Source organism: Mesorhizobium sp. CA7 (assembly GCF_020165015.1).
In the GTDB taxonomy this organism is placed as follows: domain Bacteria; phylum Pseudomonadota; class Alphaproteobacteria; order Rhizobiales; family Rhizobiaceae; genus Mesorhizobium.
On sequence record NZ_JAIUHH010000012.1, the window covers coordinates 1 to 112692 of the forward strand.

Consider the following 112692-nt stretch of genomic DNA (forward strand, 5'->3'; position numbering starts at 1 on the left):
TTGGCCAGCGCATGGCGCAACAGCCGGTCATGGACCCCTGTCGCCTCCATGACAACGAAGTCGCGGCTGGGATCAAGACCCGCCACATAGGCCGCGATCGTGTCGGCCTGGTTGTCGATGCGCCGAAGGCGGCCGCTTGTCTCATCGAAAAAGTCGAGCCACTGTTTTGAGATGTCGCAGCCGACATAGTTCTGCATTATCATGTCCACGCCTCTTCCTGTGGTGCGGGGTCTGCTTGGAACAGCCCCGTGCAACTGTTCAGGTTGATGGTTCACCGGTGGGAAGGGACCGAGCCATGCCACGGCCTGTCCGAAAGGACGACCAGGATTCATTCGGTCTCCTTCCCACTTCAACCATACACCAGAACCAACACACAGGATTCCAGGGTCTGCGCGCGTCGCTTCGCTCCTTGCTCCGCCCTAGAATGACGACCGTGCTGTCGTGGTGGCCAATCGCGAAGGTCCGGCTCGGCGACTTCGCCGTCCGGAATCGCGTAAAGGGGCTACTTCGCCTTGGCCTTGGCACCACCGCGACCGAACACGGAAGCCGCGAGCCGCGCGGTGGCGACGACCGCTCCTGTGGCGACGCTGGCCACGGTGCGGATCGGCCCCGATTTGCTTGCCGGCGACTTGGCATGTTTCGCGCTCTTGACCGCGACCTTGTGGGCCGCGCCGGGCGTCACTTTCTTCGGCGCTGCCTTACCGAAGGCCGGCTTGGCGTCCTTCGATCGTTCGGCCGCCGCGGCGCCGGCTTGGGCTTGCGTCGTCCTGGATTGGCTGGCCCTGGCCTTTTTGGGCGCGGTTTTTCTGCTGTTCGTTGCCATCTGACGGCTCCTGCATTCTCGGTTCGCAGTTTCGGAGGGAAAGCGTTCGCCCGCCTTCCTGGAATTGCTCCGGCGCCGGACAATTCGGGATAGGGTCATAACGGCCTGAAAACCTTAAAGTTCCCGCCGGAAAATATTGAAAATTGAGCAGGTTAACCAATAACCAAGGAACCAACGACCATGTCGGCCGGCCGGCGCCGCGCCAGCACCCGCTCGATGTTGGGCATGTCGTTGGAGGCGATCCAGGCGCGGGCGTCCTCGTCGGACTTGCCGTGCTCGCGCCAGCGCTCCATCAGGCGGCTTTCGAGCTCGCCCCGCGGCACGTCGACGAAGATGGTGAAATCGAACAAAGGCGCCAGCCGCGACCACGGTTCCTCGTCGAGCAGCAGATAGTTACCCTCGACCAGGATGAACTTGGTGTCGGTGCCGACGATTTCGGCCGCCGCGCGCGACAGTTCCATGCTGCGGTCGAACACGGGAATCGCGATATCGGGCTCGCCGGAGCGGATGCGCTTCAAGAGCGTCTCGAAACCGGCGAAATCGAACGTTTCCGGCGCGCCCTTGCGGGGGCGCAGGCCGCGGCGGTTGAGAATGATGTCGTCATAATGAAAGCCGTCCATCGGTACGACCTCGGATGTGCCTTCCGGCAGCAGCTCATGCAATGCAGCGGACAGCGTCGACTTGCCGGAGCCGGGCGGACCGGCGATGGCGACAACGAAGCGCCTGGCTCCGCCGGCGCGCTTGAAGATGGCGGCTGTGATATGGGCGATCTCGGACATCGGCGGCTTTCCGGCTGCGGTTCAGCCGACATCTTGGCGGGTGTCGGCGGAAAATTCAAACCTCGTTCCGAAGTTAGGCGGCCTGCGCACCTTCGAGGTTAGCCGAGGCGTCCATCCTCGTCCCCTGGAATGACGAACTCTCAGGCGCTGGCCGACGTCTCAATCAGGAACCGAGCGGCCGATGCGCAGGAACCCGCCGTCGAACGGCACCTCCCGCGCTGCCCCGCCGGCAGCAAGGACACGCAGGCGGTCGGGCGCCGATTCCAAACCGCTCGGCGGCTCCACATCCGCGGACGGAACCCCACCGATGACATGGCGAAACGACACCGACCGCCCCTCGGCGAGTGCAAAGACTGTGGCCACGCCTTCATGCTTCAACCAGTTGTCGCCGAGCGAAGCGGCGTGGCCGACGGCCGTGCGGCCGTCCTCGATGCCGAGCACGCCGACGTGACGGCCGCTCCAGGGCGCGTAGTCGCGGCCACCGTTCGAGAACCACAGCATGGTGACCGGCAGCTCGGCCGGGTTCTTCAGCACCAGAACCAGATCCTGCTCGGCGCGGCGGGCAATCGCCGTCCAGCCCGGACCGCCGTGGTCCGCCTCGACCAGGGTGATGAAATCCTCGCGCCTGTCTTCCATGCGGTAGCCGGTGAGGTCGGTTGTGCCGCCGGCGGCGAGCGGGAACTTTGTGAGGTCGGCGGCGCGAGCCGGATAGGCCAGCATGAAGCGGCCGCGGGCCGGATCGGGCTCCGGCGGCATCGGCGGCGTGACGGCCATGCGCTTCGGCGAGAAGGCGAGCCGACCGCCGCCCGTCATCGCCGTCATCGGATGATGGGCGACGGAGATAGCGCCTGAGCCGCCGGAAAAGATGTGCTCCTGGTAGAGGAAGGGGTGGCCGTCGCGCAGCGTGAAAACCTTGTCGACAGTAGCGCCCATGACCTTGCGGCGCAGCCGGAAGACGGCGCGCCAGCCGCCGGGAACCGCGCCGTTGTCGACGATGTCCCACTCGCTGTTGGCCGGCCAGCCATGCAGGGGTGCGGTCTCTACGTCGCTGGTGGAGAAAGGCGCGCAGAGGAAATCGCCTGAGAGCCGCACCGTGCCTTCGGGCAGGGTTTCCGGCAGGCTCTCGCGCGGCGTGCCGACCCAGGGCGCGCGGTGCACGGGCTTCAGGAGGCGGCCTTCGGCCTCGACCTCCATGGCACTGATGTGACCGACGGCAAGATCGAGCGAAACCGAGATGCCCTTTGCGCCGATGGTGAGCGTGTCCATGAATGCTTCCCGAATCTTTTCTCGCGGCAGCAAAGCCTGTCCAGCACCGGATACGCAAGTGTGATGGCTGGCAATTTGCATCAGGCGTTTTCGCCCCCGCCAACCTATCCTTCGTCATTCTAGGGCGGAGCAAGGAGCGAAGCGACGCGCGCAGACCCTAGAATGACGAAGGATAGGTCGCCGCTTCACGCGCGATAAAAAATCGCAAGGAGAGGGGAACAGCGCCACGCTGAAAACGGCCCTACTGCCTTTTATACTCCCTGACCGGCGACTTGGTGCCATCGGTATAGGTCACCTGCACCGCCATCGATTTCACGTCGTCCTTGATCTTGAGGTAGGGCTGGTAGTCGGAAGGAATCGCATAAGGGTCCTTGGCGTCGCAGGGTGGCATCTTGATCTCCTTGTCGAGCGCAGTTCCGTTCAGGCTGTAATGCACTTGCCTGATGGCGCAGCGGAAGGAGAGCATCTGGGTGAAATAGACCAGGCCGCGATTGCCGCCTGCGTCGAAGGCGATCCACGACGTCCAGAACTGGTCAAGGATCTGCTTGTTGCCCTGCTGGAGCGCTGAATCCGGATCGAAGCGGATGTCGAACGGGCCGGTCTCACGACCGCGGATGTCGAGATATTTGATGCCGATATTGGTCGCCGCGGTGCTATCCGGCAATTCGAAGCTCGGATTGGGCATCGGCTTGCCGGTGCGCTGGTCGTTCATCGCCAGCATGCCGGTCTCGGTGAACGGGCCATTGGCGCCGAGCCGCCACGAAATCGCCGTCGCCGGCTCGGGCAGCGAGATCGTCATCGCCCAGCCGGCGTTGGAGCGCGTCGGCGTCAGCGTCGGCACGAAGCGCGACGGGTCGAGCACGTCGCCCAATGCCGTCAGCCGGGCGCGGCTGCGGTCGAGCCAGTCGGCCAGTTGGCTCTGATCGACGAAATATTTGAGCAGGCCGCCGTCTTTTTCGTACGAAACGAATTTGGTCAGCGCGGTCGCCTCGCTGCGCTTGTCGGCCAGCGTCTGGCTGCCCAGGCGGTCTTCCGAAAATTCCTGCGCCAGGAGAAAGTAAGCCGGCGCGTAATCCGGGTTGGCGGCGATGAAGGCGTTGAGCTTGTCGAGCCGCTGGACATCGTCGAACTGCAACAGATGGACGAGCTTAACCGACGGCGCCTTGGCCTTTTCCGCCAGAGAACCCAACACTTCGCGGGCGCCCGCCTTGCCGTCCTGGACCCTGAGCAGCGTGGCAAAGCGCGTATAGGGGTCGATCGCATCGACATCGAAGCCGGCAAAACCAAGATAGGAACGGCGGGCGTTGAGCATGTCGCCGGCCAGCTCATAGACGCGGGCATTATGATAGAATTCGTCCGGGCGCTTGGGATCGGCGATGGCGCCGCCCTGCGCGGAGAGCTGCGCGAAGCCCTTGGCGATGGTGTCGATCGAAGCGGCGATTTGCTCGGTGGTCGCCTGCAGCTTTTCGGCCTGCGCCTGCTGCTGTTCTTGGCCCGCGGCCAAGCTGTCGGTGGTCTGCTTGACCGCCTCCACGGTCTTCTGTGTCTCGGTGCCCTGTTGGGTCTGCTGCTTCTGCGTCAGCGCGATCTCTTCGGTTGTCTTCGCCATCGTGTCGGTGGACTTCTTGACCGCTTCGACGGTCTTCTGCGTCTCTGTGACGGTTTTCTCGATCTTCGCCACTTTCTGCGAGACGATGCCCAGCGACTGCTGCAGCTCGGCCATCGCCGGCATGAGGCTGGCGATCACGCCGTTCTGCGAATTCGTTTGCTGCTGGATGCCGTAGACGCCGCCGGCGATTGCCGCGGCGCTGGTGGCGAAGATCAGCGCCGGCATGGCTTTTGCCGCCAGCACCAGGCGCAGCACCATGGCGATGGCGATGATCAACGCCGCGACGGCGGCGCCGAGCGCGATATAGGCGGCAAAGGGTCCGAGCGGGTTGAGCACGTCGCCAATCGCGCCGCTGACAAAGGCGAAGCTCGCCGCCCATTTGCCGGTGCGGCTAAGCGATGCCCGCAGAAGCGAGGTGGTACCCGTGGCGATTTCCGACATTGCCGATCCCCCCAAAAACCAAGCCGGGCGCATATTAACGGAAAGGAGGGGCGGAAGGCAAAGCGGGGGTGAGCAGGCGGCCGGCGATTGGCGAAGGCCAAGCAGCATCCGATCTCCCCGCAGCGCGCACCCCGAAAACCTGGGCAAATGCCTTATTGCCGCCGTTAACCCATTGGACGCGGCACATGCGGTACGTTAGCTTCGCCGCATCTCAGCAACAGCTTTAGAACCGTCTTGCCCCGTCCCTTCCCTTTCCTTCAGAAACTCATCGCCGCGATGGCCCTGCTGCTGCTCGTCGCCGGCTGCACCACGGCCGCGCCGCCTGAAAGCGTGCTTGCCGTGCCGGCGAAGCCGCAGAAATATGCGGCGATCGTGGTCGATGCCTCGACCGGCAAGACCTTGTTCGAGGTGAACTCGAGGTCGCAGCGCTATCCCGCCTCGCTGACCAAGATGATGACGCTCTACATGCTGTTCGAGGCGCTCGAGTCCGGCCGCGTCACCAAGCAGACGCAGATCCCGGTTTCCGACCACGCCGCCACGCAGCCGCCGACGAAACTGCGCTTCCGGCGCGGCGAGACGATCGACGTCGATTCCGCCATCCGTGCCATGGTGGTGAAGTCGGCAAACGACGTGGCGGTGGCGGTGGGCGAGTATCTGGGCGGCGGCTCGGAGGACCAGTTCGCCGCCATGATGACTGCCAAGGCGCGCCAGCTCGGCATGACCGCCACCAATTTCCGCAACGCCTGCGGCCTGCCCGACGACGGCCAGGTGACCACGGCGCGCGACATGGCGGTGCTGGGCATGGCGCTGGAAAAGCGCTTTCCGCAGCATTTTCACTATTTCTCCGAAAGCGACTTCATGTTCCGCGGCCGGCTGGTGCGCGGCCACAACGACATGCTGGGCCGCGTGCGCGGCGTCGATGGCATCAAGACCGGATACATTCGTGCCTCCGGCTACAACATCGTCACCTCCTACAATGCCGACGGCAGGCATCTGATCGTGGTGGTGATGGGCGCCGACAGCGCGCGCCAGCGCAACAACCATGTCGAGGCGCTGATCCAGCGAAGCCTGGGGCCGACGACAGCCGATGCCGGCCAGCCCAGGCTGATGTATTCCGGGCAGCAGCCGGCTTCGCCCCTGCCCGGCATGGCTTTGCCCGGACTGCCGCCGTCGGATCAGGCATTGCCGGGGTTGCCGCCGCCGGCCGCGCCTGCCTCGCCGCCGCCAGGGCAAGCGGCGTCCGATCTGCCTTCGCCGGATTTGGCTTCGCCCAGTTCGCCGCTGCTGCCGACGCAGTAGAGCGGCGGGGCGGACGAGAAAGTCTGAGACGCCGGCGGGACAGCGCCCCCCCTCTGTCCTGCCGGACATCTCCCCCACTTTGGGGGGAGATCAGCCGGCGCCGCCGGTTTCGCTAATCACCAACGTTGCAGGAGTGGGCCTGCGCCGAAACCGCCAATCTCCCCCCTCGTGGGGAGAGATGTCCGGCAGGACAGAGGGAGGCGCGAAGGATCGCTGCCTATCTCGTTCTCACGCCGCTCCGCAGGGCGGAGCCTACCGGACCACCAGCACCGGGATCTGCGTCAGCGACACCACCTCCGCCGTCTGGCTGCCAAGCACCAGGCGGCCGAGGCCGCGGCGGCCGTGCGAGGCCATGACGATGAGGTCGCTGTCCTCGGCGGTAGCCACCTCGAGGATCGCCTCGGCGGGGGTGCGGTTCTCGATGTGCAGGGTTTTCGAACCGATGCCCTTCGCATCCGCCTCGGCCTTGCATTTGTCGAGCAGCTCGCGGGCAAATTTGCGCGCGCTTTCCTGGTAATTGGTGAGCTCGTCGGCGGCGACATAGCCGGCCATGGCGCCGCCCCAGGCCAGCGTCGGGAACGGCTCGGAGACGGTGACGAAGACGACAGTGGCGCCGAGCCCCTTGGCCAGCTCAAGCCCGTGGGCGACGCCCTTTTGGGCGAGTTCCGAACCGTCGGTGGCAATCAGGATTGTCTTGTACATGGTGGCGATCCCTCATTTGCGGGGCGCTGCGCGCGGCCCAGGTTGGCGGGAGCCTGAACGGTCAGGCCTGATGTCGATATAGTCAGCCTATCAGGCCCGCCACAGGGGCCAGGTTGATCCGGATCAAGGCCAGGGGGCGGAGACGATTGCTCCAGGGTGGTGAGAAATTGCCGACGGCGCTCCCCCTCTCCGTCTCGGCTTCGCCGAGCCACCTCTCCCCCGCCTCCGGCAGGGGCGAGGAACCCAGGATTGCGAACGGCGCGGCAATGGCGATTGGCGTTTCCTCGCCCCCGCAAAGCGGGGGAGAGGTGGATCGGCGCGAAGCGCCGAGACGGAGAGGGGGCTGCGCCGACCTGTGCGATCGCGGCGCGAAGGTCGGCGAAGAACGCACCCTGCCCGCCCATCACAAGAACTTGTTCTGTCACACGAGATTCATACTGACCATGGATATGCCGCGCCGGCTTGGCGTATCGTATCGCAAAGCCTCGAACAGGAGCACCGACCATGGCCAGCGACCCGAAGGCAGCCGCGCAGAAGCAGGCAGACAACGAGAACGACGTCGCCGGCGAATATCTCGAGGCGGAAACCGTGTTGGAGGATGCCCAGCACGGGGCCGACGAGATCCTCGAAGCGCCGGAAGTGCCGGATTCCGAACCGCATGTGCCCGGCCGGATCAAGCCGAAGAAAAAACCCTCGGCGATCAGCGGCCGGAAATTCCGCAAGCGCGACCTGGTGCGCATCGACGATCTCAGGCCCAGCCTTGCCGACCGCATCCGCTCCGACCATCCCGACCTGCCGCGCGGCGCCCGCATCAGCCGCGAGGAGCTCGGCCGCTACCGCATGCGCTACATGGAGGAGTTGCTGCAGCAGGAGCATGGCGAATTCTCCGAGCTCGACCGCCAGGTGGTTGAATCGATCGCGAGACAAGACACGATCTCGGAAAACTCGGAAGAGGAGTTCGAGGAGCACCGCTCGTTCGCCGACCGCGTCTCCGACACGATGGCCGAGTTCGGCGGCAGCTGGTGGTTCCTGATCTCGTTCGGTACCGTGCTTCTGGTCTGGATCGGCGTCAACCTGATCGCCGGCCTGGCGCACGCCTTCGATCCCTACCCGTTCATCCTGCTCAACCTTCTGCTCTCCTGCATCGCCGCCATCCAGGCGCCGGTGATCATGATGAGCCAGAAGCGGCAGGAAGCCAAAGACCGGCTGCGCTCCTTCAACGACTACCGGGTGAACCTGAAAGCCGAGCTCGAAGTACGCCACCTGCACGAAAAGCTCGACTATTTGATCTCGCGCCAATGGCAGCGGCTGGCCGAAATGCAGCAGATGCAGCTCGACGCCATGCACGAACTGGCGGGGGCTAAGAAGCAGAAGCGGGCGACAAGGGCGGTGAGAAGGAGGGTGGCGAAGGTGGAGGCGGAGGGGTGAGACCCAGAAGCTTGGGTCCCTCGACAAAACGGCAGGTCCGAAGGGCGGCGAGACCCGCGGCTTGCTCCGAAACGGTGGGCTCGGCGAAGCCGCGATGTCGAGGGAGCGCCATGTCCGATAGCTATCGGTGAAACAATCAACCCGTCTCAGGCCGCCGCACAATCGCCAATTGGCCGTTGAAGCCACGGCCGGCTTCCGCTATGAAGCCGTGGCTGGCCGGCTCACCGGCCGGTTCGTTTTCCCGGGAAGCACCCGTAGCTCAGCTGGATAGAGCGCTGCCCTCCGAAGGCAGAGGTCGCAGGTTCGAATCCTGCCGGGTGCGCCATTTTTATACTGTCAAAACAGCTGGTTAGCAAGGTATTTTTCCCGCGAGACGAGGTCGGGAAGTGCGTCGCGGAAGCACCACGGAAGCAGTCGGACATGTATTCGGGCTAGGCTTTGACCGATCACTGTGGAGTCAGACGCCCATTCCGCGCCAACTTACCACTGGTCGCGGCCGGGTGCAGCTTGTGGCTCCGGCTAAGGCCCAACTCTACTCATGGGACTGTGGTTTCTTCACGGTCAATATGTCGAATTTCTGCGGGGGCGGCCGGAGACTGTCTAACGGGTGCTGGCTGAGGCATAGATCAGATTGCTATAGCTCACCTTTTTCGATACCATGAGTTATAGAAAGGCGCTCTATAGCTCATGGCATGGAATTGGGAGCAGGCCGACTGGCCGCATTTTACCTACGACAAGATGGCATTGGACCCGCTGGAAAGCGAGTTCCTATTGCGATCGGGCGAGTTCCTGGGCGTGTTTCGCCATGTCGGCCCCGATGACCGCGACCAGATCCGCATCGATCTAATCAGCGAAGAGGCCTTGAAGACATCCGAGATCGAGGGTGAGTATCTCAACCGGGAAAGCCTGCAATCATCCTTGCGGCAGCAGCTTGGGCTCGGAGGCGAGAATAGGCGCATACCGCCCGCCGAGCGGGGCATCGCCGAAATGATGGCCGACGTGTATCTGCATTTTGCCAAGCCGCTCTCGCATCGCACGCTCTATGCCTGGCACAAGATGGTGATGTCCGGAGAGCGACGCATCGAGACGATCGGCAACTATCGCCAGCACGCCGATGCCATGCAGATCGTCTCTAACCGGCTGGACAAACCCAAAGTGCATTTCGAGGCGCCGCCCTCATCGCGCGTGAAAGCCGAGATGGACGCCTTTACCATCTGGTTCAACGATACCGCGCCCAAGGGTAAGACTCCGCTTCCCGCGCTGACGCGCGCCGGTATCGCGCATCTTTATTTCGAGAGCATCCATCCGTTCGAAGACGGCAACGGCCGCATAGGACGCGCGCTTTGCGAAAAGGCGATGGCGCAAAATCTGGGCGAGCCGAGTCTCATCGCGTTGGCCTATACGATCGAACGTCATCGCAAGGCTTATTACGACCGGCTGGAAGCCAGCAACAAAAGCAACGCGATTACCGACTGGCTGCTATATTTCGCCGACACGATCCTCGAAGCGCAGCGCGTAACGCTTGCTCGTGTCGAATTCTCCGTCGCCAAGGCCAAATTCTACGAGCGCCATCGGGATCAGTTCAACGAGCGCCAGGAAAAAGTCATCGCTCGAATGTTCCGCGAAGGTATCGACGGCTTCAAGGGCGGTCTTAGCGCCGAGAATTACATCGCCATCACCCAGGCGTCGCGCGCTACGGCGACGAGGGACCTGCAGGATCTGGTTGCCAAGAGTGCGCTGACAAGAACTGGTGAACTCCGACACACACGTTACACGCTGAATATTTGTGACGATCGTGCGTAAATCCCATCGAAAGAAGAGGCAGGCTGTCAAAGAGCCTGCTTGCCTCAACATCAGTGAATGGCGGGCAGCTACCCGGCAGGAAGTGGTGGAATGGGTTACGCGCGACAGGAAGCCTAAGAAGAAGAAAGGCGGCGCCATTCTCGCGGTCAGGTCACGGCTTAGGCCGGTGGATATCTACTGTTATCTGAAAGCTCGCTTTGGCGAACCGAACGGTTTTCAAAACTTTCTGCGCAAGGATGACAGCGATAACTGGATACACTGGGACTACAGCCTCAAGGCCGGCGAGACCGACGTGTATATCTTGGGCATGTCGCGCGAGATTCATATCATGGTCGGCGAGGCGCTCACGCACCAGCAGTGGCGGGACCTGATTGTCGGTATTAGAACGGACTATGCGAGGATCGGTCCGCAGAAATCTGCCGTACTACAGAGCCTGGAAAAATTCGTCGTCTTTCAGAACAAGTTTGTCAGTATCGCGGGCCTGTGCGCCGACTTGCACGCAGCTATTATCGACGCCCCGGCAAAGACGGCTTTTCCAGAAAGATCGCCAGGTGCCAAATCGCGGCTGAAAACTTTGGAAAAAGCCATGCAAGGAGTATCCACACGTGCGAACGACCTCTTCGGGAACTGTCTAAAGCTTCACCTTCTGATGCCGGTTATGGCCGAGGCCTTCATCAATATGGTGATCCTCATGTTCACCCGCGATGAAATCCGGAATGCCCCTGAAGCCTATCAGGCCTTCATCCGGGCTAAGATTCCCGACCGCCTCGCGCTGCTCAGCCAGCATTGCGATGGCTTTGCACGCGATATCGACAAGAGCACGCATTTCATGCGAGTCATCGATAAGAGAAATTTCGCATTGCACGGTAATGTCGATCCTATCCGCGAGCAGATCGAGGTGGTCTATTTCGACGGCAGACGCCCGCTCTTCAATATGCCAGGAAACCATGTCGAAAGGTTCTTCGAGCATCTCGAAGCGATTGATCGACCCGAAGAGATCGTGTCCGATTACGAAGCCGTCCACGCATTTCTGTGGGAAATTACGGAATGCCTGAAGCCTCGCGCGCAGACGTTCTTCAAGCAAGTCATTGGGGACGCATACCCCGGGTTCGAAGTCCATAAGAAGCGGGCTACTCGCATCCTGCCCGACCATGTGATGATGGGTATGTTGCCAAGTGTGCTCTACGACGACGACCTCGTTGTTAAGTGGTGAGTGAGTCGATTCTTTGGCCCAATAGCTCTAGCCCACATAAGAATTGGCGCGACATGACAAACATGGAATTGGGAAACCCGGGGCGACCAAAGGCGCGTTCTCTCGAAAATATATTCGACGACTTGCGTGTTCTCGCGCAGAGCCCCGGGACATTGCATGATATTTCCGCCATCATGTATCGCGACTGGATCGTTGCTATTGCTTTGCGAGAAGCTAAAGTTGCCGACGATCCAGAAAAGCGCTGGTCTACCACCAAGCTAAACAGCAATGAGTTCATGCTCTTGCTCGGGCTGATGGTTCAGTCCGCGTCGGATTGCACTTACTCCATCGTCAATACTGACATCGATTTTGCAGACAAAGCTGACAGACTTCTCAGGGAATTCCACGACCGGCTCACATTGGATTCGATGCCGGATTTCAGTGATCCTGGAAAGATCGAAAGGGCTCTGGGCGCCGCGGCTCGGGAAGCCATTTATTACGGTGCTGACAGCTTCTTTCTCCATCAGCTAGAGCGTTTTGCCCGAGACCGATATCGCGATGATTTTGAATGGCTGATCCGCAATGCTGGGCTTTCAGCGCGTCCAATGGTCGAAATTGCACGGTTCATCATGGAGCATACATCGCGGCAGATGTCAGCGATCAACGCGAGGAAGGAGGATGGAACGGTTCCGACCAAGGCAGATTTAACGGACAGCCTCTTGATCGCCAAAGCCGAGCTGATCAAGAAATTCGGTGCCAGCAAGGCGAAGGCCTTCATGGCCAAGTTCGCAACCCCTGTCACAAACGCAAATGCCAACTTCACGTCTGCGTTTGTTGTGAATCAAGCCAATCTTGCGCCGCTGATCGATATTGGGGAGCATCTCTATGCACCAAACGCATACAGGCTGGCTGAGAGCGTCTACGAGAGCCCGACCTATTGGATGATAGCCGACAAGACATATGTCGACATAGCAGCCAAGCATCGAGGTGCCTTTCTGGAGAAAGCAGCTGCTGACCTCTTTCGATCGGTATTCGGCGCGGCGAATGTGTATGAGAACGTCACGATCCAGCCAAGCAAAAAGAAGACAGCCGGCGAAGCCGACGCGCTCATAGTTTACGGCGAGTTCGTGATCGTCGTGCAGGCGAAATCCAAGCGTGTGACGTTAACGGCAAGAGCGGGTGATGAAGAGGCATTAAACAAGGATTTCGAAGGCGCCATTCAAGCCCCATACCGCCAAGCCTACGAGTTTGCCGAGCTAGTCCAGGCCGGAGCGGAATGCAAAACGAAAGACGGCAAAGCACTGACGTTCCCACCAACGGTGCGGGTGTTCCCTGCCGTCATATTGAGCGACGCTTTTCCTGCTGCGACGTTTCTCTCAAACATCATGCTGAAGAGAAGCGACAGGATCGCGCCCGTCATTTGGGACCTAGGCGTTCTCGATTGTGTGGCGCGCATGCTGCCAACGCCCATCGAGTTTCTTTACTACCTTAAGTGCCGCTCGGACGTTTTTGATAAGATGCATTCGGATAGTGAATACAATTTTCTCGGCTATCATTTGAAATACAAACTGGCGATGGATCCTGAATATGACTTCATGCATCTTGAGAAGGATTTTGCCGAAATCGTCGAGGATTTTATGATGCCGCGGGACGTCGGGGTGAAGACGGTTCGCCCAGTTAGCATCCTTGAGCGGTTGGACATTCCGGTTATCTCCGAATTGTTCAAGAGCCTGAAGACGGCACCCCCCGAACTGGCATCGGTAGTCATCGACCTCTACGATTTTTCCTATGGCTCGCTGACGGACTTATCTAAAACCGTGCTGGCAATCCGAGAAGAAGTTGCGGCGGGCAAGGAGATGAAATCGTTCTCGATTCTAACAGAAACAGGCGGTCTTACCTACTTGGTTTGCCGGACTCTGAACGACAAAATATGGCTGGCCGCTGAGGCAATCGGCCAAAAACACAAGTACGATTCGAAGCGAGATCGATGGTACGTCATCGTGGACGACATCAGCACATCAGCGCCTGTCGATGCGGCCCTCCCGCTGGTGGAGAAGTGGCATGAGGATGCTGATCTAGCCGAAAACTCCCGCAAGGTAGACGAACTATTCAAGACCAAATGGCAGCCACGTGCCATTCTCCCTAGGCATCAGAAGAATGGGCCGAAGTTGACATGACTTGGCATTCATTTGGGGATTGAATGACGCGGGAGGGGTGCACGGAGAACCCCAATTGAAGGTTGGCGGCCCGGTTTTCCAGACCGACGAGGTTGGCCGCGATCGCTTGATATTGCCTGCAGTCCGCCTGAACGACGGATCGCTCAGGCCGCCCAAGCGGTAGGCTGCCGGCGATTTTCTTCAAGTCGTCGAGGATCGAAGCAATATGCGGCCAGGGAAAGTCTGTTGGATCGTCGATATCGCGATCTGCGCCAGCGATGATTTCGAGCTTGGCGACGATGCCAAGAAGCGACCGCGCCTGTATGTGGGGAAGTTTGTCCTGAAGCTTTAAAACCGCCGTTGTGGCCTCGACCTCCGCTTGGCAAGCGATCGAATAGCCGACTTTCTCATCGATCGCTTTTGGGTCTGCAGCGCCGAGAACGCGCCTCTCTAGGCGCTGTTGAAGTCGGCAAAGGACATGCGAGACATGCTGCGCCCGCGCCCAATCTCGCAGCAGTTGAATTGCAGGGTCTGCATCCGGCAACCGGTCCAACGCGTTGGCAGTCTTGCCATTCGTGACGGGAGGCATAGTCGTGCTATGGTCGGAATCAGCCATGATCCGAGCTCCGCAAAGCCTAGGCGTGGTCAGACCGTTGGAGGCGGACGCACCACTTCCAACTGTCGTTTCCTAAAAAAAGCATATTTGCGCTTTTTGTGCAACAGGGCATTTGAACAATGAAGGTAAGTGCGGCCCAAGTTCGCGCGGCCCGTGGGCTCCTCGACATTTCTCAGCAGGAACTGGCGGATTTATCCAAGGTGAGTTTGAGGACGATCGTGCAATTCGAACGTGGTTCGAAACCCGCATCTGAATCAATCCTCCAAGCGCTGAAGCTGTCACTCGAAGCTGCCGGAATAGAATTCATTCCAGAGAATGGTGGCGGCCCGGGCGTGCGCTTGTCACGCAATCACTGATCTTCTGTTCGCCATGCGACGGGATTTTCGATCCATTGATTTACGTCTGATTCCCGCCAACCCGCACCGTTGACGCTGATCTTGATCTGAGCCGGGAATGTGCCTTCGGCGATTTTGCGGTACATCGTTGAGCGGGACAGGCCGGTCCGCGCCAGGACGGTTCTAAGGCGAATGATACGATCCGGTTCAGGCATGACTGCGTTGCCTTCGCTGAGAGCATTTGGCACCTGTTGGAACCAAACAGGACAACCCAAGGCTCGCAGGCAATCAGATTTGTCATCTGATCGATTTGGGGCGTCGGAACGGCGGCAAATCGGATGTTTAGATTCCTATGCCACGCCCGCTGCCAATGCCGTGGTTGAACGCGAGTTCCACACCCAGACGGCGGCCGGATTCGACTTGGATGCCGAGCACCTTCTTGTGATTGGCGAGTAGCGATTCGAGTTGGGGATCGCGTTCAAGGCCCTTGGCCATATCGGACATGGCCGCACGCGTTGACTTGTAGCCGGACATGTCGCCGGCCTGATATTGCTGCTGTGCCGTCCGATCGAGTCTTTGCCAACGTTCCACGAACAGGTCGGCGCGGCGGCCGGGATCGATGTCCATCCCGGTGCGGATTTCCGTCTCAAGCTGGAGAGCAAGCACGATGCGGTTGACGCGGCCGCCACCCGCCTCGCGGACAAGTTCGGGATTTTTCACATATGCCGCTTCGGCATCGCGCCAACCATGCGGCCGCACCTTCTCGAAAGCGCTACGCGCATCTCTCAATTCGCGCATCTGCTCGGGACTGCCCTGCCCGTCTGCATTTCCGGTACTGAGGATCGCGTCGAGCGCACGCGCGTGCCGAACAAGCGCCTTCGTGCGAGCGCTGCGCAATGCCGCTTCCGCGTCCACCGGCACATTCACGTCGGGCGGCACGCCTGTGGCGAGATTTCCTCCGCCGGGCGTCCGGCCTGCATCTCCGATCCGCGCCCCAACACTTTCCCTCGCCGGCCCAGGTCCACGTTCCTGCATCGGCTCGCCGTCTTCGGGAGAGCGCAACCCGTCCAGCAGCCCACCAATCCTGTCACGCAGCTTCTCCGGAACGATCCGGCGCACGATTTCGACCACACGCTGTCGAAAGGTGATCCCGCGTCGCTCGGCATAGGTCTGCGCCGGGTCGACCTGGTCGTAGTCCGACGCCATGTCCTTGGCGCGATCGCGTGAGAGCGTGCGGACGAGCCGGTCTCGTGTCGCGAAGTCGTCGCTGCCGTAGTGCAGTTCCATCCCGTCGCGATGCCGCGACAGGGCAACGTAGCTGCCATGGGCATCCATGCCCGGCGTTGCCAGCACATGGGTCCGGTCGACGGTCATGCCCTGAGCCTTGTGGATGGTCGCGGCATAGCCGTGGTCGATGTGGGCATAGTCTTTCAGGTCGAAGCGCACCGACCTGCCGTCGTCGGTGCGAGCCGTCATGCTCTGCGTGCTGACCTCTCCGATCACACCGAGCGTGCCGTTCTTGACGCCGAGCGACCGCTCGTTCCGCAAGAACATCACCCGGTCGCCACTGGCAAAGTTTCTCGCGCCGCGTTCCACACCCACGTGAACATCGTCGCCGAGATCTCCAGCAACGCGCATGCGCTCGCGCGCTGCCTTGTTGAGCGCGCGCACTTCGTCGTTTGTGTGAGTGAGGATGATGCGGCTTGCCTCTGGGTCTGCCTGCCTGTCGCGATCCCAGCGTTCGACCAGATCACTGCGGGCCTCATCGCGCGAGGCAGCCCGGTGCACCATTCCTCTGTTGTCATAAGCGCCGATCGCAGCGCCGATCCTGCCGGTCGCCAGATCGCGCGTGGCGTCACGCTGCCACTCCTCGCGCTGCCGGCGCACTTGACCGATTTCGACGCCGCCATGGCGCTCATGAATCGAACGGAATGCGGCGCCCGCCTCGATCGCCTGCAACTGCCGCGGATCGCCGACCAGCACGACTTTTGCGCCAACGTCCGAGGCGTGGGAGAGCACGCGCTCCAACTGGCGCGTGCCGACCATGCCGGCTTCGTCAATCACCAGGATATCACGCGCTTTGAGCAGATCGCGGCCCTGTCCCCAGCTGTGTTCCATGCTGGCGATTGTTCTCGACGAGATGCCCGAACCGCTTGTGAGATTCTCGGCCGCAATGCCGGAAAGTGCCGCGCCTCGGACCTCAAAGCCCGCTGCCGCCCATGCCTGGCGCGCAACACCCAGCATCGCGCTCTTGCCCGTTCCGGCAAAACCCACAACGATTCCAAGACCGCGGTCATCTGTGATGTGATCCAGTGCATCGGTCTGCTCGTCAGAGAGAACAAGGCTACGATGCTTGGCATCCGCCAACGCCGTCGCACGATCCCGGTCACTCACAGCATGCTGCCGCTCGCCGGCCATGCGTTCTGCCGCGCGATGCAGGCGCTGTTCCGTTTCGATCATTTGCCGGGTGGTGAAGCGATCGGCACCGCGTCCGTCCTTGCCGAGTTCGACCAGATCGGGTGCGTTGCCGATGGCTGCCGCCACCGTGTTGAACTGCTCCATCCCGTCGCTGTGTCGGTGCGAGAACTTCGCAATGTCTTTTCGGGTGAAGGTCGATTGCTGATGCGTGAGGGCATCCAGCGCCACGGATGGATCGGCAATAATGCGATCGCCATTGTTGCGCGCGATCTGGCGGTGCAGTTCGGCGCGATCCGCTTCAATGCCGGCAGCGTCAAGGCCACCGCCCTCGATGCGTTGCGCCGGTGCACCAATCTGGGTTTGCGGCTCAAGGGCAATGCCCTGGGCTTCCAGACTGCGATGGTCGATGCGGGCGTCTATGTCGAGCTCGGCAAGCCGCTCATTGGCAAGCTCGGCCCATCGCTCGCGCCAGCGCTCGACCAGCTCAGTGCTGTTCCAGTCGCGGACTTTCGGACCAAAGCCGTTCTCGTCCACCGACCGCATGGTCAGCATGACATGAGCATGAGGTTTTGGACTGCCATCCTCTGCCCTGTCCCAATGCACATTGAGATCGGCGACCATGCCCCGGCTGACAAACTCGGCCTGCACGAAGTCGCGCGCCAGTCCGATGCCTTGCGCGTGGCTTAGTTCGCGTGGAAGGGCAAACTCCACCTCGCGGGCAAGCTGCGCATCCTTCCTCACCTCGAAAGCCTCGACGTCGTTCCACAGCCGTTCGCGGTCGCTCCAGGCGCCCAGTGCATTCTCTGGCAAGATCACCTCGGAATGGACGACACCGCGCTTAGCCGAAAAGTCATGGCTGCGTTCGATGCGCTCGTCGCGCAGCCGCGAGGCCGAGCGGTAGGCGGCCGACGCCACGGCACTTGAGCCAGCTTTGCGGCCAATGACCTTGACGTGAAGATGATAGATCGCCATCGCGACCAGATCATTTGCACGGCAAAGCGAACGTCGGCACGACGTATAAGCGCGCCCTCCCTCGAAAAAATCTCGGGAGCGACCAGCCCGTCCCGGGCTGTCTCGGCAACCCTGAAGCCTTCAGGCAAGTGCTCGTCTATCATCGCCGCATTGACGTCAGATGGAGACGGCCATGCGTAAACCACGGGATTTCGACGCGGAACTGAAGGCACTGGAAGAAAAGGCGCGGGAACTCAAAACGCGAAAAGTGCAGCAACTCGGCGAACTGGTCATCTCGACCGGAGCCGATGCGCTCACCGCCGATGAACTGGCGGGCGCATTGGTCGCCATCGCCGAGGCGAAGGATGCCGGAAAAAGGGAGGCATGGGCGAAGCGCGGGGCCGCTTTCTTTCAAGGGCGGGCGCGGCGATCTGGGTCAGCGCTTAACCGCGACAACGGCAGCGCTCAAACGCAACCGGGCGGCGCGCAGTCGCCATCAGGCGACGCGGGCGCGGCATGACATGCGCATATGGCAGGTCGAGCGCCGCAAGCGCATGCGCCATCTGATCGAACTCGGCGGTCTCGTCATCAAGGCCGGGATCGTCGACCTGACCGGCGATGATCGTGCCACCATCTATGGCGCGCTGCTCTGGATGGCCGACAAGCTCAAAAGCGATCAAGGGGCACAGGCGCGGTCGCTCTGGGCAGCAAAGGGAAAGCAGGCGTTCGAGAATGAATGAAGTACATCAGCATCGCCAAATGACAGGGCCCGTTTGGCCGCCATTGAGACAGGCGGGCGCAAGGTCCTCGAACAGACGTGGGGCTCCTTATCGACCATTGAGCGACCCGCAACGGCAGATACCGATGTCTTGGTACTCGTCCACCAATGTCCAACAATAACTCTGGATCAGCGTTTCGCGTTGCGCGTCTGCCTAAAGCTTGCTCAGGCCCTCGCCGTTCAGCTGACGCACAGCTTCCATGACAACCCCGTGAAAGTCGTGCGACTCCCTCGCTGGGCCGGCAAAGCTGGCGCCTACCAGTTGGGCCATCAGTACGCGCAACACGGGACCCGATATCCATGCCGACAAGAATCGATGCTAGTGAAGCGCGCCGGTGGTTTGCCGAAGACCTGCGTGTCTCGTCACCTGTCTTGCACAATCCTGCGGTCATCGAGGCCTTCGCAAAGGTTCCGCGCGAACATTACCTTGGCAACGGGCATGGCGTATCCATTCGCGATTGCAAATCGGAGCGAGCCATACCAGCCCTTCAGCCGCACTTCATGAGATTTACCATGACGTTCTGGTCTCGCTTGACGAAAGACGCGGACTAACAGCGGCTTGCCGTCGCTTTGGGCCTTGGTTTTCGACCATCTGAACACCGCTCCCGGCCAGACCGTGCTTCAGGTGGGCGCCGGTGCCGGCTATTTCACCGCCATCCTCGCTGAGCTGACGGATTCTGGAGGACGCGTGATCGCCTATGAGATCGACGAAGAATTCGCGCGGCGCGCGCAAAGCAATCTTGCTCATTATGCCCAGGTCGAAGTGGTATCCGGTGATGCACCGCAGGCGGTTGATCTGCCGGACCTCGATGTCGTTATCGCCTTTGCCGGAGTAACGCACGTGCCGGAACGGTGACTTTCGAACTTGTCCGACGCTGGCCGGATGGCGCTGCCGTTCACGGGTCAAAACCAAGGAGGTTTCATGATGCTTCTGGAAAGGGCTGGCGATACGTTCCCTGTACGATCACTTGTGCCATGCGGGTTTTACCCCTGCAGCGGAGCCGGGCGCAGTGAGGAAGAAAAGGTCGCGCTCAAGGCTGCGCGAGGCAAGGTCACCCGTCTCGCGTAATATCACCTAGGGCGACCAGCAAATGGCATCGAGAACGCTTGGCTGGTGACCGACATATACTGGTTTCGAAAGCCTAGCGATCGATATCAATCTCGCGTGTCGCCGTTGCAGCGTGCGACACGGCTTTCGACGAGCGATCTATGCCGTCGGGAGCAGTCCGAAGCATCACTATTGCGTCCTGAATTTCCCCGATCCGGGCGTGGGGATTGCGGCCGCGGTCCTGGCCGGCTGCAGCGTAGGCTGCCTCTTGTCCGACGACTGACCAGACCCGTCCCGTACAGCACCATCCGCCGAGACGTCTCCGACCAGCGACGCAAGTTCGGTCTCGTCGAGCGTCTCGGTCTCGAGCAGCCTGCGTGCCGCCCTTTCCAGCACGTCGCGCCGCTCGGTGAGGAGGCCGACGGTTCGTTCGAACGCGGCCGCCACAATGTCGCGTACTTCCGTGTCGATGGCGTCGGCGGCGGCTTCGCCGTAATCGTGCTCGCGCGGTCCGCCGGCGAGCGGGTTAGGGCTCAGGAAGGAGCGCGGGTCCTTTTCCAGCGCCACGTGCCCGAGTTTTGCCGACATGCCGTAACGCGTCACCATGGCGCGCGCTATGTCGGTTACCTTGGCAAGGTCATCGGCGGCTCCGGTGGACAAATGGCCGAATACGATCCATTCGGCCGCCCTGCCGCCGAGCAGCACCGCCATCTTGTTGTCCAGCTCCTCACGCGTCATCAGGAAGCGGTCCTCGGTCGGACGCTGGATAGTGTAGCCGAGCGCGCCGACGCCGCGTGGTATGATCGACACCTTGTGCACCGGGTCGACGCCAGGCAGCGCCATGGCTACCAGCGCATGACCCATTTCATGATAGGCGACGATCTCGCGCTCCTTCGGGTTCAGGAGCCGATTGCGTTTCTCCAGTCCCGCGACGATGCGTTCCACCGCATTGTTGAAATCGTCCATCGTTACCGCATCCGCCTTGCGGCGCGTGGCGAGCAACGTCGCCTCGTTCACAAGATTGGCCAGGTCAGCACCGGTGAACCCGGGCGTCAGCGCCGCCACTTTTTCCCCATCGACATCCCTCGCCAGCTTGGCCTTGCTCATGTGAACCTGCAGGATCTTTATGCGACCCTTCTTGTCGGGCCGGTCGACCAATACCTGGCGGTCGAAACGGCCGGCGCGCAGAAGTGCCGGGTCAAGGATTTCAGGACGGTTCGTCGCGGCCAGCAGCACGACGCCGATCTGCGGATCAAAACCGTCGAGTTCGACCAGAAGCTGGTTGAGCGTCTGCTCCTTTTCGTCGTGGCCGCCGACCGCGGTCCCGCGGGCGCGGCCAAGAGCGTCGAGCTCGTCGATGAATATGATGGCGGGAGCCTTGGATCGCGCCTGTTCGAAAAGATCGCGCACGCGCGCGGCCCCGACCCCTACGAACATCTCGACGAACTCCGAACCGGAGATCGAGAAGAACGGCACCTTGGCCTCGCCCGCGACGGCCTTGGCGAGGAGAGTCTTGCCGGTGCCTGGCGGTCCGACCAGCAGCACGCCTTTGGGCATGCGTCCTCCGAGGCGGCCGTATTCGCCCGGGTTCTTCAGAAAATCCACAATCTCTTGCAACTCGGCCTTGGCCTCGTCGACCCCCGCCACATCGTCGAACGTCACGCCGGTATTGGCTTCGACATAGATTCTGGCCTTGCTCCTGCCAATTTGCATCAAACCGCCGACGCCGCCGTCCATGCGTCTTAGAAGCAGCATCCACAGGCCAAAGAAGACGAGCACCGGCACAACCCAGGAAAGCAGGTCGCTCAGGAAGGTGCTTTCGACCTGGCCAGTCACAGTGACACCGTGTTCCTGCAGGTCACGGGCGAGGTCCGGCTCGACGCGTGTAGTGATAAACAGCGGCCTGCCGTTTTGCGGCTCCTTGAAGCGGCCCTGGATAAAGCGGTCCGAAACCTGCACCTCAGCGATCTTGCCGGCATTCAGAAGGGTCTCGAACTGGCTGTACGGTATCTGGGCGACGTGTTGCGTCGTGGCATAGATGTACTGGACGACCATCACGCCCACGAACGCCGCAATCCAGTACCAGATATTGAACTGCGTCTTTCTGTTGCTCATGTCCATGGCGGCCTCCACAGGGGAACGGATATAGGTCGCCCAGTCCGCGCGGCATCGGTGTAGGCCAGGTCCGGGGCAAAAAAGTGGGAGGCCCCAGACCGGCCGGCGACAATGGGTCTGTCACTGTCCTTTCCTATGCGGCATGCCCAGCGCACCTGTCATGCCGTTTTCCTCCGCCGGATAGACCCCCTTCAAAACGTCGTTGAAATGATGGCTGACGGCCGCATTGCACTCGCAGGCAAGCGAGCGCAGCCCTTCTGGACTGCGTACAGCAAGCCGGGAGCGCCGGGTTTCGATGACGCCGCGCTGCCTCAGGTCTCGAATGACCCGGCTCAGATAGGAGCGGCCGACCCCCAGCATTGTAGCAAGCTGTTCCTGCGTCACCGCAAGGTTTTCGGCTCCCGTCCGTTCTGTCACGGCCAACAGCCATCTTGCCGCGCGCTGTTCGATCGAATGCGCTGCGCTGCAGGCGACGGATTGGAATACCTGCGCCATCAGGCAATCAGCGTAGCGGGCAAACAGGTGACGCAATGTCAAGGAACGCAATTTGGCTTCTTCGAGATGTTGCAGGTCGATCCTGAAGAATGAATCGCCAAGTTGAACTTCGGCCCGCGCATACGCTGGAAGTCTGCCTTGGCTGACGATGCCGCCTACCGCTCCTTCCCGTCCGATGAGCGCAGTCTCGATCGCTCGCCCGTCGCTCAACACGACGCGGTAGGAGACCAGGGCCGATCCGCAAGGGAAATAGGCGTAACGGACTGCATCGCCTGGCTCGTGCAGCAAAGTCCCGGCAGGCGCCGACCATTGTTCGAGCCTCGGTTGCAGGATCTCCCAGTCGTCGGCTCTGAGGGCCCGAAGCAGGTTGTTTCCGATCGGGTCTGATCGCTTTCGAGGGTTCTCCATCGCACTCCTCCGTTTCAAATGGCGGCGTTTACAACGACCGGCGCGAAGAAATGTTCACAAGTGCGCAGACGCGGCGGGCGCGGCTATCTACAAATTGCACGGGGGCGCTGATCCAGGCCTCACCGAGCGCAAGCCGTGGTGCATCGGCTTCCAGGCAGACCGACGGCTGCTGAGGGAAGAACGGCGGCTGGATTCCGCGGCGTGGCGCCTCGTGCACGTCGAAAACTGCAACTCCCTGCGGCAAGGCGTGAACATGAGCGTCAGTCATCGGTCCAATCCAGAGGCCAACGGCCTGCTTCGCCTGTATGTCGCCGGCGATGGGCCGGGCGCCCGTCGGGCGCTGGCAAGCCGTCTGAGGATAGTGGAGGAGTTGGCCGGCGGTATCGAAATCCAGGTCGTCGACGTCGTCGCGGATCCTGACGAGGCGGAAAGGGCCGGCATTCTAGCGACGCCGACGCTCTCGGATGAGTCAACCATCCCTCCACGACGGCTGATTGGCGACATCAGCAACATCGCTCAGGTTCTCGACTATTTCGGTTATCGCAAGAAGGACAGTGGCTATGACCACAGCTGAAGAGATCCTCATCGATCCCGCGCTCGAACGCGTCAGGACCGGTATCGAGGCTTTCGACGATCTTGTGATGGGCGGCCTGCCGCGCGGGCGCACCACCATCGTCGGAGGCACGCCCGGCAGTGGCAAGACTGTATTTGCGACGCAGTTTCTGGCCCACGGCATCACCGTGCTCGACGAGCCCGGCGTCTTCGTCACGTTCGAGGAATCGCCGGTCGAGATCGAGGTCAACATGGCTAGCTTCGGCTGGGACATCCGTCGCTGGCGCGAGATGAACAAGCTGGTCTTCGTCGACGCCAGCCCGCGTGACCACGACCAGATGGTTGTCGGCAATTTCGATCTGTCAGGCTTGCTGACGCGTGTCCTGCACGCTGCGCGAACCCCGCGGCGAAGCGCATCGTGCTGGATTCCGTCACCCAGCTCTTCGACCACTTCGTCGCGGAGCAGACATCGGTCCGTCGGGAACTCCTTCGCATTGCGACAGCGCTAAAGAGGGATGGTTTGACGGTGCTAATGACCGCCGAACGCAACAGCGAGTATGGCGAGATCTCCCGCCACCGGATCGAGGAGTTTGTTGCCGACAACGTCGTAATCCTGCGCAACGCGCTCGACCGCGAGCGACGCAGGCGTACGATCGAAGTTCTCAAGATGCGGGGCAGCCGTCACGTGGAGGGCGAGGTGCCGATCACGCTTGTGGTGAAGCAAGGCATAGTGGCAGTGCCACTGTCTTCACTGCGGCTCGAGCAGCAATCCAGCACCAAGCGGGTGACGAGCGGCAATCCGGAACTCGACAGGATGTGTGGCGGTGGATTTTTCCGCGACAGCATCACCCTCGTCAGCGGTGCGACGGGCACCGGAAAGACCCTGCTGGTGACAAACTTTCTGGCAGGCGGCGCGGCGGCTGGCGAACGTGCCTTGCTGGTCGGCTACGAAGAGAGCCGCGGCCAGATGTTCCGCAATGCGCGCGGCTGGGGCGTCGACTTCGAGGCCATGGAGGCGGATGGCCGACTGAAGGTCGTTTGCATTTACCCGGAAGCGCAGAACTTGCCGGACCACCTGTTGATGATCCGCGAGCTAATTGAAGAGTTCAAGCCTGACCGGATCGCTATCGACAGCCTGTCGGCATTGGAACGGATCGCACCAGAGACCGGTTTCCGGGAATTCCTAATCAGCCTCACTTCCTTCATCAAGAAACACGAGATCGCTGGCCTTTGCACGGCCACCAACAAATCGCTCGTCGGCGGCCAGAGTGCTAGCGAACAGCATATTTCAACCCTCACGGACTCGATCATCTTATTGCGGTACATCCAGGAAGGGGATTTCATGCATCGGGGGATCATGGTGCTGAAAATGCGCGGCAGCGAGCATGACAAGCAGATTCGGCGCTTCACAATCGACGGCACCGGCATGCATCTCGGTCAGCCCTTCGACGGCGCACCCGACGTGTTCGGCGACTCCGCCGCGTCTTGGCGTGAGGAGCGTTGAGATGGCGTGCGGCGCAGCCGAAATCTCCGACCAACACGGCGACGCAAATCTGACGGGCATCAGCCAACTCGACTTTCGACGGCTGATCGAAACCACGGCCGACGGGGTTCTGGTTGTCGATCTGTCGGGAACGGTGCTTTATGCAAATCCGGCGGCCGCCGCGATCTTCGGTTATCCGGCTGCCGATCTCGTCCACATCCCCCTCGGCCGGCCGGTCATATCGGGTGAAACCACGGAAATCACCGTCCACAGACCCAATCGAGCACCAGCCGAAGTGGAAATACGGACGGTTGAACTTAGCTGGGACGGTAGGCCGGCGCTGCTTGCCAGTCTTCGCGACGTCTCCGCGCAACGCGCGCAGCAGGAGCGTCGGCGTCAATCGCAAAAGCTCGAAGCGATCGGCCGGCTCGCTGCCGGCATCGTTCACGACATCAACAATCTGCTCGCGGTGTTCGAATCGGGGCTGCGACTGCTTCAGAAGCAGCTGCGCGAGAATCCTGCGAATCCGAACGCGGCGATGCTGATCGAAGAGTTGCTCAAACGAACGCAAAACGGCAGTGCGCTGACGCAGCAATTGCTCGCGTTCTCTCGCGCACAGTCGCTGTATCCGGAGACAATCGACCTGAATGGACGTATCGAAGCCGTCACGATGCTGCTGGAGCGGACGCTGGGGAACGGGATCAGCATCAGGCTTGAGCTGGATCCGGCACTTGGCCCCGTTGTTGTCGATGCCAATCAGCTAGACGTCGCCATCCTGAACCTGGCTGTGAATGCCAAGGACGCGATGGCCGGCCGGGGCACGCTGGCGATCGAGACCAGCGGTACTCCCGGCAACATCGAAGACGTGCCCGCTCCGGCTGCCTCTTTTGTTCGGGTCACGGTCAGCGATACGGGTTGCGGGATGAGCAAGGAGGTCCTGGCCCACGTGTTTGAGCCGTTCTTTACGACCAAGGCCGATGGCGGGGGAACCGGACTTGGGCTTAGCCAGGTTTACGGCTTCATCAAGCAGTCCGGGGGGCATGTTAGGATCGAGAGTGCGGTCGGCGAGGGAACAAGCGTTCATCTCTTTCTTCCCCGCGCGCCAAGCACAGGAAATGAGGAACTGCAAATGCAGGGCGAGATCAGGCTCAACACACGTCGGTGAAAAAAGCGGCCTGTGTTTCGGCTGCCGATGTACCTGGCCGCAACGCCTACAACGGCAGACCGCACCCGTAGCGGTTGAAAAAAGCGGGCCCGGAGATCCGGGCCCGCCAGAGATGCTGGTCAGGCCGTTGAAAGCGGACGGTCGCCGAAGAACCAGAGGCTTCCGGCAGCCAAGGCCGCTACGATCACTCCCACGACCACATGTACCCACATGGCCGTTGTCAGGGCCGAGAAACCGAGGGCCCAGGGCGAGATCAGCGTCCACAGCCCAACCACCAGGTTTGCCCATTCCTCATAGGCATGGAACGCAACCAGCGCACCCACGGCGATCAGGGCAATCACCGCACCGGCGATCCAGGCGTTCCAGGCCGCATAGGTTTCAGCCGCAAATCCAAAATACCAAGGCGACAGTACCAGCGCTATGCCGGCGATCACATTGACGATATCGATCGCCGGACGACTTTCAGTTTTCAGCCATTTCTCCATTGCTCATCCTCCTTTCCTGACATGGTGAGTGCGCCGCCCTCTGAGCGACGGCGGGTGCGGCAGCCATGGATTGACCTTAGCCACTGCGAAGCTTTCTTCGTCGGCCGGGCCGTACCCAGCCATCGCGCGGAACCGAACCGGCCAGAACAAAGGACTTGATCTCGTCGAGCTGGAAGCGGTTGCCGGCGATCTCGCGCAGGGCGAGTTCGACGGCCGCCGTCGCTTCGTCGGTCAGGCGCTCAGCACCCCGGCTGAGCGCACGAGCGCGCCCCGCCACGGCGACGGCCAGTGCGAAACGGTTCGGCACCGTATTTTCACAATCGAGCACAGTCAGCCGATCCATGACGACCCTCACATTGCCTTCTGCTTCTGTTCAGGAATAGAAACGGCCAGGTTCGCTGCCGTAACTGGCTCCAGCGCGAGCAGGGCCAATTCCACTTCGTCCAGCCGCGTCGGACGCGCGTTTTCCGGCATCCCCTCGGCCGTGGCGAGATCGACCAGATACTCGTTCCACGCCCAGTTTCGCAGGATTGCGCGTTTCTCGTCGGCTGTCAGAAGAGGATCGACGACCACGTCCATCGGCGATGCATAAAGCGCCTCCGGGTCCGTCAGCGCCGGTCCATAATGCGGCGCCTGCGAAACTGCGCCGTGGCTGCTTTGCAGCAAAGCCAACTGGAGGCGGTTCCAGACAACGTCTGCGCCGGCCTGCAGCGGGTTGTCCGTGTCAGACGATTCGACACTGGACTTTTCGGCCGCCGGGCTTCCTTGAACAGCGTAGGCAAGCCCCTGCCGTTCGGCATAGTCGATGGCCGCCTGAGCCGTTGGAAAATCGAGCTCCACCTGGGTCAGCGTGTCACCACTTGCGGTGTAGCCCATCAGCGGTTCAATGACCGGCGCAGTACGCCGCTCGAACAACAGCCGCCACCCTTTCGGCCGCGCACGGCTTGAGGTCATGACTGAGCGGCAAGGCTTGTAGATCCGCGCGACGGCATCACGCGGGAACTCGGATCGCCCGAGCGACGGCGCTCGCCCGCGTTTCTCGTTTGCCGGTCCGAGATTTTCTACGACTGGTGTGACTTTTCTTTCTTGCTTCTGCATCACTCATCCCTCCCATTTTTGGCGAAGGATGCGCCGGAGGCAGCGGGCTGCCGCCTCCGACTTGGTCCATGCGTCAGTGGGTGATCGGGATGCGCTTCACCTTCGACTGCGCGTTCGGGTTCTTCGGCAGCGTCAGGATCAGGACGCCATTGGCAAAGGACGCCTTGACCTTGTCGTCCTCGACCTCATAGCCGAGGGGTATGCGCCGCTCGAAGCGACCGTAGAAGCGCTCGGAGTAATCCTTCTCCTCGGTTTCCGACCGCTTTTCGCCACGCAGGGTCAGCACATCTTCGTCGAGCAGGACTTCGATGTCCTTCTCTTCCATGCCAGGAACCTCGGCGGTGACGCGAAGCTCGTTGTCCGTCTCCGAAATCTCCACCTTCGGCCAGCCCCCATCGAAGGGCGAAAGCTGTCCCACAGCAGGCAAGCGCGTCTCGAAGCTCCTCAACATATCATCAAAGAGCCTGTTTACCTCGCGGTGAAGCGACAGGAACGGGTCGCCACCGCTATAGATGCTAGGGGCCTGGTTGTTGCTGTTGCGGCCCCACGGAATAAGGTCACGCACGTTCATGGTTATTCACCTCCACGTTCAACCGCGCGGCACCGGGCGATTACCGGTGCCTGTCGCTTCTGATTCACTCTGACTTCAGGCAGCGTTCTTTTCGGCGTCGATCTGCCTCGGCGCTGCCTTTGCCGGACTGCCTGCGAAGGCGATCCGGCGCGGTTTCATCTCTTCGGGAAGCTCGCGCTTGAGATCGATGTTCAGCAGCCCATTGTCCAAGCTGGCGCCGACGACTTGCACATGGTCGGCCAGTTCGAACCGACGCTCGAAGGCACGCCCGGCAATGCCGCGATAGAGATACTGGCCGTCATCATCGCTAGATTGCGACCCGCTCACAACCAGCAGGTTAGGTTGATGAGTGATAGTCAGCTGTTCCTGCGAGAAGCCGGCAACCGCCATGGTGATGCGATAGGCGTCCTCACCAGCCTTGGCGATGTCATAGGGCGGCCAATTGTCTATCGCAGTGACACGGCTCGCATTTTCCAGCATGTTCAAAATCCGGTCGAAGCCGATGCTGGACCGGAACAGAGGGGTGAAATCGAGGTTTGTCCTCATAGCCACATCCTCCTTCGAGCAACATGGATACAAGAAGACGCCAAGAGCCTTGGCGCCTCCTGGACTTGTGCCGGCCCCATGTGGCGGCCGGTGATCAACATTTATAACAGTGATTTACACGTTCAAGGGCCCTATAGGAAAATTTTCAGCCAGACGAATGGTCGCTGAGAGAACACGTCTATCCCCGCCAGCGAATCCTCGCCGGCGGGCGGATGCCTCGGATGAAGAGCGTGGCTGCGCTCCACTCAAAGTCGATCGACGGATGCTGCAAGACTGGTGACCGCAATGCTGTCGATCTCACGACCGCGACCGGTGCCGGGAAGCTTCTCCAACTGATCCAATTGGCGCAACGCATCCATGATGGCATCGAAGCTGACCGGTTCGGTTGCTCCCGGCGGCATGTGCAGCGCCGGCACCGATTCCACTGCACATGCATCCGATGCCCATGACGAAAGGATTGCACGCTTCTCCTGGACGTCCAGCGTCACGTCGGTCAGCACGTCCTGGGGTCGCTCGAAATGCCGTGCCGTATGGAGTAACCGGTCAAGAAAAGCATCAGAGTTTGGTGGCTCTCTCGCGATTTCCATCAGCTGAAATTTTGGAGAGTTTCGAGCAAATTTCAATGGCCCCGCAAGGCCACATCCCCGCAGTTCAGCCCACCATAAACATTTTTTCAAACCGGTGAAACAATCGGCGTGAATGTCAGTTCTTGGGTTCGCGCAGCAGCGCCAGGGCGGTCGGGCAGGAGAACCAATCATGTCTTACATTTCCGGGAAGCGACTTTGCATTGGCTTCGTCGCAGGAATTTTGATGCTCACGGCTGCCGGCTTTGCTCCAGTTTCAGCACAGGAAATTCCGAACGACTTCAGCGCAATCGTGCGTCAGAAACTGGCGGCCGTGGTCGCGATCACGACGAGGCAGATCATCCAGGACCAAACGATGCTCGACGACTTTCTCAACCCCTTCGACAGCCGCGGGCCTGCCCAGCCGCAGGTGCGAGAAGCTCTTGGCTCCGGCTTCGTGGTCAGTCCCGAGGGCTACATCGTCACCAACAATCATGTCGTGGCCGACTCCACCGAAATCCACGTCGTATTCTCCGATAGGGAGACTTCGCCCGCGCGACTTGTGGGCCGCGATCCAGCGACCGACATTGCGGTGCTGAAGGTCGATCCACGCCCCAACATGACGGCCACCGCCTGGGGTGACTCTGACGCAATGCAGCCGGGGGCCTGGACGATCGCGATTGGCAGTCCCTTCGGGCTCGGGGGAACCGTTACCGTCGGCGTTCTTTCCGCCCGCTCGCGCGACATCCAAGCTGGCCCTTACGACGATTTCCTTCAGACAGACGCCTCGATTAATAGAGGCAATTCCGGCGGCCCTCTGTTTAACGCGCGCGGCGAAGTGATCGGGGTCAACACGGCCATCGTCTCTCCGTCCGGCGGCAGCATAGGCATCGGGTTCGCCGTGCCCTCCCGAACTGCACGAAGCGTTGCTGATCAGCTGATCCGCACCGGCCGCATCGAGCGCGGGTTCATCGGAGTGCGTCTCCAGGAGGTGACGCCGCCGCTTGCCCAGTCACTTGGCATATCAAGCACCAAGGGAGCGCTGGTCGCCTCGGTCGAGCCCGGCAGTCCGGCGGAGAAGGCCGGCTTGCAATCGGGGGACGTGATCACCCGGTTCAACGGCAAAGATATCCAGGGCGTCCATGACTTGACATTGGCGGCAGCGAACGAAAAGCCAGGGTCGAAAGCGACGTTGACAAGGAACCGCGGCGGCTCCCAGCAGGAGGTGGAGCTCACTGTGGGTCAACGCAAGAACGAGGAGGTGCAGACCGGTGCAGTTCCGAGTCCGGAAGCGGCGGACCAACCGCTCGGATTGTCGCTCAGCCCCATTCCTGACGAAGCGCGTCAACAACTCGGTCTCCAGCCGGGTACGACCGGAGTCTTCATCCAGGAAGTGGCGCCAAATAGCCTCGCTGCGGAGAACGGCCTTCGGCCTGGGGACGTCATCATCTCGGCCAACAACCGCAACGTGACGCAGCCTTCTGACATCCAGCAAGAGTGGACCAAATCCCGCCAGCAGAAAAAGCCCATCTTGTTCCGCATCGAAAGGCAAGGACAATCGCTTTTCGTTGCAGTGGCCGTTTCCTGACGCGGCGCTGCGTCAGGCCAGCCACGGTGACGAAGAAGTGGCCTTGATGGCCGCCCTCACGGCTGCTCAAGGCAAGGTCGCGGTTAGAGGCTGACCAAATTCCGACAATCCCGGCTTAGTGAACGGCGAGAGAGGAGGTGTTCCGCTGCTCCCTTTGAGGTGAAACTGTAGAAGACGTCTTCGACACGTGACCAAGTCCCTACGACCTCGCCGTCCTTGTCAATTACGTCTTCGGGTCGCGGCTCCCCGTGCCCATCCAGCAAGACATTTCAAATGTTGAGGCATCGTCACGGCGTTCTTTCCAACGCTCGAATCGCGACGAGGTCGAATCGAGCAAAGATAATGCCTCGGGAGGCGACCTCTGGGTCCCTGTCACGAAGTGCATGTACGCAAAGCGACCACCAACTCGTAAGATGTTGCGCAATTGCACCGTCACGACATCTTAGTACCGGTGGACCCTACAGCCGTCGTCAAGAACTTCCGCATGGCATCCTTGCGCGCACTGTGATCGAGCGCATAATTTGCGCGCTCGAACTTCGCTCCATCGAGCAAAGCCTGAATGTAGCTAGCGACTGTGTCACCTGCCATTACGAGCGCAATGTCTACCGTGTGGATGTAGCGGCTTGTGATCGTTCCGCGAGAATGTCCCACCAATGCAGCTATGGTCGACTCGGTAAAGCCGAGATCGTTTGCCACGCTCGCGAAGCTGTGACGAAGCACGTGGGGTGTCACGCTTTCAAGCGGCGTGTCTTTGACGAGCTTTTGCCATAGCTTGGGGAAGCCGACCAATGGCTTCCCTTCCTCCGTGCCAGGAAAAACAAAATCAGCCTCATCGCCGGACAATAGTGGCTTGAGCAACTCGACCACAGGCAGGCCGATAGCCCGAGTCGACGCACCTTCCTTGGAGTCCTCAAGCCTGATGCAACTGCGCTGAACATCGATCTCGCCCATTCGAAGATTGATGATCTCGCCTCGTCGACATCCTGTCATAGCGAGGGCTCGAACCATTTTCGTGGCCGTTGAAAACTGCGGGTCGAGAGCGGCGTCCGCGAGAATCTTGCCTAACGCTCTATACTCACGCTCGGTCAGGCGACGGTCACGGACGCGATCTTTTGGCTTACGAAAGCCGTGAACCGGATTCTTTTCGATGATCCCTTCTCTAACTGCATAGGAGAAGATGCTGCCGAGAAGACCGACGCCGCGCGAGCCGGTGCCAATGCCTCCGCGAACGATCGCTCGGCCACGCTTCTTCGTTTTGATGTCGGTTCGGGTCTTGCCGTTGGCAACGTCGCGCAGAAATTTGGCAATGTCTGCCATGGTGATCTCGGTCACTCTCCGGTTCCCGAGGAGCGGAAGGATGTGGCGCTTTATACGGCTACGGTCGATCTCCATAGTCGACGGCTTCTTGGGGCGACCGCCTTTGCCAGGTACAAGTCCGGCTTCACAATCAGCCAAATATCGGGTGCAAAGCTCTCTGACGGTAATCGTTTTGGCGTCGAGAAGTTTCGTTTCCGCAGGATTGTCGCCTTGCGCGATCCGACCGATCAATATGCGGGCCTCCTTTCGGGCCGCATCTGGTGCCCAGACCCCGTGGGGACCGATGGTGAATCGGCGGGTCCGACCTTTAGCTCGATATTGCACGAGGTAGCTGCGCTTACCGGATGAAAACACGCGCAGCCCAAAGCCAGGCAACTCATCATCCCAAAGGAAGTAGTCCGACTTTCCCGGTCCCGCTTGATCCACGGTTCGTTTGTTCAGCTTAGCCATCGCACACCTCAGGGTTCTGTCGAAGTGATCCCGCGGAAGCACCACGGAAGCACCCGGACGGAAACTCCGGCCTGCGGTAGGATACTGGCTTCGGTTTTTGGGTCGACAAAAAGTCAGTCGTCGTAGTAGCTTAGCGAACGATATCGTAGAAACAGAAGCTATTGAAAGACTGGCTAAATCGGCCTCCGAAGGCAGAGGTCACAAGTTCGAATCTTGTCGGGTGCGCCAGTTTCTCATTGTATAACAGGCAGTTAGCACTAGGCTTTGCTTAGCTGAAGTCGTTCGGGTTGAGCGGCGTAAGCGCTGAGAACCGCGCTCGGCTGCGGCCTCGCCAGCCTCAATTCGGATTTGGCGGCGTCGCAACCTTGCCTCCCCGATCGAAACGCCCGAAACGCCTGGCAACCTCGCACATCCCGCTATGAGTGCCTGGACCCGAAACTCGTGATCAGGACGAGGATATCCGGTCGGCGGGCAAAGCGGCCAAGGAACCCGCCGCCGATCAGATCGTTTCGCGATATTGGCCAGATCAACCGGACCGAGGAGAGCTCGAAATTCGGCATGCTCGCAATCGCGCGGCGCCGAATACCGGCCAGTTTCGCCAGCTTTAGGACTTTGGCTCAATGTTGCATGACGTCGACTATGTCCTGCGAAAACTCGATTGGCTGCGCGCCGAAGGCATCTGGCCCAACGGCTTGCGGTATCTTTGGACCGATGCATTCGGCGTCGTGCTCTATGTCTCGCTTTACACAGAAACTGGCGAAGAGCGCTGGTTGGGCGCGGCCGACCGACTGGTGGCCGATGTCGAGCATGTGCTCGGCCGCCGGCGCGGATTGAGGATCGGCGAGGCGGCGGATCGCGATGGCCAGTATTTCCATTATCTGGCGATGTGGCTGTTCGCCTTGGCGCGTCTCGGCGATCTGAAGCCGGAATACCGCAAGCGGGGCATTGCGCTGGCGCGTGACATTCACCCAGCCTTTGTGATCCCCGGCCGCGGCGTGATCTGGAAGATGCAGGAGGATCTGAGCAGCCCATATCCTGGCTACGGTCTCGGCAGCATGGATGCCTATGACGGCTAGGTCTCTTACCGGATGCTCGGTGAGGACGCGCTGGCGGTCGAGATCGCGCAAATGCGCGACCTGATGGAGCGGGATTGGCGCACCCTCGACATCGAGCAGGACCTCGGCCTGGGCATGATGCTGTGGCTCGCCCATTTCTTTCCCGATGAGCCGTGGGCAGAGGCGCAGACGAGGCGTTCGCTGCGAACCCTGGAAACGATGTGGGTCGACCCGCCCGGCTATTTCAGCCGCGCCCCATGGCTGGGCGATACCAAGTTCGCCTTCACCAATTACGGCGTTTCACTCGGCCTGCAGGCCGCCGGTATCTGGCCGGGGCGTATCGACAGGCTGAACGCCTTCTTCGAGGACTGGCGCTCGGGCGACGAATACGACCGCGAGGCGATCACTTGGGTGATGGCCTGCACCTCGCACCTTCCCGGTGCTTTTCTAGCCAGGGGTGGCGAGGGATCGATTGAAAGCGACGAACCCCGGGAACGTTCCTCCGCCGGCCCGGTTGTCGATGGAAGCGCATCGAGACGCGAGGGACGCGGTTGAAATGGCCATTCTCTTAGGACAGCCGGGAAGCTGTTGGGTTGCGGCAGCCACCGCCACCGACTTTCCCCGGCTCGAAGGTTCGCTCCGTGCGGACGCCGTTGTCGTGGGGGCTGGAATTGTCGGCCTGACGACGGCGCTTCGCCTTTGCGAGGCGGGCCGATCGGTGGTCGTCCTCGAAGGCCTGCGGACAGGCGGCCAGGTCACCGGCCGCTCGACGGCCAAGATCACCACGCAGCATGCGCTGATCTATCGTCATCTCATCGACACTGTCGGCCTGGAGTTGGCCCAGGATTACGCCGACGCGAATTCCGCTGGCGCGCAACAAATCCGCGATTGGGTCAACAACCACGCCATCGCCTGCGATCTCGATAGCAAGGACGCCTATACCTACACGTGCAGTGAAAGCCGGCGCGCGGAGGTCGTGGCCGAGGCGGAGGCCGCGCGCCAGGTCGGACTGGAGGCCGATCTCCTCGATCGCGCGCCGGTGCCTTTCGAAACGACCGCAGCATTACGGTTTCCCGACCAGGCGCAGTTCAATCCAACGATGTATCTGATTGGCTTGGCGGCAGCGGTGACAGCCCGTGGTGGTCGTATCTTCGAAAACAGCCGCGCCACCTCGATCGACGAGGCAAGCCGCTGGCGCGTGGTCACCGATGGCGGCGCCGTTGATGCCGGGGACGTCATCGTGGCCACCAACATGACGGTGAAGAGTCCCGTCGGCATGGCGAACCGGACGCAACCGCGCTGCCACACCGCCATGGCCTTTCGGATCGATGATCCCCGCCCTGTCGACGGCATGTTTATCGGCATCGACGATCCGACGCATTCCATCCGCACGGGCCGTGACGCCGAAGGTCCACTGCTGGTGGCGCTCGGCCCCAAATTCAACACCGGCTGGGATGGCGACGTGGCGAGGCGGTTCATCGAACTGGAAAAATGGGCGAGAAAGAACCTTCCCGTCGGTGACGTTGCGTGGCGCTGGTGCAATGAGGACTATGACACGGCCGACAGGATCCCATACGCCGGCGAACCCGATCCCACCAAGGCGGCCGGCTTCCACATTGCCACGGGTTTCAACGCCTGGGGCATCACCAACGGAACGGTCACGGGCACGATGATCGCCGACCTGATCTGCGGCCGCCCAAGCCGATGGCAAAAACTCTACGATCCGGCGCGGCCCTATCCCGAAGACTTCCACAAGAATGGCCGCAGTCAATCGATCGTCTCGAGCACACACGATATAGCGCCCGGCATGGGTGGCGTGATCGTAAGGGGAGACGAAAAGATTGCGGCGTGGAGAGACACCGAAGGAGCACTCCGGGCGGTTTCGGCGACCTGCACCCACAAAGGCTGCACCGTATCCTGGAACAATGCCGACCGCACCTGGGATTGTCCCTGCCACGGCTCGATCTTTGCCGCCGATGGTTCGGTCATCCACGGCCCCGCCCGAAAACCGCTTGCCCAGATTGCATTGTGAAAGCGGCAGCTGTGAAGGCGGCGACCAATGCCGCCGGCCTCATGCTGGCCGTTCGTAGGTTCCGACCAACTCCGTCTCCTGCAATGCGTGTTTCTGGGCTTGCTTCCAGACTTGATGCACGCCCGCCTGTCCCGGTACGCCGAGGCTCGGTACGTCGAGCGCGGCCAGCCGAAAGTGGTAATGGTGGACGCCATGCCCCGCAGGCGGCTGCGGACCATCGTAATTGGCATTGCCGAAATCGTTGGTGCCTTGCCTGAGTGCCGACGGACCGGGCTTGCCATCTTCGGCTTCGGCAAGTCCGCCGGCATCCGGCGGGATATTGAAGACCGCCCAGTGCCCGAACGTCCCGCTTGGCGCATCGGGATCCTGCACGACTAGAACAAGGCTCTTGGTACCGTCAGGAACACCAGACCACTTCAGCGGCGGCGAGACGTTCTGGCCGTCGCGCGCGTACTTTTCGGGAATTTTTCCGCCTGCCGGGAACGCCGGGCTGATAAGGGTGAGTGGCATTGCTATTCCCCAGGAGATTGCGACCGAGAAACCCGCGCCAGCGCCGTTCACGCCGCTTGCTGAGCTTCGGCGACCCGTCTGATCTCTCCTGGCAGGGAGTCCCAGACCTTGTGCATCTGTCCTTCTTCGACATGATGGGCAAGCACCTTGGACACGGCCCTGAATGCATCCTCGGAATCGAGCGGACGGATGAGCTCAAGCTCCGCCTTGATCTTGGCCAGAAACTCGTCGAGCGACCGCACCTTCTCGGGAGCTTTGGAGGGCTGATATCGGTCATAGAAGGCGCCACGAACCAGAATCGGCAATTGCGAGCCGAGGTGGGCTGCAAGATCCGGCTGGATACGGTCGCGCAGGGCGTGCAGCACCGCTCCGAGAACGTGCCAAGCGACCTGCCGATCCGGTCCAATCTCGTCCATGATCTCGTCGAGCCAGATGTTTGTGGTCTGCAGTGTCTTGTCGAATACGTCGAGTCCGGTGGCGTTCATCGAAATCTCCTTCCGTTCAAATCCGACTGGGTGGATTGGCCAAACAGCCGTGCCGGCCCGTTGTTCCGCGCTGGCATGTCCCGATGCGCATTCTTGTCGGCTGTCGAGCTTCCAAAGAACCCCGCTGCAAAGGACAAGACACGCCGCATAAGCGCGATAGTGGCCAAACCGAAGGCTGCCTGAGCAGGGGACGTTCAGCCCCGACGAAGGAGAACGCATGGCCGCATCCGCTCAGGCGAGCGTCTAGAGCGGTTCAGCGGTTTCACGGAATCGCCAAACCGCTCCAAGTTTTGTTTTTAAGCAATTCCGGACGGAAAACCGCTACGCACTTTTCCTGGAATTGCTCTAGCGCCGAGGATCGTCCGTCGCCTCGGAAATGCCTTCGAGGGCGATCTTGGCGGCTTCCTCATCGGTCCGCCCGAGGTCAGCCAGAGCAATGACGCCGACGAGACGCTTGTCGCGGTTGATCACCGGAAGACGACGCACCTGATGCTTGGCCATGATCTTCGCCGCATCGGTGATGTCGGCGTCATCGAAGCACCAATGGACATGCTCTGACATGACCTCGCGAACGGTCGTGTTACCGGCTGAGCGCTCCTCGGCGACGCCGCGCATCACAATGTCGCGGTCTGTCACCATGCCGACCAGCCTGTCATTCTCCCCGACCGGAAGGGCGCCGAGATTGTCGGCCCGCATTTTCCGGGCGGCATCCCTGATCGTCGTGTTCGGGCCGATCAGTTCGGTCCGACGGCACATGATCTCCTGAACTTGCATGGGATGTTCCTCTCTCTGATTGCTGGGGCCCACCCCGCCTCCTGCTGCGCAACGCGAGATCGCCAAGCGTCCGGACACGGATCGCGGTCTGCTCGATCCGCGCGCCAACGCGCCTCCCTCGCGATCGAACTATTCTTGGAACGTCGAGACAGCGAGCGAGTTCCAAAATGATACCGGTGCCGCGGTCATCCCACGAGAGTGGCCACAGGCTGAAAGAATATACACCGGGAAAACAGATGCACGCGGATCGAAGGTCATGGCTGCCATCTTCACAGATCGCCGCGAGGCCGGACGGCGACTGGCCGGGGAACTCGTTCGCTTTGCCGGGCGCGACGACGTCATCGTATTGGCGCTGCCTCCCGGCGCCCTGGACGAAGTCGCGGATCTCGCGGCTCAATGGTTCTTGCGCCATCTGATTTCGGACAGATCGGCGTCGAGGTTCTGACAGTCGGGGCTTGGATCACTGGGTCCCGGGATCATTTGCACCGGCCCGTGAATGGCATCGGTCATTTCCCATGCATGGCCGCCAGATGTCTGCAGATGCTGTCTTAAGGTGCCAGTCGGGCACGGGCTGGGGAATGCGCTGCGTGCATTCGTTGTTCACGGCCGTAATCCGGATTCTACCTGGCTAGCACGAGTGATTTCGATCCCAGTGGAAATCTGATCAGGAGAAAAGCCATGGATTGGCAGTTGCCCGAGCGGTTCGACTTCAACGGTGATGAGATCGCCTGGGGCGTCATTGGCGAAGGGCCGCCTGCGGTCGTCATGCATGGCTCGCCATTCTCTTCGCTCGAATGGCGGCGGATCGTGCCATGGCTCGCGCGGCACAGACGGGTCTTCTATTACGACATGCTCGGCTATGGGCGCTCGACCAAGCCCGAGGGCGACGTCCTGCACGGCGCTCAGAACAACCTGTTCGCGGCACTCGTAAACCATTGGGGTGCCGAGCAGCCCGATATCGTGGCGCATGACTTCGGTGGCTCGGTGGCGCTGCGTGCGCATTTGCTTGACGGTGTCGACTACCGCTGCCTCGTATTGATCGACCCGGTCGCGATCAGCCCGCAGGGTTCAGCGCTGGTGCAGGCGGCGAAAGCGCATGGAGAGGTGTTCGCCAGACTGCCTGCCTATGTCCATGAGGCCATGCTGCGCGCGTACATCAGCGCGGCGGTCAAGCGCACTTTGGCTGAGGAGGAGATGCGGCTCTATCTCGATCCCTGGCTTGAGGAAGAGGGGCAGAAGGCGTTCTGGCGCCAGATCGCTCAAATGGACGACAAATACAGCGAGGAGGTCGAATGGCGCTATGGCGAGATTCGCTGCCCAGTGACGATCCTGTGGGGTGCTGAAGACGAGTTCATCCCGCTGAAGGATGGGGAGGAACTCGCGAGGCGTATTCCAAACGCGTCATTCACGGTTATCTCCAACGCCAAGCACCTCGTCCAGGAAGACGCGCCCGAAGCAATCGTTGCCGCGGTGCTCGACGTCTGGCATCAGCACGCGTCGGGTTCGGGACTGTCGGCAGCAGCGCATAATAGCAATCGTTGAGCGGCACCGTCTTCGTCATCGTTCGAACGACGTACCCGGCACTGATTCCATGCAAAGCAGTTCGCGGAGTCCGTTGACGACACATTCAAACGGGAACGCGACCAGACTGAAAGCGGCGCCAGCCGCCGAATGACGAGATATCGGAAGCGCCCAGCAAGCCCACGGATTCCACCAGGAAGCCTTTGGCGCTGCTGCCGTCGTCAAGCTCTATGTTGCCAATGCCCAGCGGCGGCGGGATGGCGGCCACGAAGCGGCCGAAGGCCTCGGCAGGCAGCCGCCAGACTTCGACCTCGATCGCAGTGCCGCCGCTCTCCACACGGACCAGTCCGGGCTTGGGCGTGGCCTGGCCGGCGAGTTGGTAAAGCTTGTATGAAGAAGCCGTCCTCATCGCCCGGCAGAACCGGGCGCCGGCCTGCTTGAGCTGGCCATTGAGCGGCATTCCCGAGAGGTGAGCGCCGACCACCACCAATTCGATCGTGCCGTCTTCGCCCGACGCGCCGACAGGCTGCACGCTCGGCTGCCCCCAGCCGGTCGCGCCGAGGGTGAGACCGCTCGCGGCATGGAGATCGCGCGCGACGGACGCCACAAGGCCGTCCAGTCCGGCGGCCGCAAGCAGTGTCACGCTCATCGGCAGGCCGTCATCGCGCGTGCCGGTCGGCACGGCGATGCCGCACATGTCGAGCAGATTGACGAAATTGGTGTAGGTGCCGAGCCGGCTGTTGGTCTCGACCGGATCGGCGAGCACGGCGGCGGTGGTGTAATGCGTCGGCGCGGTCGGCACGCAGAAGAGGTCGACCGAGGCGATGAGCGGGGCGAGCTTGGCCCGGTAGGCCTGCAAGGCATAGAGGCCGCGGAAGGCGTCTGCCGCCGACAGCTTCCTGGCGCCGCCGATGATCTTGCTCGTCACTGGATGCATGGCGGCTTCGTTGGCTTCCATGAAATCGCGGATCGCGGCATAGCGCTCGGCCACCCAGGCGCCCTCATAGAGGAGGTTGGCGGTGGCGTAGAAATCGCCGAACGGGATTTCGACCAGCCGGCAGCCGAGCCGCGACAGCATGGCGAGCGAGGTCTCGAAGCCGGCCTGCATCGCCGCATCGCCGAAGAATTTCCGGTCGGCTTTTGCCGGGATGCCGACGCTCGGCACAGGCGGGCGCGCGGCGAGCGGCCGGACGGCGATGTCGCGCGAATAGGGATCGGCCGCATCGCGCGCTGCCGCGACGCAGAACACTGCATGGGCGTCGTCGACGGTCAGCGCGAACACCGACACGCAGTCGAGCGTGCGGCAGGCCGGAACGACGCCGCCTGTCGACAACGCACCGACGGTCGGCTTCAGCCCGACGATGTTGTTGAGGCCAGCCGGGATGCGGCCGGAGCCGGCGGTGTCGGTGCCAAGCGCGAAGGAGACGATGCCGCGCGCCGTCGCCACCGCCGACCCGGAGGAGGAGCCGCCCGGCACCAGCTCCGCGTCGATGGCGTTGCGCGGGATCGGCCAGGGCGTGCGCACACCAACGAGGCCGGTGGCGAACTGGTCGAGATTGGTCTTGCCCACGACCAGCGCGCCGGCGGCCTTGAGCCGCGCCACCACGGTGGCGTCCTTGTCGGGCCAGTTGGTGTATTGCGCGCAAGCCGCCGTCGTCGGCATGCCGGCGACGTCGATGTTGTCCTTGACGGCGAAGGGAATGCCCCACAGCGGTTTTGCCACCGGGTCGAACGGGCCGAGCGCTTGGGCCGCGGCAAGCAGATCCGGCCTGGCGGCGAGATGGATGAAGATGCCCGGATCGTCGGCAGCCTCGATACGGGCATAAATCGCCGCGATCACATCGCCAACGCCGACACCTCCACGATAGGCGGCGCGCAGGCTCGCTATGTCGAAGTGGACATCACTCATTTCGTCTCCCCCAGAATGATCACCGGCAGGTCCCATTGGATCAGCACGACACAGCCGTCCTTCGTCCACACCGAATGCTCGGTTCCGACCGGATTGAGGATCACGCTGCCGGCAGGATAGTCGCCGTTCTCGTCGCTCTGGGTGCCTTCCAGCACGACGATGGTCTCCAGGCCGGCATGGCGGTGGCGCGGCACGCTGGCGCCAGGCCGGTATTTCAGGATCGCGACGGACGGCTCGACCGGCCCGCCCTGCAGCAGCCAGTGCACGCCGATGCCGTCGCGGAAAGACTCGAACGCCAGATCGCGCCAGCCGCCGTCGAGCAGGCCGGCAAAGGCAAGATTAGGCATTGGCAATTCCCTCGAGCACCTGGTCGGTCGTCGCCGTCCAGCCCACGATGGCGCCCTGTGCCCTGATCATGGCGATCGCCGCCGCCTTGAACTCGGGAAAATAACTTTCCGTGGCGTCCTCGGCGAGCAGGCACTCATAGCCGCGATCGTTGGCCTCGCGCATCGTCGTCTGCACGCAGACTTCGGTGGTGACGCCGGCAAAGACGAGCTGCTCGGCGCCGAGCCTTTTCAGGTCATCGCCGAAGGAGGTCGCATAGAAGGCGCCCTTGCCCGGCTTCTCGATGACGATCTCGCCGGGCAGCGGCGCAAGCTCGTCGAGGATCGCGGTGCCCGGCTCGCCGGCGATCAGCACACGGCCCATCGGCCCGGCATCGCCGATACGAACCGACGGATTGCCGCGATTGCGCTTGGCCGGCGGCAGGTCGGAGAGGTCGGGCCGGTGGCACTCCATCGTGTGGATCACCGGAAGGCCGGCGGCGCGAAAGCCGTCGATCAATCGCTTCACCGTCGGCACGATCGCGGTCACCCGGCTGACGTCATTGCCGAGGCTGGCGCCGAAGCCGCCGGGCTCGGCGAAGTCGCGTTGCATGTCGATGACGACCAGCACCATGGTCCGCGGCTTGAAGGCGAACGGAAATGGCTGCGCTGCGATTTCCGCCATCAGTGATGTCCCGCCATGTGCTCGCCGATAGTCTGGACACTGGCCTGCGCAATCGGCGTCTCGTAGACCAGCGCACCGTCCGACATGACGAAGATGCGGTCCGAGAGCTCGAGCAGTTCGTCGAGATCCTCCGACATCAGAAGCACGGCGGCACCGGCATTGCGCGCCTTCATGATGCGGGCGCGGATTTCGGCCACGGCCGAGAAGTCGAGGCCGAAGCACGGGTTGGAGACGATCAGAAGGTCGACCTTGCCGGTGAGCTCGCGGGCAAGCACGGCGCGCTGCACATTGCCGCCCGACAGCGAGGCGATCGGCGAGGCAAGCGATGCGGTCTTGACCTTGAACTGCTCGACCAGCCTGGCGCTGAATGCCCTGATGGCGCCGGCACTGATCCAGCTCACCCGTTTGCCGTTGGCGTCGATATCGAAGGTGCGGAAAGAAATGTTTTCGGCCACCGTCATTTTCGGCGCACAGGCATTCTTCAGCGGCTCCTCGGGAATGAGCCGCACATTGAGAGCGCGCGCCTCGGCCCGCGTTGCCGCATAGGCGGTGCCGCGCACCATGACCTCGCCGGCATCGCGGGGACGCTGCCCGGCCAGCACTTCGAGCAATTCCTTCTGGCCGTTGCCGGAAATGCCGGCGATGCCGACGATCTCGCCGGCGCGCACGCCGAGATCCTCGATCCGGATCGACTTCAGCCCGGTGCGGTCCGGCGCCTTCAGCGCCTTGACCTTGAGCACGATCTCGGCGTCCGGCCTGGGCTCGGCGCGGCTGTCGAGGACCGCGATCGGCTGGTCGCCGATCATCATCACCGCCATGGCCTTGCGGTCGAGATCGACGACGCGGCCAGTGCCGGTCAGCCTGCCCCTGCGCAGCACGCTGACGTCGTCGGCGAATGCCGTCACCTCGTGGAATTTGTGCGAGATCATCAGCACCGTCAGGTCGCCGGCCCTGGTCATGGCGCGCACCAGGCCAAGCACTTCCTGCGCCTCGCCGGGGGTGAGCACGGAGGTCGGCTCGTCCAGCACCAGGAAGGAGCGGCCGAGATAAAGCTGCTTGACGATCTCCAGCTTCTGCTTCTCGCCGGCAGCGAGCTCGGCCACCTTGACGTCGAGCGGCAGTTTGAACGGCATTCGATCCATGAACACGGCAAGCTCGCCGCGCTCCTTGCGCCAGTCGATCACGCCGGGAACCTTCTCACGCGAAATGACCAGATTCTCGGCGCCGGTCAGCGAGGGGACAAGCGTGAAATGCTGGTAGACCATGCCGAGGCCGAGCGCCGAGGCGTCCCTGGGGCTGGCGATCGCCACCTCGCGGCCGTCGACGAGGATGTCGCCGGCGGTCGGGTGATAGAAACCCATCATGCATTTGACCAGCGTCGACTTGCCGGCGCCGTTTTCGCCGAGCAGCGCGTGGAACGATCCGGCCGGCACCTTGATCGAGACGTCGCCCAACGCCGTGAAGGCGCCGAAACGCATCGTCATGCCGATGGTCTCGACGCCGACGGCCTTGTTGCCGGTGATCGCGCTCATCCTGGCCTCCTTACGGCAGCTGGGCGACGAAGGGCGCCGAGCTCGACACCGCGCCAAAGACGCCGCCCTGCATCTTGATCATCTTGATCGCGGCAAGATGATTGCCGTAGTCGGTCGCGCCGCAGCAGTCCTCCAGCATCACGCATTCGAAGCCGCGGTCGTTGGCCTCGCGCATGGTGGTGTGCACGCAGACATCGGTGGTGATGCCTGTGAGCACGATGTTTTCGATGCCGCGCTGGTTGAGGATCAGCTCCAGGTCGGTGGCGCAGAACGAGCCCTTGCCGGGCTTGTCGATGATCGGCTCGCCCTCGGCCGGGTAGAGGTCGGGGATAATGTCCCAGCCCGGCTCGCCGCGGATGATGGTGTAGCCTTTCGCGCGCATGGCCGACAGCACCGACTTGATCGGCTCGATCGGTGCGCGCACCAGCGACAGGTCGTATCCCATATGGTCGACATAGCCGCCCGGCCCGCAGAAATCGGTCTGCATGTCGATGACGATCAACGCCGTGTTGTCGGGGCGAAGCTCGCCATTGTAGGGCCACGGATACGGGTCGGCGTCGATATAGCGCTGGGTGATTTCGGCTCTGGCGTTCATGTCAAAAAACTCCAGCTATCTGGTGATCGACAATTCGCCCGGCGCGCCTGCTAGCGAGCGTGTCGGCGACGAAGTGGCGATCATGATGATGAGGGTGAGGATGTAGGGGGCGGCGTAGAACAAATAGTAGCCTTGCGTGGCGCCGACCGACTGCAGCGCCGGTCCGAGCGCTCCGGCGCCGCCGAACAGAAGCGCGGCGGCAAAGCAGCCGAGCGGATTCCAGCGCGCGAAGATGACCAGCGCCACGGCCATCAGCCCCTGACCGGACGAGATGCGCTCGGTCCAGCTGCCGGGATAGTAGAGCGACAGATAGGCGCCGCCGATGCCGGCCAGCGCGCCGCCGACGCCGGTGGCGATGAGGCGCACTGTGTTCGGGTTGAGGCCCATGGCGCGCGCGGCATCGGAACTGTCGCCGACGACACGCACGATGAGGCCGGCGCGGGTGTTGCGGAAGGCCCACCACAGGACCAGCGAAAGCACCGCACCGATCAGGAACAGGACGTTAACGTCGAGTGCCGCCTGCACCTGCGGAATGTCGGACCAGGCGCCGAAGGGAATGGCCGGAAGATTGGGCGCTTTCGGCTTGATGAACGGCTTGCCGAAGAAGAAGGCGAGCCCCGAGCCGAACAGCATCAGCGCAATGCCGATGGCAATGTCGTTGACTTTCGGGAACTTGCAGATCCAGCCATGGAACAGGCCGAAGCAAAGGCCGGCGGCCGCGGCGGCCAGCAGACCGAGCCATGGCGAGCTGGTCATGACCGCGACCGCATATGCGGTCATGGCGCCGAAGACGAGCGTGCCTTCCAGCCCCAGATTGATGCGGCCGGAGCGCTCGGTGATGGCCTCGCCCAGCGAAACGAAGATAAAGGGCGTCGACACGCGGATCGCGCCGCCGAGGATGGCGAGTGGCACGCCCCAGAGGCCGATCCCGGTCGCATCCATCACGAGGCCCTCCGCCACAAATCGGGATTGAAGGCCTTGAAGCGGCCGTACAGGGTTTCGCTGAGCAGGATGACGATGAACAGCATGCCTTGCAGCACCAGCACGGTGGCGTCGGGCAGGTCCATGCGGCGCTGGATCAGCCCGCCGGATGCGTCGATGCCGCCAAGCAGGATGGCGACAGGGATGATGGCCAGTGGGTTGTGGCGGGCGAGGAAGGCGACGAGGATGCCAGTGTAGCCATAGCCGGCGGCGAGCGAGCCGTTGGCGCTGCCTTGCACGGCTGCGACTTCCAGCATGCCGGCAAGACCGGCAAAGCCGCCCGCAAGCGCGGTAAAGCCGACGATGAGCGGTCCGACGGCCAGCCCCTGCACCTGCGCTGCCCTGACATTGCCGCCGGCAATGCGGGCGGCAAAGCCCCAGCGGGTCTTTTCGATCAGCACCCAGGAGAGCACGCAGGCGACGACGCCGACGGCAAGCCCCCAATGCACCTCCATGCCCGGAATGTTGCCGATGCGGTAGATGTCGGCGAGCGGCTGGGTCGAGGGCTTGTTGAGCGAGGCCGGGTCGCGCAGCGGCCCTTCCACCAGCTGGTTCATCAGGGCGATGGCGATGTAGGCCATCAGCAGGCTGGAAATGGTCTCGTTGACGGCCCGGTAGTGGCGGAGCGCGCCGACGGCACCGATCCAGATGCCGCCGGCGGCCAGGCCCGCCACGCCCATGGCAAGAATGACGATGAAGGAAGGCGCGCCGCCCAGCGCCACGCCTATGGCAGCGGCGCTGACGCCCCCGAGCACGATGGCGCCCTCGCCGCCGATGACGACGAGGCCGAGCCGCGCCGGCAGTGCCACGCACAGCGCCGCCAGCAGCAGCGGTGCGGCCCGCGACAGCGAATTCTGGATGGAGAACCACGAACCGAAGCCGCCCCGCCACATTGTCTCGTAAAGCAGGACCGGGGACTTGCCGACCAGGGCGATGAACAGGCTGAACAGCACCATGCCGGCGACAAGTGCCGCGAGCGGAATGACGAAAGCCTCCGCCCGCCGCGCGATCCATTCCAGCGCCGCCGGATATCCCCTGGCGCCGAGCATGGCCGGCGCCTCCGCACTGCTGACCGTATCGGCCATCGTCCCCGTCTCCGCTCGGCTTCAGGCGGTCGAGCCGACGACGCCCTCGACGAGATAGTCCATGCTTTCGAGCTCGATGGCTGTCTCGACGAAGGCTTGGCCTTCCGTCGCCACGACGGCGCCCTTGTTGCTCTTCAGCGGGCCCTTGATGACAGAGAAGCCGCCCTTCATCATTTCGGCCAGGGTGACGTCGAATTGCTTGCGGGCCGGCTCGCCGACGGCGGGACCGAGCGGGCTCATCTTGACGAAGCCGTCGGCCAGTCCGCCGCGGGTGAAATTGGGCAGCGGCGTGCCGGCGATGAGGTCGTCGACGAACATCTTATAGACCTTCGCCCAGTTCCACTCGGCGCCGGTGAGGTATTTTTCCGGCGCCAGCGGGCTCTGGTTGGCGTGGTAGCCACAGACGAAGGCGCCGCGGCCCGCGGCCGTCTCGACCACCACTTTCGGGCTGTCGACATGGCAGGTGATGACGTCGGCGCCCTGGTCGACCAGCGCGTTGGTGGCTTCCGCTTCCTTCACCGCCAGCGACCATTCGCCGGTGAAGATGACCTGGCAGGTGATCGACGGATCGACCGAGCGCGCGCCGAGCAGGAAGGAGTTGATGTTGAGCAGCACCTGCGGAATGGGCTTGGCGGCGACGAATCCTAGCTTCTTCGACTTCGATGTGTGGCCGGCGACGACGCCGTTCAGGTACTGGCCCATGCCGATATAGCCGAAATAGGAGCCGGCATTCATCGGGTGCTTCGCCTTGTCCCACATGCCGCCGCAATGGCGAAACTGCACGTCGGGGAATTTCGCGCACATGGCCAGCATGTGCGGATCAAAATAGCCGAAGGAGGTTGGGAAGATCAGCGAGGCGCCGTCAAGATTGATCATCGATTCCATCGTCTTCTGGACGTCGACCGTCTCGGGAACGTTTTCCTCCTCGACGATGGAGATGCCTTCGATGCCCTTCAGCGCGGCCGCCCCCTCGGCATGCGCCTGGTTGTAGCCATAGTCGTCCTTCGGGCCGACATAGATGAAGCCGACAGTGGCGGCGGCGGCGAAGGCACGGCTGATCGGAAAGGATGCCGAGGCGAGGCCGAGCGCGGCTCCCGCGGCGGAGGTCTTGAGCAGTTGGCGGCGGTTAAGCATGAATCTGTCGGTCATAGTGAATGCTCCCCTTTGGGACCCTTTTCCGGGTCGGTTAACATGCCGTCCAAGAAAGTGCATGCAACCGCCGTGCCAGTTTATGTCTTGGAATTTATCCAATAAAATCAGTTACCAGATCGAAGGCTTATGCCTATGCCGGAGGCAATTGCATGCACTTTTTGCCTTGAAAGTAGCCAATTTGACAGACAGATTAAAATAGAGGCATAGAGGGCATGCCTGAGTCGAAAGGCCAACGAGTCGGCCGACTCCACGAGAAGACGCGACGGAGGAAAATTGTCGGGGAAGCGCAGCTTGATCAGGTCGGGCACGACCGTGGATCAGATGGTCCGGGCGATCGGCGACCGGATCGTCACCGGCTACCTGCGTCCTGGCGAAAAGCTGGACGAGACCGCGCTCGCCGCTCGCTTCGACGTATCACGCACCCCTGTCAGGGAGGCGCTCGGCCAGCTCAGCGCCATGGGCCTGGTCGAGAGGCGACCCAACAGGGGCGCTATCGTCGCCGTCGTGACGCAGGAGCATCTCGCCTCGATGTTCGAGAGCATGGCCGAACTGGAAGCGATCTGCGCGCGCTTCTCGGCCGAGCGCATGACCAGCAGCGAGCGTCGCGGGCTCGAGATCGAGCACCAGGCTTCGGCGCGGATGGTGCAGCTGGGCGCCGAGGAGGACTATGAGTATTTCAACACCGAGTTCCATAGCCGGCTTTACCGTGGCGCCCACAATGCGCATATCCACGAACTCACCGTGATGACCCGCAGCCGGTTGGCACCCTTCCGCCGCGCCCAGTTCATGCTGCCCGGACGGCTGGCCAAATCCTGGCAGGAACACGACCTGATCGTCACCGCAATCATGCGCGGAGACAGCGTGGCTGCGGGCAAGGCCGCCAGGGATCATGTCTCTATCGTCAGCGAGGCGAGCGCGGTGTTCGCGGCTGACGATCGCAAGCCAAAACGGCGGGATGTGGCCTGAAATTTGCGGACGGTCCGAAGAAGTGGTGCTGCTTCATTGACCAAGAATGCCCGCGACGGTCTCCAGCCGCGGGCATCGAGAGCGTTTCCGAGAGACCTGCGGTCAAATGTTGGCGAGCAATTCGTTGACGCGGCTTTCCATGTCGGCAAGTGCGGCATCGACGTCCTTCTGGCCGGTGATTGCAGCGCTCATCTCTTCGCCCACAATGTCCTGGATCGCGAACTGGCGCTGTACCGCCGACGGCAGCGGCCTGCCGAGATCGGCGACCGCGGCGATGGTATTGCGATGCGGCAGTGCCTTGAAGGCGTCCGAGGCGATGATGGCTTTGTAGGCCGGCAGGTGGCCGGTGCGCGACCAATCGAAGTCATGGTCGGCGAAGAGCTTCAGGAACTTGCCGATAGCCGCGGTCTGTTCGGGTGTGCGGTCCTTCTGCGAGACTGCCCAGGTGTGGCCATCGGCATATTGCGCGTGGGCGCCGGCAAATAGCTGCGGATACGGATAAACCGCATAGCCGCCCTTGTTAAGGGCCGTGCCCTTGGTTTCGGACTGGGCGTTGTTGTCGCCGACGACCCACGTGCCGTTGAGCTGCACGCCACCGCCACCGGCAAGGAAGGCGTTGATCGCGCCGCCGTAATCGAGGTCCTTGGTGGTGTAGTCCTTGTCGAAGATCGCCTTGTACATCTCGACGACCTTCTTGGCTTCCGGCGTGTTCAGCTTCACATGCTTTGGATCGGCGAAGAAATCGGAATTCTGTTGGAAGAGATAGGTGTAGAGATTGCGCGTGTAGAGCGCGGTCTCATTGGCCAGGTTCTGAACGAAGTAGGGCTTGCCGGTCTTCTGCTTGAACTGTTCGGCCTGGGCGAGCAGCTCCTCTGGCGACGTCGGAAGGATCGGCGTGCCGTCGGCATTGACGAGGCCAGCCTGTTTGAACAGATCCATGTTGATGTGATAGAGCATCGTCCAGCTGTCGATCGGCAGGCCATAGATCTTGCCGTCCTTGGTGGCGCCGTTGCGCGCCGCGTCCGTGAAGGAATCGGGTGTGACGCCGACGGACTTCAACAGATCGTCAAGCGGCATCAACAGCCCCTTGGACTGGTAATCCGAAAGCGCGGATTCATGGATCGTGACGATGTCGGGAGCCTCGCCCGAAGCAAACTGCGCGGTCAGCTGGTCGTAGCCCGGCCATTCCACAGTGCTGACGCTGACGTGGACATCGGGGTTGTCGGCGTTGAACTTGTTGATCAGCGAGGTGATGATGCCGCATTCGCCTACTGCCTTGGTGACATCGGTGTTGGTGCCGAAATCGGCATCGCAGGCACCGAAAAAGCGCTGCACCGTCAATTCCGTCGCTGCAAGGCTCGGGCTTGCGAGCATCAGCACGCCCGCCGAGACCGCTGCAAACAGGACTTTCTTCATTTTCATATCAGTTCCTCCTCCTGAGTCTGCGCCACTCCACGCTGGACTGGCTTCATGCTTCAATCGCTGCGACGCCCGCCGTCAGGCAATCTCGTCATCGCACCGCGGCGCCCGAGACGGCCGTGACGATGTATTTCTGGAAAAACAGGTAGACGATCAGGATCGGCGCGCCGGCGAACATCGCCTGCGCCATCAAGAAGCCGATGCCTTCGGACTGGGCGAAATTGGTCTGTGTCGAGGCCATGCCGACCGTCAGCGTGTACATATCCTTCTTGGTTGCCGAGATCAGCGGCCACAAGTAATCGTTCCACGCGCCGAGGAAGGTGAAGATGCCGAGGGTTGCCTGGGCGGGCACCGTGAGCGGCAAAAGAACCTTCCAGAACGTCCTGAACCGGCCGGCATTGTCCAGCATGGCGGCTTCGTCCAGCTCCTTCGGGATGGCCTTGAAATACTGGGTCATCAGGAAGACGCCGAAAGAAGCCGACAGGCCCGGGAGAATGAGCCCGTGATAGGTGTTGTGGAAGTTCAGCATGCTGAAGATCTGATGGCGGGCGACAAGCACGGCCTGTTCCGGAACCGCCAGGCCGAAGAGGACGATCACGAACAGGATGTTTCGGCCTGGGAAATTCAGCCGTGCAAAGCCATAGCCGGCAAGCGATGACAGGATCAGCGTTCCGAGCGTCAATCCTCCGGAGACGATGATGCTGTTGAGCACCCAGACGAACACCGACGAGGTGCCGATGGTGTTGATGTAGTTCTTGAGCGTATAGGGCGCCTGAAACACCGAATTCGGATTTGCCATCAGCTCGGCATTTTCCTTGAGCGACAGGCCGATTACCCACAGAACCGGCGCGACCATGACCAGGGAAAGCAGGACCACCAGAGCCAGCAACACGCGGTCGCCGAATGCGCGTCCCTTGATGGAAATGGCTGGAGCCCTCATGCCTGACCTGCCTTGTTGCGTGTGACCAGGTACTGGGCCATGGCCGCCATCAGGATCAGGATGAACAGCACCTCCGAAGCCGCGGCACCCATGCCGAGATCCCAGCGGCGGAACGCGGTGTCATAGATGTACAGCACGATCGGCTTGGTCAGGTTGTTCGGACCGCCGCGTGTCATCAGCCAGGCCTGGCCGAACAGCTGGAACTGCAGCACGATCTGGACGATGACCACCAGGACGAAGGTTCGTTTGATCGACGGCAGCGTAATCGAGCGTAACGTCTGCCAGCGATTGGCATTGTCCAGGGCTGCCGCTTCGTAAATATCCTGCGGAATCTGCTGGAGGGCGGAGAGAAAGAGCATCATCGGCAGGCCGATGCACCACCAGACGGTAGCAATGGCGATGCCGATCATCGCCAGGCTGGGATCGGAAATGAAAGCCGGGGCGGTTGCGCCGAACCATCCGTAGATCGTCGACAGAAGGCCGACATTCGGAATGAACACGATGCGCCAGATCAGCGTGACGATCGTGACCGACAGCACCGAGGAAGAAAAGAACAGGGTCCGCAGCACCGCGGCGGTGCGCGTGCGGCGGTTGAGGCAAAGGGCGAGAAAAAGACCGATCAGTGCCAGGGTCGGCACCGTCAGAAGCACGAAGTAGAAGGTATTCCAGACCGATTGCAGGAACACCTTGTCGTGAAACAGCCTGATATAGTTGCCGAAACCGACGAAGTTTCCGGATGAGAACGTGTCGGCCTTGTGGAAACTCAGCCACATTCCCCAGAACAGCGGGACCAGCAGGAGCGTCGTGAAGAAGAACAGGAACGGCGCGACGAAAATGAAGTTTCGCCATTGCGGCGCGTAGATATCGACGCTTGCGGCTCTGACGCCGGCGGCCGGAAGAGTGGTGCGCGGCGTCGCCCGTCGGTCGTCCATGTCAGACCTCCCCCGCGTGCCAGGCGCGACCGGTCTCGCCGAACAGATGCGATTTCCGGCCGTCGAAGGCGAGCCCGACCTTGTCGCCGACCGCGACGCGGCTGTTGCCGACATCCGAGCCGACGATCTGCTGGCCGTCGCCAAGCCGGGCGTAGACCAAGGTGCGTTCGCCGAGCCGCTCAAGCACATCGACCACGCCATCGGCATTGCCCTGCCCGACGGGAACGATGCGCACGTCTTCCGAACGGATGCCGAAAGTGTATTTGCCATCGCTCGTCTGGCCGGAGGCGATCTCGGTCTGAACCGATACGCCGTCCGCAAACCTGGCCGTGGCATTCCGGCTCGATCTGTCGAGCGTCGCCTCGACAAAATTCATTGCCGGCGCGCCGACGAAGCCTGCGACGAATTTGGTCGCGGGGCGGTCGTAGATCTCCATGGGAGAGCCGATCTGCTCGATCTTGCGATTGTTCATGACGACAATGCGGTCGGCGAGCGTCATCGCCTCAACCTGGTCGTGGGTGACGAAGATCATCGTCGATTGCAGGCGCTGGTGCAGTTGGGCAAGCTCGATGCGGGTACGGGTCCGCAATGCCGCATCGAGATTGGAGAGCGGCTCGTCGAACAGGAAGGCCTTCGGCTCCTTGACGATCGCACGGCCGATGGCGACGCGCTGCCGCTGGCCGCCGGAGAGCTGGCCCGGCTTGCGCTCGAGCAGGTGCTCCATTTCGAGGATGCGGGCGCTCTCCTTTATGCGCGCGTCGATGACGTCGCGCGGCATGCCGATATTCTCAAGCCCGAACGCCATGTTGTCGCGCACGCTCATATGCGGATAAAGCGCATAGGACTGGAACACCATGGCAATGCCGCGCTTGCCCGGTGGCAGATGATCGATACGTTCGTTGTTGATGGCTATCTCGCCGGTGTCGACAGTCTCGAGGCCCGCGATCATGCGCAGAAGCGTCGATTTCCCGCAGCCGGAGGGTCCGAGAAACACGATGAATTCGCGTGCCTTGATGGAGAGAGACAGATCATCCAGCACCGTCATGGCGCCGAAATGCTTGCTCACATTCCTGATCTCGATATCGGCCGTCACGTCGAGGCTCCTCCTCAGCCCATGCACGACGATGCGCCTGAAGTCAGAGCTTCAGGCGGACCATCTGGTAGGAATAGGGCGGCAGCGGCAGGCTCAGTTTGCCGCCCACCAGCGACGCGCCGGTCCCCTTCCTGGGACTGACATTGCTTGGGTTCTGCGCCGAATTGACGGCTTTCAGATCAGCATGCGCCATCAGCTGATGGTCAACGATCTCAGCCGCGCCGAAGCCCGCTATGTCGATCGCGGTTTCGATTTCCTCGCTCGAATGGCGGTTGATGGCAAAGAAGGTGACATGTCCGGTTTCCGTGTCATGCACTCCGGCGACGTCGACATAGGAAACATCGCCGGCAACGGTGGAGCTGTAGGTCGGGCTTTCCACCTTCAGATCCAGCGCATTGCCGCGGCCGTAGATCGAGGCATAGAGATAAGGATAGAAGATCGTCTGACGCCATGCCGGGCCGTTGGGAACGGTCATGATCGGCGCGATGACGTTGACCAGTTGCGCCAGGCACGCGATCTTGACCACGTCGGAACGACGAATGAAGGTGTTGAGGATCAGGCCGACCTGCAGCACGTCCTCGAAATTGTAGATGTCTTCGAGCAATGGCGGGGCGAAGGGCCAACCCTCATTGCCGCCAAGGATCTTCTTGTCCTGCTCCTTGGAATGGTACCAGACGTTCCATTCGTCGAACGAGATGTAGACCTGCTTCTTGGAGCGCTTCTTGGCCTTGATATAATCGATGACGCCGGCGACCGAGACAATGTAAGCGTCGAGCTTCTCGCTCATGGCTAGATAGTTTGGCGCGTCGTTGGCTTCATTGTCGAAATACATGTGCAGCGAGATGTAATCCACCTCGTTGTAAGTATGATCGAGAACGGTCGCTTCCCATTCCGGATATGTCGGCATCTTGGCATTTGACGAGCCGCAGACCACGAGCTCGAGCGACTTGGAGAAGGCACGCATGGCCTTGGCGGTCTCGTGGGCCAGGCGGCCATACTCGTCGGCGGTCTTGTGGCCGATCTGCCAGGGACCGTCCATCTCGTTGCCAAGGCACCAGAGCTTGACGTCAAAGGGCTCCTTGCGGCCGTTGGCGATGCGCTTGTCGCTCCACTCGCTGCCGCCGGGATGATTGGTGTATTCCAGAAGGTTGCGGGCTTCATCGAGCCCACGCGAGCCGAGATTGACGGCAAGCATCATCTCGGTGTTCGCCGAGGCGCACCAGTCGGCAAATTCATGCAGGCCGACTTCATTGCTTTCCGACGTGGGGCAAGGTCGAGGCGCACCGGGCGCCCTTCCTTGGGGCCGACGCCATCTTCCCAATTGTAAGCGGATACGAAATTGCCGCCGGGATAGCGGACGATCGGAACCTTGAGCTCCCGGACAAGATCGATGACGTCGCGACGCATGCCGTTGTCATCCGCCGTCGCATGGCCGGGCTCATAGATGCCGGTATAGACCGCCCGCCCAAGATGCTCGATGAAGGACCCATAGAGCCTGGGATCGATCTTCGAGACGATATAACGTGGATGCGCCGTAACGGCCGCCTTCATGCATTCCCTCCGAGAGTATCATAAATGGTGATTTAAATCACCTTATTAGATATCAAAGGGAAACAGCATCCGTTCGTCAAGCGAAAAACCGCCAAAAGTCTGACAATTAACCAGCAGCCTCAGCCGCAAATGCAGCCAAATATTTGAAATTATTTCACTATTTTTGAGACCCGATTTGACGATATCAACCGGTTTTGATCCTCAGCAGAATGTCCTGATCGTAATTTCCAAATCCCTTGCCGAAAATATTGATTCCGCCGGGACGCTCGGCGTCGTCCTTGACGCCGATACGAACGCGGATTGAATGATGACCCTTCAGGTCGAGGGCGGCGAGGCTGGTCTCGGAAATCCTGACACCATCGACATAGGTTCCGTCAGCGGAAACTCGCCAGTTCTTCAGCTTGCCATATTGCGAGCCCTTGAGCTTCCACCAGGAGGGCGTGAAAACGCCGCGCTTGTCGCCGAAATCGCCGGGTGACGTCCAGGTGCCGACGTCGACGCCATTGATCGTCAGCGTGATGTCGGAGGGCCAGTCGGCGCTGGTGCCCGGCACTTCCGAGGACAGTTCCACCACCAGCTCGAGCTCGGTAATCTCGGTATTGGCGAGCTTGGCATTGTTGGGGAACTGATATTCGACAAAGCCGCGCGTGAACCACAACAAACCGGCCTTCATACGGTCCGGATCCAGGAAAGTGTTGGGAACATCGAGCAGGCCGATGATCCCGTCCGGCGAACAGAGACCGCAGGGCGCGGTGACCTCGAAGCCGGTGTAAAGCCCAATCGGCATCGATACTTCGATCGCGTCGTTCTTGAGCGCACGATACTCGCTCTTGAAGACCACGAGCACTTCCTCGGCGGTCGGATAGCAGATCTTCTGGCTGCCTTTCTTCGCCTTTTGGTTTTCGGTGCGGATCAGGCCCGCATCCTCAAGCACCTGGATATTGGTCGAGACCGTCGACTGCGGCAGCGACAGCACGGAGGCTATTTCGTTGACATTCATCGGCCCCTTCTCATGCAGCAGCCTCAGCATGGAAATGCGCGCCGAAGAGGCAAGGCCCTTGAGGACGGCCATGCCCTCCTCAGGGTCGATCACCAGAAAATTGCGACTCAATGGATTTCCAGCCTATGCGATTTGCACCCGAAATCAGCTTGTATATCGGGATAATTGATTCAATCAATGCGGCGGCGGCACTCCATGCACCTTTTTGGGTGAGCGGCCGCGAAGAGGCCATTTGTTCCTCGGCAGGCTTGCCGCCTCGTGCGACCTAGCCAAGCAGGACGTCGGGCGCGCCATTTACCGGCGCCGCGAAACCCTCACCCCAGCGTCTCGCGGATCGCCTGCGCCAGCCGCTCCACCCCGTCCCGCGTCTGCGCGGCATCACACGCCGCATAGCCCAGCACCAGGCCTTGCGTCGGGGCCGTGTTCTGGAAATATTTCGACAGCGGCGAGACGTTGATCGCCCTTTTTGCTGCGGCCTGGCTGACCTTGATGTCGTCGATGCCATCCTTGAGATAGCCCACCACCTGGATGCCGGCTTCGGCGGGGGACAGCGTGATCTCATCGCGCAGGCGCTCGGTCACGATGTCGCGAAAAAGCTGGCGGCGCTGGGCGTAGATGCGGCGCATGCGCTTCAGATGCCGGCTCATATGGCCTTCGGTGATGAAGTCGGCCAAGGCGGCCTGCAGCAGCAGCGGCGCGAACTGACCGGTGGTGGAAAGCGCGTTGACGATGCGGCCGGCAAGCTCTTGCGGAAGCACCATGAAGCCGAGGCGCAGCGCCGGGAACAAAAGCTTGGCGAAGGTGCCGACATAGATGACGCGGCCGGAGCGGTCCATGCTCTGGATCGCCGGCACGGGGCGGCCCTGAAAGCGGTATTCGCCGTCGAAATCGTCCTCGATCACCCAGGCATTCGCGGTCTCGGCGATGTCGAGCAGGCGCAGCCGCTCCTCCATGCGCATGGTGATGCCGAGCGGATGCTGGCAGGCCGGCGTCGTATAGATGAGGCGGGGCGAGAAGTGTGGAGCGTCGAGACGCCAGCCGCGCTCCTGGTCGACAGGGATGGGCAGGATTCTTGCGCCGGCCACGGTGAACGCGGCCTTGGCGCCGTAATAGCCTGGCTCCTCCATCCACACCGTGTCGCCGGGATCAAACAGCAGGCGGGCCAAAAGATCGAAGGCGGCCTGCGCGCCGGTGGTGATGACGATCTGCTCGGGACGACAACGCACGCCGCGCGCGGAATAGAGATAGCCGGCGATCGCTTCCTTCAGCGCTGGATGGCCGGTGACGTCATAGGTGCCGAACAGCGTCTCGCCGCCATGGCTGGCGCGGCGCGCGACCAGCCGGCCCCAGACGCCGAAGGGAAAGCTCTGCGCGTCCGGCATGCCGGGGTGGAAGGCGACATGCCCCGGCCTGCCGTGGTGATAGGGCTGGCTGAGCAGCTGCTGGCCGCGCAGCGAGGGCTGGCGCAGCGGCACGGGCGGCTCCTCGCGCGGCGACTCGCGCGGGCCTTCGGGCAGGTCGACGATGATCGGGCGGGCGCCCTGGCGGTTGGCGAGATAGCCCTCGGTGACGAGCTGGTCGTAGGCGGCGACGATGGTGTTGCGGCCAAGGCCGAGCTCGGCGGCCAGGGCGCGGGTGGAGGGAAGCTCCGAGCCGGGGGGAAGCGCGCGGTTGCGGATGATGGCGACGAGGCCGTGATAGAGCTGGCGCGAAAGGTGCTCGGGGCTCGAGCGGTTGACGGCCAGCATGTCGAGCGGGAACGCCTGGGGTTTGGGGTGGGAGCGCATGGTTACACCCCGCAATGGCGTGCCGCGACACGCTTGTGCTGCAAGGTCGAGTTCCTTCGCCCCCCTCTCTGTCCTGCCGGACATCTCCCCCTCAAGGGGGGAGATTGGCAGTTCAGGCGCCTCGCTTTTCTTTGCGGCGTCGGCGATTGGCGAAAGCCGGCGCGACATCCGATCTCCTCCCTTGAGGGGGAGATGGCCGGCAGGCCAGAGAGGGGGGCCTCGCGCCGACGATCAATGATTTCGAGGTAGCCCATCTACCCATCCTGCCACACCCGCCTCTCCGCACAAACTGGTTCCTTTATTTTCCAGAAAACTGGCCCTCGCGATGGAGACAGAGCGGCGTAGACTTCGCTCAATGACGTTGGGGTAAGACGCCGACAAGGACATGTAAGACGGGGACATCTGAGGCGCGGCGCTGGGAGGGCGTCTTGCCGAACGAAACGGCAGGGTTTCGCCCCGCCGCCGGCAACCGCAGCCATCTCCTCCCGAGACAGGACACCCCGCAGCCATCATGGCTGCGGGGCGGAAAGCGAGCAATGACGACAGTTCGACTTGGCATCAACCCGATCACCTGGACCAATGACGACGTGCCGGAACTGGGTGGTGACACGCCGCTCGAGACCTGCCTCAGCGAGACCGCGGAGGCCGGCTATGCCGGCACCGAGCTTGGCGGCAAGTTCCCGCGCGAGAGCCGTGCGCTGAGGCCCATCCTCGACCATTACGGGCTGGCGCTGGTCTCCGGCTGGTATGACGGGCGCATCTGCGAAAAGGAAGTGGACGAGGAGTTCGAGGCGATCCGGCCGCATCTGACGCTGCTTCGCGACCTCGGCGCCAGGCGCGTCGTCTATGCCGACACCTCGCGCGGCCGGCATGGCGCGATCCACGACCCGATCTCGCAGCGGCCGAAGCTGATGGACGGGGAATGGAAGGCCTATGGCGCCAAGATCACCCGGCTCGCCGAGCGCTTTTCCGATTTCGGCGTCGGCATGGCCTTCCACCATCACATGGGCACGATCGTCGAGACCGACGCGGAGATCGACAGGCTGATGCATACAACCGGCGAGGCGGTTGGCCTGCTCTACGATACCGGGCACTGCGCCTTTTCCGGCGGCGAACCGGAGCAATTGCTGCGCCGGCATGGGAACCGCGTCGTGCATGTCCATTGCAAGGATGTGCGCCCGGCCATCTTAAAGAAAGCGCGCGAGGCCGACATGAGCTTCATGGGCGCGGTGATGGAAGGCATCTTCACCGTGCCGGGCGACGGCGCGATCGACTATCCGACGCTCTTAAAGATCCTGGCCGACCACGGCTATTCCGGCTGGCTGGTGGTCGAGGCCGAGCAGGACCCGGCCAAGGCGCATCCCTTGACCTACGCGACGATGGGGTATCGGAATCTGAAGAGGCTGGCCGAGGGCGCGGGTTTCTACGTCCACGAGCGCAAGGCCTGAAGAAAGCATGAGGCGCCGGGGAGGGAAATGAGCTCGGTTCTGTACCAGAAGGTGGTCAAGAGCTTCGGCGCGCTCAACGTGCTGCGATCGCTCGACCTTGCGGTGCCGGACCACAAATTCCTCGCCCTGCTCGGCCCGTCGGGCTGCGGCAAGACGACGGCGCTGCGCATCCTGGCTGGGCTCGACATGCCGACCGCCGGCAAGGTCTTTATCGGCGAACGCGACGTCACCCGGCTGCAGCCGCGCGACCGCGACATCGCCATGGTCTTCCAGAGCTACGCGCTTTATCCGCAGATGACGGTCGCCGAAAATATCGGCTATCCGCTGTGGATACGCGGCACGCCCGAAGCCGGGCGAAAGGCCAAGATCGGCGAGGTCGCCGCCGTGCTCGAGATCGGCCATCTGCTCGACCGCCGTCCGCGCCAGCTCTCGGGCGGACAACGCCAGCGCGTCGCGCTGGCCCGCGCCATCGTGCGCGACCCGGCGGCCTTCCTGATGGACGAGCCGCTGTCCAATCTCGACGCAAGACTGCGGCTCACCATGCGCGGCGAGATCAAGCGGCTCTGCCAGCGCCTCAGCGCCACCACCATCTATGTCACCCACGACCAGGTCGAAGCCCTGACGATGGCCGACTTCGTCGCCGTCATGCATGGCGGCGAGCTGCAGCAGATGGCGCCGCCCATCGAGATATACGACCGCCCGGCGAACCGTTTCGTCGGCACCTTCGTCGGCAATCCGCCGATGAACATTCTGCCGGCAGCGCTTTGCGAGCAAGGCATCATCGTGGCCGGCAAGGTCGTCCCACTGGACGCCGCGCGGCTTGCTGCCTGCCGCGCCTCCTCCGTCGCCGAAATCGGCCTCCGGCCGGAGGACTGCAGCGCTGCCGGTGTCGGCACACCCGATGCCCTGCCCGGCGAAATCTACGTCGTCGAACCGATGGGCAACGAGACGCTGGTCAATGTCCGCCTCGAAGGCGGCAACGTCTCGGTCCGGGCCGGCCGCGATTTCAGGGGCGTGGTGGGTGAAAGCATCGGCGTCGCCTTCGACCCGGCGAACGCCTGTTTCTTCAATTCGGACGGCCTGACAGCCGTCCACAGGGTCAACAACAATGGGAGAGTGACATGATGCATTCAAGCAGACTTACTCGCCGCTCCGTCATCAAGGGTGGGCTTGGCCTGGCCTTAGCGACCACCGCCCTCACCACGCTTGGCCTGCCGATGCCTGCCCGCGCCGCCGGAAAGAAGGTGATCATCGGCGCCTTCGCCGATGGCGGCCTGACGCCGTTCAAGGAAAAGATCATCCCGCTGGCCAAGGAGCAGGGCTTCGACATCCAGTTCCTCGAGGACGAATACGGGGTGACGCTTGAGAAGTGGTTCGCCGACGCCCAAAGCGGCGCCGGCCAATATGACCTTTACCTGCTCGACGACCCATGGGTGCCGCAGTTCGGCGCCGCCAACGTGCTTGAGGATCTTGGCGCCGGAGGCATCGATGGGTCGGACAAAGACTGGATCGGCGCGATGATCGACATGGGCTATTGGCCGCCGCAGAAGGGGCCGCGCGTCAAGGGCTTCGAGAACGCCAAGCCAACGTTGATCTGCGTGCCCTTCGTCGGCGACCTGCAGACGCTGACCTATCGCAACGACGTCTTCACCGGCGGTGCGCCCAAGACCTGGGACGAGGTGATCGCCAAGGGCAAGGAAGGCGTCGCGGCCGGCAAGATCAAATACCCGGTCGTCTTCCGCGGCGTTTCCGGCAACCCGATCGTCACCAGCTGGTATCCGGTCTTCCTGTCGTTCGGCGGCTCGTTCTTCGACGACAAGTGGAACCCGATCTTCAATTCGGCCGAAGGCAAGGCCTCGGCCGATTTCTTCGTCGGCACGATGAAGCAGAACGCGCCGAGCGGCGTGGTCGAGTTCGACTCCGACCAAGAGGGCGCGGCGATCCTCGGCGGGGAGGCAGGGGCGATCATCCAATATTCGGGCAACGCATTGAAGGCGGACGACCCCGCCCAGACCAAGGTGGCCGGCAAGCTCGATTTCGGCGTTGTGCCCAAGCAGGAAAAGGCGATCGCCCAGATGGGCATCTTCATCGCCGGCGTGCCGAAATCAGCGCCCAACAAGGCGAATTCGATCGAGTTCCTGAAGTGGTACGTCAGCGCCGAAACTCAGGCCAAGCTCTCGGAGGCGGGCTCGATCCCGGTCAAGCGCAGCGCCTTCGGCATCGCCAAGCCCGGCAACCGACTGATACCGGTCGCCCTGCAGCAGCTCGACGCCGGCGCGCTGCCGCGGCCGCGCACCCCCGACTGGGCGAAGGTCGAGGAACTGCTCGGCATCGAGCTCAACAAGGCTTTGCAGGCCGGCTCCGGCGGCGGTGCGGCCCTGGACACGGCGGCCAAGCAGGTCAAGGACTATCTGACCACGGCCGGGTACTACTGATGCACACCGGCATGCAGGCACGCAAATATCGCCTGCAGGGGGCGGGGCTCGACCTCGCTCTCCCCTATCTCATGCTGGCGCCGGGCCTGACGATCGTGCTCGGCGTGCTCGTCTACCCGCTCTGGGACGGGCTGCGCGCCAGCACCAGGGCTTACCGCTACGGCTCGCCGGTCTCCCATGTCGGCTTCCGGAACTATGTGCAGCTTTGGAGTGACGCACAGTTCCTGAATTCGCTGTGGGTCACCGTCAAGTTCGTGGCGCTGTCGGTTTCGATCGAGGCAGTGCTGGGCTTCGCGCTTGCCTTGTTCTGCCTGCACGAATTCCGCGGCATTCGGCTGCTCAGGACGGTGCTGATCATTCCCATGGTGATCACGCCGGTCGTCGTCGCCATCCTGTTCAGGCTGATCTACGCCAGCGATGCCGGCATGCTGACGGCGCTCTCAGAGGCCATGGGCGGCGGCGGGGTCCAGATCCTCGGAAACCCGCTCAATGCCTTCATCGGCCTTGTCGTGCTCGACGTCTGGGAGTGGACGCCGCTGATGTTCCTGATCCTGCTCGCCGGCCTGCAGTCGCTGCCGCACGAGCCGTTCGAGGCGGCGCGCGTCGACGGCGCCGGGTCCTGGCGCGTCTTCGCCGATCTCACCTTCCCGATGATGCGGCCGGTGCTGGCGGTCGCCATCGTGCTCCGCACCATCGATGCCTTCGGCACCTTCGACCAGGTTTTCGTGCTGACCCGGGGCGGGCCGGGCGAAGCGACGAGGCTGATCTCGATCTATGGCTACGACACCGCTTTCAAATTCCAGCAGACCGGATACGCGGCGGCGCTGTTCGTGACGATCGGCCTCGTCGTGCTCGCGCTGGCCTTCAGCGCCATCAGGCTCCTGCGCAGGATCGACGCGTCATGAGCACCCGCCTGGCGCGCATCCTCACCACCATTTTCGTGCTGGCAGTGGTGCTGCTGCCGATCTACTGGCTGGTGTCCACCTCGCTCAAGTCCAACCGCGAGATCACGCAGGAAGGCACCCTCTATCCGCATGTGCCGACGCTCGACAATTACGTCAGGCTGTTCACCGAAAAGCAGTTCGGCTCCTACCTGACGAACTCGGTGGTGGTCACCTTCTTCTCGGTCGCGATAGCGCTGGTCTTCGGCGCGATGGGCGCCTACGCGATCGCGAGGTTCCGCCTGCCATTCGCCGCGGAGCGCAAGATCGGTCTCTTCCTCCTGACACTGCGCATCATCCCGCCGGTGGTGATCCTGATACCCGTCTATCTCTTGATGCTGAGCCTCGGGCTGCTCGACAGCTGGCTCGGCCTGATCGCCACCTACACCGCCTTCAACGTCACCTTCTGCGTCTGGATGATGGAGAGCTTCTTCCGCGAGATCCCGGTCGACCTCGAGGAGGCGGCCATGGTGGACGGCGATTCACGCTTCGGCGCCTTCCGCCGCATCACGCTGCCATTGGCGGCACCAGGGCTCGCGGCCACCGCGATCTTCGCCGTGCTGGTCACCTTCAACGAATTCCTTTTCGCGCTGGCGCTGACCGCGACGCCGCGGGCGATGACCATGCCGCGCGGCACCGCCACACTCATCGGGCGCATCGATACCGACTGGGCCTCGATGGCGGCCGCCGGCGTCATCGGCGCGTTGCCGATCGTCTTCTTCGCACTCCTGGTGCAGCGGCATCTGGTGCGCGGGCTGACCATGGGCGCGGTGAAATGATTGCCGCTCGGATACACGAACCGGCCGGCAGCGCTGGAGCGGCCTGATGAGAAAGTCGAACGCATGATGGATGTTTGTCTGTTCGGGGTGGGGCTGATCGGCCGCGTGCATGCGAGCAATCTCGCGCGCCACCCGAAGGTGCGGCTGCGCTACGTCGTCGATCCCAATCGCGAGGCGGCCGAGAAGGTCGCCGCCGTAACCGGCGCCGAGATCGTGGACACCGAAACCGTTATGAACGATCCGGCAGTGAAAATGGTGTTCATCGCCTCGGCCACGCGCACGCACGCGGAGCTTGCCATGGCAGCGGCGGCAAAGGGCAAGGCGATCTTCTGCGAGAAACCGATCGACCTCGACCTCAAGCGCACGGACGAGTGCCTGGCCGCTGTGGCGAAAGCCGGCGTGCCGTTCCAGATCGGCTTCAACCGCCGCTTCGATCCGAGCTTCCGGGCGCTGAAGGAGCGCCTCGACGGCGGCGAAATCGGCGCCGTCGAGCAGGTCATCATCACCAGCCGCGATCCCGAACCGGAGACCGAGGAAGCGCTGGCGGGAGGCGGCGGCGTCTTTCGCGAGATGACCATCCACGATTTCGATATGGCGCGGAACATGCTTGGCGAAGAGCCTGTGGAGCTCTTCGCGACCGGCTCCTCGCTTGTTGCGCCGCAATACAGGAAGCTCGGCGATTACGACACGGCGATGTTCATCCTGCGAACGGCATCCGGCCGGCAATGTCACATCAACAACAGCGTCAGGGCCGCCTATGGCTATGACCAACGCATCGAGGTGCACGGCGCCGACGGCATGCTGCAGGCCGGCAACCGGCTGCCGACCTCTGTGGAAATGTACGGCGGCAAAGGCATAGCGCGCGACAAACCCTATTACTTCTTCGTCGAACGCTATGCCGAGTCCTACGCCGCCGAGATCGATCACTTCATCACCTGCGTCGAGACGGGCAGGAGTCCGGCAGTCACGGCCAGCGATGGGCGCAAGGCCATGATCCTTTGCGAGGCGGCGCTTGCGTCGGCTCGGTCCGGCAGGTTCGAACCGGTGAAACTCTAAGCGGATGGTGTGAAGGCAAGCGGGAGTCCCGAAATGAAGATTGGCATGATCACGGACAGCCTCGGCAACCTGTCCTTCGACGAGATGCTGCGCGCCTCGGCCGATCTCGGGCTGGAGACGCTGGAGTTCGCCTGTGGCAACTGGTCGTCCGCGCCGCATATCGACCTTGCGGCGATGCTGGACAGTGCCGCGATCCGAACCGAATTCGTCGCCAAGGTTCGCGACCATGGGCTGACGATCGCGGCGCTCAACTGCTCCGGCAACCCGCTGCATCCGGGACCGCAGGGCAAGCAGCATCGCCAAGTGACCGAGGACACGATCCGGCTGGCGAGCCTGATGGGCATCGACCGGGTGGTGATGATGTCCGGGCTGCCAGGCGGCCCGGGCGATGCCAACCCCAACTGGATCATCACCGACTGGCCGCCCGAATGCGCCGACATCCAGCGCTACCAGTGGGACGATTGCATCGTCCCGTATTGGCGCGATCTCGTCGGATTTGCGAACAATCTGGGCATCAGGAAGCTTTGCCTGGAACTGCATGGACATCAGGCCGTATACAATGTCCAGACGCTGTTCCGGCTGCGCGATGCGGTCGGCGAGACGGTCGGCGCCAACTACGATCCGAGCCATCCGATGTGGATGGGCGCCGATCCCATTGCCGCCGTGCGCAAGCTTGGCTCGGCCATCTACTATGTCCACGCCAAGGACACACGCATCGAACCGATACCGGCGGCCGTCGACGGCACGCTCGATGCGCGCCCGCCAAATCAGTTTGCCGAAAGGGCCTGGAATTACATCACGCTGGGCTACGGCCACGGCGAGACCTGGTGGCGGCAGTTCTGCACCGCGCTGAAGCAGGCCGGCTATGACGACGTGCTGTCGATCGAGCATGAGGACATGATGCTGTCGCCGATGGAAGGCATGCGCAAATCCGTGGCGCTGCTGCGCAACGTCGCTATCAACCTGGCCTGAATGCTCAGATCCGGTCCTGCATTGGTAGGTGATCGCCGCCCGTTCCGGCGGCCTCGATGGCCGGCAGGCTCACCTCACATCGACCCAGCGCTGCTCGTGGAACGAACGGGCCATGGCATGCACGGTGCGCTCGATCTCCAGCCCCTCGTCGAAGTCGATGATGCGGGCCGGCTTGCCGGCAATGCGCATCAGGAGCTCGCGGCATTCGATCATCTTGAGGTCGTTGAAGCCGAGGCCATGGCCAGGCGCCGGCAGGAAGGAATCGTAGGGCTTGTGGTGCGGCGCCACCAGGATGGTTCGGTAGCCCTGCTCGGTCGGCCGATCGGCGGTGAGGTAGAGTTGAAACTCGTTCATCCGCTCCTGGTCGTAGAGGATCGAGCCCTTCGAGCCGAAGATCTGGATGGCGATGCGGCCCTTGCGGCCCCAGGCCGAGCGGTTGACCAGCAGCGAGCCGGCAACGCCGTTCTCGAGATGCATCAAGACGCTGGCGATGTCATAGGTCTCGACCGCGCGGCGGGCGCCGGAAGCGGTCTTGCGGTCGGCATAGGGTTTGACCATGTCGCACATGACGCGCGAAACGCGGCCGAACAGCGCCCTGATCAGCGACAGCGGATGCACGGCGAAATCGTCGAGCGCGCCGTAGCCGGACGAAGCCTCGTGCTTCCAGAAGAACAGCGCTTCCGGGTCGGCCATGAAGTCCTCGTCCATCTCGATGCGCACGAGGTTGACGTCGCCGATGATCTTTTCCTCGAGCAGCGCGCCGATATGACGGATGGCGGGGTTCTGGATGTAGTTGTAGCCGAGCACGGCGACCTTGCCGGATGTCCTCGCGGCCTTCGCCATCGCCTCGGCCTCGGCGAAACTCGGCGCCATAGGCTTCTCGCACCACAGATGCTTGCCGGCTTCGAGAACGGCGATCGCCATTTCCGGGTGGAACTGGTTCGGCGTGGTCAACGAGACGATCTCGACATCCGGATCCTCGACCACGGCGCGCCAGTCGCCGGAGCCTTTTGCGAAGCCGAACTCGGCAGCTTTGCGTTTGGCAAGCTCGTCATTCACCTCGCCCAGATGCACTAGTTTCGGCTTGTCGACATCGGGAAAGACGGTGCCCACCGCGTTCCAAGCGATGGCGTGGCACTTGCCCATGAAGCCAGTGCCGATGAGGCCCACTCCGACCATGTCGATTGTCTCCAGGATAAAGGAAAGTATGCGTGGATGAATTAGTCTATTTTGATAAAGAATGGAATATCTAAATCATTTTTTATGGTGTTCTTGCGCGAACTCGCTATGATGAGGCAGGAGAGAGACAAACCTTATGAGCGTGGGCGGAGCGACGATGGACGAACGGGTGCCTCGCGATTTCGAAACGCTGCGCGCGACGATCCTGGACAGACGCGCGAGCCTGCCCAAGCGCATCGCGCAGATCGCCGCCTATGCGCTCGACAATCCCGACGACATCGCCTTCGGCACGGCGGCGAGCATCGCCGCCTCGGCCGGCGTGCAGCCCTCGACGCTGATCCGTTTTGCCCAGCAGCTCGGCTTCGACGGCTTCACCAGCCTGCAGCAGGTTTTCCGCGAGCGTCTGCGCGAGCGCAACTCCTCTTATGACGAGCGGCTGGCGGCGTTGCGCGCCAAGGCCGAGGAAGGCCGCGGGCATCGGGCGATCTTCGACGGCTTCGTCGCCGCCGCCAGCACCTCGCTGGGCGACATTTCGCGCTCGCTCAACGATGCCCATTTCGAGGAGGCGGTGGCGCTCCTGGCTAAGGCCGAGACAATCTATGTGCTGGCCAAGCGCCGCTCCTATCCGGTGGCGTCCTACATCGCCTATGCGCTGGGCAAGCTCAAGATCCGCAACCAACTGGTGGAATCGGCCGCGGGGCTGAACGCCGAGATGATCGGCTTCGCCACGCCGCGCGACGCCGTCATCGCCATCAGCTTCTCGCCTTACGCGCCGGCGACCATCGAGGAGACGCGCTCGATCGCCGAGCAGGGCGTGCCGATCGTGGCGATCACCGACTCGTCCTTCTCGCCGCTGGCGCAATTCGCCAAGGTCTGGTTCGAGGTCGCCGAGGCCGATTTCGGCGGCTTCCGCTCGATCTCGGCGACGATGGCGCTGGCCATGGCGCTGACTGTCGCCGTGGGCGAGAAACGCCGCGAGACCGGGCGCCGACGCAAGGGCTGAGCCTCCCAGACGAGCGCTTTTCGGTTCGGGAATGCTCATTCCATATTGACTGTAGATTGGAATTAATATTTCATATTGACGACACCACGCCGTCGCCGGCGCGTGCTGTCCAAAACAAACGCTGCTCTGCACAACAAGGCCGATGGGAGGTTCGAATGGGCGAAGCCGTGGAAGGGAAATACCCGCCGCTCGACGTCATCACCATAGGCCGCGCCTCGGTCGATCTCTATGGCCAACAGATCGGCTCGCGGCTGGAGGACATCACCTCTTTCGCCAAATCCGTCGGCGGCTGCCCGGCCAATATTTCCGTCGGCACGGCAAGGCTCGGCCTGCGCTCCGCGCTGCTCACCCGCGTCGGCGACGAGCAGATGGGCCGCTTCATCCGCGAGCAGCTTCGGCGCGAGGGCGTCTCGGTCGACGGGCTGAAGACCGACAAGGAGCGGCTGACGGCGCTGGTGCTGCTCTCGGTTGAAAGCGAAGGCGTCTCGCCGATGATTTTCTATCGTTCGGACTGCGCCGACATGGCGCTGGCCGAGGAGGATATCGATGAGGCCTTCATCGCCTCGGCGCGCTCGGTGGTCGTCACCGGCACGCACTTCTCGCGGCCGAATTCCGATGCCGCGCAGCGCAAGGCGATCCGCCTGATGAAGGCCCGTGGTGGCAAGGTTGTCTTCGACATCGACTATCGCCCGAACCTTTGGGGCCTTGCCGGGCATGCCGAGGGCTTCGAGCGCTATGTCAAGTCGGACCGCGTCTCGGCGCAGCTGAAGACCGTGCTGCCGGATTGCGATCTCATCGTCGGTACCGAGGAAGAGATCATGATCGCCTCGGGCGCCGACGATTGCCTGAGCGCGCTGAAGACGATCCGCGCGCTGTCCTCGGCCACCATCGTGCTCAAGCGCGGCGCCAAGGGCTGCATCGTCTATGACGGCCCGATCAGCGAGGACCTCGAGGACGGCATCCTCGGCAAGGGTTTTCCGATCGAGATCTACAATGTGCTCGGAGCCGGCGACGCCTTCATGTCGGGGTTCCTGCGCGGCTGGCTCGGCGGCGAAAGCTTTGCCACCGCCGCGACCTGGGCCAATGCCTGCGGCGCCTTCGCGGTGTCGCGCCTGCTCTGCGCGCCGGAATATCCGACCTTCGAGGAGCTGCAGTTCTTTTTGAAGCATGGCAGCAAGCATCTGGCGCTGCGCAAAGACGAGGCGATCAACCACGTCCACTGGGCAACCACGCGCCGACGCGACATTCCCTCGCTGATGGCTTTGGCCTGCGACCATCGTGTGCAGTTGGAAGACGTTGCCGCCAAGGTCGGGGCCGACGTTGCGCGCATCCCCGATTTCAAGGTGCTCACCGTCAAGGCGGCGGCAAAGGTCGCCGCCGGCCGCGACGGTTATGGCATGCTGATCGACGAAAAATATGGCCGCGACGCCATGTTCGAATTCGCCCGCCATCCCTTCGCCTGGCTCGGCCGCCCGGTCGAGCTTCCGGGATCGCGGCCGCTGCGTTTCGAGTTTTCGCAGGATATCGGCTCGCAGCTCACCGAATGGCCTGTCGACCATTGCATCAAATGCCTGTGCTTCTATCACCCGGACGATCCGGAAGCACTGAAGAGCGAGCAGCAGCAGAAGCTGCGTGCTTTGTTCGAGGCGGCGCGGAAAGTCGGCCGCGAACTGCTGGTCGAGATCATCGCCGGCAAGCATGGCAAGCTCGACGACACCACCATTCCGCGCGCACTGGAAGAGCTTTATGCGCTGGGCATCAAGCCCGACTGGTGGAAGCTCGAACCGCAGGCATCGGCAGGCGCCTGGGCGAAGATCGAACAGGTGATCGTCAGGAACGATCCTTGGTGCCGTGGCGTGGTGCTGCTCGGGCTGGAAGCGCCGCAGGACGAGCTGGTGGCGGCGTTTGCCGCCACCGCCAATGCGCCGATCGTCAAGGGATTTGCCGTCGGCCGCACCATCTTTGTCAACGCCGCCGAACAATGGCTGGCCGGCAGGATGTCGGATGATGAGGCGATCGCCGACATGGCCGCGCGCTTCGAGCAGTTGACCGAGGCATGGCTTGCCGCGCGCGGCCGCAAAGCCGCATAACAAGACCGCTGAAGGACTGCGGAGGAGACACCATGAGCAAGACAATCCGCCTGACGATGGCGCAGGCGCTGACCCGCTTCCTCAGCCGGCAAATGACCGAGATCGACGGGAAGAAGGTGCCGATCTTCGGCGGCGTCTGGGCCATCTTCGGCCATGGCAATGTCGCCGGCATCGGCGAGGCGCTCTACCAGGTCCGCGACGAGCTGCCGACCTTCCGCGCCCATAACGAGCAGGCGATGGCTCACGCAGCGATCGCCTATGGCAAGGCGAATTTCCGCCGCCGCTTCATGGCCGCGACCAGCTCGATCGGTCCCGGCGCGCTCAACATGGTGACGGCGGCCGCGCTCGCGCATGTAAACCGGTTGCCCGTCCTGTTTTTGCCGGGCGATGTCTTCGCCAACCGCCTGCCCGACCCGGTGCTGCAGCAGGCCGAGGATTTCTCCGACGGCACCGCTACCGTCAATGACTGCTTCCGCCCGGTATCGCGCTATTTCGACCGCATCACGCGGCCGGAGCAGATCATCCCGGCACTGAATCGCGCCATGCAGGTGCTGACCGATCCGGCCGAATGCGGCCCGGTGACGCTTTCGCTCTGCCAGGACGTGCAGGCCGAAGCCTATGATTATCCCGAAAGCCTGTTCGCCGAGCGCGTCTGGACACCGCGCCGGCTCCGCCCGGACCGCAACGAGCTGGCGGCAGCCGTCGCGGCGCTGAAGGGCGCCGAGAAGCCGCTGGTGATCGCGGGCGGCGGGGTGCTGTATTCGCAGGCTTCGGACGAGCTCGCCAAGCTGGTGCAGGGCGCCGGAATTCCGGTCTGTGAGACCCAGGGCGGCAAATCCTCGTTGCCCGACGACCATCCGCTCAACATGGCGGCGGTCGGCGTCACCGGCACGTCGGCCGCCAACCGGCTGGCGGAAGAGGCCGATGTCGTGCTAGCGGTCGGCACCAGACTGCAGGATTTCACCACCGGCTCCTGGGCGCTGTTCAAGAATGCCGGCCGCACCATTATTGGCCTCAATACCCAGGTCTTCGACGCCGGCAAGCATTGGGCGCTGCCGCTGGTCGCCGACGCGGCCGAAGGGCTTGCCGAGCTGTCCGCCGCGCTGAAGGGCTGGAAGGCGCCGGCCGCGTGGACCGACAATGCATTGAAGGGCAAGACGGAGTGGCAGGCCGCCGCCGCCAAGGTGACGGCCTCGACCAACGCCGCCTATCCGTCCGATGCGCAAGTGATCGGCGCCGTGCAGCGCGCCATGGGCTCGGGCGTCACGCTGCTGCATGCCGCGGGCGGTCTGCCCGGCGAATTGCACAAGCTCTGGCAGGCCGGCGCGCCGGGCTCCTACCATGCCGAATACGGCTTCTCGACCATGGGCTACGAGATCGCCGGCGGGCTCGGCGTCAAGATGGCGAAGCCCGACCAGGAGGTGGTCGTCATGGTCGGCGACGGCTCCTATCTGATGCTCAATTCCGAGATCGCCACTTCGGTGATGCTTGGCCTGAAGCTCACCATCGTTTTGCTCGACAATCGCGGCTATGGCTGCATCAACCGGCTGCAGATGGCGACCGGCGGCGCCAACTTCAACAACCTCTTGAAGGACGCCCGCCACGAGGTGATGCCTGACGTCGACTTCGCCGCGCACGCGGCAAGCTTAGGTGCCGTGGCCGAGAAGGTAGCGTCGATCGCCGAGCTGGAGACGGCACTGGCCAAGGCGAAGAAGAACGACAAGACGACGGTGCTGGTCATCGACACCGACCCGCTGGTCTCGACCGAGGCGGGCGGCCATTGGTGGGATGTCGCCGTGCCGGAAGTCTCGTCGCGACGCGAAGTCAATGCCGCGCGCAAGAAATACGAGGAAGCCGTGGGCAGCCGTCAGGGCTGAACCGGCTCGCAACGAACCGACATTGGAGTGACGACTTGAAAGCCAAACTGGGCATGTCCCCCATCGCATGGTGGAATGACGATCTCGTGGAGTTGAGCGATGATGTGTCGCTGGAGGAATGTTTGCGCCAGTCGCGCTCGGCCGGCTTCACCGGTATGGAGATGGGCCGCCGCTTCCCCAATGATCCGAAGGTGATGCTGCCGATCCTGAAGGAGGCCGACGTCACGCTTTGCGGCGGCTGGTTCTCAGGCACGCTTGTCAACGAGGACATCTCCCGGAACAAGGACCGCATCCAGCCGATGATCGACCTGTTCAAGGCGGTCGATGCGCCCTGCATCGTCTATGGCGAGGTCGGCCGGTCCATCCAGGGCGACCGCTCCAAGCCTCTGGCCACCAAGCCGAAACTTTCCGCCGACGAGATGAAGGCTTACGGCCGGCGCGTCACCGAGTTCGGCGAGTGGTGCGCTGAGCAAGGCATGCCGCTCTCCTACCATCACCACATGGCGGCGGTGGTCGAGACCGAGCCGGAGCTCGACGCCTTCATGCGCAACTCCGGCGAAGGCATTCCGCTGCTGCTCGATGCCGGCCATCTCGCCTTTGCCGGCGGCGACGTGCTGCGCGCCATTGACAATCACCACAAGCGCATCAACCACGTCCATGTGAAGGATGTTCGCATGGGCGTGATCGACAGGCTCGACCGCACGAAACAGTCCTTCCTCGACGCCGTGGCGCTCGGCGCCTTCACGGTGCCGGGCGACGGCTCACTCGACTTCGGGGCGATTGTCCAGCGTTTCGCCGATCATGGCTATGAAGGCTGGTTCGTGGTCGAGGCCGAGCAGGATCCGAAGAAGAACCCGCCGCTCAAGATGGCCCAGGTCGGCCACAAGGAACTTATGCGGGTGATGACGGCCGCCGGCTATACGGTCGAGACGCAGGGTTTTCCGGCCTGAGCAGTGGATTAGTCGGGGCGCCCGGTTTATCCGTTGTGCTTTGGGCAAATCCTGGATTGGCGCGATGAAAGACTATGAGCATCCCTTCTTCCGGCCGCTGTGGCGCCGTATCGCGGTCGTCGCGGTCTGCCTAGTCTGGTCGGTGATCGAATTCGCGTCCGGCACGCCGTTCTGGGGCGTCATTGCGCTGGGCTTCGCCGGCTATGCCGTGTGGCAGTTTTTCTACCTCTATAAGCCGATTGAGGAGAACAAGGCCGAACCCGGACCGAAGGAGTGACTAATCCATGGCTCAGAAGCGTCTACGGATCGGATACTGCGTGCATGGCGGATCGCATGCGTTGGCGATTAGCCGAAACGCCCCTCGCTTCGTCATCCTAGGGCGGAGCAAGGAGCGCAGCGACGTAGCGCAGACCCTAGGATCCATTCCGTGACTTCGAAGCAGCCGCTGCGGTACAGAATTCTGCTCCGCAGCGCCCTTCGATTGAGGTAACGGCATGGATTCTAGGGTCTCCGCGACGGAGCTGCGCTCCTGCTTCGCCCTAGAATGACGAAGTTTGGAGGCCTCGGCCAATCTCGAAGGTTGTGCTGGTTCTGTCAGCCGGCAAGATCTTTGATCCGCAACCAACGAAGGCCAACGGAATAGGAGAGACAAAAATGTCGAAACTGCTCGTCAAGGCCGACAAGGGCCACGGCCATGTCGCTCACGTCACGCCGCAAAGCGCCGGCTGGACCTATGTCGGTTTCGACCTGCATCGGCTTCGTCCGGGCGAGACGGTGTCCGGCAAAACCGGCGAGCGCGAGGTCTGCCTGGTGTTCGTCACCGGCAAGGGCAAGGCATCGGCCGGCGGCAAGGATCTCGGCCTGCTCGGCGAGCGCATGTCGCCCTTCGAAGGCAAGCCGTGGTCGGTCTATGTGCCGCAAGGCGCCGACTGGTCGGTGACCGCCGGTACCGAGCTGGAACTCGCCGTCTGCTCGGCGCCCGGCTTAAGCGGCGGCCTGCCGGTGCGCGTCATCGGACCTGACGATCTCGGCCAGGAGGTGCGCGGCAAGGGCACCAACACGCGCTACGTCACCAACATCCTGCCCGAGGGCAAGCCGGCTGATTCGCTGCTGGTGGTCGAGGTGATTACGCCCGGCGGCCACACGTCGAGCTACCCGCCGCACAAGCACGACCAGGACAATCTGCCGGCCGAATCCTATCTCGAGGAGACCTATTATCACCGCCTCAACCCGCCGCAGGGCTTTGCCTTCCAGCGCGTCTACACCGATGCCGACCGCAACGGCGTGCGCGAGCTGGACGAAGCGATGGCGATCGAGGACGGCGATGTCGTGCTGGTGCCCAAGGGCTATCACCCTTGCGCCGCGTGCCACGGCTACGATCTTTATTACCTCAACGTCATGGCCGGACCGAAGCGGACGTGGAAATTCCACAACGCGCCCGAGCATGAATGGCTGATGAAGGCCTGATCGGCACGCCGCCAAAGCCGTTGGTCCAGCCCCTGAAAAATCGTCGGCTAACGAGCTCTGTGCTGGACTTGCCTTCGAAAACCCATGAAAGCTTCGTCAATCCGTCATGGAAATCACCTATGGCAGCGGTTCCGGTGCATGTCGCCGCAAGCGCTCCGGCGTTTGGGCCACGACTTGCCAAGACAATGACTTGAAGCGCGTCGCATATTCCTTTGGGGCGCGCAGCGCGCTTGACGAGGAACGCCCATGCGCTACGCGATCTACTACACCCCGGGGCAGGACGAGAAGCTGGCGCGCATTGCCGCCAACTGGCTGGGCCGCGACCCGTTCGGCGCGGCGACGCGGCCGGTCGAGGCCGTGGGCGATCTTTCGGCCGCGGAAGTCGCTTTCCATACTGCCTCTGCCCGGCGCTACGGATTCCATGCGACGCTGAAAGCCCCGTTCCGGCTGGCGCCGAACGAGACGGAAGCTTCGCTGCGCGCCGCGCTCGACGCTTTCGCCGAGGCGACGCCGCCTGTGATCATCCCGCGTCTCGTCGTCGGCCAGATCGACGGCTTTTTCGCGCTGGTGCCGGAAACGCAGTTTGCGCCACTCAACGATTTCGCCGGCGAGGTGGTGCGCGCCTTCGATCCGTTCCGCGCGCCGCTGACGGAGGCCGAGATCGAGCGCCGCAGTCCCGATGCGCTGAAGCCGGACGAGTTCCGCAACCTCTGCCAATGGGGTTATCCTTACGTCTTCGACACGTTCCGCTTCCACATGACGCTGTCGGGGCGGGTCGGGCCACAGGAAAGCCCACGTCTTCGTGCAGCGATCGACGGCCTGTTCGCCGATGTGCTGCGGCAGCCGGTGCCGGTGGATGCGCTGACATTGTTCGTCGAAAGCGAGCCCGGCGCCCCGTTCATGGTGCTTTCCCATCATGCGCTTGGCCGCAGGCCTGCCCGCAAGACCGCATAGGGCGGATCAGCGGAAACGCTGAACCGCCCCATCTTTTTGTTTACGCAATTTCGGACGGAAAACCGCAAAGCACTTTTCCTGGAATTGCTCTGAAACGACTGCTTGAGATAGGACCGCCCGAGATGACCGCCGAAACCGTTCTCACCAATGCCCGCATCGTGCTGCCCGATGAAATCGTCGAGGGCTCGCTGTTGTTGCGCGATGGCCTGATTGCCGCCGTCGAGCCGGGTGCCGTCCGCGCCGGCGAGGATATGGGCGGCGACTACATCATCCCGGGCCTTGTCGAGCTGCACACCGATCACCTCGAGGGCCATTACGCGCCGCGTCCGAAAGTGCGCTGGAACCCGATCGCCGCCGTGCTTGCCCATGACGCCCAGGTCGCCACCGCCGGTATCACGACGGTGCTCGACGCCTTGCGCGTCGGCATGGACGAGGATGCCGACCTGAAATCCGACGATGTTCGCAAGCTAGCCGACGCGATCGAGGACAGCGTGCGCCAGGATCGGCTCAGGGCCGACCATTTCATCCACCTGCGCTGCGAGGTCTCGGCGCCGGACTGCCTCGAGGCTTTCGCCAATTTCGAGACCGACGAGCGGGTTAAGCTCGCCTCGCTGATGGATCACGCGCCCGGACAGCGCCAGTTCGTCAACCTCGAGACCTATGCCTACTACTACCAGCGCAAACTGAAGCTGACGGACCGCGACTTCCAGAAATTCTGCGAGAAGCGGATGGCCGAATCGGCCCGCAATTCCGGTCCGAACCGGGTCTTCATCTCGGCCGCCTGCCAGGAGCGCGGCATCGTGCTGGCGAGCCATGACGACGCGACCGCCGGCCATGTCGACGAAGCGATCGAGCAGGGCGTGCGCGTCGCCGAGTTCCCGACGACGCAAGAGGCGGCCAAGGCCTCGAAAGCCGCAGGCCTCGGCGTGCTGATGGGCGCGCCAAACGTCATGCGCGGCGCCTCGCATTCCGGCAATGTCTCGGCGCGCACGCTTGCCGCCGACGGCCTGCTCGACATCCTGTCATCCGACTACATCCCCTTCAGCCTGATCCAGTCGGCCTTCTTCCTCGGCGATGTCGTCGACGGCATCTCGCTGCCGCAGGCGGTCGCGATGGTCTCGAAGAACCCGGCCGAAGCGATCGGCCTCGCCGACCGCGGCGTCATCGAGCCCGGCCGCCGTGCCGACCTGGTGCGGGTGCGCGTCGACGACCATGTGCCGGTCGTGCGTACCGTTTGGCGTCAGGGCGGCCGGGTAGCATGATGATGGTCTCAGCTCTCATCGAGCGCGAGCTGGCCGACAGCCTGCCGATCCGCAACGGCGTCTTCGTCGCGGTGGTGGGGCCGAGCGGCGCCGGCAAGGACACGGTGATCGGCTACGCCAAGGCGCGCTTTGCCGGCGCGACGCGGCTGGAATTCGTGCGCCGCGTCATCACCCGGCCGAGCGACACGGCAAGCGAGGACCACGATACGCTGGCCGATGCCGCCTTTGCCGAGGCGGAGGCCGACGGCGCCTTCTCGCTGTGCTGGGACGCGCATGGCCTGCGCTATGGCCTGCCGGCCGATGTCGATTGGGCCGTGGCCAATGGTCATGTAGCCGTGGCGAATGTCTCCCGCGCGGTCATCCCGGCGCTGCGCGAGCGCTACGCCAATCTGGCCGTGGTCGAGATCACCGCCACGCCGGAAATCCTCGCCGAGCGGCTGGCGGCGCGCGGCCGTGAATCGCGCGGCGAAGTGCTAGCCCGCCTGGCGCGCAGCACCAGCGTCAAGCTGACGGGACCGGACGTGACCTCGATCGACAACAGCGGCGACAAGGAAATCGCCGGCGAACGCTTCGCCGAGGTGCTGCGCAAGGCGATGGCGTTCTCGGATCTGTCGGACATGATCTAAGACCTTCTCCTTCTCCCCTTGTGGGAGAAGGTGGATCGGCGCGCAGCGCCGAGACGGATGAGGGGTGTTGGAAGGATCGCTGCGATGACGAAATGAGCGCTGTGCGCATCCTATTCTTCAGCGCCTCGCTCCGTCCAGCACCCCTCATCCGGCCGCTTCGCGGCCCCCTTCTCCCACAAGGGGAGAAGGGGGCGCAGCGCTTCACTTATTGAAGTTGGCGATGAACTGCTTGAACTGCGGCGTCGGCGGCCTGGCGAACATCTCCTTCGGTTCGCCGGCCGAATCCACCTCGCCCTTGTGCAGGAACATCACCTTGCTCGACACGTCGCGGGCAAAACCCATCTCATGCGTGACGACCAGCATGGTGCGCCCTTCTTCTGCCAGCGAGCGCATGACGCGCAGCACCTCGCCGACCAGTTCCGGATCGAGCGCCGATGTCGGCTCGTCGAACAGCATCACCTTCGGATTCATCGCCAGAGCGCGGGCTATTGCCGCGCGCTGCTGCTGGCCGCCCGACATATGCGGCGGATAGTAGTTGCGGCGCTCCCATATGCCGACGCGCTTCAGCAATGCCTCGGCCTGCTCCAGGCACTCCGCGCGCGGCCGCTTCAGCACATGCGTCGGCGCGGCGACGAGGTTTTCCAGCACGGTCATGTGCGACCAGAGGTTGAAGCTCTGGAACACCATGGCGAGATTGGCGCGGATCCGCTCCACCTGGCGGATGTCGGCGGGCATCTGGCGGCCGTCGCGACCCCGCTTCATTTTGATGAGCTCGCCGTCGACCCGCACTTCGCCGGAATCCGGGGTCTCCAGGAGATTGATACAGCGCAGCATCGTGCTCTTGCCGGAGCCCGAGGAGCCGAGGATGGAAATCACATCGCCCTTGTGGGCCTCAAGCGAAATGCCCTTGAGCACCTCATGATCGCCGAAGCACTTGCGCAGATTCTTGACGCTGATGGCGGGCGTCTCGTCGGAGGACGGCGCGGCTCTCGCGGCAGCGGCGACATTTGCCGACATCACAACACCTCCGGTACGGGTTTGACTTGCTGGCCCTGCTCGGGCGGGGCACGCAGATGCGGCGAAAGCCGGTGCTCGACCCAGGCGAACAGCCGGGCGATCGACAGGTTGAGCAGCAGGTAGATCACGCCGGCGCAGGTCAGCACCTCGATCGGCCGGAACGTGTCATGCTGGATCTTCTGCGCCGTTCCCATCATCTCCATGATGGTGACCACGGACGCCAGCGCGGTTGCCTTGGTCATGAGGATGATTTCGGTCGAATAGGCCGGCAACGCAAGCCGCAGCGCGATCGGCAGCGTGACGAGGCGGAAGCGGGTGAAGGCCGACATGCCGAACGCCTTGGCCGCCTCGATCTGGCCGACAGGCACCGCGCGTAGCGCGCCGCGGAAAATCTCGCTCTCATAAGCCGCGGTATTCAAGGCCATCGCGACGATGGTGCAGTACATCGGATCGCGCAGGATCGGCCACAGGATCGGGCTGTGGCGCACGAAGTCGAACTGGGAGAGCCCGAAATAGACTAGATAAAGCTGCACCAGCAGCGGCGAGCCGCGGAAGACGAAGACGTAGGCGCGGGTGAAATACTCGCCCGATTTGTAGCCGGAAGCCCGCAGCCAGGTCAGGCCGGTGGCGATGATGAGCCCGAAGGCGATGCCGAAGAACCAGATCTCGAGCGTCAGCGGCAGCGCCTTCAGCACGCTCCACATGGTTGAAAGGTAGAAGTCGAAATCCACCGCCACCTCTTATTTCGGCCGTGTGAAGCTTCGGGAGGTGTAACGCTCGGCTTTGTCGAAGATCGGCGTCGAGATCGAGGTCATCGCCAGATAGAGGATGCCGGCGAGCGTGTAGAAAAGCAGCGAATGATGCGTCGAGCGCGCCGCCTTGTTGGCCGTCAGCATCAGCTCGGCGACGCCGGTGACCGAGATCAGCGCCGAGTCCTTGATGGTCAATTGCCAGACATTGCCCAGCCCCGGCACCGCGAGACGCAGGACCTGCGGCATGATCACGAGGCGAAAACGCAGCCAGGCCGACATGCCGTAGGCACGCGCCGCTTCCAGCTCGCCGCGATGGATCGCCAGGAACGAGCCGCGAAAAACCTCGGCCTGATAGGCGCCGGAAATGATGCCGACCGCGAGAACGCCGCCAAGGAAACTCGGCATGTTCAAAATATCGGCCGAGCCGATCGATCCGGTCGAGCGCGCCACGCCGGTCAGGATCTGGGTGCCGCCATAGTAGAACAGGTAGATGATCAGGAGTTCCGGTTCGCCGCGGAAGACGGTGGTGTAGCTCTCGCCGATGAACCTCAATCCGCCGCGATGCGAAAGCTTGGCCGCCGCCACCAGCGAGCCGAGCACGGCACCAATCAGCATCGAGACGACGGTGACGGCGAGCGTCCAGGCGATGCCCCAGAGCAGTTGCACGCCCCAGCCGGCGGCCAACAGCTCATAGGCCGTCGAAACCTGATCCTTGAGATCGTTGAGAAACTCCACTTACGGCTCCTGCGGGCGCCGAGATAGGCATCGACGTATATGCTCAATGCAAAACGGGAGCAGCCTTGGCTGCTCCCGTTGCGACATTACTTGGTAATGTCGATCTTGAACCATTGCATGGAATATTTCGCCACCGAACCGTCATCGAGCGCGGCCTTGAGCGCCTTGTTGTAGATGTCCTGCAGGTCCTTGTCGGTCTTGCGGAAAGCGGCGCCGATGCCCGGTCCGAGGATCGGGCCACCCTTGAATTGTGGGCCGACGAATTCCAGGTCTTTCGCATCGGGCTTGGCCAGCGTGCCGAGGAAATAGGTGGTGTCGGCGAAGGCGACGTCGATGCGGCCCGCCATCAGGTCGAGGTCGTGCTCGTCGGTGGTCTTGTATTCATGGACGTTGGCGACATCCTTGAGATATTTGTCGGCGAATGTCGCCTCCGTGGTCGAGACCTGCAGGCCGACATTCTTTCCGGTGAGCTCCTTGCGCAGCGTGTCGAGCGCCGCCTTGGATTCGGCGTCGTCCTTCGAGAGATCGATCATCTTGCCGGTGTTGGACATCTGCGCCAGCGGGCCGTTCTTGTCGGCCAGGAAAGCCACCGGCGAAGAGGCATAGGGGATCGAGAAGTCGATGGTCTTCATGCGCTCTTCGGTGATCGACATGCCGTCCATGACGATGTCGAACTTGCCGGCCGTGAGACCGGGAATGACGCCATCCCAATCCTGCGCGACGATGCTGCATTCCAGCTTCGCGCGGGCGCAGACGTCGTTCAGGATGTCTACCTCGAAGCCGACGATCTTGCCGCTGGCGTCGGTCTGGTTCCACGGGGCGTAGGAGCCCTCCATCGCGACTGTCACGGTCTTCCAGTCCTTGGCCATAGCCGGGGTCGAGCAGGTCAACGCCAGCGCGGCGAACGCGATCCAACGTGATGATGTCACGGTAATTTCTCCCATATTTTGTTCTTGGATCCCTCAGATACCATTTGCTTAGCCCAGCCCCGATTCTGCGACAAGGGCTGTTTTCCGGTTCACGCGTTGTTGCAATCCGCCCACGAATCCGGCCCTGCCCGCGGCTTCACCGCGAGCATCGATCCAATCGGAACCCGGTCCGATGTGGACGGAAGAGCGAGACTACTCCGCCGGCGCGCCGGCGATGCCCCTGCGCGACGCCTCCAGCATCCGGCGCCGGGCGCGGAAGACGCCCCATTGCTGGTCGACCAGCACGCCGATCAGGATCACGCCGCCCATCACCGCGAAGTTGAGCGAGGAAGGAATGCCGAGCAGGTTGACGAGGTTCTGCAACTCCTGCAGCAGCACGGTGCCGAGGACAGCACCGACGAGCGACCCTTCGCCGCCGCGCAGCGAGAAGCCGCCCAGCACCGCCGCCGCAATGGCATAAAGCTCATAGAACTGGCCGTGACTCGCCGGCGAGATCGAGCGCGTGTACATGGCGAAATAGATCGCCGACAGCGCCGTCAGCACGCCGCAGATGACATAGGCGGCGATGATCACCCGGCCCGTGCGGATGCCGGAATATTTCGCCGCTTCCTCGTTCTTGCCGATCGCATAGAGATAGCGGCCGAAGACCGAGCGGTGCAGCACCACCCACATCACGATGGCGATGACGATCAGCGCGATGAAGCTGTTCGGCAGGCCGTAGGAGCGGCCCGCGGTCAGGAACTCGAGCGTCGGGAAGTTCTGCCCGAAGGCGAAGCCGGCCGTGCCGTCGGCGGTATAGAAGCGCGCCACGCCGCGATAGATGAGCAGGCCGCACAGCGTCACCACGAAAGGCTGCAGTTTGAGCCGCGTGATCAGCCAGCCATGCACGAAGCCGATGACAGCGCCGAGCGCGAGGATCAGCACGAAGGCCAGCGGCCAGCTCACCTCGCGCACCGCGATGAAGTCGATGAACAGCGTGCCGAGCAGGGCGATCACCGAGCCGACCGACAATTCGATGCCGCCGGTGATGATGACGAAGGCCTGGCCGATCGACAGGATGCCGAACAGAGCGACCAGGTTGGAAGTGTTGGCGAGATTGATCGCCGACAGGAAGCGCGGGTTGATGGCCGTCACCACCGCGCCGACCACCAGGATCAGGATCAGCAGGCCGAGATCTTTCTTGCTCATTGCGCTCCTCCCGCCGCCTGCAGCAGTTTCGGCTTCTTGCCGACCGCCAGCAAGAGCACGTTCTCCTGGCTGAAATCGTCCTTATCGAGGATGCCGGAGATCTGCCCCTCATGCATGACCGCGATGCGGTCCGACACGCCGATCACTTCTTCCATGTCGCTGGAAATCATCAGCACGGCGACGCCGGCATCGGCGAGCGCCCGCATCAGCCCGTAGATCTCCGCCTTGGCGCCGATGTCGATACCGCGCGTCGGCTCGTCCAGGATCATCACCTTGGGGTTCATCGCCAGCCATTTGGCCAGGACCACCTTCTGCTGGTTGCCGCCCGACAGCGTGCCGGTGCGGGTGAGCACCGACGGCGCCTTTATGCCGAGGTTCTTCTTCTGCTTTTCGGCCGTCGCGAGCTCGGCGCCGACCGAGACCAGCGAGCGCCTGGCATGGGCCGGCAGGTTGGGCAATGAAATGTTCTGCGCGATCGACAGGTCCAGCAGTATGCCGGTGAGCTTGCGGTCCTCCGGCACAAGGAAGATGCCATTCGCCACCGCATCCGCCGCCGATGTCACATTCAGCGGCTTGCCGTCGAGCGTGACGCTGCCGGCCAACCGCTCTTCGATGCCGAACAGCACGCGCGCCAGCTCCGTGCGGCCGGAGCCGACCAGGCCCGCCAGGCCGAGGATCTCGCCGCGTTTCAACTCCAGACTGACCGGCCGGTCCGGATAGGTGCTGGTGCGGATCGCATCCGCCGACAGGGCCACGCTACCCGGCGCGCGGGCGGCCTCGCCGGCCTTCTCGCGCTCCTTCAGCATGCGGCCGATCATCAGCCTGACCATCTCGTCGTGATTGATGTGGCTCTTGGGAAGGGTGCCGGCCAGCGTGCCGTCGCGCAGCACTACGACGCGGTCCGCGACGCGCTCGATCTCATGCAGCCGGTGCGAGATGAAGATGACGCTGATGCCTTGCGCCTTCAGGCCCTTGATGACGTCGAGCAGCTTTTCGGTTTCCGCCATCGGCAGGCTGGAAGTCGGCTCGTCGAGGATGACAAGGCGCGCCTTGATCGACAGCGCCTTGGCGATCTCGACCATCTGCTGCTGCGCGAGCGACAGCGACGCCACCGGCGCGTCGGCCGAGAAATTGGCGCCGACGCGCTTTAGCAGCGGCGCCACCATCTCGCGCAGTTTCGCGCGGTCGACCAGCCTCAGCGGCCCGGCACGCAGCGGCTCGCGGCCGAAGAAGATGTTGGCGGCGACGTCGAGATTTTCGAAGAGGTTCAGTTCCTGGTGCACGAAGGCGATGCCGGAGCCGATGCTATGCTCGACGGTCAGCGCGTCATGCGCCGCGCCGTCGACGGTGATGGTGCCGCTGTCCGGCCGCGTCACGCCGCCGAGGATCTTCATCAGCGTCGATTTGCCGGCGCCGTTTTCGCCGACCAGGCCTATGACCTCGCCGGGCCGGACCTCCATCGAGAATCTGTCCAGCGCCACAACGCCCGGATAGGTCTTGCGCACGGCCTCGAGGCTCAGGAACGGAGCGGTGGTCGGTTGAGTGGAATCGGTAGAGGTCATCACGCCATAGTTTACCGCACGGGGCAACAGCCGGTGGCCACAGACTGACGGGCCTTGGCGGGTCCGTCAATACGAACGCCGGCTCAAGGCGAACCTTGAGCCGGCGCAACTGTGCTGAGCTTACTTGCCCTGCATCGACTTGAGGTTGGCGGCGTAGGCGTCCACATCATCCTTGCCGATGATCTTGGTCGGGATGATGATCAGGTTGTTGGCCGGGATGCCCGACTTGTCGCCCTTGAGGTAGGAAGCCATCAGCTTCATGCCCTGATAGGCCCATTCGAACGGCTGCTGCACCACGGTCGCGGCGACGGTGCCTTCCTTGACGCCGCCCAGCGTGATCGGATCGTCATCGAAGCCGACGACGGTGATCTGGCCGAGCTTGCCGGCGTCGCGCAGCGCTTCATAGATGCGCGGCGTGTTGTAGGAATAGAAGCCGACCATGCAGGTGATATCGGGGCTGGCGACCAGCGCGTCCTCGACGTTCTTCTTAGCACGCGCCTGGTCGATGTCGTCGCCGCGCACGTCGACCAGCTCGATCTTGCTGCCGGCGAGCCCGTCCTTCATGCCCTGGATGCGCTCCTTGGCGTTGTCGGCGCCGAGCAGGCCTACGAAGCCCAGGCACTTGCCGCCGTTGGGCATCGCCTTCTTGGCGATCTCGGCCGCCTGCTTGCCGGCATCGACATTGGACGAGCCGATATAGGCGACGCGCTTGGTCTGCGGGGCATCCGAGTCGGTGGTGAACAGCGCGGTTTCCGACGCGATCTTGTTCAATCCGTCGGTCGAGGTCTTGGGATCGACGGCCGAGACCATGATGCCCTTGACGCCTGCCGTCACCAGATCGTCCATCAGCCGCTGCTGGATGGCGACCGAAGACTGTTCCGGATATTTGAGCTCGAGATTGTAGTCGGGCAGTTCGCCCTGCGCCTTCTTCACGCCGGCTTCCGCCGCCTTCCAGAAGTCTGACGCACCGTTGACGACGAAGGCCAGCGTCGGCTTGTCGTCGGCGCGCACGCTGGCGCTTACCGACAGGCCTAATGCCAAGGCCGCCGCGGCGACGGATGCGTTGCGTATCATGGATTTCATAGTTCAACCTCCCTTGTAGAACTCTTCGCTGATGTCTCGGCTGCGGCGCGGATAACCCTCCTCCTCAAGGGTACGGCGCAAAGGTCCGCCGACTTAAGAACGGTTCCGATCCGGCCGCGGTCGAGACACTAGACACTCATGTGGCATTCGTAAATAGTCCGATTTGTCTGACATTTTCGTGAGGATGGAGACGAGCCCAAACCGGCGATCCCGCCGGCTTTCGAGCGAGCATCCTTTGCACTTTGCCGGCACCGAGCGGAAGCCCGGACGGTTACGACGAGTTGACAGTAGAGCGCTTACAGCTATTAGTAAAGAGTATTAGTTTTGGGCTGAGGCGCGTGCTTTCGAAGCGGAGGAGACGCTGGTCGAAAGATGCGCCGGGAGTGAGGAGAGCACGTGCGGAAAAGCCTGCTACCGCACGGAAACCCTTAGGAATTGTCAGCGCTGCTGACCTTATCGGACTGATTTCGTCGCGACGCGGCGCGGCCGGCGATTTGCATGTCGCGCTTGATAATACTTATTATCAATAGTGTGTTTCAAATGAGCGTGCCGACCATCTTGCCGTTGCAATCGGCCTTTGCTTTGGAGCCGGCCGGGTTTGGGAACCGACCATGAGTGAACCGACGGAACTGCGCGATCCTCCCGGGGCTTCCAGGCGCCGCAAGCCGACCGCCAAGCCCAAAGGACGTGTCACCATGACCGACATCGCGCGCGCCGCCGGCTGCTCGCAGGCGACGGTCTCGTTCGTGCTCAACAATTCGCCGGGCATCAGGCTGTCGCAACAGACACGCGACCGGGTGATCGAGGCGGCCAGGGCGCTGGGCTATTCGCCGCCGGTCTTTTCCGCGCTGCGGCCGCCGGTGACGCCCTTCGAGGGCCTGGATGGCGTCATCGGCTTCGCGGTCGACCAGCTCGCCACCAGCCCCGAGGCGGTGGTCGCCATCGAGGGCGCGCGGCAGGCCTCGTGGAACGCCGGCAACGTGCTTCTGGTGGCGCAGACCATGGGCGACGCGGTGATGGAGCCGCGCGCCATCCAGGCGCTGACGGGGCGCGGCATCACGGCATTGATCTATATGACCATCTTCACTCGCGAGATCGCCGCGCCGGATTTCCTCTACAGCCTCGAGATGCCGGTCATCCTGCTCAACTGCTACACCGCCGATTATGCCTTCCCGGCCGTGGTTCCCTCCGAGATCGCCGGCGGCCAGAGCGCGACGAGACACCTGATCGGCCATGGCCATCGCCGCATCGCCACCATAACCGGCGAGCCGTGGATGCAGGCCGCGCAGGATCGGCTCAAGGGCTATCGCCGCGCTCTAGCCACCGCCGACATCCCGTTCGACCCGGAACTGGTGGTGGAGGGCGACTGGTCGGCCAGCGCCGGCTATGCCGCGACGGTCAAGCTGCTCGGGCTCAAGGAGCGACCGACCGCCATCTTCTGCCAGAACGACCGCACCGCGATCGGCTGCTACGAGGCGCTGAAGGAAGCGGGCCTGCACATCCCGCAGGACATCTCCGTGGTCGGCTATGACGATGAGGAGATCGCCCGCCATCTGTTCCCGCCGCTGACGACCTCCATCCTGCCGCATCTGGCGATGGGCCAATGGGCGATCGAGCAGCTGGAGACGCCACCGACGCCCGGCCGCGGCCGCTATCCGATCACCAAGCTGGAGTGCCCGCTGGTGGAACGGGAGAGCGTGACAGGCGTGAAGGGATAGGATGTCCCAGATCGCCACTTCAAGGCTTGGAACGTATTGACATTGTACTTACAATCGCTAGATATCTGACCCTGACAGAGGAGGATTTCGATGGCGCAGCCCAGTCATGCTGGCGGCAATCACAACGCAGTTCGCAAGAATGATGTGATTCAGATCCGCGCTTCGGCCGAGACGAAGGCCATTCTCAACCGCGCCGCGAGCTTGCGCGGGCAAAAACTGTCGGAGTTCATGCTGGACAGTGCGCGCAGGCAGGCTGAGGAGACCATTCTCGACCAGCGTGCCTTCTTTCTCGATGCCGACGCGCATGAGAAATTTCTTGATCTGCTTGATGCTCCGAACAAGCCGTCGCAAGAGCTTCGCGCCCGCATGACGCGCAAGCCAGCCTGGGAGCGCTGATGCCCGCTGGGCAATCGCAAGGCCCGCGAGTCCGTGCTCCGGAACGGCTGACCATCAGTCATGATGTCGCAGAATTTCGCAACGGCAGGCATCCCACCCTTGATGACTGGCTGCGAAACCGTGCCCTCGCCGGCGAGGGATTGTCTGCCCGAACCTATGTCGTCTGCGACGCGGGCACGAAAAATCGTGTCGTCGGTTACCACGCGATCTCCACGGCGATGGAAGAACGGGTCGCGCTGCCAAGCGCCAAGCTACGCCGGGGCATGCCTGAACAGGTTCCTTTGCTGCTGATAGGCCGTCTGGCGATCGATCAGGCGTTCCAGGGAATGGGCCTCGGGGGCGACCTGCTTTCCGATGCGCTCCGGCGTTGCCTCGCGGTTTCGGACATTGCCGGGGTTCGTGCCGTGGTGGCGCACGCCATCGACGACGACGCCGTTGGTTTCTACCAGCGTCACGGCTTCACTATGTCTCCGCTGGGCGAGCGCGTCATGCTGATGCCGATCGAGACGATACAGGCGCTGTTCTCGAAAACTTGAGGCGAGTTGTGCAGGCCATTGCATGATGAGGAGATCGCCCGCCATCACTTCCCGCCGCTGACGACCTTGCCGCATCTGGCGATGGGCCAATGGGCGAGCAGCTCGAAACGCCGCCGACGCCTGGCCGCGGCCGCTATCCGATCACCAAGTTGGAGTGCCCGCTGGTGGAACGGGAGAGCGTGGGGAGTGTACCCGCACAATTCCGATGACCCGGCCCCGAGACCGGCTTATGATGAGTGAGCGTGTGTTCCTTCCCAACAGGAAAAACGCTCATGTGGCCGAACCGCCGTTTATGCGATCTTTTCAAGATCGAGCATCCGATCATCCAGGCGCCGATGGCGGGCTCGGCGACGCCGGAACTCGCCGCCGCGGTGAGCAATGCCGGTGGGCTGGGGTCGCTCGGATGCGCATCGATGCTGCCGGATGGCCTGCGCCACGTTGCGCGCCAGATGCGCGCCTTGACCGTGCGTCCCTTCAACCTCAACTTCTTTGTTTTTCCCAGACCCGACACCGGCGATGCCGTGCTGACCCAGGTCATCGACAGGTTGCGGCCCTACTACCAGGAGATGTCGCTCGGCGAACCCTCGCGGCGGCTTCCGCCGATCGGACCGGGTTTCGATGAAGAAAAGCTTGAACTGCTGCTCGAGATCCGCCCGCCAGTCGTGAGCTTTCATTTCGGCATTCCGGATGCGGCTGCCGTCGGCAGGCTGAAGCAAGCCGGAATCGCAATCATCGGCACCGCGACCAATGTCGCCGAGGCGCGCAAGCTCGCCGACGGTGGAGCCGACGCGGTCATCGCCCAGGGCTGGGAGGCGGGAGGTCACCGCGGTTCGCATGCTCCCAATGGTCCTGGCGACGGCGTCGGAACGATGGCGCTGGTTCCCCAGGTCGTCGATGCCGTCGAACTCCCGGTCATTGCCGCGGGAGGCATCGCCGACGGCCGCGGCATAGCGGCCGCTTTCGCGCTTGGCGCCAGCGGCGTGCAGATCGGCACCGGCTTCCTGTCCTGCGACGAAGCCGGCACGGACGCACCGCGCCGCGCCCTGATCCGCACCGCGACCGACATGGACACGATGGTCACCGATGCCTTCACCGGCCGCGCGGCGCGCGCGAGACGCACCCGCTACGCCCTGGAAATGGAGGAGAGCAGGGTGCCCCTTCCGGACTTCCCGCAAATGGTCGCGCTCAGCGCTCCGCTCGGCGGCGACAAGGATTTCGCCTTCCATCTCTATGGGCAGGCGGCGGCGCTCAACAGGGAGCTTCCGGCCGGGCAACTGGTGCGAACGCTCGTGGCCGAAACGGCCGAAGTGTTCGACGCTCTCTCGACCGGCAAAACGACGCCTGCGAAAGCGAAGTCTTCGTCGTCGACGTCCCCGATGAGCTTTTAACCCCGCCTGTCGACACTGGATTGCGAAAGATCAGCCGGCAAGCAGGGATGCCATACGGTCGCGATCGATGATGTTGGGATTCGGCGGCAAAGGGCGACCGTCCAGTTCGGCCAGTTTTGCCGCGACATGCGGTCTGGCGACGACATTCTGCGGCAGCGAAACGCACATGGCGATCTCGATCACGCCGCGAAACACGTCGGCATCCTCGCTTGCGGCAGCGAAAAGCCGGGCCATGACCGGACTCGGCGGCGGAACAGGAAGGCCGTCGGCCAAGGCGTTCATCTCCGCGATCCGGGCACGGTCGGCGGCGATCTGGTTGCGATAGAACGGGCTGACCTGGCGCTCGGTCTCGGCATCGTATTCCCGCGAGAATTCAGCAGGGTCGCCGATGTGCCGGCGAGCGATATTCCTGAGCACCTGCGCGTGCAGAAGGCCGACGCTCAACCCCCGCCCGGCGGACGGATTGGTGCAGGCCCAGGCATCGGCCACAGCCGCAAACCCGGTGACGACAGGCTGGCCGTCGACGACAAACCGCCGGTAGCGGTCGAGAACGCCTGCCATCAGCAGGACGTGCGTGATCGGCTCGCCGTCAAGCCAATGGGCCTGCATCGGACATGCCGTTACGACACGGTGGAAGGTGGCGGTGTCGCGCAAAGCGCGCATGGCCTTGTTTCTCGCGGAGGTGAACAGGGTGACCGACCAGGTGTCGTTGTCGCCATCCAGCGTGAGAATCGAGAACAGCCCCATCGGAGTGAGCAGGCGGCCCTTTCGGCGCGGCCGCTGCTTGCCCGTGAAATAGCGAGTGAAATAGACGAAATTGCTGTCCTCGGCTTCCTCGTTCGGACTGCGGCCTCCGGCGGCAACGATCCATTCGCAGGCAGGGCTTCGCCGCCCCATCGCATCGATCACCAGGTCGGCGCGAATCTCTTCGCCGGACGTGGTGCGAACGCCCGCAATATGCGGCACGCCGGGAATGGCTGAGGCGCCCGTGATCAGCTCGCGAACCTTGATCCCCCGCCGGACCGTCACATTGGGCGCAGCTTGCGCCATCTCGGCCGTGGCCCATTCGATCACCGGCCGCCGGCCAGTGACGAAGCGCATGGCTTCGTCGCCCGGGCGGGGCGCCCTGTCCGTTATTGTCGGGGGCAACGATCGAGGGTCGAAGAAGTCCATCCAGACGCAGCCGGCGCGCAGCAAAATATCCGTCAGCCCCGGCAGCTCCTGATCGGCGACCATCCGGAAACGCGAGCTGAGGTTGTGAGGCTGCCTGAACTGCGCAACGCCGGGGCGCTCCCAGTCCCATCCTTGACTGGAACTCGAAGGCCGGTCCGCCGGATCAGCCTCGAGGACCGTCACGTCATGACCATCGCGGCCAAGCATGGCCGCGGTGCACAACCCGATTACGCCTCCACCGCAAATCAGGATCTTGCTCACCCCGTCCCCCAATATCCGCGAGGGTCCGGCGCTATATTAGCTTCTGTATACGTTCCCGGCAACGCGCCGGGCCGGTCGGCGCCCACCCGCTCCAACTTTGCGTGCGATCATGGAACGATCCGCTGCTTGGCATGGCTTCCGCGCAGGTCTAGGCTGAAACCAGCGAAGGGAGGGCGGGATGACATCAAGCTTCACCGTTCACGCGGCGTCGGGCTATGAGCAACTGATGGGGCGCTGGAGCCGCAGGCTCGCGCCCAAGTTCATCGATTTCGCCGGTCTGGCCGGCGGCGAAAAAGTCCTCGACGTGGGTTGCGGCACCGGCAGCCTGACCTTCGAGCTGGCGAAGTCAGGCGATCTCACCGATATCCAGGCCATCGACTTCTCGCCGGTCTTCGTCGCGGCGGCGAAGGAGAGGAACACCGATCCGCGCGTCACCATCCAGCAGGCGGATGCCACCGCACTGCCGTTCGCCGACAATGCGTTCGACCGCGCGCTGGCGCTGCTGGTGCTGCACTTCGTGCCGGAGGCCGGCAAGGCGGTGGCCGAGATGCGCCGCGTGACGCGGCCGGGCGGTGTGGTCGCGGCCGTGGTCTGGGACCATTACGGCGGCATGACCGGCATGCGCATGATGATCGACACAGTTGCGGCGCTCAGCGAAAGCGGGCGTCAGCTGCGCAACCGCTATTGCTTCCAGCCAATGATGCAGCCGGGCGAGATGAAGCGGACCTTTGTCGAGCAGGGTCTCGTCGATGTCACCGAGGCCGAGCTGATGATCCGCATGGACTACGCGAATTTCGACGACTTCTGGGTGCCGATCGGCGCCGGCGAAGGCCCGCTCGGCAAATACATGACCACATTGGATGCAGCCGAGCGGGAGCGTGTCGAGGCCGCCGTCCGCGATGCCTATCAAGCCGGCCGGCCGGATGGCCCGCGATCCTTCGCCAATGTCGCCTGGGCCTGCCGCGGCATCGTTCCCTGAGACATAAGGCGGCAACGCGTCAGTTGCCGGCGGCCGCCGGGGCATTGATCTCCCAGCCGTCGACCCACACCTGCCGCAGCCGGTCGCCTTCGCCCTTGAACCATTGGCCGGCCGCCCGGCAATCCTCGATGCGGTCGCTGCGGAAATTGCGGATGGCCTGCCGCAACTCGCACCAGGCGACGATGTTGGCGGTTTCGGCATAGTAGATCAGGGCGACCGGGCGAATGATGCGGCCGGTCGGCCGTCCCGCCTCGTCGCGATAAGAGAGGCTGAGTTTCTCCTCGTCGCGGATGGCGCGGCGGACCAAAGCGAGGTCGACGGCCGACGCGGAGGGTGCTGCAAAGCCCCAGGCATGGAGGGCGTTGGCGTCGAGCGTCTGCCGCAAAGGCTGCGGCACGGCGCCGGCGATCTTGGCGCCGACGCGTTTCGCAGCCTGCTTGAGTTCGTCGTCGCCCGTGCGCTCCAGCAGCGCCAGCGACAGGACGATCGCTTCCATCTCCTCGATGGAAAACATCAGCGGCGGCAGGTCGAAGCCTGGTCGCAAGATGTAGCCGATGCCGCGCCCTCCCTCGATGGGCACGCGCATCGCCTGCAGGGCCGCGATGTCGCGATAGACCGAGCGTACGGTCACTTCCAGCCGCTCGGCGATCGTCGCCGCCGTTACCGGCTTCCTGGCCAGCCGCAGGATCTGGATGATCTCGAACAGGCGCGAGGCCTTGCGCATTTTCTCACCCGGCTGAAATGCAACTGACACATCCCCGTCAGTTGGAATGCCTTATAGGGCCGCCTACCCGCTTGAAAATCAGCGGATTCCTTTGCGTGCAGGCGGATAATGCGACAGGCAACTGACATGAGCTATGGCGAAAATCTCTGGCTGTTCTTAGTGCTTGTGTTCGGCATCATCGCCGTTCCGGGCATGGACATGCTGTTCGTGCTGGCCAATGCGCTGACCGGCGGCAGCAACAGGGGCCTGGCCGCGACTGCCGGCATCATGCTGGGCGGTGCAGTGCATACGCTGAACGGGGCGATCGGCGTCGGCCTGCTCATGCATTTCGTGCCGATCCTGTTCACGCCGCTGCTGATCGCCGGCGCCGCCTACATGGCCTATATCGGCATGTCGCTGATGCGCAGCTCGATCATCGTCGGCGACAACGGACCAACCGGGAGCCGCTCGGCCTGGAAGGCGTTTCGCCAGGGCCTGGTCACCTGCCTGATCAATCCGAAGGCCTATCATCCTTGCCGTCTATCCGCAATTCCTGAAGCCGGCTTACGGTCCGATCTGGATGCAGGCGACGATCATGGGATTGCTGACGGTCGCCACGCAAGCCGCGATCTATGGCGGGCTCGCCGTCACGGCGGGGCGCAGCAGGCAGATGCTTGTGGCCAATCCCCGCGCGACCGTTCTCGCCGGGCGCATGGCAGGGCTGCTGCTGTTTGCCGTTTCGATATTCACGCCCTGGGAAGGTTTGAGGGCGGCGTGATCGCCGCCCTCTCCATTTCGCTCAAGCCGCGCCCTGCCGGCTAGCAAGCATCTCGCGCTTCACCGACCGGCGCCATTCGACCGCGCCGGCGAGGCCGTGCAGCACCGTTTCCGTGGTAGCCCAGTCGATGCAGCCGTCGGTGATGCTCTGGCCGTAGACCAGCGGCTTGCCGGGCACGACGTCCTGCCGGCCGGCGACGAGATTGCTCTCGATCATGACGCCGATGATGCGCTCGTCGCCCGCGGCAACCTGGCCCGCCACGTCATGCGCGACCTTCGGCTGGTTCTCCGGCTTCTTGGCGCTGTTGGCGTGGCTGACGTCGATCATCAGCCGCGGCGCGACGCCGATGCGGACGAGCTCGGCCGCGGCGGCCTCGACGCTTGCGGCATCATAGTTCGGCGCGATGCCGCCACGCAGGATGACATGGCAATCCTCGTTGCCGATGGTCGCTGCGATGGCGCTGCGGCCGCCCTTGGTCACCGCCATGAAATGATGCGGCTGGGCGGCGGACTTCACCGCCTCGCCGGCGATCCTGAGATTGCCGTCGGTGCCGTTCTTGAAGCCGACCGGGCAGGACAGGCCCGAGGCCAGCTCGCGATGGATCTGGCTTTCGGCGGTGCGGGCGCCGATGGCGCCCCAGGCGACGAGGTCGGCGATGTATTGCGGGATGGTCATGTCGAGGAACTCGGTCGCCGCCGGCAGGCCGAGATTGTTGACGGCCGACAGAACGTTGCGCGCCATGCGCAGCCCCTTTTCGATGTTGAAGCTGCCGTCGAGGTCGGGATCGTTGATCAGGCCCTTCCAGCCGACCGTGGTGCGCGGCTTTTCAAAATAGACGCGCATGACGATCTCGAGCCGGTCGGCCAGGGCCTCGCGCAGCGCCGCCAGACGGCTGGCATAGTCAACGGCCGCGACCGGATCGTGGATGGAACATGGGCCGACGATGACAAGCAGTCGATCGTCGGCCCCCGAGAGGATCGAATGGATGGCGTTGCGCGAGGCAGCGACGGTGCGCGTCGCGGTGAGCGAGCGCGGTATCTCGCGCATCACCTCGTCCGGCGTGCTCAAGGCTCTGATTTCGGTGACCCGAAGGTCGTCTGTGGTGGTCAACACGGCTTTCTGCTCCTGGTTTAGGAGACCCGCCGGCTGAAACAAAAAAGCCGCCAGGTCTGGCGGCTTGTCGGATTTTTTGATCTGGAGTTTTCAGATCGAGCGCAATCCTCCCGCCGCCAGCGAGCTGAAATAAAAGTACCAAAACGAGGCGGTCAGGTGGATCATGCGGCTGATATAATCGATGCGTGGGCGTTTGTCACGTGCCTGTTGAGGCTGGCAATTTCGGGTGGGGCCGAACCTTCGCGATTTCGTCATTCCAGGGCGAAGCAGGAGCGAAGCTCCGTCGCGAAGACCCTGGAATCCATGCCGTTACCTTGGCCGAAGAGCGCGGCGATGCATAATTCTGGACCGCAGCAACGCTCCGGAGTCGCGGCATGGATCCTCGGGTCTGCGCCGCGTCGCTTCGCTCCTTGCTCCGCCCGTGGATGACGAAGTGACCTGCGTCGCCGCCAGGCTCCCCTGCGACTACTCCCCGACCACGCCGGCGATATTCTGATCATAGTCGACCAGCGAGCCGGTCATGACGCCCGCCTGCGGGCTCAGCATGTAGGTGATCAGCCGGGCAAGCTGCGCGGGCTTGACCAGCTGGCCCATGGGCTGCGCGGCCTCGGCCTTCTCCAACCAGTCATCCGACGCTCCGTGCCATTTCTTCTGCACGATCGCCTCGCCCTCGGTGTCCATCCATCCCGGCAGCACCGCATTGCAGCGGATGCGGTTCCGCCGATAAGCGCTCGCGACGTTCTTGGTCAGCGTCATCAGCGCGCCCTTGCTGGTCGAATAGGGCGTCAGGAAGGACTGGCCGGCATGCGCCGACATCGACAGCACGTTGACGATCGAGCCCGGAGCCTTGCGCTCCAGGAGATGCGCGACAAGGCCCTGCATCAGGAAGAAGGGGCCGCGCACATTGGTGCCGAAGATCTGGTCGAAGAGTTCCTCGGTGGTCTCCACCAGCGACCCCCGCGCGGAAGTGGCGGCGGCGTTGACCAGCGCGTTCAGCGTTCCGAAATGCTTGATCGCGGTCTCCACGGCGCGCTTGCAGTCCGCAACCTTGGCGACATCGGCGCTGATGAAGATGGCGTCGACGCCGTTCTTCTTCAGCGCCGCGACCGCTCTGTCGCCCTTTTCCTGCGAGCGGCCGATCAGCGCCAGCGCGCGGCAGCCCTCATCGGCAAGCGCTTCCGCAACCGCGAAGCCGATGCCCTGCGCGCCGCCGGTGACGATGGCGCGCGTTTCTGAATTGCGACCGGCCAAACCGTTCATCGCTCTGCTCCTTGGTTACGTTTCGATGGTGTTGCGAGATTCGTCATTCCAGGGCGAAGCAGGAGCAAAGCTCCGTCGCGAAGACCCTGGAATCCATTCCGTGACCTCGCGCGAAGAGTGCCGCGCCGCAGAATTCTGCACCGAAGCAACGCCTCAACGTCACGGAATGGATCCTCGGGTCTTCGCCGCGTCGCTTCGCTCCTTGCTCCGCCCGTGGATGACGACGTGATAAGCGTTCCGGCTAATCGCCAAGAGCTGGAGACGAACAATCCGACCGCCATCGAAATACCTGCCTCATTAAGTCAATCGACGCGGATGGTCTTGCCCGTCTTGGCCGACTGCAAAGCCGCGTCGGCCAGCTTCAGCGCGATCAGCCCGTCCTTCCCGCTCGGCGCCGCCTTCTTGCCGGCAGTTGCCGCGGCGATGAAGGCCGCGATCTCGTTGGCATAGGCTTCGATGTAGCGGGTCATGAAGAAATCATGCAGCGGCGGACGGGTGTAGCCCTTGTCGTTGGCGAGCTCGATCGACACCGGCCGCTGGTTCTCGGCCGCGACCATGCCCTTGGAGCCATGCACCTCGATGCGCTGGTCGTAGCCATAGGTGGCGCGGCGCGAATTGGAGATGACGGCCTGCTTGCCGGAGGCGGTCTCGAGGATGACGCTGACCGAATCGAAATCGCCGGCTTCGCCGATTTTCTTGTCGACCAGCACTGAAGCGTGCGCGCTCACCGCAACCGGCTCCTCGCCGAGCAGAAAGCGCGCCATGTCGAAGTCGTGGATGGTCATGTCGCGGAAAATGCCGCCGGAGCGGGCGATGTAATCGAGCGGCGGGGCGCCCGGATCGCGCGAGGTGATGGTGACCATCTCGACGGTGCCGATGGCGCCGTCGTCGATCGCCTTGCGCACGGCGGCGAAATGCGGGTCGAAGCGGCGGTTGAAGCCGACCATCAGCGTGGCCTTAGTCATCTCGACAACGGCCAGGCATTTTTCGACCCGCTCGACGGAGAGATCGATCGGCTTCTCGCAGAAGATCGCCTTGCCGGCCTTGGCGAAGCGCTCGATCAGATCGGCATGGGTGTCGGTCGGGGTGCAGATGATGACGGCGTCGATGTCCTTGGCCTGCTCGATGGCATCGATCGTGCGGACTTCGGCGCCGTAGGCGGAGGCGAGCTCAGTCGCCGCTTTCTCGAAGGCATCCGCCACGGCAACCAGTTTTGCCTGCGGATTTGAGCCGACGGCGCGGGCATGCACTTTGCCGATACGACCGGCGCCGAGAAGAGCGAAGCGGAGAGTCATGGAATATCCTTCGAGATGGTTCAGAAAGCTGTCCGCGCGCCGGCGCGGATGATTGGTTGATCCCGTCGCGGCGTCCGTCAGGCGGCCTGCAGTTCCGCCTGTCCGGTCTTGGCGCCGGTTATGTAGGCGACGATGTCGTTGCCGTCGGTGTCCTGCTTGCGCAAATTGGCGACGATGCGGCCGCGGCGGAAGACGACGATGCGGTCGACCAGGTCGAACACCTGGCGCATGTTGTGGCTGACCAGGATCAGTGGCTCGCCGTTTTCCTTCAGCGTACGGATGATGTTTTCGACCTGCGCGGTTTCCTGCACGCCGAGCGCCGCCGTCGGCTCGTCCATGATGATCAGCTTGGAGGCGAAGGTCGCGGTCCTGGCGATCGCGACGCATTGGCGCTGGCCGCCCGACATGTGGCGGATGGTGCTGGACAGGTTCGGGATCTTCACCGCCGTGCGGACAAGCGCTGCCTCGGTCGCCTTGCGCATCGCCTTGCGGTCCAGAATCGAGAACGGCCCGAGGTTGAAGAGCACCTTCTCGCGGCCGAGGAACAGGTTCGACGGCACGTCGAGATCGTCGGCCAGCGCAAGGTTCTGGAACACGGTCTCGATGCCCGCCTCGCGCGCCTCGATCGGGCCGGCAAAGTTCACCTCCTTGCCGTCGAACCAGATCTTGCCGTCGGTGCGCTGCTCGACGCCGGTGATCTGACGCACGAAGGTCGACTTGCCGGCGCCGTTGTCGCCCATGATGGCGACATGCTCGCCCTTGCGCAGCTCGAAATTTGCCTCCTGCAAGGCGTGCACGCCGCCATAATGCTTGGTGAGGTTTTCGGTCTTCAGAACGATGTCGGACATGGTCAAGCTCCTATCGCGCGGCGGCGCTGGCGCCATTGATCGAGAACGACCGCGCCGACGATGATCACGCCCTTGACCATCTCCTGATAATAGGCGTCGAGGCGCAGGAAGGTGAAGCCGGAAATGATGACGCCGAAGATCAGCGAGCCGATGACGGTGCCGATGATCGAGCCGCGGCCTCCCGACAGCGAGACGCCGCCGATGACCGCCATGGCGATGGCGTCGAGCTCGTACATGACGCCCATGCCGGCCTGGGCGGTGAGATTCTTGGACGACAGCACCACGGCGGCGAGGGCGGCCAGGATGCCGGCAATGGCATAGACCAGTACCTTGTGGTTGGCAATCTTGATGCCCGACATGCGCGCGGCATCCTCATTGGAGCCGATCGCATAGCAATGCTTGCCGTATTTCGTATAGCTCAGGATGAGCTGGAACAGGAGCGCCAGCGAGATGAAGATGACGACAGGCATCAGGCCCTTGCCGATGGCCGCGAAGCTGTCGGTCGGGAACGAGATCGGCTGGCCCTTCGACCACCATTTGGCGATGCCGCGGGCGGTAACCATCATGCCGAGCGTGGCGATGAACGGCGGAATGCGGGTATAGGCGATCAACAGGCCGTTGATCAGGCCGGCGATCAGTCCGCAGCCGATCGCGACCAGCACCGGCACGATGACCGGCAGGTCGGTCCAGCCATAGTCGATGAACATCGCCTTGGGATTGGGATTGCCGTTGACGGTCGCAACCTGCGCGAAGCTCATGGCGATCATGGCGGTGGCGCCGACGATGGAGCCCGAGGACAGGTCAATGCCGCCGCAGATGATCACCTGGGTGACGCCGATGGCGATGATGCCGACGATCGAGACCTGCAGGATGATGATCTGCAGGCGCTGCTCGTTGAAAAGGCCCGACACATTCTCGCGCGTGTTGAACAGGAAGCTGTCGCCGAGGAAGATGCGGCCGATCAGCTCGAAGGCGACGACGAGGATGACCAGCGCCAGGAACACGTTGAACTCGGCCGGCCATGGACGCTTCTTGGCGTCATAGCTCAACCCGCCAATGCCATGCGATGTCTGTGACACGTCTTCTTCCTCCGAATGACCGCGCCCCGTTCTCCCGCCCTGTCGGGCGGGAGAGGAACAGAGCGGCGCCGCTTCGCCAGCAGCCGATTTCAGCCAGGCCGATGCGTCGCGGCACCACCCCGCGGTTTGTCTTCACGCAATTCCGTACCGAAAATCGTTCCTGGAATTGCGCCGGCGCGCCTCAGTTCTTCTTCAAGAACTTGTCGATGTTCGCCGGAGTGACGAGCTGGAACGGGATATAGACTTTGTGTTCCACCTTTTCGCCCTTGGCGAGCTTCAGCGCCGCATCGAGCGCACCGGCGCCCTGGCCGGCAGCGTCCTGGAAGACCGTCACGTCGAGGTCGCCTGCCTGCATCGCGGCCAACGCGTCCTGGGTGGCGTCGACGCCGCCGACGACCACCGACTTCATGTCGATGTTGGCGGCCTTCATCGCCTGGATGGCGCCGATGGCGCTTTCGTCGTTGTTGGCGATGACGCCATCGAACGCCTTGCCCGACGACAACCAGTTGGTCATCAGGTTCTGCGCCTGGTCACGATCCCAGTTCGAGGTCTGCTTGTCGATGATCTTGATGAAGCTGCAGTCCGGCGTGGCGATGACTTCCTCGATGTCCTTCGTGCGCTGCACCGCGGCCTGGTTCGAGAGCTCGCCCATGATCACGTAGACATTGGCTTCCTTCTTGCCGGCTTCCTTGAACAGGCGGCAGGCTTCCTTGGTCTCGAGGGTGCCGGATTCCGCCTCGTTCGACGCGACGAAAGCCTGGTTGTCCGGCAGCGAGTCGACATTGACCGGCTGGCGGTTGACATAGACCAGCGGGACCTTGGCCGCGGCGGCCGCGTCCGACATTGCCTGGGTGGCCGAGGTATCGACCGGATTGACGATAATGGCGTCGACACCCGAGGCGGCGAAGTTCTTGATCTGGTCGAGCTGCTTGGCCACGTCGTTCTGCGCATCCTCGACCTGCAATTCGACGCCGCTCATGCCCTTGGCCTGCGCGATCATGCCGTTGCGCAGCACGGTCAGGAAGTTGTCGTCGAACTTGGCCATCGAAACGCCGATCTTGGCGGCGAAGGCGGATGAACACATCAGCGCCGAAAGCGTGACGCCCAAAAGCAGTTTCTTCATTTTATTCTCCTCCACTTGGTGTCCGGCTGCACCCATTTGGACCGGAATCCCCGGTTTGCCCGGGGAATCTCTCCCTGCGGCCATACGGCGTCCCAACTCGACTGGAACGCCTCTTCCTCCGTTCGCACAGGCGTTCCGGAACGAAAGAACCAAAAAGCCTAGTTAGTGAAATATTCATTCCATTTCGTTTTGGAAACGTCAAGGGCGATTCCGACGAGATTGGCCGGTTTTTCGGTCCCGATCGTCGAAACCCGAGCCCGAATCGAAGCAAATCGCCATGAAAGAATCCATCAGCCTGATGGATTCTTTCACATCGACCCGATTGCAAACGCCGGGAATTGGCTGAAGCCGCCCCAACCTCGTCATTCTATGGCGAAGCAAGGAGCGAATCGACGCGATGGGCGTTTCGACCAATCTCCAACGCGTGCCGCCTGCCAACGCAAACGGGCGACCGATCACAATTCCTGCGGCGGAGCTTCTAGATGTTTTCCGGCAGATAGATATCGAAGGGCAGGAAGGTCTGCCCCGGCGCATTGGCGGCGCCGCTTTCGATGGCATGAGCCATCAGCCCCAGGAGTTCCCGGCAGAGCGCGGCGAGCGGCGTCGAGATCACCATGGTGAGGATGTTGTCGGCAAGTGCTGCGCGCGAGACGGCGTTGATCTCGTTGCAGATGACGACCGGCATAACCGCCGGGTTTGCCGTTCTCAGCGCCGAGACGGCGCCTTCCATGCCGCCGCCGGCGACATAGCAACCGGCAAGATCGGGATGGCGCGCCAGAAGATCGAGCATGGCGTCATGCGTCACGTCATTCGCCTCGAGGTTGACCAGCGTCTCCATCACGGTGAAATCCGGCGCGTGCTCGCGGAAATAGGAGCGGAAGCCGATCTCGCGCAGCTCGTGGCCATGGAAGCGGTGGCTGCCGACGAAGAGCGCCACCTTGCCCGGCTTCCTGGCGGCCTTGGCGATCATCCATGCGGCGCTGCGTCCGACCTTGCGGTTGTCGAGACCGACATAGCCCTCGCGGATGCCGGCGGCAAAATCGGACAGCAGGGAGAAGACCGGCTGCCCCCTCGCCTTCAGCGCCTCCACCACCGCCGTCAGCGTCGGGTGATCCGGACCGACAACGGCGATGGCTCTCGACTTGGCCGCCAGCCTGCGCATCTGGCCCGCAATCTCATCGGGCGCCAGCGACGTGGCGAAGTCGATCGCGGCAGTGCCACGGAAACGTTGCGACTGCGAAACCGCCAGCTCGAGCTCCCTGGCAAAATCGCCATAGAAGACGTCATTGCCCCTCAGCAGCAGGAAGCCGAGCCGGTATTCCGGCAATTCCTGGCGCATGCGCTGCTTGATCAGCCCCGCCGCGTGGTAGCCGATCTCGGTGGCGGCCTCATACACCCGGCGCGCCGTCTCCTCGCGCACCGGCAGGCGGCTGTTCAGCACCCTGTCGACGGTGGCGACGCTGACGCCCGAGACGCGCGCGAGATCGCTAATGGTCGGCCGCTTTGCCATGAATGCTCCATTGCTTGTCCGACTCAGCATATCTCACTCTGATAGGAAATGATAGAAACTATCTTCCTGATGTTGAGACTATCATGAGCCGGCGGTATGGTGAAGTGGAAGCCGGCCATGAACGAGCCCAGACCTGCTAAACCGTTCGCCAGGCGCTGTTGGAGGAAGCTCAATGACTGCCATGACGTCTTCGTCGGCGTCGCCACGCGACTACAGCCTGACCGGCCGCGACGCCAAGCTCGCGGTCGAGAACGGGCTGGCGGCGGCCGAGTGGTACCATACCGAGATCCCGCGCAAGCAGATGAAGGAGCTGATGCAGCGCTCCGACCAGCCGGCGATCCGCGACACCATCATCTGGCTCGGCGCGCTGATCCTCAGCGGCGCGGGCGGTGCCTGGTTCTGGGGCAGCTGGTGGTGCGTGCCATTCTTCTTCGTCTATGGCACGCTCTACGGCTCCTCGACCGATTCCCGCTGGCACGAATGCGGCCATGGCACCGCCTTCCGCACCCAGTGGATGAACGACGCCGTCTACCAGCTCGCCTGCTTCATGATCATGCGCAATCCGGTGACATGGCGCTGGAGCCATACACGCCACCATACCGACACCATCATCGTCGGCCGCGACCCGGAGATCGCCGTCATGCGGCCGCCGGATCTGCTGCGCGTCGTCTTGAACTTCTTCGGCATTCTCGATGCCTGGCATGCCATGACCGACATGCTGCGCAACGCTGCTGGCGTCATCAGCGCGGCGGAAAAGACCTTCATCCCCGAACAGGAACAGCCGAAGGCCATCCGCGTCGCCCGCATATGGCTCACCATCTATATCGCGACGATCGCCCCGGCGCTCTATCTGCATTCCTGGCTGCCGCCGCTGCTGATCGGCCTGCCCCGCCTCTACGGCGCCTGGCATCACGTCATGACCGGACTGCTGCAGCATGGCGGGCTGGCCGAGAACGTCATCGATCACCGGCTGAACAGCCGCACCGTCTACATGAACCCGATCAGCCGCTTCATCTATTGGAACATGAATTACCATGTGGAGCACCACATGTTCCCGATGGTGCCCTATCACGCGCTGCCGAAGCTGCACGAGATGATCAAGCACGATCTGCCGGCGCCGACGCCGTCGATCCTGGCCGGCTATCGCGAGATGATCCCGGCCTTCCTGCGCCAGCTGCGCAACGAGGATTATTTCCTCAAGCGCGCGCTGCCGCCGACGGCGAAGCCCTACCGGGAAGAGCTGCACAACGACAATCCGGTGGCGGCCGCGGCCGAGTAGCGTAACCAACCGATTTTCGCGGAGAACGAGATGAGCGACTGGGTCGAGGCCTGCGCGGCCGGAGACATCGACGAAGAGGACGTGATGCGGTTCGACCATGCCGGCCGCACCTTCGCCATCTACCGCAGCCCCGACGACGAATATTTCGCGACCGACGGGCTGTGCACGCATGAAAAGGTGCACCTGGCCGACGGGCTGGTGATGGACGACATCATCGAATGCCCGAAGCACAACGGCCGCTTCAATTACAAGACCGGTGACGCGCGCGGCGCGCCGGTCTGCGTCAACCTCAAGACCTATCCGGTCAAGGTCGACGCCGGCAAAGTTCTTGTTCAGGTCGGGTGACGCTGATGACGGGAGGAATGGTGGTCATCGGAGCCGGCGAATGCGGCGGGCGCGCCGCGCTCGCCCTGCGCGATCTCGGCTTCGAGGGGCCGGTGACGCTGGTCGGCGATGAGCCGCATCTGCCATACGAGCGGCCGCCGCTGTCGAAGGAAGCGATGACCGGCGAGGCGCCGGCCATCAAGGCGATCGCCACCGACGCGCTGTTCGCCGAACGCTCGATCCGCCACATCCATTCCGTCCGGGCCGTCGCGGTCGATCGTGCCGCGCATGTCGTGCAACTGTCGGACGGATCCTCCCTGCCATATCAAAAGCTTTTGCTGGCGACCGGATCCGTGCCGCGCACGCTGCCGATGCCGGGTCTCGGGGGGCGTTGCGTCTATCTCAGGACGTTCAACGACGCTTTGGCCATTCGCGCTCATCTCGGCGCCGGCAACCGCGTCGCCATTATCGGCGGCGGCTTCATCGGCCTCGAGCTTGCCGCCGCGGCGCGCAAGCTAGGCGCGGCCGTCACCGTCATCGAGGCGCAGCCGCGCATCCTGATGCGCGGCGTGCCGGCCGAGATCGCCGAGATCATCCACAAGGCGCATGAGGCCGAGGGCGTTGCGATCCGCACCGGCCAGGGGATCGCGGCGATTGCCGATGACGGCGCGGAGGTCGGCATCACATTGGCCGACGGGCAGGCCATCGTCGCCGATCTCGCGGTGATCGGCATCGGCGCCGTGCCGGTGACCGCGCTTGCCGCTGAGGCGGGGCTGGCCATCGACAACGGCATCGCCGTGGACGAATATTTGCGCACCGCCGACCCGGATATCTTCGCCGCCGGCGATTGCTGCTCGTTCCCGCTCGCCGTCTATGGCGGACGGCGCGTGCGCCTCGAAGCCTGGCGCAACGCCCAGGAACAGGGCGCCTTGGCCGCGAAGAACATGCTGGGCGCCGGCGAGGCGCATGCCGCCGTGCCGTGGTTCTGGTCGGATCAGTATGGGCTGACCCTGCAGATCGCCGGGCTGTCGGACGAAGGCAAGAGTATCGTGCGGCGCGACCTCGACGACGGCGCCTTCATCCTGTTCCATCTGGCCGAGGATGGCAGGCTGGTGGCCGCCAGCGGCATCGGCCCCGGCAATGCGGTGGCGCGCGACATCCGGTTGGCGGAAATGCTGATCGCCAAGCGGGCGAGCCCGGCGCCGGAAGCGCTCGGCTCGCAAGCGGTCAAGCTGAAGTCGCTGCTGGCGGCGTGATTTTCCCTAATCGCGGGAGGTCGCGCTGCCCCTCATCTGCCTGCCGGCATATCCTTCGTCATTCTAGGGCGGAGCAAGGAGCGAAGCGACGCGCGCAGACCCTAGAATCCATGCCGTGACGCACGAGCACCGCAGCGGCGCAGAACGATCACCAGCCAATTCCGCGAAAGAGCTCGAACCATTCCGGGTTGGCTTTCTCTATGAGCTCGACCTTCCATCGCCGTGGCCAGCGCTTCAACGACGTCTCACGCTGAATGGCATCGGCGATGTCGAAATACTCCTCGTGCCAGACCAAACGCTGCACACCATAGCGGCTGGTGAAGCTGGAGCCTTGGCCAGTCTTGTGCTCCGACATCCGACGCGCCAGGTCGTTGGTGACACCGATATAGATCGTGCCGCCTTTCTGGCTTGCGGTCATGTAGACATAGCCGGTCATCTGGCGATCTTAGCTGGCGCCGTTATCGGCGGCTATTCTGGACCGCTGCATTCTCCGGCCAATGTCACGGCATGGATTCTAGGGTCTGCGCGCGTCGCTTCGCTCCTTGCTCCGCCCTAGAATGACGAAAGGATGGGGTCGCGGGTCTTGAGGGGCAGCGCGAATGTGACGCCCTAAAACAGCGCCTTCAACTCATCCAGCTTGTCGTTGACCAGCCAGCCGTAATAATTTTCCTCGGGCAGCCTTTCCGGCTCGCCGGCGGCGCGGCGCTTGTCGTTCTCGGCCTTCAGAGCATAAGCGCGCTCTTCGGGGTTGCCGACATTGTAGAGCGTGGCGGTGAGGCCCGGATTTTTCGAGATGTCGAAGCCGGCGATGCCGCGGTAGGCGTCAATCGACTTCCTGATGGTCGCGGCCACGTAAGGCAGCGTCAGGTCCGGGTCCATGATAGTCTTATAGACCGCGTTGGGATCGCCGACGTCGAGCCTGGGCAAGCCCGAGACCTTGTGCACGAGGTCGCTCATCTGCAACGCAGTCAGCGGGTTCAACTGGCCGAGGCCGAAGGTCTGGCCGGCATAATAAGGCTGGAAGAAGGTGGCGCCGAAGCGATCGTTGGGGAAATCCTCGCCGCCGACGCTCTTGCCGCGGAAGGCGCGGTTCCACACCTGCTCGCGGCATTCCCAAAGGTCGTAGCTGTCGTCCATGCCGGCGCATTTCTCGAATTCCGGCCGATGGATGAAATCCGAAACGTCCTCGCCGTGATAGGCGAAAGAGAGCTTGCTAGACAAATAGGAGATCGCCTTCACGTAATAGGTCTGCAGACGGTCGTAGGCGTCGACATTGTAGGTATGCTCGCCGACGATGGCGCCGACGATATGCATGGGATCGATACCGTAGGCTGCTGCCGCCTTCCTGATCTTGCCGCGCAGCTCGGCATCGTTCTGCAACAGCGCGTAGACCTTGCGGTACTTGGCCTGGAAGGTGGTGTTGGTGGCCTGAGTGCGCCGGCTGGAGGCGCCTGGAATATCCGGCTGCACGCTGTTGCGGTTGCCCGGGGGCACGATGGTCGCGGCATCGGCGGTTGCCACCGCCGCCGCCAAGGCCATGCCGAGAAAAAGCAGGATAAGTTTCTTCATACGCCGCCGCCTTCGAATGCGCGGCAAACTAGGTAAAGCGCTTGGCAGAGTCGAGAGACGGCTTCGAGCTGCCAGCGAAAATGGTGGCCAGATGCTTCCATTTGGCCACACTTTGGATTCGAAGGGCGTTTCAGGCCGGCCTGAGCCAGCCCGAAATCGGGGCATTGGGCGGGCGTTTCAGGCCGGCTCGAAGGCCAGCCCGAAACCCAGATAGAACTTAAAGAATAAACCGCGACAGGTCGGTGTTTCTGGACAGGTCGCCGACATGCTTCTCGACATAGGCGGCGTCGATGGTGACGGCCGTGCCGTGGCGGTCAGGCGCGTCGTAGGAAATCTCGTCCAGCACGCGCTCCATCACCGTCTGCAGGCGCCGGGCGCCGATATTCTCGACGCTGGCGTTGAGGTCGACGGCGATGCCGGCGAGCGAATCGATGGCGTCGTCGGTGAAGGTCAGCTCGACGCCTTCGGTCTTCATCAGCGCGATATACTGCTTGATGAGGCTCGCCTCAGTCTCGGTGAGGATGCGGATGAAATCCGCCTTCTCCAGCGCGCGCAGCTCGACACGGATGGGCAGGCGGCCCTGCAGCTCCGGCAGCAGGTCGGACGGCTTGGAGACGTGGAAGGCGCCCGAAGCGATGAACAATATATGGTCGGTCTTGATCGGCCCATATTTGGTCGCGACCGTGGTGCCTTCGACCAGCGGCAGCAAGTCGCGCTGCACACCTTCGCGCGACGGACCGCCCGAAATGTCGCTCCTGGCGGCGATCTTGTCGATCTCGTCGAGGAAGACGATGCCGTCATTCTCGGCCGATTCCAGCGCCCTGCGCACCACCTCGTCCTGGTCGAGCAGCTTGTCGGACTCGTCGTTGACCAGCACCGCGTAGGAATCGCGCACCGTGGTCTTGCGGGTCTTGGTCCTGCGGCCGCCCATCGCCTTCGAAAGCATGTCGTTGATGTTGAGGACGCCGACATTGGCGCCCGGCATGCCGGGGATCTCGAAACCGGGCATGCCGCCGGTGCCGGTGTCGGCCACCTCGATCTCGATCTCCTTGTCGTCGAGCTCGCCGTCGCGCAGCTTCTTGCGGAAGGAGTCGCGGGTCGCCGGGCTCGCCGTCTTGCCGACCAGCGCTTCCAGCACGCGTTCCTCGGCGTTGATCTGGGCGCGCGCGGCGACGTCCTCGCGCATCTTCTCGCGCGTCAGGCCGATGGCGACCTCGACGAGATCGCGCACGATCTGCTCGACATCGCGGCCGACATAACCGACCTCGGTGAATTTCGTGGCCTCGACCTTGACGAAGGGCGCGCCGGCGAGCCGCGCCAGACGCCGCGAGATCTCGGTCTTGCCGACCCCGGTCGGGCCGATCATCAGGATGTTCTTCGGCATCACCTCTTCGCGCATCTGGCCTTCCAGCTGCTGGCGGCGCCAACGGTTGCGCAAGGCAATGGCCACGGCGCGCTTGGCGTCCTTCTGGCCGATGATGAAGCGATCGAGTTCCGAAACGATTTCGCGGGGAGAAAAGGTGCTCATATTACTCAAATTCCACTTTGCCACTGCCTGATAAACTCGAACGGATGCAGCAGCATGATCACGTTGAGCGTCAGATTGTCCCGGATGATGTAACCCGTGCCGAACTCGAAGATGAGCGCCAGGGCCACGACCACCCATATAGGTAGCTTTCGCGCCATCACAAATCCCAGCGCCATGAACAGCGTGTCGGACACCGAGTTGATGATCGAGTCGCCGTAATAGTTGAGCGAGATGGTGCCGGCACGGTAGCGGTCAATGATGAAGGGGCTGTTTTCCAGGATCTCCCAGCCGCCTTCGATGAGTACGGCGAAGGCGAGCCTTAAGCCCACCGGTGAGCGCGGGAACAGCGCCCAGGCCAGCGCATAGAAAAGGAAGCCGTGGATGATGTGCGAGAAGGTGTACCAGTCGGCGATGTGCTGGGAGTTCTCCGAACTGTTGACCACGCCGTGCCAGAGCTTGACGTAGCCGCAGGTGCAGATCGGCGGATGGCCCATGCCGTACAAGGCGCCTGCCTGGAATATGATAAAAGCGAGAACGAGCAGCAGGCCCATGCGCCAGCTGTCTTCATAGGCCGAAAGCGTCTTGTCCCCTCCGGATGCAGTCATTCAATCAGTCCCCCAGATTTTCATCGTCGTCGGCCGCATCGACGGCCATCAGCACGACGTCCCCATATTGCGAATGCCTGCGGCCGATCGGCCTGAAGCCGGCCTTCTCATAGGCGCGGATGGCGCGGCCATTGTCGGGATGCGGATCGATGATGACGCCCGGCGCGCCTTCCTCCAAAAGCTCCCCGACGAACTGGCGCAGGATGGCCGAGCCATGGCCGATCCCGACCAGCTCCGGCGGGCCGATCGTGAGATCGATGCCCAGCGTGCCGAAGGGCTGGTCGGCATAGGGATGGTCGTCCTCCATATGCGGATCATAGCTCTGCAGATAGGCGATCGGCCTGCCGTCGAGCTCGACGATCAGCGGCTCCACCGAAACCGAATCGATATGCTCGCGGATCTCGGCGATTTCCTTTTCCGGATCGTCCCACCATGCGGCGACATGCGGCTCGCGCAGCCAGCCGGCGATCATCGGCAGGTCTTTTTCCGTGACCGGTCGAAAATCATAGCTATCTTCCTGTTCGACCATGATCTTGTCCGAAAACCGGCGGCCACCGTTCGCTTTCGCGGTCCTTCGGTTCGGGGTCATGTTCAAGCGGCATCGAGCGTTTCGACGACAAAATTGTTGTTGGTGTAGACGCAGATGTCGGACGCGATCTGCATGGCCTTGCGGGCGATCTCCTCGGCATCCTTGTCGGTGTCGATCAGCGCGCGTGCCGCGGCCAGCGCGTAATTGCCGCCGGAGCCGATGGCCATGACGCCATGCTCGGGCTCCAGCACGTCGCCATTGCCGGTCAGCGCCAGCGAGACCGACTTGTCGGCGACCAGCATCATGGCTTCCAGCCGGCGCAGATAGCGATCGGTGCGCCAGTCCTTGGCGAGCTCGACGCAGGCGCGCGTCAGCTGGTCCGGGTATTGCTCGAGCTTGGCTTCGAGCCGCTCGAGCAGGGTGAAGGCGTCGGCGGTAGCGCCGGCGAAGCCGGCAATGACGCTGCCGTCCTTGCCGATGCGGCGCACCTTGCGGGCGTTGCCCTTCATGATCGTCTGGCCGAGGCTGACCTGGCCGTCGCCGGCGATCACGACCTTGTTGCCCTTGCGCACGCTGATGATGGTCGTGGCGTGCATGGTGAGTTCATTGGACATTTGAGCTCCGATGCGCGCTATCCCTCGAAAAGGCGATTGGCGCGGTACGAGTGAGTTTGATCGGCCATATGTATGCATAGGGCCAACGATTGCAAACCGCCTCAGGCCGAGCCGATAGCGGCCGGAATGGCAACTGGCAATCGCCGGATCATGCTGATAGAAGGCTCTCGTTTTCAAGCCCTGGCGCCTCCAAGCAGGGCAACAAGGACAAAGCGATGACGCGTTCGGCCGAAGTCAGCCGCAAGACCAAGGAAACCGAGATTTCGGTCTCCGTCGATGTCGACGGCAAGGGAAAATCCGACATTTCGACCGGCGTCGGCTTCTTCGACCATATGCTTGACCAGCTGTCGCGGCATTCGCTGATCGACATGACGGTCAAGGCCAAGGGCGACCTGCATATCGACGACCACCACACGGTCGAGGACACCGGCATCGCGATCGGCCAGGCGCTGAGCAAGGCGCTGGGCGAGCGGCGCGGCATCATGCGCTATGCCTCGATCGACCTTGCCATGGACGAGACGCTGACCAGGGCGGCGATCGACGTCTCGGGCCGGCCGTTCCTGGTCTGGAATGTGGGCTTTTCGTCGCCGAAGATCGGTACGTTCGACACCGAGCTGGTGCGGGAATTCTTTCAGGCGCTGACGCAGAATGCCGGCGTCTCGCTGCATGTGACCAACCATTACGGTGCCAACAACCATCATATCGCCGAAACCTGCTTCAAGGCGGTGGCGCGGGCGTTGCGCGCAGCGCTGGAGCCCGATCCGCGCCAGCCCGACGCGGTTCCCTCCACCAAGGGATCCCTGAAAGGATAGCCCTATGGCGATCTATGTCGTGATGGCGCCGCCGGCCGGCAACAAAGCCGAGGACGCAATTTTCGTGCGCGACAGCTTCACCTGGCTGGGTTTCCTCGTCGCGCCGCTCTGGCTCGCCTGGCACCGGATGTGGATCGAGGCGGCTCTGACCTTCATAGTCATGGCGATCCTGTCGGTGGCCGGCGAGAGGCTCGGGCTCGAAGGGGCCGGATCGCTGCTGTCGCTGCTGGTCTCGCTCTATGTCGGCTTCGAAGGCCAGGGCCTGCGGATCGCCTCGCTGCGGCGGCGCGGCTGGCGCGAATGGGGCGTGATCGAGGCCGGCACTCTCGGCGATGCCGAGACGCGCCATGCGCTGGAAACCGACGTGGAGAGCGAGGAGCAGCCTCTGCCGCGCATCGTGCCGGATGCATCGCAGGCACGTCCGCCGCAGACAGGCATGGCGCTCGGCCTGACCCATACGCCTGGAAGGCCCTGACATGCGGGTGGCAATCATCGACTACGGCTCGGGCAATCTGCGCTCGGCCACCAAGGCCTTCGAGCGCGCCGCGCATGAAGCGGGCCTTGCCGCGACGATCGAGCTGACGGCCGACGCCGAGCGCGTGCGTTCCGCCGACCGCATCGTGCTGCCGGGCGTCGGCGCCTATGCCGACTGCGCCGCCGGCCTGCATGCGGTGTCGGGGATGTGGGAGGCGGTGGAAGAGGCCGCGCTTCGTAAGGGGCGGCCTTTCCTCGGTATCTGCGTCGGCATGCAGCTGATGTCGCAACGCGGCCTCGAAAAGACCATCACCCAAGGTCTTGGCTGGATCGCGGGCGACGTCAAGGAGATCCAACCCTCCGATCCGGCGCTGAAAATCCCGCAGATCGGCTGGAACACGATCGAACTCCAACGCAAACACCCACTGTTTTCCGGAATCGAGACCGGCCCGAAGGGGCTGCACGCCTATTTCGTCCATTCCTATCATCTGTACGCGGAGAATTCCGGCGAAGTGCTGGCGACGACCGATTATGGCGGCGCGGTGACGGCGGCCGTCGCCCGCGACAACCTTGCCGGCACGCAGTTCCATCCCGAGAAGAGCCAGGCGCTCGGCCTGGCCTTGATCACCAATTTCCTGAAGTGGAGGCCCTGACAATGAGCAAGAAGGGCTATTGGATGGCGATGATCGATGTCCGCGATCCGGACGTCTACAAGCAGTATATCGACGCGAATGCCGTCGCCTTCGCGAAATACGGCGCAAAGTTCCCGGTCCGCGCGGGACGCTACGAGAGTCCGGAAGGGCCGACCGGCAACCGTCACGTGCTGGTGGAGTTCGAGTCCTACGACAAGGCGATCGAATGCTATCATTCGCCTGAATATCAGCATGCCTCGAAGTTCCGGCTCGCCGCTTCGACCGGCCATTTCGTCATTGTCGAGGGCGCCTGAACCGATGATCCTGTTTCCCGCCATCGACCTCAAGGACGGAAAGTGCGTGCGCCTGAAGCATGGCGACATGGCCACCGCCACCATCTACAACGATGATCCCGCCGCGCAGGCCAGGGCCTTCGAGGAGCAGGGCTTCGAGTGGCTGCATGTCGTCGACCTCAACGGCGCCTTCAAGGGCCAAAGCGTCAATTCGGCGGCGGTCGGTGCCATCCTGAAGGCGACGAAGAACCCGGTGCAGCTCGGCGGCGGCATCCGCACCTTGCCGCAGATCGAGGATTGGCTGGATCGCGGCCTGACGCGCGTTATCCTCGGCACCGTGGCGGTGCGCGAGCCCGACCTGGTCAAGGAGGCCTGCAAGGCTTTTCCCGGGAAAATAGCGGTCGGCATCGACGCCAAGGGCGGCAAGGTCGCGGTCGAAGGCTGGGCCGAGGCCTCCGAGCTCGGCGTCATCGAGCTGGCCAAGAAATTCGAGGGCGCCGGCGTCGCCGCCATCATCTACACCGACATCGACCGCGACGGCGTGCTGACCGGCATCAACTGGGATTCGACCATCGACCTCGCCGAGGCCGTGTCGATTCCGGTGATCGCCTCCGGCGGCCTCGCCTCGATCGCCGACATCGTGCGCATGACCATGCCCGACGCGCAAAAACTCGAAGGCGCGATCTCCGGCCGCGCCCTGTATGACGGACGTATCGACCCAGCCGAGGCGCTGGCGATCCTGCGCGGCGAGCGGACGGGGGCAACAGCGTGAACATTTCGATCATTCTGGCCTCCTATGACAGCGGCCATTTCCACGGCGGCTGCGGCCAGGGCCCGGACGCGCTGATTTCGGGCGGGCTGGCCGAGGCGCTGAAGCTCGCCGGCCACGATGTCGAGGTGAGCGACATCGGCAAGGTGGTCGAGGACGAAGCCGAGCGCGAGATCGGTACCGGATTTGCCGTCTGCAACGCCGTTTCAGGCGAAGTCCGCATGGCGCTGGACAGGAAGCGGTTTCCGATCGTGCTGGCCGGCAACTGCCTGACCGCCGCCGGCGCCGTGGCCGGTGCCGGTGCCGACGCCATCATCTGGGCCGACCAGCATGGCGACCTCAACACGCCGGAAACCACCACAACGGGCTTTCTCGACGGCATGGCGCTGGCCACCGTGCTGGGTCTGTGCTGGCGATCGATAGCGGCGCAGATCCCCGGCTTCAAGCCCCTCGATCCTTCGCGCTGCGTTCTGGTCAACGCGCGCGACCTCGACAGCGCGGAAAAGGAACTGCTGGAAAAGCTGCCGATCATCCGGACCGAATGCCCGGACTGGAAGAGCGCGGCGCAAAGGCTGAAGGCCGACGGCGCGCGCCAGGTTCACATGCATGTCGACCTTGACGTGCATGACCCCGAGAAGCTGCAGGCCAATCGCTACACCACGCCCAGCGGTCCGGCTCCCGAGCAGCTGCGCACCGCCATGTGCGGCCTCGCCGGGCCGCTCGCCATCGCCGGGCTCACCATCTCCGCCTACGATCCGGCCTTCGACCCCAAGGGCGACGTGCCGCCGCTGGTCGGCGCGCTGGTGGTCGATCTGCTCTCGACGCTGGAGCGCAAGTGATGCTCAAGGCCCGCGTCATCCCCTGCCTCGACGTCAAGAACGGCCGCGTGGTCAAGGGCGTGAACTTCGTCGACCTCGTCGATGCCGGCGACCCGGTCGAGGCCGCCAAGGCTTATGACGCCGCTGGCGCCGACGAGCTCTGCTTCCTCGACATCACCGCCTCATCCGACAATCGCGAGACCATCTTCGACGTGGTTGTCCGAACGGCCGAGCAGTGCTTCATGCCGCTCACCGTCGGCGGCGGCGTGCGCCAGGTGGCCGACATCCGCAAGCTGCTCCTGGCCGGCGCTGACAAGGTGTCGATCAACACGGCTGCTGTGAAGAACCCGGATTTCGTCGCGGAAGCCGCCGACAAGTTCGGCAATCAGTGCATCGTCGTGGCGATCGACGCCAAGAAGGTATCGGCGCAAGGCGAGACCGACCGCTGGGAGATCTTCACCCATGGCGGACGCGAGAAGACTGGCATCGACGCGGTCGAATTCGCGCAGCGCATGGTCGAGCGCGGCGCCGGCGAGATCCTTTTGACCTCGATGGACCGCGACGGCACCAAGGCCGGCTACGACATCGCGCTCACCCGGGCGATTGCCGACGCGGTGCGGGTGCCGGTGATCGCATCGGGCGGCGTCGGAACGCTCGATCACCTGGTCGAAGGCATCCGCGACGGCCATGCGGGCGCTGTGCTTGCCGCCTCGATCTTCCATTTCGGCACCTACACCATCGCCGAAGCCAAGACGCATATGGCCAGGGCCGGCCTGCCGATGCGGCTGGACTCGGCCGCCCATCGGACTTAAACCGCTGCTATGGCTCAATTTTCGCTCGCCGAGCTGGAAACGATCATCCATCAGCGCGCCCATTCCGGCGACGCCGACTCATGGACTGCGAAGCTGTTCGCCAAAGGCATCGACAAGGCGGCGCAGAAGCTCGGCGAGGAAGCCGTCGAGACGGTGATTGCCGCCGTCAAGGGGGACAAGAAAGCCGTCGTTTCGGAAAGCGCAGATCTTATATATCATTGGCTGGTCGTCCTTGGCATCGCGGGCATTCCGCTTGACGAGGTGCTGAAGGAACTTGAGGGCCGAACCAGCCGCTCGGGTACCGCCGAAAAGGCGTCCCGGCCCCAGGGCTGATCGAAAGAGAGAGTATGATATCGCCCGGCTTCGCACTTTTCGGCAGCACGCTCTAGGAGGGCAGGAAACCCGATGGACCAGCTGGCTCCGACCGAGAAGTATTCCCCCTATCGATTCTTCTCCGCCGAGCAATGGTCGCAGTTTCGCGCCGACACCCCGCTGACGCTGACCGGGGACGAAATCGACCGGCTGCGCTCGCTCAACGACCCGGTCGACCTCGAAGAGGTCAAGCGCATCTACCTCTCGCTGTCCCGGCTGCTTTCGGCCCATGTCGAGGCAAGCCAGCTGCTGTTTCGGCAGCGCCAGGCCTTTTTCAACGCGCAGGACGTCGTCAAGACACCCTTCATCATCGGCATTGCCGGCTCGGTCGCGGTCGGCAAGTCGACCACGGCGCGCGTGCTGAAGGAGCTTCTGGCGCGCTGGCCGTCGAGCCCGAAAGTCGACCTCATCACCACCGACGGCTTCCTCTTGCCCAACGAGATTCTGCGCCGCGAGAACCTGATGGAGCGCAAGGGGTTTCCCGAGAGCTACGACGTCGGCGCGCTGCTGAGATTCCTGTCCGGCATCAAGTCGGCGCAAAGCAGCGTCCGGGCGCCGGTCTATTCGCACCTGACCTACGACGTGATCCCCGGCGAGTTCGTCACCATTGACCGGCCGGACATACTGATCTTCGAAGGCATCAACGTGCTGCAGCCGGGCAAGCTGCCGAAGGACGGCAAGATCGTGCCATTCCTGTCCGACTTCTTCGATTTCGCCATCTATATCGATGCCGA

109 protein-coding genes, 1 tRNA gene and 5 pseudogenes (1 of these 115 only partly in view) are annotated in these 112692 nt (G+C 63.0%); 56 read left to right on the plus strand and 59 right to left on the minus strand.

The annotated features are described in order from the left end of the window. The 5 genes and pseudogenes from LB552_RS19820 to LB552_RS19840 all read right to left on the minus strand — a co-directional run. A pseudogene (locus LB552_RS19820) lies at nt 1–332 on the minus strand (hypothetical protein); the annotation flags it as partial. Between the two features lie 170 nt (nt 333–502). After that, complete coding sequence (locus LB552_RS19825; protein ID WP_224609603.1) at nt 503–823, minus strand: hypothetical protein; 321 nt, start codon at nt 821–823, stop codon at nt 503–505. A 152-nt stretch (nt 824–975) separates the two neighbouring features. Beyond that, nucleotides 976–1602 (minus strand): nucleoside triphosphate hydrolase, encoded by a 627-nt coding sequence (locus LB552_RS19830; RefSeq protein WP_224609606.1) that lies wholly within the window; start codon nt 1600–1602, stop codon nt 976–978. 159 nt (nt 1603–1761) lie between these two features. After that, on the minus strand, nt 1762–2868 hold the full coding sequence (locus tag LB552_RS19835) for a hypothetical protein (RefSeq protein ID WP_224609609.1): 1107 nt from the start codon (nt 2866–2868) through the stop codon (nt 1762–1764). A gap of 241 nt (nt 2869–3109) precedes the next feature. Further along, nucleotides 3110–4918 carry a methyl-accepting chemotaxis protein gene (locus LB552_RS19840; protein ID WP_224609611.1) on the minus strand — a complete coding sequence of 603 codons (1809 nt, stop codon included), beginning with the start codon at nt 4916–4918 and terminating at the stop codon, nt 3110–3112. Between the two features lie 276 nt (nt 4919–5194). On the opposite strand from LB552_RS19840, the pseudogene LB552_RS19845 reads away from it, so the two are divergent. Then, nucleotides 5195–6043: pseudogene (locus LB552_RS19845) on the plus strand (D-alanyl-D-alanine carboxypeptidase family protein); the annotation flags it as partial. A 426-nt stretch (nt 6044–6469) separates the two neighbouring features. Here the strand turns inward: LB552_RS19845 and LB552_RS19850 are convergent. After that, nucleotides 6470–6919, minus strand: coding sequence for a universal stress protein (locus LB552_RS19850; protein WP_224609614.1), 450 nt, complete (start codon nt 6917–6919; stop codon nt 6470–6472). Between the two features lie 504 nt (nt 6920–7423). Between LB552_RS19850 and LB552_RS19855 the strand changes: the two genes are divergently transcribed. From LB552_RS19855 to LB552_RS19875, 5 genes are all read left to right on the plus strand, one after another. After that, a complete protein-coding gene (locus tag LB552_RS19855) occupies nt 7424–8347 on the plus strand; it encodes a DUF1003 domain-containing protein (RefSeq protein WP_224609617.1) in 924 nt (307 codons plus the stop codon). 248 nt (nt 8348–8595) lie between these two features. Beyond that, a tRNA-Arg gene (locus LB552_RS19860) sits at nt 8596–8672 on the plus strand. A gap of 362 nt (nt 8673–9034) precedes the next feature. Beyond that, nucleotides 9035–10150, plus strand: coding sequence for a Fic family protein (locus tag LB552_RS19865; protein ID WP_224525781.1), 1116 nt, complete (start codon nt 9035–9037; stop codon nt 10148–10150). After that, nucleotides 10134–11363 carry a hypothetical protein gene (locus LB552_RS19870; RefSeq protein WP_224609620.1) on the plus strand — a complete coding sequence of 410 codons (1230 nt, stop codon included), beginning with the start codon at nt 10134–10136 and terminating at the stop codon, nt 11361–11363. The genes LB552_RS19865 and LB552_RS19870 overlap by 17 nt, the downstream gene beginning before the upstream one ends. A 53-nt stretch (nt 11364–11416) precedes the next feature. Then, on the plus strand, nt 11417–13519 hold the full coding sequence (locus LB552_RS19875; RefSeq protein WP_224609622.1) for a nuclease-related domain-containing protein: 2103 nt from the start codon (nt 11417–11419) through the stop codon (nt 13517–13519). Here the strand turns inward: LB552_RS19875 and LB552_RS19880 are convergent. Beyond that, on the minus strand, nt 13485–14114 hold the full coding sequence (locus tag LB552_RS19880; protein ID WP_224525793.1) for a hypothetical protein: 630 nt from the start codon (nt 14112–14114) through the stop codon (nt 13485–13487). The genes LB552_RS19875 and LB552_RS19880 overlap by 35 nt on opposite strands. 119 nt (nt 14115–14233) lie before the next feature. Between LB552_RS19880 and LB552_RS19885 the strand changes: the two genes are divergently transcribed. Beyond that, entirely contained in the window at nt 14234–14470 is a 237-nt protein-coding gene (locus tag LB552_RS19885; protein ID WP_224525795.1) for a helix-turn-helix domain-containing protein, read from the plus strand. Here the strand turns inward: LB552_RS19885 and LB552_RS19890 are convergent. Together LB552_RS19890 and traA are read right to left on the minus strand one after the other, a co-directional pair. Beyond that, nucleotides 14464–14664 carry a helix-turn-helix transcriptional regulator gene (locus LB552_RS19890; protein WP_224525796.1) on the minus strand — a complete coding sequence of 67 codons (201 nt, stop codon included), beginning with the start codon at nt 14662–14664 and terminating at the stop codon, nt 14464–14466. The genes LB552_RS19885 and LB552_RS19890 overlap by 7 nt on opposite strands. Nucleotides 14665–14791: 127 nt before the next feature. Further along, nucleotides 14792–17839 carry a Ti-type conjugative transfer relaxase TraA gene (traA, locus tag LB552_RS19895; RefSeq protein WP_224609625.1) on the minus strand — a complete coding sequence of 1016 codons (3048 nt, stop codon included), beginning with the start codon at nt 17837–17839 and terminating at the stop codon, nt 14792–14794. 172 nt (nt 17840–18011) lie between these two features. Here traA and LB552_RS19900 point away from each other — a divergent pair, with 172 nt between their 5' ends. From LB552_RS19900 to LB552_RS19910, 3 genes are all read left to right on the plus strand, one after another. After that, entirely contained in the window at nt 18012–18338 is a 327-nt protein-coding gene (locus LB552_RS19900; protein WP_224526215.1) for a conjugal transfer protein TraD, read from the plus strand. A 1-nt stretch (nt 18339) separates the two neighbouring features. Next, the gene (locus tag LB552_RS19905; RefSeq protein WP_224609628.1) at nt 18340–18558 is read left to right on the plus strand and encodes a conjugal transfer protein TraD; all 219 of its coding nucleotides are present in this window, start codon (nt 18340–18342) and stop codon (nt 18556–18558) included. Between the two features lie 597 nt (nt 18559–19155). Beyond that, nucleotides 19156–19452 (plus strand): protein-L-isoaspartate O-methyltransferase family protein, encoded by a 297-nt coding sequence (locus LB552_RS19910; protein WP_224525802.1) that lies wholly within the window; start codon nt 19156–19158, stop codon nt 19450–19452. 381 nt (nt 19453–19833) lie between these two features. Here LB552_RS19910 and ftsH read toward each other — a convergent pair whose 3' ends face one another. After that, nucleotides 19834–21765 carry an ATP-dependent zinc metalloprotease FtsH gene (gene ftsH, locus LB552_RS19915; protein WP_224525804.1) on the minus strand — a complete coding sequence of 644 codons (1932 nt, stop codon included), beginning with the start codon at nt 21763–21765 and terminating at the stop codon, nt 19834–19836. Nucleotides 21766–21879: 114 nt separating this feature from the next. After that, on the minus strand, nt 21880–22662 hold the full coding sequence (locus LB552_RS19920; protein WP_140715342.1) for a Crp/Fnr family transcriptional regulator: 783 nt from the start codon (nt 22660–22662) through the stop codon (nt 21880–21882). 94 nt (nt 22663–22756) lie between these two features. On the opposite strand from LB552_RS19920, the gene LB552_RS19925 reads away from it, so the two are divergent. Genes LB552_RS19925 through LB552_RS19935 form a run of 4 tightly spaced genes read left to right on the plus strand, consistent with a single transcriptional unit; the run spans nt 22757 to nt 25862 of the window. Then, nucleotides 22757–23236 carry a circadian clock KaiB family protein gene (locus tag LB552_RS19925; RefSeq protein ID WP_224525806.1) on the plus strand — a complete coding sequence of 160 codons (480 nt, stop codon included), beginning with the start codon at nt 22757–22759 and terminating at the stop codon, nt 23234–23236. Then, entirely contained in the window at nt 23223–23723 is a 501-nt protein-coding gene (locus LB552_RS29670; protein WP_263481702.1) for an ATPase domain-containing protein, read from the plus strand. Before LB552_RS19925 ends, LB552_RS29670 begins: the two co-directional genes overlap by 14 nt. Continuing rightward, nucleotides 23633–24718, plus strand: coding sequence for a circadian clock protein KaiC (gene kaiC / locus LB552_RS19930; RefSeq protein ID WP_318012053.1), 1086 nt, complete (start codon nt 23633–23635; stop codon nt 24716–24718). The genes LB552_RS29670 and kaiC overlap by 91 nt, the downstream gene beginning before the upstream one ends. 1 nt (nt 24719) lies before the next feature. Continuing rightward, entirely contained in the window at nt 24720–25862 is a 1143-nt protein-coding gene (locus tag LB552_RS19935; RefSeq protein ID WP_224609631.1) for a two-component system sensor histidine kinase NtrB, read from the plus strand. Nucleotides 25863–25981: 119 nt separating this feature from the next. On the opposite strand, the gene LB552_RS19940 is transcribed toward LB552_RS19935, so the two are convergent. From LB552_RS19940 to LB552_RS19965, 6 genes are all read right to left on the minus strand, one after another. Then, the gene (locus tag LB552_RS19940; RefSeq protein WP_140715336.1) at nt 25982–26347 is read right to left on the minus strand and encodes an SPW repeat protein; all 366 of its coding nucleotides are present in this window, start codon (nt 26345–26347) and stop codon (nt 25982–25984) included. Nucleotides 26348–26423: 76 nt separating this feature from the next. After that, entirely contained in the window at nt 26424–26690 is a 267-nt protein-coding gene (locus LB552_RS19945; RefSeq protein WP_224609635.1) for a DNA-directed RNA polymerase subunit omega, read from the minus strand. Between the two features lie 8 nt (nt 26691–26698). Continuing rightward, the gene (locus LB552_RS19950; RefSeq protein ID WP_224609638.1) at nt 26699–27445 is read right to left on the minus strand and encodes an NADH dehydrogenase ubiquinone Fe-S protein 4; all 747 of its coding nucleotides are present in this window, start codon (nt 27443–27445) and stop codon (nt 26699–26701) included. Nucleotides 27446–27518: 73 nt separating this feature from the next. Beyond that, entirely contained in the window at nt 27519–28016 is a 498-nt protein-coding gene (locus tag LB552_RS19955; RefSeq protein WP_224609641.1) for an Hsp20/alpha crystallin family protein, read from the minus strand. A gap of 75 nt (nt 28017–28091) precedes the next feature. Continuing rightward, a complete protein-coding gene (locus LB552_RS19960; RefSeq protein WP_140715328.1) occupies nt 28092–28562 on the minus strand; it encodes an Hsp20 family protein in 471 nt (156 codons plus the stop codon). A 245-nt stretch (nt 28563–28807) separates the two neighbouring features. Then, nucleotides 28808–29320, minus strand: coding sequence for a hypothetical protein (locus tag LB552_RS19965; RefSeq protein WP_318012054.1), 513 nt, complete (start codon nt 29318–29320; stop codon nt 28808–28810). Between LB552_RS19965 and LB552_RS19970 the strand changes: the two genes are divergently transcribed. Further along, nucleotides 29319–30713, plus strand: a complete 1395-nt coding sequence (locus LB552_RS19970) for a Do family serine endopeptidase (RefSeq protein WP_224609643.1) — start codon at nt 29319–29321, stop codon at nt 30711–30713. The two genes, LB552_RS19965 and LB552_RS19970, sit on opposite strands and share 2 nt — an antisense overlap. Nucleotides 30714–31145: 432 nt before the next feature. Here LB552_RS19970 and LB552_RS19975 read toward each other — a convergent pair whose 3' ends face one another. Then, nucleotides 31146–32480 carry a tyrosine-type recombinase/integrase gene (locus tag LB552_RS19975; RefSeq protein ID WP_224609645.1) on the minus strand — a complete coding sequence of 445 codons (1335 nt, stop codon included), beginning with the start codon at nt 32478–32480 and terminating at the stop codon, nt 31146–31148. A 620-nt stretch (nt 32481–33100) separates the two neighbouring features. Between LB552_RS19975 and LB552_RS19980 the strand changes: the two genes are divergently transcribed. The 3 genes from LB552_RS19980 to LB552_RS19990 are packed head-to-tail and all read left to right on the plus strand — an operon-like array spanning nt 33101 to nt 35567. Then, complete coding sequence (locus LB552_RS19980) at nt 33101–33556, plus strand: hypothetical protein (RefSeq protein WP_224609647.1); 456 nt, start codon at nt 33101–33103, stop codon at nt 33554–33556. 12 nt (nt 33557–33568) lie between these two features. Then, nucleotides 33569–34090: a hypothetical protein gene (locus LB552_RS19985; RefSeq protein WP_224609649.1), complete on the plus strand. Its 522-nt coding sequence runs from the start codon at nt 33569–33571 to the stop codon at nt 34088–34090. A gap of 1 nt (nt 34091) precedes the next feature. Next, nucleotides 34092–35567 carry an FAD-dependent oxidoreductase gene (locus LB552_RS19990; protein ID WP_224609829.1) on the plus strand — a complete coding sequence of 492 codons (1476 nt, stop codon included), beginning with the start codon at nt 34092–34094 and terminating at the stop codon, nt 35565–35567. 39 nt (nt 35568–35606) lie between these two features. Here the strand turns inward: LB552_RS19990 and LB552_RS19995 are convergent, their stop codons facing one another. The 3 genes from LB552_RS19995 to LB552_RS20005 form a co-directional block, all read right to left on the minus strand. Then, nucleotides 35607–36077 carry a YbhB/YbcL family Raf kinase inhibitor-like protein gene (locus LB552_RS19995; RefSeq protein ID WP_095768074.1) on the minus strand — a complete coding sequence of 157 codons (471 nt, stop codon included), beginning with the start codon at nt 36075–36077 and terminating at the stop codon, nt 35607–35609. Nucleotides 36078–36124: 47 nt separating this feature from the next. Next, on the minus strand, nt 36125–36562 hold the full coding sequence (locus tag LB552_RS20000; protein WP_095768073.1) for a DUF2267 domain-containing protein: 438 nt from the start codon (nt 36560–36562) through the stop codon (nt 36125–36127). Between the two features lie 345 nt (nt 36563–36907). Beyond that, the gene (locus LB552_RS20005; protein WP_224609651.1) at nt 36908–37336 is read right to left on the minus strand and encodes a CBS domain-containing protein; all 429 of its coding nucleotides are present in this window, start codon (nt 37334–37336) and stop codon (nt 36908–36910) included. Between the two features lie 256 nt (nt 37337–37592). Here LB552_RS20005 and LB552_RS20010 point away from each other — a divergent pair, with 256 nt between their 5' ends. Then, on the plus strand, nt 37593–37781 hold the full coding sequence (locus LB552_RS20010; RefSeq protein WP_224609653.1) for a hypothetical protein: 189 nt from the start codon (nt 37593–37595) through the stop codon (nt 37779–37781). A 233-nt stretch (nt 37782–38014) separates the two neighbouring features. Further along, nucleotides 38015–38878 carry an alpha/beta fold hydrolase gene (locus LB552_RS20015; RefSeq protein ID WP_224609655.1) on the plus strand — a complete coding sequence of 288 codons (864 nt, stop codon included), beginning with the start codon at nt 38015–38017 and terminating at the stop codon, nt 38876–38878. A gap of 85 nt (nt 38879–38963) precedes the next feature. On the opposite strand, the gene atzF is transcribed toward LB552_RS20015, so the two are convergent. The 8 genes from atzF to LB552_RS20055 are packed head-to-tail and all read right to left on the minus strand — an operon-like array spanning nt 38964 to nt 47116. Then, nucleotides 38964–40766, minus strand: coding sequence for an allophanate hydrolase (atzF, locus tag LB552_RS20020; protein ID WP_224609657.1), 1803 nt, complete (start codon nt 40764–40766; stop codon nt 38964–38966). Further along, nucleotides 40763–41113: a cupin domain-containing protein gene (locus LB552_RS20025; protein ID WP_224609659.1), complete on the minus strand. Its 351-nt coding sequence runs from the start codon at nt 41111–41113 to the stop codon at nt 40763–40765. The genes atzF and LB552_RS20025 overlap by 4 nt, the downstream gene beginning before the upstream one ends. Further along, on the minus strand, nt 41106–41774 hold the full coding sequence (locus tag LB552_RS20030; protein WP_224609661.1) for a cysteine hydrolase family protein: 669 nt from the start codon (nt 41772–41774) through the stop codon (nt 41106–41108). The genes LB552_RS20025 and LB552_RS20030 overlap by 8 nt, the downstream gene beginning before the upstream one ends. Continuing rightward, a complete protein-coding gene (locus tag LB552_RS20035) occupies nt 41774–43306 on the minus strand; it encodes an ABC transporter ATP-binding protein (RefSeq protein WP_224609663.1) in 1533 nt (510 codons plus the stop codon). Before LB552_RS20035 ends, LB552_RS20030 begins: the two co-directional genes overlap by 1 nt. Nucleotides 43307–43316: 10 nt before the next feature. Next, nucleotides 43317–43901 carry a cysteine hydrolase family protein gene (locus tag LB552_RS20040; protein ID WP_224609665.1) on the minus strand — a complete coding sequence of 195 codons (585 nt, stop codon included), beginning with the start codon at nt 43899–43901 and terminating at the stop codon, nt 43317–43319. Nucleotides 43902–43916: 15 nt separating this feature from the next. After that, nucleotides 43917–44843: an ABC transporter permease gene (locus tag LB552_RS20045; RefSeq protein WP_224609667.1), complete on the minus strand. Its 927-nt coding sequence runs from the start codon at nt 44841–44843 to the stop codon at nt 43917–43919. Then, nucleotides 44843–45931 carry an ABC transporter permease gene (locus tag LB552_RS20050; protein WP_224609831.1) on the minus strand — a complete coding sequence of 363 codons (1089 nt, stop codon included), beginning with the start codon at nt 45929–45931 and terminating at the stop codon, nt 44843–44845. Before LB552_RS20050 ends, LB552_RS20045 begins: the two co-directional genes overlap by 1 nt. Nucleotides 45932–45988: 57 nt before the next feature. Next, entirely contained in the window at nt 45989–47116 is a 1128-nt protein-coding gene (locus LB552_RS20055) for a BMP family ABC transporter substrate-binding protein (protein ID WP_224609669.1), read from the minus strand. Nucleotides 47117–47410: 294 nt separating this feature from the next. Between LB552_RS20055 and LB552_RS20060 the strand changes: the two genes are divergently transcribed. Next, nucleotides 47411–48085, plus strand: a complete 675-nt coding sequence (locus LB552_RS20060; protein WP_224609671.1) for a GntR family transcriptional regulator — start codon at nt 47411–47413, stop codon at nt 48083–48085. 102 nt (nt 48086–48187) lie between these two features. Here LB552_RS20060 and LB552_RS20065 read toward each other — a convergent pair whose 3' ends face one another. The 7 genes and pseudogenes from LB552_RS20065 to LB552_RS20095 all read right to left on the minus strand — a co-directional run bounded on the left by LB552_RS20065 (nt 48188) and on the right by LB552_RS20095 (nt 56807). Further along, on the minus strand, nt 48188–49501 hold the full coding sequence (locus LB552_RS20065; RefSeq protein ID WP_411966390.1) for an ABC transporter substrate-binding protein: 1314 nt from the start codon (nt 49499–49501) through the stop codon (nt 48188–48190). 94 nt (nt 49502–49595) lie between these two features. Next, on the minus strand, nt 49596–50444 hold the full coding sequence (locus LB552_RS20070) for a carbohydrate ABC transporter permease (RefSeq protein WP_224609676.1): 849 nt from the start codon (nt 50442–50444) through the stop codon (nt 49596–49598). Next, complete coding sequence (locus tag LB552_RS20075; protein WP_224609678.1) at nt 50441–51376, minus strand: carbohydrate ABC transporter permease; 936 nt, start codon at nt 51374–51376, stop codon at nt 50441–50443. The genes LB552_RS20070 and LB552_RS20075 overlap by 4 nt, the downstream gene beginning before the upstream one ends. Before the next feature lies 1 nt (nt 51377). Next, the gene (locus LB552_RS20080; RefSeq protein WP_224609680.1) at nt 51378–52469 is read right to left on the minus strand and encodes an ABC transporter ATP-binding protein; all 1092 of its coding nucleotides are present in this window, start codon (nt 52467–52469) and stop codon (nt 51378–51380) included. A gap of 43 nt (nt 52470–52512) precedes the next feature. Further along, nucleotides 52513–54020 (minus strand): annotated as a pseudogene (locus LB552_RS20085) (alpha-N-arabinofuranosidase). A gap of 184 nt (nt 54021–54204) precedes the next feature. Next, nucleotides 54205–55131 carry an ArsR/SmtB family transcription factor gene (locus LB552_RS20090; protein WP_224609683.1) on the minus strand — a complete coding sequence of 309 codons (927 nt, stop codon included), beginning with the start codon at nt 55129–55131 and terminating at the stop codon, nt 54205–54207. A 203-nt stretch (nt 55132–55334) separates the two neighbouring features. Continuing rightward, complete coding sequence (locus tag LB552_RS20095) at nt 55335–56807, minus strand: PLP-dependent aminotransferase family protein (RefSeq protein WP_224609685.1); 1473 nt, start codon at nt 56805–56807, stop codon at nt 55335–55337. A gap of 536 nt (nt 56808–57343) precedes the next feature. On the opposite strand from LB552_RS20095, the gene iolE (LB552_RS20100) reads away from it, so the two are divergent. The 7 genes from iolE (LB552_RS20100) (at nt 57344) to LB552_RS20130 (ending at nt 64438) form a co-directional block, all read left to right on the plus strand. Next, nucleotides 57344–58255, plus strand: coding sequence for a myo-inosose-2 dehydratase (iolE, locus tag LB552_RS20100; RefSeq protein ID WP_224609687.1), 912 nt, complete (start codon nt 57344–57346; stop codon nt 58253–58255). Between the two features lie 27 nt (nt 58256–58282). Then, nucleotides 58283–59380 (plus strand): ABC transporter ATP-binding protein, encoded by a 1098-nt coding sequence (locus LB552_RS20105; protein ID WP_224609689.1) that lies wholly within the window; start codon nt 58283–58285, stop codon nt 59378–59380. Beyond that, nucleotides 59377–60690 carry an extracellular solute-binding protein gene (locus LB552_RS20110; RefSeq protein WP_224551448.1) on the plus strand — a complete coding sequence of 438 codons (1314 nt, stop codon included), beginning with the start codon at nt 59377–59379 and terminating at the stop codon, nt 60688–60690. The genes LB552_RS20105 and LB552_RS20110 overlap by 4 nt, the downstream gene beginning before the upstream one ends. Further along, nucleotides 60690–61595 (plus strand): carbohydrate ABC transporter permease, encoded by a 906-nt coding sequence (locus tag LB552_RS20115; RefSeq protein WP_224609691.1) that lies wholly within the window; start codon nt 60690–60692, stop codon nt 61593–61595. Before LB552_RS20110 ends, LB552_RS20115 begins: the two co-directional genes overlap by 1 nt. Then, nucleotides 61592–62410 (plus strand): carbohydrate ABC transporter permease, encoded by an 819-nt coding sequence (locus LB552_RS20120; protein WP_095768049.1) that lies wholly within the window; start codon nt 61592–61594, stop codon nt 62408–62410. Before LB552_RS20115 ends, LB552_RS20120 begins: the two co-directional genes overlap by 4 nt. A gap of 63 nt (nt 62411–62473) precedes the next feature. Beyond that, nucleotides 62474–63466, plus strand: coding sequence for an inositol 2-dehydrogenase (gene iolG / locus LB552_RS20125; RefSeq protein ID WP_224609693.1), 993 nt, complete (start codon nt 62474–62476; stop codon nt 63464–63466). A 33-nt stretch (nt 63467–63499) separates the two neighbouring features. Next, on the plus strand, nt 63500–64438 hold the full coding sequence (locus LB552_RS20130) for a sugar phosphate isomerase/epimerase family protein (RefSeq protein WP_224609695.1): 939 nt from the start codon (nt 63500–63502) through the stop codon (nt 64436–64438). 69 nt (nt 64439–64507) lie between these two features. Here the strand turns inward: LB552_RS20130 and LB552_RS20135 are convergent, their stop codons facing one another. Continuing rightward, nucleotides 64508–65617 (minus strand): Gfo/Idh/MocA family protein, encoded by a 1110-nt coding sequence (locus LB552_RS20135; protein ID WP_224609696.1) that lies wholly within the window; start codon nt 65615–65617, stop codon nt 64508–64510. A gap of 157 nt (nt 65618–65774) precedes the next feature. Between LB552_RS20135 and LB552_RS20140 the strand changes: the two genes are divergently transcribed. From LB552_RS20140 to phnN, 9 genes are all read left to right on the plus strand, one after another. Continuing rightward, nucleotides 65775–66620 carry a MurR/RpiR family transcriptional regulator gene (locus LB552_RS20140; RefSeq protein WP_181174827.1) on the plus strand — a complete coding sequence of 282 codons (846 nt, stop codon included), beginning with the start codon at nt 65775–65777 and terminating at the stop codon, nt 66618–66620. Nucleotides 66621–66775: 155 nt separating this feature from the next. After that, nucleotides 66776–68710 (plus strand): bifunctional 5-dehydro-2-deoxygluconokinase/5-dehydro-2-deoxyphosphogluconate aldolase, encoded by a 1935-nt coding sequence (locus tag LB552_RS20145; protein ID WP_224609697.1) that lies wholly within the window; start codon nt 66776–66778, stop codon nt 68708–68710. A gap of 32 nt (nt 68711–68742) precedes the next feature. After that, nucleotides 68743–70587 carry a 3D-(3,5/4)-trihydroxycyclohexane-1,2-dione acylhydrolase (decyclizing) gene (iolD, locus tag LB552_RS20150; RefSeq protein WP_224609698.1) on the plus strand — a complete coding sequence of 615 codons (1845 nt, stop codon included), beginning with the start codon at nt 68743–68745 and terminating at the stop codon, nt 70585–70587. Nucleotides 70588–70622: 35 nt separating this feature from the next. Continuing rightward, nucleotides 70623–71537, plus strand: coding sequence for a myo-inosose-2 dehydratase (gene iolE / locus LB552_RS20155; RefSeq protein WP_224525906.1), 915 nt, complete (start codon nt 70623–70625; stop codon nt 71535–71537). A gap of 64 nt (nt 71538–71601) precedes the next feature. Then, on the plus strand, nt 71602–71814 hold the full coding sequence (locus LB552_RS20160; protein ID WP_095768043.1) for a DUF3329 domain-containing protein: 213 nt from the start codon (nt 71602–71604) through the stop codon (nt 71812–71814). Nucleotides 71815–72191: 377 nt separating this feature from the next. Further along, nucleotides 72192–73004, plus strand: a complete 813-nt coding sequence (gene iolB, locus LB552_RS20165) for a 5-deoxy-glucuronate isomerase (RefSeq protein ID WP_224609700.1) — start codon at nt 72192–72194, stop codon at nt 73002–73004. Between the two features lie 246 nt (nt 73005–73250). Continuing rightward, entirely contained in the window at nt 73251–73958 is a 708-nt protein-coding gene (locus tag LB552_RS20170) for a DUF1045 domain-containing protein (RefSeq protein ID WP_224609702.1), read from the plus strand. Nucleotides 73959–74080: 122 nt separating this feature from the next. Further along, nucleotides 74081–75220, plus strand: a complete 1140-nt coding sequence (locus LB552_RS20175; RefSeq protein ID WP_224609704.1) for an alpha-D-ribose 1-methylphosphonate 5-triphosphate diphosphatase — start codon at nt 74081–74083, stop codon at nt 75218–75220. Further along, entirely contained in the window at nt 75220–75846 is a 627-nt protein-coding gene (gene phnN / locus LB552_RS20180; RefSeq protein ID WP_224609706.1) for a phosphonate metabolism protein/1,5-bisphosphokinase (PRPP-forming) PhnN, read from the plus strand. The genes LB552_RS20175 and phnN overlap by 1 nt, the downstream gene beginning before the upstream one ends. A 201-nt stretch (nt 75847–76047) precedes the next feature. On the opposite strand, the gene LB552_RS20185 is transcribed toward phnN, so the two are convergent. From LB552_RS20185 to LB552_RS20215, 7 genes are all read right to left on the minus strand, one after another. After that, the gene (locus LB552_RS20185; RefSeq protein ID WP_224609708.1) at nt 76048–76863 is read right to left on the minus strand and encodes an ABC transporter ATP-binding protein; all 816 of its coding nucleotides are present in this window, start codon (nt 76861–76863) and stop codon (nt 76048–76050) included. Further along, nucleotides 76863–77594, minus strand: coding sequence for an ABC transporter permease (locus LB552_RS20190; RefSeq protein ID WP_224609710.1), 732 nt, complete (start codon nt 77592–77594; stop codon nt 76863–76865). The genes LB552_RS20185 and LB552_RS20190 overlap by 1 nt, the downstream gene beginning before the upstream one ends. Before the next feature lie 9 nt (nt 77595–77603). Continuing rightward, nucleotides 77604–78350 (minus strand): ABC transporter permease, encoded by a 747-nt coding sequence (locus tag LB552_RS20195; RefSeq protein ID WP_224609712.1) that lies wholly within the window; start codon nt 78348–78350, stop codon nt 77604–77606. 86 nt (nt 78351–78436) lie between these two features. Continuing rightward, complete coding sequence (locus LB552_RS20200; protein ID WP_224609714.1) at nt 78437–79279, minus strand: transporter substrate-binding domain-containing protein; 843 nt, start codon at nt 79277–79279, stop codon at nt 78437–78439. Between the two features lie 192 nt (nt 79280–79471). Beyond that, nucleotides 79472–80467, minus strand: a complete 996-nt coding sequence (locus LB552_RS20205) for an ABC transporter permease (protein ID WP_224609716.1) — start codon at nt 80465–80467, stop codon at nt 79472–79474. Next, nucleotides 80464–82029 carry a sugar ABC transporter ATP-binding protein gene (locus LB552_RS20210; RefSeq protein ID WP_224609718.1) on the minus strand — a complete coding sequence of 522 codons (1566 nt, stop codon included), beginning with the start codon at nt 82027–82029 and terminating at the stop codon, nt 80464–80466. Before LB552_RS20210 ends, LB552_RS20205 begins: the two co-directional genes overlap by 4 nt. 120 nt (nt 82030–82149) lie before the next feature. Further along, nucleotides 82150–83112, minus strand: coding sequence for a sugar-binding protein (locus LB552_RS20215; protein WP_224609720.1), 963 nt, complete (start codon nt 83110–83112; stop codon nt 82150–82152). A 611-nt stretch (nt 83113–83723) separates the two neighbouring features. Here LB552_RS20215 and LB552_RS20220 point away from each other — a divergent pair. The 5 genes and pseudogenes from LB552_RS20220 (at nt 83724) to LB552_RS20240 (ending at nt 87150) form a co-directional block, all read left to right on the plus strand. Beyond that, complete coding sequence (locus LB552_RS20220) at nt 83724–84830, plus strand: LacI family DNA-binding transcriptional regulator (protein WP_224609722.1); 1107 nt, start codon at nt 83724–83726, stop codon at nt 84828–84830. A gap of 90 nt (nt 84831–84920) precedes the next feature. Continuing rightward, entirely contained in the window at nt 84921–85226 is a 306-nt protein-coding gene (locus LB552_RS20225) for a DUF1778 domain-containing protein (RefSeq protein WP_224609724.1), read from the plus strand. Then, a complete protein-coding gene (locus LB552_RS20230; RefSeq protein WP_224609726.1) occupies nt 85226–85762 on the plus strand; it encodes a GNAT family N-acetyltransferase in 537 nt (178 codons plus the stop codon). The genes LB552_RS20225 and LB552_RS20230 overlap by 1 nt, the downstream gene beginning before the upstream one ends. A 24-nt stretch (nt 85763–85786) precedes the next feature. Then, a pseudogene (locus LB552_RS20235) lies at nt 85787–85971 on the plus strand (LacI family transcriptional regulator); the annotation flags it as partial. Nucleotides 85972–86034: 63 nt separating this feature from the next. After that, on the plus strand, nt 86035–87150 hold the full coding sequence (locus LB552_RS20240; protein ID WP_224609728.1) for an NAD(P)H-dependent flavin oxidoreductase: 1116 nt from the start codon (nt 86035–86037) through the stop codon (nt 87148–87150). Between the two features lie 30 nt (nt 87151–87180). Here the strand turns inward: LB552_RS20240 and LB552_RS20245 are convergent, their stop codons facing one another. Then, a complete protein-coding gene (locus LB552_RS20245) occupies nt 87181–88584 on the minus strand; it encodes an FAD-dependent oxidoreductase (RefSeq protein WP_224609730.1) in 1404 nt (467 codons plus the stop codon). A gap of 178 nt (nt 88585–88762) precedes the next feature. Here LB552_RS20245 and LB552_RS20250 point away from each other — a divergent pair, with 178 nt between their 5' ends. Continuing rightward, nucleotides 88763–89563, plus strand: a complete 801-nt coding sequence (locus LB552_RS20250) for a class I SAM-dependent methyltransferase (protein ID WP_224609732.1) — start codon at nt 88763–88765, stop codon at nt 89561–89563. Between the two features lie 19 nt (nt 89564–89582). Here the strand turns inward: LB552_RS20250 and LB552_RS20255 are convergent, their stop codons facing one another. Then, a complete protein-coding gene (locus LB552_RS20255) occupies nt 89583–90287 on the minus strand; it encodes a helix-turn-helix transcriptional regulator (protein WP_224609734.1) in 705 nt (234 codons plus the stop codon). A gap of 126 nt (nt 90288–90413) precedes the next feature. On the opposite strand from LB552_RS20255, the pseudogene LB552_RS20260 reads away from it, so the two are divergent. Further along, nucleotides 90414–91044: pseudogene (locus LB552_RS20260) on the plus strand (LysE family translocator). A gap of 21 nt (nt 91045–91065) precedes the next feature. On the opposite strand, the gene LB552_RS20265 reads toward LB552_RS20260, so the two are convergent. The 7 genes from LB552_RS20265 to LB552_RS20295 all read right to left on the minus strand — a co-directional run bounded on the left by LB552_RS20265 (nt 91066) and on the right by LB552_RS20295 (nt 99272). After that, the gene (locus LB552_RS20265; protein WP_224609736.1) at nt 91066–92157 is read right to left on the minus strand and encodes a 3-deoxy-7-phosphoheptulonate synthase; all 1092 of its coding nucleotides are present in this window, start codon (nt 92155–92157) and stop codon (nt 91066–91068) included. A 465-nt stretch (nt 92158–92622) separates the two neighbouring features. Beyond that, nucleotides 92623–93417 carry an SDR family oxidoreductase gene (locus LB552_RS20270; RefSeq protein WP_224609738.1) on the minus strand — a complete coding sequence of 265 codons (795 nt, stop codon included), beginning with the start codon at nt 93415–93417 and terminating at the stop codon, nt 92623–92625. Nucleotides 93418–93719: 302 nt separating this feature from the next. Beyond that, nucleotides 93720–94712: an inositol 2-dehydrogenase gene (iolG, locus tag LB552_RS20275; RefSeq protein WP_224609739.1), complete on the minus strand. Its 993-nt coding sequence runs from the start codon at nt 94710–94712 to the stop codon at nt 93720–93722. A gap of 77 nt (nt 94713–94789) precedes the next feature. After that, nucleotides 94790–95560 (minus strand): ATP-binding cassette domain-containing protein, encoded by a 771-nt coding sequence (locus LB552_RS20280; protein ID WP_095768022.1) that lies wholly within the window; start codon nt 95558–95560, stop codon nt 94790–94792. Nucleotides 95561–95562: 2 nt separating this feature from the next. Then, the gene (locus tag LB552_RS20285; protein ID WP_224546365.1) at nt 95563–96639 is read right to left on the minus strand and encodes an ABC transporter permease; all 1077 of its coding nucleotides are present in this window, start codon (nt 96637–96639) and stop codon (nt 95563–95565) included. A 181-nt stretch (nt 96640–96820) separates the two neighbouring features. Continuing rightward, nucleotides 96821–97762, minus strand: coding sequence for a sugar ABC transporter substrate-binding protein (locus LB552_RS20290; RefSeq protein WP_224546363.1), 942 nt, complete (start codon nt 97760–97762; stop codon nt 96821–96823). Nucleotides 97763–98240: 478 nt separating this feature from the next. After that, on the minus strand, nt 98241–99272 hold the full coding sequence (locus LB552_RS20295) for a LacI family DNA-binding transcriptional regulator (RefSeq protein WP_224514940.1): 1032 nt from the start codon (nt 99270–99272) through the stop codon (nt 98241–98243). Nucleotides 99273–99444: 172 nt separating this feature from the next. Between LB552_RS20295 and LB552_RS20300 the strand changes: the two genes are divergently transcribed. From LB552_RS20300 to LB552_RS20310, 3 genes are read left to right on the plus strand one after another with little or no spacing between them, the layout of a single operon-like run. Further along, entirely contained in the window at nt 99445–100551 is a 1107-nt protein-coding gene (locus tag LB552_RS20300; RefSeq protein ID WP_224609741.1) for a fatty acid desaturase family protein, read from the plus strand. 30 nt (nt 100552–100581) lie between these two features. After that, nucleotides 100582–100896 (plus strand): MocE family 2Fe-2S type ferredoxin, encoded by a 315-nt coding sequence (locus LB552_RS20305; RefSeq protein WP_140674315.1) that lies wholly within the window; start codon nt 100582–100584, stop codon nt 100894–100896. A 5-nt stretch (nt 100897–100901) separates the two neighbouring features. Beyond that, complete coding sequence (locus tag LB552_RS20310; RefSeq protein WP_224546359.1) at nt 100902–102131, plus strand: NAD(P)/FAD-dependent oxidoreductase; 1230 nt, start codon at nt 100902–100904, stop codon at nt 102129–102131. A gap of 148 nt (nt 102132–102279) precedes the next feature. Here the strand turns inward: LB552_RS20310 and LB552_RS20315 are convergent, their stop codons facing one another. The 6 genes from LB552_RS20315 to hslV form a co-directional block, all read right to left on the minus strand. Further along, complete coding sequence (locus LB552_RS20315) at nt 102280–102567, minus strand: GIY-YIG nuclease family protein (RefSeq protein ID WP_224609743.1); 288 nt, start codon at nt 102565–102567, stop codon at nt 102280–102282. A gap of 173 nt (nt 102568–102740) precedes the next feature. After that, nucleotides 102741–103775: a DUF1402 family protein gene (locus tag LB552_RS20320; protein WP_411966391.1), complete on the minus strand. Its 1035-nt coding sequence runs from the start codon at nt 103773–103775 to the stop codon at nt 102741–102743. Nucleotides 103776–103917: 142 nt separating this feature from the next. Continuing rightward, complete coding sequence (gene hslU / locus LB552_RS20325; protein WP_224525955.1) at nt 103918–105228, minus strand: ATP-dependent protease ATPase subunit HslU; 1311 nt, start codon at nt 105226–105228, stop codon at nt 103918–103920. Between the two features lie 5 nt (nt 105229–105233). Then, on the minus strand, nt 105234–105833 hold the full coding sequence (locus tag LB552_RS20330; RefSeq protein WP_224546351.1) for a DUF2585 domain-containing protein: 600 nt from the start codon (nt 105831–105833) through the stop codon (nt 105234–105236). A 4-nt stretch (nt 105834–105837) separates the two neighbouring features. Beyond that, entirely contained in the window at nt 105838–106362 is a 525-nt protein-coding gene (locus tag LB552_RS20335; protein WP_224609747.1) for a GNAT family N-acetyltransferase, read from the minus strand. A gap of 62 nt (nt 106363–106424) precedes the next feature. Then, complete coding sequence (gene hslV, locus LB552_RS20340; RefSeq protein ID WP_095768016.1) at nt 106425–106976, minus strand: ATP-dependent protease subunit HslV; 552 nt, start codon at nt 106974–106976, stop codon at nt 106425–106427. Nucleotides 106977–107191: 215 nt separating this feature from the next. On the opposite strand from hslV, the gene hisB reads away from it, so the two are divergent. The 9 genes from hisB to coaA form a co-directional block, all read left to right on the plus strand. Further along, nucleotides 107192–107788: an imidazoleglycerol-phosphate dehydratase HisB gene (hisB, locus tag LB552_RS20345; protein WP_224609749.1), complete on the plus strand. Its 597-nt coding sequence runs from the start codon at nt 107192–107194 to the stop codon at nt 107786–107788. A gap of 4 nt (nt 107789–107792) precedes the next feature. Further along, the gene (locus LB552_RS20350) at nt 107793–108263 is read left to right on the plus strand and encodes a DUF2628 domain-containing protein (protein ID WP_224609751.1); all 471 of its coding nucleotides are present in this window, start codon (nt 107793–107795) and stop codon (nt 108261–108263) included. 1 nt (nt 108264) lies between these two features. Next, nucleotides 108265–108915 carry an imidazole glycerol phosphate synthase subunit HisH gene (gene hisH, locus LB552_RS20355; RefSeq protein ID WP_224609753.1) on the plus strand — a complete coding sequence of 217 codons (651 nt, stop codon included), beginning with the start codon at nt 108265–108267 and terminating at the stop codon, nt 108913–108915. A 2-nt stretch (nt 108916–108917) separates the two neighbouring features. Next, entirely contained in the window at nt 108918–109208 is a 291-nt protein-coding gene (locus tag LB552_RS20360; protein ID WP_095768012.1) for a DUF1330 domain-containing protein, read from the plus strand. Nucleotides 109209–109212: 4 nt separating this feature from the next. After that, nucleotides 109213–109959, plus strand: coding sequence for a 1-(5-phosphoribosyl)-5-[(5-phosphoribosylamino)methylideneamino]imidazole-4-carboxamide isomerase (hisA, locus tag LB552_RS20365; RefSeq protein WP_224609755.1), 747 nt, complete (start codon nt 109213–109215; stop codon nt 109957–109959). Next, a complete protein-coding gene (locus tag LB552_RS20370) occupies nt 109956–110795 on the plus strand; it encodes an arginase family protein (protein ID WP_224609757.1) in 840 nt (279 codons plus the stop codon). Before hisA ends, LB552_RS20370 begins: the two co-directional genes overlap by 4 nt. After that, nucleotides 110795–111586, plus strand: coding sequence for an imidazole glycerol phosphate synthase subunit HisF (hisF, locus tag LB552_RS20375; protein ID WP_224609759.1), 792 nt, complete (start codon nt 110795–110797; stop codon nt 111584–111586). Before LB552_RS20370 ends, hisF begins: the two co-directional genes overlap by 1 nt. A 9-nt stretch (nt 111587–111595) precedes the next feature. After that, entirely contained in the window at nt 111596–111919 is a 324-nt protein-coding gene (locus LB552_RS20380; RefSeq protein WP_095768008.1) for a phosphoribosyl-ATP diphosphatase, read from the plus strand. A gap of 72 nt (nt 111920–111991) precedes the next feature. Beyond that, nucleotides 111992–112692: the 5' portion of a type I pantothenate kinase gene (gene coaA, locus LB552_RS20385; RefSeq protein ID WP_140843531.1), read on the plus strand. It continues 259 nt past the right edge of the window; only the first 701 of its 960 coding nucleotides appear in the window; it begins with the start codon at nt 111992–111994; its stop codon lies beyond the right edge, outside the window.

What these genes read in the sequence shown, in the direction of transcription:
- LB552_RS20295 (WP_224514940.1), bottom strand. Translation starts at nt 99,272, where the DNA reads ATGGCAAAGCGGCCGACCATTAGCGATCTCGCGCGCGTCTCGGGCGTC.
- LB552_RS20135 (WP_224609696.1), bottom strand. Translation starts at nt 65,617, where the DNA reads ATGGTCGGAGTGGGCCTCATCGGCACTGGCTTCATGGGCAAGTGCCAC.
- hslV (WP_095768016.1), bottom strand. Translation starts at nt 106,976, where the DNA reads ATGTCCAATGAACTCACCATGCACGCCACGACCATCATCAGCGTGCGC.
- LB552_RS19935 (WP_224609631.1), top strand. Translation starts at nt 24,720, where the DNA reads ATGGCGTGCGGCGCAGCCGAAATCTCCGACCAACACGGCGACGCAAAT.
- LB552_RS20360 (WP_095768012.1), top strand. Translation starts at nt 108,918, where the DNA reads ATGAGCAAGAAGGGCTATTGGATGGCGATGATCGATGTCCGCGATCCG.
- LB552_RS19990 (WP_224609829.1), top strand. Translation starts at nt 34,092, where the DNA reads ATGGCCATTCTCTTAGGACAGCCGGGAAGCTGTTGGGTTGCGGCAGCC.
- LB552_RS19940 (WP_140715336.1), bottom strand. Translation starts at nt 26,347, where the DNA reads ATGGAGAAATGGCTGAAAACTGAAAGTCGTCCGGCGATCGATATCGTC.
- LB552_RS20095 (WP_224609685.1), bottom strand. Translation starts at nt 56,807, where the DNA reads ATGCGCTCCCACCCCAAACCCCAGGCGTTCCCGCTCGACATGCTGGCC.
- LB552_RS19950 (WP_224609638.1), bottom strand. Translation starts at nt 27,445, where the DNA reads ATGCAGAAGCAAGAAAGAAAAGTCACACCAGTCGTAGAAAATCTCGGA.
- iolG (WP_224609693.1), top strand. Translation starts at nt 62,474, where the DNA reads ATGATGGATGTTTGTCTGTTCGGGGTGGGGCTGATCGGCCGCGTGCAT.
- LB552_RS19890 (WP_224525796.1), bottom strand. Translation starts at nt 14,664, where the DNA reads ATGCCTGAACCGGATCGTATCATTCGCCTTAGAACCGTCCTGGCGCGG.
- LB552_RS20005 (WP_224609651.1), bottom strand. Translation starts at nt 37,336, where the DNA reads ATGCAAGTTCAGGAGATCATGTGCCGTCGGACCGAACTGATCGGCCCG.
- LB552_RS20130 (WP_224609695.1), top strand. Translation starts at nt 63,500, where the DNA reads ATGAAGATTGGCATGATCACGGACAGCCTCGGCAACCTGTCCTTCGAC.
- LB552_RS19850 (WP_224609614.1), bottom strand. Translation starts at nt 6,919, where the DNA reads ATGTACAAGACAATCCTGATTGCCACCGACGGTTCGGAACTCGCCCAA.
- LB552_RS20215 (WP_224609720.1), bottom strand. Translation starts at nt 83,112, where the DNA reads ATGAAATCCATGATACGCAACGCATCCGTCGCCGCGGCGGCCTTGGCA.
- hisA (WP_224609755.1), top strand. Translation starts at nt 109,213, where the DNA reads ATGATCCTGTTTCCCGCCATCGACCTCAAGGACGGAAAGTGCGTGCGC.
- LB552_RS19885 (WP_224525795.1), top strand. Translation starts at nt 14,234, where the DNA reads ATGAAGGTAAGTGCGGCCCAAGTTCGCGCGGCCCGTGGGCTCCTCGAC.
- LB552_RS20015 (WP_224609655.1), top strand. Translation starts at nt 38,015, where the DNA reads ATGGATTGGCAGTTGCCCGAGCGGTTCGACTTCAACGGTGATGAGATC.
- hslU (WP_224525955.1), bottom strand. Translation starts at nt 105,228, where the DNA reads ATGAGCACCTTTTCTCCCCGCGAAATCGTTTCGGAACTCGATCGCTTC.
- LB552_RS29670 (WP_263481702.1), top strand. Translation starts at nt 23,223, where the DNA reads ATGACCACAGCTGAAGAGATCCTCATCGATCCCGCGCTCGAACGCGTC.
- LB552_RS20250 (WP_224609732.1), top strand. Translation starts at nt 88,763, where the DNA reads ATGACATCAAGCTTCACCGTTCACGCGGCGTCGGGCTATGAGCAACTG.
- hisF (WP_224609759.1), top strand. Translation starts at nt 110,795, where the DNA reads ATGCTCAAGGCCCGCGTCATCCCCTGCCTCGACGTCAAGAACGGCCGC.
- LB552_RS20270 (WP_224609738.1), bottom strand. Translation starts at nt 93,417, where the DNA reads ATGAACGGTTTGGCCGGTCGCAATTCAGAAACGCGCGCCATCGTCACC.
- hisB (WP_224609749.1), top strand. Translation starts at nt 107,192, where the DNA reads ATGACGCGTTCGGCCGAAGTCAGCCGCAAGACCAAGGAAACCGAGATT.
- LB552_RS20040 (WP_224609665.1), bottom strand. Translation starts at nt 43,901, where the DNA reads ATGAACGCCAGAGCCGAAATCACCCAGCGCTATATCGACGCCGACCCG.
- iolG (WP_224609739.1), bottom strand. Translation starts at nt 94,712, where the DNA reads ATGACTCTCCGCTTCGCTCTTCTCGGCGCCGGTCGTATCGGCAAAGTG.
- LB552_RS20380 (WP_095768008.1), top strand. Translation starts at nt 111,596, where the DNA reads ATGGCTCAATTTTCGCTCGCCGAGCTGGAAACGATCATCCATCAGCGC.
- ftsH (WP_224525804.1), bottom strand. Translation starts at nt 21,765, where the DNA reads ATGGACATGAGCAACAGAAAGACGCAGTTCAATATCTGGTACTGGATT.
- LB552_RS20120 (WP_095768049.1), top strand. Translation starts at nt 61,592, where the DNA reads ATGAGCACCCGCCTGGCGCGCATCCTCACCACCATTTTCGTGCTGGCA.
- atzF (WP_224609657.1), bottom strand. Translation starts at nt 40,766, where the DNA reads ATGAGTGATGTCCACTTCGACATAGCGAGCCTGCGCGCCGCCTATCGT.
- LB552_RS19970 (WP_224609643.1), top strand. Translation starts at nt 29,319, where the DNA reads ATGTCTTACATTTCCGGGAAGCGACTTTGCATTGGCTTCGTCGCAGGA.
- LB552_RS20220 (WP_224609722.1), top strand. Translation starts at nt 83,724, where the DNA reads ATGAGTGAACCGACGGAACTGCGCGATCCTCCCGGGGCTTCCAGGCGC.
- LB552_RS20025 (WP_224609659.1), bottom strand. Translation starts at nt 41,113, where the DNA reads ATGCCTAATCTTGCCTTTGCCGGCCTGCTCGACGGCGGCTGGCGCGAT.
- LB552_RS19835 (WP_224609609.1), bottom strand. Translation starts at nt 2,868, where the DNA reads ATGGACACGCTCACCATCGGCGCAAAGGGCATCTCGGTTTCGCTCGAT.
- LB552_RS20160 (WP_095768043.1), top strand. Translation starts at nt 71,602, where the DNA reads ATGAAAGACTATGAGCATCCCTTCTTCCGGCCGCTGTGGCGCCGTATC.
- LB552_RS20175 (WP_224609704.1), top strand. Translation starts at nt 74,081, where the DNA reads ATGACCGCCGAAACCGTTCTCACCAATGCCCGCATCGTGCTGCCCGAT.
- LB552_RS19955 (WP_224609641.1), bottom strand. Translation starts at nt 28,016, where the DNA reads ATGAACGTGCGTGACCTTATTCCGTGGGGCCGCAACAGCAACAACCAG.
- LB552_RS20290 (WP_224546363.1), bottom strand. Translation starts at nt 97,762, where the DNA reads ATGAAGAAACTGCTTTTGGGCGTCACGCTTTCGGCGCTGATGTGTTCA.
- LB552_RS20310 (WP_224546359.1), top strand. Translation starts at nt 100,902, where the DNA reads ATGACGGGAGGAATGGTGGTCATCGGAGCCGGCGAATGCGGCGGGCGC.
- LB552_RS20115 (WP_224609691.1), top strand. Translation starts at nt 60,690, where the DNA reads ATGCACACCGGCATGCAGGCACGCAAATATCGCCTGCAGGGGGCGGGG.
- LB552_RS20230 (WP_224609726.1), top strand. Translation starts at nt 85,226, where the DNA reads ATGCCCGCTGGGCAATCGCAAGGCCCGCGAGTCCGTGCTCCGGAACGG.
- LB552_RS19865 (WP_224525781.1), top strand. Translation starts at nt 9,035, where the DNA reads ATGGCATGGAATTGGGAGCAGGCCGACTGGCCGCATTTTACCTACGAC.
- LB552_RS20050 (WP_224609831.1), bottom strand. Translation starts at nt 45,931, where the DNA reads ATGCTCGGCGCCAGGGGATATCCGGCGGCGCTGGAATGGATCGCGCGG.
- LB552_RS19920 (WP_140715342.1), bottom strand. Translation starts at nt 22,662, where the DNA reads ATGGAGAACCCTCGAAAGCGATCAGACCCGATCGGAAACAACCTGCTT.
- LB552_RS19985 (WP_224609649.1), top strand. Translation starts at nt 33,569, where the DNA reads ATGCTCGGTGAGGACGCGCTGGCGGTCGAGATCGCGCAAATGCGCGAC.
- LB552_RS20225 (WP_224609724.1), top strand. Translation starts at nt 84,921, where the DNA reads ATGGCGCAGCCCAGTCATGCTGGCGGCAATCACAACGCAGTTCGCAAG.
- LB552_RS19905 (WP_224609628.1), top strand. Translation starts at nt 18,340, where the DNA reads ATGCGCATATGGCAGGTCGAGCGCCGCAAGCGCATGCGCCATCTGATC.
- LB552_RS19830 (WP_224609606.1), bottom strand. Translation starts at nt 1,602, where the DNA reads ATGTCCGAGATCGCCCATATCACAGCCGCCATCTTCAAGCGCGCCGGC.
- phnN (WP_224609706.1), top strand. Translation starts at nt 75,220, where the DNA reads ATGATGGTCTCAGCTCTCATCGAGCGCGAGCTGGCCGACAGCCTGCCG.
- LB552_RS19825 (WP_224609603.1), bottom strand. Translation starts at nt 823, where the DNA reads ATGGCAACGAACAGCAGAAAAACCGCGCCCAAAAAGGCCAGGGCCAGC.
- LB552_RS20055 (WP_224609669.1), bottom strand. Translation starts at nt 47,116, where the DNA reads ATGACCGACAGATTCATGCTTAACCGCCGCCAACTGCTCAAGACCTCC.
- LB552_RS20335 (WP_224609747.1), bottom strand. Translation starts at nt 106,362, where the DNA reads ATGGTCGAACAGGAAGATAGCTATGATTTTCGACCGGTCACGGAAAAA.
- iolB (WP_224609700.1), top strand. Translation starts at nt 72,192, where the DNA reads ATGTCGAAACTGCTCGTCAAGGCCGACAAGGGCCACGGCCATGTCGCT.
- LB552_RS20145 (WP_224609697.1), top strand. Translation starts at nt 66,776, where the DNA reads ATGGGCGAAGCCGTGGAAGGGAAATACCCGCCGCTCGACGTCATCACC.
- LB552_RS20315 (WP_224609743.1), bottom strand. Translation starts at nt 102,567, where the DNA reads ATGACCGGCTATGTCTACATGACCGCAAGCCAGAAAGGCGGCACGATC.
- hisH (WP_224609753.1), top strand. Translation starts at nt 108,265, where the DNA reads ATGCGGGTGGCAATCATCGACTACGGCTCGGGCAATCTGCGCTCGGCC.
- LB552_RS20110 (WP_224551448.1), top strand. Translation starts at nt 59,377, where the DNA reads ATGATGCATTCAAGCAGACTTACTCGCCGCTCCGTCATCAAGGGTGGG.
- iolD (WP_224609698.1), top strand. Translation starts at nt 68,743, where the DNA reads ATGAGCAAGACAATCCGCCTGACGATGGCGCAGGCGCTGACCCGCTTC.
- LB552_RS19995 (WP_095768074.1), bottom strand. Translation starts at nt 36,077, where the DNA reads ATGCCACTCACCCTTATCAGCCCGGCGTTCCCGGCAGGCGGAAAAATT.
- LB552_RS20350 (WP_224609751.1), top strand. Translation starts at nt 107,793, where the DNA reads ATGGCGATCTATGTCGTGATGGCGCCGCCGGCCGGCAACAAAGCCGAG.
- LB552_RS20280 (WP_095768022.1), bottom strand. Translation starts at nt 95,560, where the DNA reads ATGTCCGACATCGTTCTGAAGACCGAAAACCTCACCAAGCATTATGGC.
- LB552_RS19840 (WP_224609611.1), bottom strand. Translation starts at nt 4,918, where the DNA reads ATGTCGGAAATCGCCACGGGTACCACCTCGCTTCTGCGGGCATCGCTT.
- iolE (WP_224609687.1), top strand. Translation starts at nt 57,344, where the DNA reads ATGACGACAGTTCGACTTGGCATCAACCCGATCACCTGGACCAATGAC.
- LB552_RS20105 (WP_224609689.1), top strand. Translation starts at nt 58,283, where the DNA reads ATGAGCTCGGTTCTGTACCAGAAGGTGGTCAAGAGCTTCGGCGCGCTC.
- LB552_RS20010 (WP_224609653.1), top strand. Translation starts at nt 37,593, where the DNA reads ATGGCTGCCATCTTCACAGATCGCCGCGAGGCCGGACGGCGACTGGCC.
- LB552_RS20210 (WP_224609718.1), bottom strand. Translation starts at nt 82,029, where the DNA reads ATGACCTCTACCGATTCCACTCAACCGACCACCGCTCCGTTCCTGAGC.
- LB552_RS19975 (WP_224609645.1), bottom strand. Translation starts at nt 32,480, where the DNA reads ATGGCTAAGCTGAACAAACGAACCGTGGATCAAGCGGGACCGGGAAAG.
- traA (WP_224609625.1), bottom strand. Translation starts at nt 17,839, where the DNA reads ATGGCGATCTATCATCTTCACGTCAAGGTCATTGGCCGCAAAGCTGGC.
- LB552_RS20205 (WP_224609716.1), bottom strand. Translation starts at nt 80,467, where the DNA reads ATGAGCAAGAAAGATCTCGGCCTGCTGATCCTGATCCTGGTGGTCGGC.
- LB552_RS20070 (WP_224609676.1), bottom strand. Translation starts at nt 50,444, where the DNA reads ATGAGGGCTCCAGCCATTTCCATCAAGGGACGCGCATTCGGCGACCGC.
- LB552_RS20065 (WP_411966390.1), bottom strand. Translation starts at nt 49,501, where the DNA reads ATGAAGAAAGTCCTGTTTGCAGCGGTCTCGGCGGGCGTGCTGATGCTC.
- LB552_RS19980 (WP_224609647.1), top strand. Translation starts at nt 33,101, where the DNA reads ATGTTGCATGACGTCGACTATGTCCTGCGAAAACTCGATTGGCTGCGC.
- LB552_RS19855 (WP_224609617.1), top strand. Translation starts at nt 7,424, where the DNA reads ATGGCCAGCGACCCGAAGGCAGCCGCGCAGAAGCAGGCAGACAACGAG.
- LB552_RS20030 (WP_224609661.1), bottom strand. Translation starts at nt 41,774, where the DNA reads ATGGCGGAAATCGCAGCGCAGCCATTTCCGTTCGCCTTCAAGCCGCGG.
- LB552_RS20300 (WP_224609741.1), top strand. Translation starts at nt 99,445, where the DNA reads ATGACTGCCATGACGTCTTCGTCGGCGTCGCCACGCGACTACAGCCTG.
- LB552_RS20185 (WP_224609708.1), bottom strand. Translation starts at nt 76,863, where the DNA reads ATGTCGGCAAATGTCGCCGCTGCCGCGAGAGCCGCGCCGTCCTCCGAC.
- LB552_RS20035 (WP_224609663.1), bottom strand. Translation starts at nt 43,306, where the DNA reads ATGAGCGCGATCACCGGCAACAAGGCCGTCGGCGTCGAGACCATCGGC.
- LB552_RS19875 (WP_224609622.1), top strand. Translation starts at nt 11,417, where the DNA reads ATGACAAACATGGAATTGGGAAACCCGGGGCGACCAAAGGCGCGTTCT.
- LB552_RS20075 (WP_224609678.1), bottom strand. Translation starts at nt 51,376, where the DNA reads ATGGACGACCGACGGGCGACGCCGCGCACCACTCTTCCGGCCGCCGGC.
- LB552_RS19945 (WP_224609635.1), bottom strand. Translation starts at nt 26,690, where the DNA reads ATGGATCGGCTGACTGTGCTCGATTGTGAAAATACGGTGCCGAACCGT.
- LB552_RS20045 (WP_224609667.1), bottom strand. Translation starts at nt 44,843, where the DNA reads ATGGATGCGACCGGGATCGGCCTCTGGGGCGTGCCACTCGCCATCCTC.
- LB552_RS20000 (WP_095768073.1), bottom strand. Translation starts at nt 36,562, where the DNA reads ATGAACGCCACCGGACTCGACGTATTCGACAAGACACTGCAGACCACA.
- LB552_RS19965 (WP_318012054.1), bottom strand. Translation starts at nt 29,320, where the DNA reads ATGATTGGTTCTCCTGCCCGACCGCCCTGGCGCTGCTGCGCGAACCCA.
- LB552_RS19960 (WP_140715328.1), bottom strand. Translation starts at nt 28,562, where the DNA reads ATGAGGACAAACCTCGATTTCACCCCTCTGTTCCGGTCCAGCATCGGC.
- LB552_RS20170 (WP_224609702.1), top strand. Translation starts at nt 73,251, where the DNA reads ATGCGCTACGCGATCTACTACACCCCGGGGCAGGACGAGAAGCTGGCG.
- LB552_RS20305 (WP_140674315.1), top strand. Translation starts at nt 100,582, where the DNA reads ATGAGCGACTGGGTCGAGGCCTGCGCGGCCGGAGACATCGACGAAGAG.
- LB552_RS19900 (WP_224526215.1), top strand. Translation starts at nt 18,012, where the DNA reads ATGCGTAAACCACGGGATTTCGACGCGGAACTGAAGGCACTGGAAGAA.
- LB552_RS19880 (WP_224525793.1), bottom strand. Translation starts at nt 14,114, where the DNA reads ATGGCTGATTCCGACCATAGCACGACTATGCCTCCCGTCACGAATGGC.
- LB552_RS20330 (WP_224546351.1), bottom strand. Translation starts at nt 105,833, where the DNA reads ATGACTGCATCCGGAGGGGACAAGACGCTTTCGGCCTATGAAGACAGC.
- LB552_RS20240 (WP_224609728.1), top strand. Translation starts at nt 86,035, where the DNA reads ATGTGGCCGAACCGCCGTTTATGCGATCTTTTCAAGATCGAGCATCCG.
- LB552_RS20255 (WP_224609734.1), bottom strand. Translation starts at nt 90,287, where the DNA reads ATGCGCAAGGCCTCGCGCCTGTTCGAGATCATCCAGATCCTGCGGCTG.
- LB552_RS20140 (WP_181174827.1), top strand. Translation starts at nt 65,775, where the DNA reads ATGGACGAACGGGTGCCTCGCGATTTCGAAACGCTGCGCGCGACGATC.